Source organism: Polyangium sp. 6x1, from assembly GCF_029946515.1.
Classification (GTDB): Bacteria; Myxococcota_A; Polyangia; order Polyangiales; family Polyangiaceae; genus Polyangium.
This window is the reverse complement of record NZ_JARZHH010000019.1, coordinates 57,672-173,014: the sequence shown is the minus strand read 5'-3', so window position 1 is coordinate 173,014 and position 115,343 is coordinate 57,672. Positions and strand designations below refer to the sequence as shown.

84 protein-coding genes (2 of these 84 cut by a window edge) are annotated in these 115,343 nt (G+C 69.4%); 37 read left to right on the top strand and 47 right to left on the bottom strand.

Going from position 1 to position 115,343, the window contains the following annotated elements; genetic code table 11:
* On the bottom strand, nt 1-739 hold the 5' portion of the coding sequence (locus QHF85_RS19905; protein ID WP_281328815.1) for an NAD-dependent epimerase/dehydratase family protein. It extends 275 nt beyond the left edge of the window; only the first 739 of its 1,014 coding nucleotides appear in the window; it begins with the start codon at nt 737-739; the stop codon falls past the left edge of the window.
* A 75-nt stretch (nt 740-814) separates the two neighbouring features.
* Between QHF85_RS19905 and QHF85_RS19900 the strand changes: the two genes are divergently transcribed.
* A complete protein-coding gene (locus tag QHF85_RS19900) occupies nt 815-2,371 on the top strand; it encodes a GldG family protein (RefSeq protein WP_281328814.1) in 1,557 nt (518 codons plus the stop codon).
* A gap of 131 nt (nt 2,372-2,502) precedes the next feature.
* Complete coding sequence (locus QHF85_RS19895; protein ID WP_281328813.1) at nt 2,503-4,284, top strand: hypothetical protein; 1,782 nt, start codon at nt 2,503-2,505, stop codon at nt 4,282-4,284.
* Between the two features lie 125 nt (nt 4,285-4,409).
* Here QHF85_RS19895 and QHF85_RS19890 read toward each other — a convergent pair whose 3' ends face one another.
* Entirely contained in the window at nt 4,410-5,459 is a 1,050-nt protein-coding gene (locus tag QHF85_RS19890) for a DUF2804 domain-containing protein (protein ID WP_281328812.1), read from the bottom strand.
* 80 nt (nt 5,460-5,539) lie between these two features.
* On the opposite strand from QHF85_RS19890, the gene QHF85_RS19885 reads away from it, so the two are divergent.
* Entirely contained in the window at nt 5,540-6,829 is a 1,290-nt protein-coding gene (locus QHF85_RS19885) for an Hsp70 family protein (RefSeq protein WP_281328811.1), read from the top strand.
* A gap of 11 nt (nt 6,830-6,840) precedes the next feature.
* On the opposite strand, the gene QHF85_RS19880 is transcribed toward QHF85_RS19885, so the two are convergent.
* Nucleotides 6,841-10,644, bottom strand: coding sequence for a serine/threonine-protein kinase (locus QHF85_RS19880; protein WP_281328810.1), 3,804 nt, complete (start codon nt 10,642-10,644; stop codon nt 6,841-6,843).
* Between the two features lie 128 nt (nt 10,645-10,772).
* On the opposite strand from QHF85_RS19880, the gene QHF85_RS19875 reads away from it, so the two are divergent.
* Entirely contained in the window at nt 10,773-12,677 is a 1,905-nt protein-coding gene (locus tag QHF85_RS19875) for a sigma 54-interacting transcriptional regulator (RefSeq protein WP_281328809.1), read from the top strand.
* On the opposite strand, the gene QHF85_RS19870 is transcribed toward QHF85_RS19875, so the two are convergent.
* Nucleotides 12,592-13,491 (bottom strand): HAMP domain-containing sensor histidine kinase, encoded by a 900-nt coding sequence (locus tag QHF85_RS19870; RefSeq protein WP_281328808.1) that lies wholly within the window; start codon nt 13,489-13,491, stop codon nt 12,592-12,594. The two genes, QHF85_RS19875 and QHF85_RS19870, sit on opposite strands and share 86 nt — an antisense overlap.
* A 267-nt stretch (nt 13,492-13,758) precedes the next feature.
* Between QHF85_RS19870 and QHF85_RS19865 the strand changes: the two genes are divergently transcribed.
* Nucleotides 13,759-17,184, top strand: coding sequence for a serine/threonine-protein kinase (locus tag QHF85_RS19865; RefSeq protein ID WP_281328807.1), 3,426 nt, complete (start codon nt 13,759-13,761; stop codon nt 17,182-17,184).
* A 353-nt stretch (nt 17,185-17,537) separates the two neighbouring features.
* Here the strand turns inward: QHF85_RS19865 and QHF85_RS19860 are convergent, their stop codons facing one another.
* From QHF85_RS19860 to QHF85_RS19840, 5 genes are all read right to left on the bottom strand, one after another.
* Nucleotides 17,538-20,099: a cytochrome P450 gene (locus QHF85_RS19860; RefSeq protein ID WP_281328806.1), complete on the bottom strand. Its 2,562-nt coding sequence runs from the start codon at nt 20,097-20,099 to the stop codon at nt 17,538-17,540.
* Nucleotides 20,096-20,848 carry a hypothetical protein gene (locus QHF85_RS19855; protein WP_281328805.1) on the bottom strand — a complete coding sequence of 251 codons (753 nt, stop codon included), beginning with the start codon at nt 20,846-20,848 and terminating at the stop codon, nt 20,096-20,098. Before QHF85_RS19855 ends, QHF85_RS19860 begins: the two co-directional genes overlap by 4 nt.
* A 7-nt stretch (nt 20,849-20,855) precedes the next feature.
* Nucleotides 20,856-22,832: a patatin-like phospholipase family protein gene (locus QHF85_RS19850; RefSeq protein WP_281328804.1), complete on the bottom strand. Its 1,977-nt coding sequence runs from the start codon at nt 22,830-22,832 to the stop codon at nt 20,856-20,858.
* Nucleotides 22,829-24,103, bottom strand: a complete 1,275-nt coding sequence (locus tag QHF85_RS19845; RefSeq protein WP_281328803.1) for an ATP-grasp domain-containing protein — start codon at nt 24,101-24,103, stop codon at nt 22,829-22,831. Before QHF85_RS19845 ends, QHF85_RS19850 begins: the two co-directional genes overlap by 4 nt.
* A gap of 65 nt (nt 24,104-24,168) precedes the next feature.
* Nucleotides 24,169-25,320, bottom strand: a complete 1,152-nt coding sequence (locus QHF85_RS19840; protein ID WP_281328802.1) for an ATP-grasp domain-containing protein — start codon at nt 25,318-25,320, stop codon at nt 24,169-24,171.
* A gap of 417 nt (nt 25,321-25,737) precedes the next feature.
* Here QHF85_RS19840 and QHF85_RS19835 point away from each other — a divergent pair, with 417 nt between their 5' ends.
* The gene (locus QHF85_RS19835) at nt 25,738-26,226 is read left to right on the top strand and encodes a hypothetical protein (protein ID WP_281328801.1); all 489 of its coding nucleotides are present in this window, start codon (nt 25,738-25,740) and stop codon (nt 26,224-26,226) included.
* A gap of 40 nt (nt 26,227-26,266) precedes the next feature.
* Here the strand turns inward: QHF85_RS19835 and QHF85_RS19830 are convergent, their stop codons facing one another.
* A complete protein-coding gene (locus QHF85_RS19830) occupies nt 26,267-27,271 on the bottom strand; it encodes an alpha/beta hydrolase (RefSeq protein ID WP_281328800.1) in 1,005 nt (334 codons plus the stop codon).
* A gap of 242 nt (nt 27,272-27,513) precedes the next feature.
* Between QHF85_RS19830 and QHF85_RS19825 the strand changes: the two genes are divergently transcribed.
* Together QHF85_RS19825 and QHF85_RS19820 are read left to right on the top strand one after the other, a co-directional pair.
* Nucleotides 27,514-29,301, top strand: a complete 1,788-nt coding sequence (locus QHF85_RS19825) for a hypothetical protein (RefSeq protein WP_281328799.1) — start codon at nt 27,514-27,516, stop codon at nt 29,299-29,301.
* Between the two features lie 75 nt (nt 29,302-29,376).
* Complete coding sequence (locus tag QHF85_RS19820; RefSeq protein ID WP_281328798.1) at nt 29,377-30,591, top strand: winged helix-turn-helix domain-containing protein; 1,215 nt, start codon at nt 29,377-29,379, stop codon at nt 30,589-30,591.
* 374 nt (nt 30,592-30,965) lie between these two features.
* Here the strand turns inward: QHF85_RS19820 and QHF85_RS19815 are convergent, their stop codons facing one another.
* From QHF85_RS19815 to QHF85_RS19805, 3 genes are all read right to left on the bottom strand, one after another.
* Nucleotides 30,966-31,289, bottom strand: a complete 324-nt coding sequence (locus tag QHF85_RS19815; protein WP_281328797.1) for a hypothetical protein — start codon at nt 31,287-31,289, stop codon at nt 30,966-30,968.
* Between the two features lie 222 nt (nt 31,290-31,511).
* Nucleotides 31,512-31,730, bottom strand: coding sequence for a hypothetical protein (locus QHF85_RS19810; protein WP_281328796.1), 219 nt, complete (start codon nt 31,728-31,730; stop codon nt 31,512-31,514).
* 1 nt (nt 31,731) lies between these two features.
* Complete coding sequence (locus tag QHF85_RS19805) at nt 31,732-32,331, bottom strand: hypothetical protein (RefSeq protein ID WP_281328795.1); 600 nt, start codon at nt 32,329-32,331, stop codon at nt 31,732-31,734.
* Between the two features lie 214 nt (nt 32,332-32,545).
* On the opposite strand from QHF85_RS19805, the gene QHF85_RS19800 reads away from it, so the two are divergent.
* On the top strand, nt 32,546-33,304 hold the full coding sequence (locus QHF85_RS19800) for a hypothetical protein (RefSeq protein WP_281328794.1): 759 nt from the start codon (nt 32,546-32,548) through the stop codon (nt 33,302-33,304).
* Nucleotides 33,305-33,713: 409 nt separating this feature from the next.
* Here the strand turns inward: QHF85_RS19800 and QHF85_RS19795 are convergent, their stop codons facing one another.
* Nucleotides 33,714-36,623: a hypothetical protein gene (locus QHF85_RS19795; RefSeq protein ID WP_281328793.1), complete on the bottom strand. Its 2,910-nt coding sequence runs from the start codon at nt 36,621-36,623 to the stop codon at nt 33,714-33,716.
* Nucleotides 36,620-37,930 (bottom strand): hypothetical protein, encoded by a 1,311-nt coding sequence (locus QHF85_RS19790; protein ID WP_281328792.1) that lies wholly within the window; start codon nt 37,928-37,930, stop codon nt 36,620-36,622. The genes QHF85_RS19795 and QHF85_RS19790 overlap by 4 nt, the downstream gene beginning before the upstream one ends.
* A gap of 157 nt (nt 37,931-38,087) precedes the next feature.
* Here QHF85_RS19790 and QHF85_RS19785 point away from each other — a divergent pair, with 157 nt between their 5' ends.
* The 5 genes from QHF85_RS19785 (at nt 38,088) to QHF85_RS19765 (ending at nt 45,418) form a co-directional block, all read left to right on the top strand.
* Nucleotides 38,088-40,349 carry a glycoside hydrolase family 3 N-terminal domain-containing protein gene (locus QHF85_RS19785; RefSeq protein WP_281328791.1) on the top strand — a complete coding sequence of 754 codons (2,262 nt, stop codon included), beginning with the start codon at nt 38,088-38,090 and terminating at the stop codon, nt 40,347-40,349.
* 386 nt (nt 40,350-40,735) lie between these two features.
* Nucleotides 40,736-43,228, top strand: a complete 2,493-nt coding sequence (locus QHF85_RS19780; protein ID WP_281328790.1) for a DUF1566 domain-containing protein — start codon at nt 40,736-40,738, stop codon at nt 43,226-43,228.
* A gap of 103 nt (nt 43,229-43,331) precedes the next feature.
* The gene (locus QHF85_RS19775; protein ID WP_281328789.1) at nt 43,332-43,982 is read left to right on the top strand and encodes a TetR/AcrR family transcriptional regulator; all 651 of its coding nucleotides are present in this window, start codon (nt 43,332-43,334) and stop codon (nt 43,980-43,982) included.
* Nucleotides 43,983-44,018: 36 nt separating this feature from the next.
* The gene (locus tag QHF85_RS19770; RefSeq protein ID WP_281328788.1) at nt 44,019-44,216 is read left to right on the top strand and encodes a ferredoxin; all 198 of its coding nucleotides are present in this window, start codon (nt 44,019-44,021) and stop codon (nt 44,214-44,216) included.
* Nucleotides 44,213-45,418, top strand: coding sequence for an FAD-dependent oxidoreductase (locus tag QHF85_RS19765; protein ID WP_281328787.1), 1,206 nt, complete (start codon nt 44,213-44,215; stop codon nt 45,416-45,418). The genes QHF85_RS19770 and QHF85_RS19765 overlap by 4 nt, the downstream gene beginning before the upstream one ends.
* A gap of 18 nt (nt 45,419-45,436) precedes the next feature.
* Here QHF85_RS19765 and QHF85_RS19760 read toward each other — a convergent pair whose 3' ends face one another.
* Nucleotides 45,437-45,922 carry a hypothetical protein gene (locus QHF85_RS19760; protein WP_281328786.1) on the bottom strand — a complete coding sequence of 162 codons (486 nt, stop codon included), beginning with the start codon at nt 45,920-45,922 and terminating at the stop codon, nt 45,437-45,439.
* A gap of 85 nt (nt 45,923-46,007) precedes the next feature.
* On the opposite strand from QHF85_RS19760, the gene QHF85_RS19755 reads away from it, so the two are divergent.
* Nucleotides 46,008-47,114, top strand: a complete 1,107-nt coding sequence (locus QHF85_RS19755; protein ID WP_281328785.1) for a LysM domain-containing protein — start codon at nt 46,008-46,010, stop codon at nt 47,112-47,114.
* Here QHF85_RS19755 and QHF85_RS19750 read toward each other — a convergent pair.
* From QHF85_RS19750 to QHF85_RS19740, 3 genes are read right to left on the bottom strand one after another with little or no spacing between them, the layout of a single operon-like run.
* Entirely contained in the window at nt 47,111-47,587 is a 477-nt protein-coding gene (locus tag QHF85_RS19750; RefSeq protein WP_281328784.1) for an SRPBCC domain-containing protein, read from the bottom strand. The genes QHF85_RS19755 and QHF85_RS19750 overlap by 4 nt on opposite strands.
* A gap of 52 nt (nt 47,588-47,639) precedes the next feature.
* Nucleotides 47,640-48,455 (bottom strand): endonuclease/exonuclease/phosphatase family protein, encoded by an 816-nt coding sequence (locus QHF85_RS19745; protein ID WP_281328783.1) that lies wholly within the window; start codon nt 48,453-48,455, stop codon nt 47,640-47,642.
* An 11-nt stretch (nt 48,456-48,466) separates the two neighbouring features.
* On the bottom strand, nt 48,467-48,601 hold the full coding sequence (locus tag QHF85_RS19740; RefSeq protein ID WP_281328782.1) for a hypothetical protein: 135 nt from the start codon (nt 48,599-48,601) through the stop codon (nt 48,467-48,469).
* Nucleotides 48,602-48,638: 37 nt separating this feature from the next.
* Here QHF85_RS19740 and QHF85_RS19735 point away from each other — a divergent pair, with 37 nt between their 5' ends.
* Nucleotides 48,639-49,040 (top strand): hypothetical protein, encoded by a 402-nt coding sequence (locus tag QHF85_RS19735; RefSeq protein ID WP_281328781.1) that lies wholly within the window; start codon nt 48,639-48,641, stop codon nt 49,038-49,040.
* Nucleotides 49,037-49,255 (top strand): hypothetical protein, encoded by a 219-nt coding sequence (locus QHF85_RS19730; RefSeq protein ID WP_281328780.1) that lies wholly within the window; start codon nt 49,037-49,039, stop codon nt 49,253-49,255. Before QHF85_RS19735 ends, QHF85_RS19730 begins: the two co-directional genes overlap by 4 nt.
* On the opposite strand, the gene QHF85_RS19725 is transcribed toward QHF85_RS19730, so the two are convergent.
* Entirely contained in the window at nt 49,228-49,743 is a 516-nt protein-coding gene (locus QHF85_RS19725) for an N-acetyltransferase (RefSeq protein ID WP_281328779.1), read from the bottom strand. The genes QHF85_RS19730 and QHF85_RS19725 overlap by 28 nt on opposite strands.
* 2 nt (nt 49,744-49,745) lie before the next feature.
* A complete protein-coding gene (locus tag QHF85_RS19720) occupies nt 49,746-50,618 on the bottom strand; it encodes a radical SAM protein (RefSeq protein ID WP_281328778.1) in 873 nt (290 codons plus the stop codon).
* Between the two features lie 98 nt (nt 50,619-50,716).
* Here QHF85_RS19720 and QHF85_RS19715 point away from each other — a divergent pair, with 98 nt between their 5' ends.
* Together QHF85_RS19715 and QHF85_RS19710 are read left to right on the top strand one after the other, a co-directional pair.
* Complete coding sequence (locus tag QHF85_RS19715; protein ID WP_281328777.1) at nt 50,717-51,631, top strand: EamA family transporter; 915 nt, start codon at nt 50,717-50,719, stop codon at nt 51,629-51,631.
* Between the two features lie 95 nt (nt 51,632-51,726).
* Nucleotides 51,727-52,704 (top strand): hypothetical protein, encoded by a 978-nt coding sequence (locus tag QHF85_RS19710; protein WP_281328776.1) that lies wholly within the window; start codon nt 51,727-51,729, stop codon nt 52,702-52,704.
* A 5-nt stretch (nt 52,705-52,709) separates the two neighbouring features.
* Here QHF85_RS19710 and QHF85_RS19705 read toward each other — a convergent pair whose 3' ends face one another.
* Both QHF85_RS19705 and QHF85_RS19700 read right to left on the bottom strand, forming a co-directional pair.
* Nucleotides 52,710-53,975 (bottom strand): sigma-54 dependent transcriptional regulator, encoded by a 1,266-nt coding sequence (locus tag QHF85_RS19705; protein ID WP_281328775.1) that lies wholly within the window; start codon nt 53,973-53,975, stop codon nt 52,710-52,712.
* Entirely contained in the window at nt 53,972-55,309 is a 1,338-nt protein-coding gene (locus QHF85_RS19700; protein ID WP_281328774.1) for an ATP-binding protein, read from the bottom strand. The genes QHF85_RS19705 and QHF85_RS19700 overlap by 4 nt, the downstream gene beginning before the upstream one ends.
* Before the next feature lie 171 nt (nt 55,310-55,480).
* On the opposite strand from QHF85_RS19700, the gene QHF85_RS19695 reads away from it, so the two are divergent.
* From QHF85_RS19695 to QHF85_RS19685, 3 genes are read left to right on the top strand one after another with little or no spacing between them, the layout of a single operon-like run.
* Nucleotides 55,481-56,797 (top strand): TolC family protein, encoded by a 1,317-nt coding sequence (locus QHF85_RS19695; RefSeq protein ID WP_281328773.1) that lies wholly within the window; start codon nt 55,481-55,483, stop codon nt 56,795-56,797.
* Nucleotides 56,794-58,053, top strand: a complete 1,260-nt coding sequence (locus QHF85_RS19690) for an efflux RND transporter periplasmic adaptor subunit (protein ID WP_281328772.1) — start codon at nt 56,794-56,796, stop codon at nt 58,051-58,053. Before QHF85_RS19695 ends, QHF85_RS19690 begins: the two co-directional genes overlap by 4 nt.
* Nucleotides 58,050-61,115: an efflux RND transporter permease subunit gene (locus QHF85_RS19685; RefSeq protein ID WP_281328771.1), complete on the top strand. Its 3,066-nt coding sequence runs from the start codon at nt 58,050-58,052 to the stop codon at nt 61,113-61,115. The genes QHF85_RS19690 and QHF85_RS19685 overlap by 4 nt, the downstream gene beginning before the upstream one ends.
* Before the next feature lie 18 nt (nt 61,116-61,133).
* Here QHF85_RS19685 and QHF85_RS19680 read toward each other — a convergent pair whose 3' ends face one another.
* Complete coding sequence (locus QHF85_RS19680) at nt 61,134-62,048, bottom strand: STAS domain-containing protein (protein WP_281328770.1); 915 nt, start codon at nt 62,046-62,048, stop codon at nt 61,134-61,136.
* A 146-nt stretch (nt 62,049-62,194) separates the two neighbouring features.
* Nucleotides 62,195-62,908, bottom strand: a complete 714-nt coding sequence (locus QHF85_RS19675) for a hemerythrin domain-containing protein (RefSeq protein WP_281328769.1) — start codon at nt 62,906-62,908, stop codon at nt 62,195-62,197.
* Between the two features lie 220 nt (nt 62,909-63,128).
* On the opposite strand from QHF85_RS19675, the gene QHF85_RS19670 reads away from it, so the two are divergent.
* Nucleotides 63,129-66,203: a PEP/pyruvate-binding domain-containing protein gene (locus QHF85_RS19670; RefSeq protein ID WP_281328768.1), complete on the top strand. Its 3,075-nt coding sequence runs from the start codon at nt 63,129-63,131 to the stop codon at nt 66,201-66,203.
* A 33-nt stretch (nt 66,204-66,236) separates the two neighbouring features.
* Here the strand turns inward: QHF85_RS19670 and QHF85_RS19665 are convergent, their stop codons facing one another.
* On the bottom strand, nt 66,237-67,013 hold the full coding sequence (locus QHF85_RS19665) for a DUF72 domain-containing protein (RefSeq protein WP_281328767.1): 777 nt from the start codon (nt 67,011-67,013) through the stop codon (nt 66,237-66,239).
* A 155-nt stretch (nt 67,014-67,168) separates the two neighbouring features.
* On the opposite strand from QHF85_RS19665, the gene QHF85_RS19660 reads away from it, so the two are divergent.
* From QHF85_RS19660 to QHF85_RS19635, 6 genes are all read left to right on the top strand, one after another.
* Entirely contained in the window at nt 67,169-68,395 is a 1,227-nt protein-coding gene (locus tag QHF85_RS19660) for an ABC transporter substrate-binding protein (RefSeq protein WP_281328766.1), read from the top strand.
* Nucleotides 68,396-68,517: 122 nt separating this feature from the next.
* Nucleotides 68,518-69,333: a nucleotidyltransferase domain-containing protein gene (locus QHF85_RS19655; protein WP_281328765.1), complete on the top strand. Its 816-nt coding sequence runs from the start codon at nt 68,518-68,520 to the stop codon at nt 69,331-69,333.
* Between the two features lie 47 nt (nt 69,334-69,380).
* Complete coding sequence (locus QHF85_RS19650; protein WP_281328764.1) at nt 69,381-73,223, top strand: serine/threonine-protein kinase; 3,843 nt, start codon at nt 69,381-69,383, stop codon at nt 73,221-73,223.
* A 241-nt stretch (nt 73,224-73,464) separates the two neighbouring features.
* Nucleotides 73,465-76,452: an ATP-binding protein gene (locus QHF85_RS19645; RefSeq protein ID WP_281328763.1), complete on the top strand. Its 2,988-nt coding sequence runs from the start codon at nt 73,465-73,467 to the stop codon at nt 76,450-76,452.
* Nucleotides 76,453-76,652: 200 nt separating this feature from the next.
* Nucleotides 76,653-77,288 (top strand): hypothetical protein, encoded by a 636-nt coding sequence (locus QHF85_RS19640; RefSeq protein WP_281328762.1) that lies wholly within the window; start codon nt 76,653-76,655, stop codon nt 77,286-77,288.
* Between the two features lie 88 nt (nt 77,289-77,376).
* Nucleotides 77,377-78,033 (top strand): TetR/AcrR family transcriptional regulator, encoded by a 657-nt coding sequence (locus QHF85_RS19635; RefSeq protein ID WP_281328761.1) that lies wholly within the window; start codon nt 77,377-77,379, stop codon nt 78,031-78,033.
* Between the two features lies 1 nt (nt 78,034).
* Here QHF85_RS19635 and QHF85_RS19630 read toward each other — a convergent pair whose 3' ends face one another.
* The 8 genes from QHF85_RS19630 to QHF85_RS19595 form a co-directional block, all read right to left on the bottom strand.
* Complete coding sequence (locus QHF85_RS19630; RefSeq protein ID WP_281328760.1) at nt 78,035-79,708, bottom strand: hypothetical protein; 1,674 nt, start codon at nt 79,706-79,708, stop codon at nt 78,035-78,037.
* The gene (locus QHF85_RS19625; protein WP_281328759.1) at nt 79,708-80,733 is read right to left on the bottom strand and encodes a hypothetical protein; all 1,026 of its coding nucleotides are present in this window, start codon (nt 80,731-80,733) and stop codon (nt 79,708-79,710) included. The genes QHF85_RS19630 and QHF85_RS19625 overlap by 1 nt, the downstream gene beginning before the upstream one ends.
* A gap of 187 nt (nt 80,734-80,920) precedes the next feature.
* Complete coding sequence (locus QHF85_RS19620; RefSeq protein WP_281328758.1) at nt 80,921-83,656, bottom strand: tetratricopeptide repeat protein; 2,736 nt, start codon at nt 83,654-83,656, stop codon at nt 80,921-80,923.
* Between the two features lie 109 nt (nt 83,657-83,765).
* The gene (locus tag QHF85_RS19615; RefSeq protein WP_281328757.1) at nt 83,766-84,563 is read right to left on the bottom strand and encodes a hypothetical protein; all 798 of its coding nucleotides are present in this window, start codon (nt 84,561-84,563) and stop codon (nt 83,766-83,768) included.
* Nucleotides 84,564-84,704: 141 nt separating this feature from the next.
* Nucleotides 84,705-85,145 (bottom strand): hypothetical protein, encoded by a 441-nt coding sequence (locus tag QHF85_RS19610; RefSeq protein ID WP_281328756.1) that lies wholly within the window; start codon nt 85,143-85,145, stop codon nt 84,705-84,707.
* Between the two features lie 61 nt (nt 85,146-85,206).
* Nucleotides 85,207-86,004: a hypothetical protein gene (locus QHF85_RS19605; RefSeq protein ID WP_281328755.1), complete on the bottom strand. Its 798-nt coding sequence runs from the start codon at nt 86,002-86,004 to the stop codon at nt 85,207-85,209.
* Nucleotides 86,005-86,176: 172 nt separating this feature from the next.
* Nucleotides 86,177-87,247, bottom strand: coding sequence for a hypothetical protein (locus tag QHF85_RS19600; RefSeq protein WP_281328754.1), 1,071 nt, complete (start codon nt 87,245-87,247; stop codon nt 86,177-86,179).
* A gap of 543 nt (nt 87,248-87,790) precedes the next feature.
* On the bottom strand, nt 87,791-88,243 hold the full coding sequence (locus QHF85_RS19595) for a hypothetical protein (RefSeq protein ID WP_281328753.1): 453 nt from the start codon (nt 88,241-88,243) through the stop codon (nt 87,791-87,793).
* 514 nt (nt 88,244-88,757) lie between these two features.
* Between QHF85_RS19595 and QHF85_RS19590 the strand changes: the two genes are divergently transcribed.
* The gene (locus QHF85_RS19590) at nt 88,758-89,060 is read left to right on the top strand and encodes a hypothetical protein (protein WP_281328752.1); all 303 of its coding nucleotides are present in this window, start codon (nt 88,758-88,760) and stop codon (nt 89,058-89,060) included.
* 741 nt (nt 89,061-89,801) lie between these two features.
* Here QHF85_RS19590 and QHF85_RS19585 read toward each other — a convergent pair.
* On the bottom strand, nt 89,802-90,617 hold the full coding sequence (locus QHF85_RS19585) for a sigma-70 family RNA polymerase sigma factor (RefSeq protein ID WP_281328751.1): 816 nt from the start codon (nt 90,615-90,617) through the stop codon (nt 89,802-89,804).
* A gap of 185 nt (nt 90,618-90,802) precedes the next feature.
* Here QHF85_RS19585 and QHF85_RS19580 point away from each other — a divergent pair, with 185 nt between their 5' ends.
* Nucleotides 90,803-93,949 carry a serine/threonine-protein kinase gene (locus QHF85_RS19580; protein WP_281328750.1) on the top strand — a complete coding sequence of 1,049 codons (3,147 nt, stop codon included), beginning with the start codon at nt 90,803-90,805 and terminating at the stop codon, nt 93,947-93,949.
* A 156-nt stretch (nt 93,950-94,105) separates the two neighbouring features.
* A complete protein-coding gene (locus tag QHF85_RS19575) occupies nt 94,106-94,813 on the top strand; it encodes a glycoside hydrolase family 75 protein (RefSeq protein WP_281328749.1) in 708 nt (235 codons plus the stop codon).
* Nucleotides 94,814-94,841: 28 nt separating this feature from the next.
* Here QHF85_RS19575 and QHF85_RS19570 read toward each other — a convergent pair whose 3' ends face one another.
* From QHF85_RS19570 to QHF85_RS19560, 3 genes are all read right to left on the bottom strand, one after another.
* Complete coding sequence (locus tag QHF85_RS19570) at nt 94,842-95,105, bottom strand: hypothetical protein (RefSeq protein ID WP_281328748.1); 264 nt, start codon at nt 95,103-95,105, stop codon at nt 94,842-94,844.
* A 95-nt stretch (nt 95,106-95,200) separates the two neighbouring features.
* Nucleotides 95,201-97,627: a MopE-related protein gene (locus QHF85_RS19565; protein WP_281328747.1), complete on the bottom strand. Its 2,427-nt coding sequence runs from the start codon at nt 97,625-97,627 to the stop codon at nt 95,201-95,203.
* Nucleotides 97,628-97,824: 197 nt separating this feature from the next.
* Nucleotides 97,825-99,225: an FAD-binding oxidoreductase gene (locus QHF85_RS19560; protein ID WP_281328746.1), complete on the bottom strand. Its 1,401-nt coding sequence runs from the start codon at nt 99,223-99,225 to the stop codon at nt 97,825-97,827.
* 311 nt (nt 99,226-99,536) lie between these two features.
* On the opposite strand from QHF85_RS19560, the gene QHF85_RS19555 reads away from it, so the two are divergent.
* Nucleotides 99,537-102,254 (top strand): AAA family ATPase, encoded by a 2,718-nt coding sequence (locus tag QHF85_RS19555; RefSeq protein WP_281328745.1) that lies wholly within the window; start codon nt 99,537-99,539, stop codon nt 102,252-102,254.
* Nucleotides 102,255-102,778: 524 nt separating this feature from the next.
* Here QHF85_RS19555 and trxA read toward each other — a convergent pair.
* Nucleotides 102,779-103,420: a thioredoxin gene (gene trxA / locus QHF85_RS19550; RefSeq protein WP_281328744.1), complete on the bottom strand. Its 642-nt coding sequence runs from the start codon at nt 103,418-103,420 to the stop codon at nt 102,779-102,781.
* A 103-nt stretch (nt 103,421-103,523) separates the two neighbouring features.
* Here trxA and corA point away from each other — a divergent pair, with 103 nt between their 5' ends.
* Nucleotides 103,524-104,690, top strand: a complete 1,167-nt coding sequence (corA, locus tag QHF85_RS19545) for a magnesium/cobalt transporter CorA (protein ID WP_281328743.1) — start codon at nt 103,524-103,526, stop codon at nt 104,688-104,690.
* 97 nt (nt 104,691-104,787) lie between these two features.
* Entirely contained in the window at nt 104,788-105,873 is a 1,086-nt protein-coding gene (locus QHF85_RS19540; RefSeq protein WP_281328742.1) for an ADYC domain-containing protein, read from the top strand.
* A gap of 4 nt (nt 105,874-105,877) precedes the next feature.
* On the opposite strand, the gene QHF85_RS19535 is transcribed toward QHF85_RS19540, so the two are convergent.
* From QHF85_RS19535 to QHF85_RS19505, 7 genes are all read right to left on the bottom strand, one after another.
* On the bottom strand, nt 105,878-107,089 hold the full coding sequence (locus QHF85_RS19535) for a DUF790 family protein (protein WP_281328741.1): 1,212 nt from the start codon (nt 107,087-107,089) through the stop codon (nt 105,878-105,880).
* Nucleotides 107,076-108,449 (bottom strand): DEAD/DEAH box helicase family protein, encoded by a 1,374-nt coding sequence (locus tag QHF85_RS19530; RefSeq protein ID WP_281328740.1) that lies wholly within the window; start codon nt 108,447-108,449, stop codon nt 107,076-107,078. The genes QHF85_RS19535 and QHF85_RS19530 overlap by 14 nt, the downstream gene beginning before the upstream one ends.
* A 19-nt stretch (nt 108,450-108,468) precedes the next feature.
* Nucleotides 108,469-110,079: an ATP-binding protein gene (locus QHF85_RS19525; RefSeq protein ID WP_281328739.1), complete on the bottom strand. Its 1,611-nt coding sequence runs from the start codon at nt 110,077-110,079 to the stop codon at nt 108,469-108,471.
* 104 nt (nt 110,080-110,183) lie between these two features.
* On the bottom strand, nt 110,184-111,263 hold the full coding sequence (locus QHF85_RS19520; protein ID WP_281328738.1) for a glycosyltransferase family 4 protein: 1,080 nt from the start codon (nt 111,261-111,263) through the stop codon (nt 110,184-110,186).
* A complete protein-coding gene (locus QHF85_RS19515; RefSeq protein WP_281328737.1) occupies nt 111,256-111,675 on the bottom strand; it encodes a 6-carboxytetrahydropterin synthase in 420 nt (139 codons plus the stop codon). Before QHF85_RS19515 ends, QHF85_RS19520 begins: the two co-directional genes overlap by 8 nt.
* A 29-nt stretch (nt 111,676-111,704) precedes the next feature.
* Complete coding sequence (locus QHF85_RS19510; protein ID WP_281328736.1) at nt 111,705-112,700, bottom strand: zinc-binding dehydrogenase; 996 nt, start codon at nt 112,698-112,700, stop codon at nt 111,705-111,707.
* Nucleotides 112,697-113,419: a RibD family protein gene (locus QHF85_RS19505; RefSeq protein ID WP_281328735.1), complete on the bottom strand. Its 723-nt coding sequence runs from the start codon at nt 113,417-113,419 to the stop codon at nt 112,697-112,699. Before QHF85_RS19505 ends, QHF85_RS19510 begins: the two co-directional genes overlap by 4 nt.
* 75 nt (nt 113,420-113,494) lie before the next feature.
* Between QHF85_RS19505 and QHF85_RS19500 the strand changes: the two genes are divergently transcribed.
* Nucleotides 113,495-114,094: a YqgE/AlgH family protein gene (locus QHF85_RS19500; protein ID WP_281328734.1), complete on the top strand. Its 600-nt coding sequence runs from the start codon at nt 113,495-113,497 to the stop codon at nt 114,092-114,094.
* Nucleotides 114,095-114,097: 3 nt separating this feature from the next.
* Here the strand turns inward: QHF85_RS19500 and QHF85_RS19495 are convergent, their stop codons facing one another.
* Nucleotides 114,098-115,030, bottom strand: coding sequence for a hypothetical protein (locus QHF85_RS19495; protein WP_281328733.1), 933 nt, complete (start codon nt 115,028-115,030; stop codon nt 114,098-114,100).
* Between the two features lie 198 nt (nt 115,031-115,228).
* Here QHF85_RS19495 and QHF85_RS19490 point away from each other — a divergent pair, with 198 nt between their 5' ends.
* A protein-coding gene (locus QHF85_RS19490; protein WP_281328732.1) for a tetratricopeptide repeat protein crosses the window boundary here: on the top strand, nt 115,229-115,343 show its 5' portion. The gene runs 10,919 nt beyond the window's last position; the window shows 115 of its 11,034 coding nt (coding positions 1-115); the start codon lies at nt 115,229-115,231; its stop codon lies off the right edge, out of view.

The window sequence follows — 115,343 nt, the reverse complement described above, 5'->3', positions numbered from 1 at the left end:
AATCGTCGTCGACCCACACGAGACGCGCGTCGCTCTCCGTGACCTTCATGCAATCCGATAACAATGTGCCAAACGTCGGGTTTCCCGCGGGCCCGGCGACGTTCAGCGCGCCCCCCTGGCCACGTTCGAGCAGGTCTACCGTGAATCTCGCGACATCCCGCGCATCGACGAGCTGCATTCGCACGTCGGGCGAACCCGGCGAAAGCACGTCACCGCCGCGGGCGATCCGCGCGAGCCACCACGGCAGCCGGCCGACGTCCTCGTACGGGCCCACGATCACGCCGAGGCGCAGCAAGAGCGCCGCATCCCCGTAATGCTCGACGACCGCCCGCTCGCATCCCGCCTTGAGCGTCCCGTAATCCCCGTCGTCCGGGCCCGCATCCGGCGCGCAATCGAACACGCGGCTCGATTCATCGACGGGAAGGCGCGGCCGATCGACGTAGACGGACGCCGAGGAGGCAAACGCATACACGGGAGCGACCTCGCGCAGCACGGCCGCCGCCTGGCCGACCACGCGCGGCACGTACCCGCTCGTATCCACCACCGCATCCCAGCGCCCGGCCCGCAGCCGATCGAGATCGGCCCGCTCGGTCCGGTCGCCGCGGATCACCTCCACGCCGGGCACGTCGGAAAACCTTCGCCCGCGGTTGAACGTGGTCACGTGGTGATCTCGCCCGAGCGCCTCCGCCACGATCGCTCGCCCGAGGAACGCCGTGCCGCCGAGAACGAGGATTCGCATGCGCACACCATGGCCTGTCGAACCCCGGATGCCAAGTTTGACCGTGCGCCGGCGGCGCGGCTAGGATGCCGCGCCATGCTACGCGCCGCGCTCGCCCTGGGTCTGTTCACCACGCTCTCGACGGGCTGCGGCACCGCGCCTCGCCCGGCCGCGCCGGGCCCGGCCGCCGTGATTCCGGCGAGCCCCGCGACGACCACGAAAGACGCATGCCATCGAGGCCTGCAACATCTCCGGGACTCCCTCCGATCGCCCGTGTATGTCGAGATCTACGCGAGCCCGGAGCTCAAAGGCATCGAGGGCCATCTCGCCGAGCTCCGCGAGGTCCTCGATGAGATCGCCGGGGGCGGCGACGACAAGATCGTCGTGCGCACGATCCGGGTGAAGGACGAGGCGACGCGCGAGGCGGCCCGTGAAGCGGGCCTCCAGGAAGGTTATTTCGAATCCGACTACTTACGCGGAATTGGTTTTTTCGGCGTGAGCCTTCGTCATGCCGACGAACAGGAGGCCGTGCCCCTTCTGACCTCCGTATCCCCCGCGGACCTCCGTTCCTGGATCTCGATGAAGATCCGCGACCTCGACGCGCGCGTGAACGGCCGCGCCCTGCGCATTGGCGTCCTCACGGGCACGGACGAGATCGCGCTCGGCGACGCGAACCTCGTCGCAAAGAACCCGGAGGATTCCCGGGAGGGCCCCTCCATCCAGCGCATCGTCGAGCAGGCGTTGCCCTTCTACCACTTCGTGCCGGTCGATCTGCGTGGCGGCAAGGCGTCGATCGACCCGAGCCTCGAAGGCCTCCTCGTCACGCAACCGGGCCGCGATCTGACGGACGCGGAGCTTCGCCGCATCGACGAGTTTTTCCTGCGCGGCGGCAAGACGGGCGCCTTTTTGACGAGCGCGGTGAACCTCCGGCCCGGGGACGCATCGATGAGGGCGACGATCGATACCCACGGCATCGATCAGCTCCTCGAGGGGTACGGCGTCGAAATGAAGAACGAGGCGGTGCTCGACTGGGGCAGCTCGGTCCGGCTGCACATTGCGCTCCAATCGGGAGAGCCCCTCGAGCTCGTCGGGTTCGGCCTCACGCTCGCCGCGCACAAGGAGAATGCGCCCCCTGCGCAGCAGACGCTCGACAGCTCTTTCCTCGGATTCTCCCGCCTCGACGAGCTCGCGATGCCATTTTCCTCGCCGCTCGTCCTCCACCCGGAGCTCCAGCCCGAGGCGACCCTGCGCGCCGTGGCGCGCTCGACGCCGCGCACGACCGTCGACGCGAGCGAGACGATCCACCTCAAATTCTCCAGCACGTTCCAGCCGAAAGGCCAATACGGCTCGCGGGTGCTCGCGGCGACCGTCGAGGGCAAGCTTCGGAGCGCGTTCGATCCCGGGCGATCCGCGCCCGCGCGGCTGCTCGTGCTCTCCTCCGCGCAATTTCTCGCGAACCCGTATGCGCGCGCGGGAAACCCGGTCGATTTACCCGGAGGGGCGGCCTCGCCCGCTGACGAGGACCTCCAGACGCTCTCGATGCCGTACGCCCAGAAGTACCTGACCGCGACGATCCTCGCCTTCAAATCGATCCTCGATTGGATGACCCTCGACGACGACCTCTACGCGTGCACGCAGGACGAACGCCGGTAAATCCGGGTACGGAATCGACGCACGGGTTTCCCTGAACGCGCCAAGCGATCTCTACCATACGCCCCGGGCGACCGTTTCTTCGATTCGACGCCTCTGGTCGGCGCCCGCCCGATCCCCTATAGAGGGTGGCCATGCTGGCCCGCGTCAAAGGATGGCTCGCGCATAGGCGCGCCCCGATCGTCGTCGCGCTCCTCGCGATCGTCCTGGTCCTGCCCACGCTCGGGGCCGGGCCGATCATGGACGATCACACGCACCGGATGGCGTATCATCCGACGTTCACGCGGCCCGCGGGGCCCCGCGGGGACTGGGATGTCTTCACCTTCCTCGAAGAAGATCCCGCCGCGCTCCGCTACCTCCGGGATCACGGGATGTGGCCCTGGTGGACCGTCGACGGTTCGAGGCTCGCGTTCCTCCGCCCCCTCGCGTCGCTCTGGCACGCGCTCGATTACCGGGTCTGGCCGAATGCCCACTGGCTCATGCACGCCGAGAGCATCCTCGCCTTCGCGGCGACGGTGTTTTTCGCGGCGCACCTCTATCGAAGGCTGCTCGGCGCCACGGTCGCCGCGGGGCTCGCCGCGCTGATCTTCGCGGTCGACGACGCGCATGCGATGGTCATCACGTGGATCGCGAACAGGCACGCGATCCTCTCGACCCTCTTTGCCGTGATCGCGCTCATCGCGCACGATCGCGCCCGCCGGGACGGCTGGAAGCCGGGCCGGTTCCTCGCGCCGCTCGCGGTGCTCGCGGCGATGTTTTCGGGGGAGAGCGGGATCGGCGCGCTCGCGTATCTCTTCGCGTACGCCCTCTTCCTCGATCGCGCGTCGCTGCGATCCCGCGCGGCCGCGTTCCTCCCGCACGTCGGGGCCGCCCTCGTCTGGTTCGCCGCGTACAAGATCGGCCGTTATGGCGCGGCGGGCGGCGCATTTTACATTGATCCTCTCCGACAAACGGGCGCGTTCCTCCAGGCCATGACGACGCGGCTGCCGGTGCTCCTCGCCGGGCAGATGGCCGCGCCGCCCGCGGACGTGTGGATGCTCTGGCCGCCGAACGAGACCCGGCGCCTCGCGTCGATTTGCCTCCTCGTGCTGCTCGTCGTGGGGGGCGGGATTTTCGCGGTGCTGCGGCGCGACCGCAATGCCGCATTTTTCGCCATGGGCATGACGCTCTCCCTCGTGCCGACCTGCGCGGTTTGGCCGAGCGATCGGCTCTTGCTCTTTGCCGGGATCGGGGGATCGGGGCTCGTCGCGTCGATGCTCGTGGCCTCGCGCGAGCACCTCGGGCGGGCGGCGCGCGTGTACGTGGGCGCGGTGGCCGCGGTCCTCGTGCTCTTCCACCTCGTCATCGCGCCCCTCTTGCTGCCGCTGCGGGCGTGGTCGACGGGCGCGATGCTGCACGGCTTCACCGAGCGGGCAATCACGAGCATGCCCAGAATGGATGGCGCCGCGGGACGGACGCTCGTGGTGGTGGCCGCGCCCGACAGCGTGATCTCGAATGTGGTCCTGGCGTCATGGATCAACGAGAATGCGCCCTTGCCCGCGGAGCTCCGCGTGCTCGCGACGGCGGTCGGCGGGACACTGAAGGTCGGCCGCGTGGACGATCGCACGCTGTCGGTGACGCTCTCGGACGGCTATTTCCGTGATCCGACGGCGACGGTGTTCCGGGATCCGGAGAGGTTCCCGCTGCGCGCCGGAGACCGCGTCCCGGTCGGGGCCATGGAGGCGGAGATCGTATCCGTGACCGAGGATGGCACCGTGCCTTCGCGGATCGATTTCCATTTCGACAAGTCGCTGGACGATCCGTCGATGGTATGGGTCGTCTGGGAGAAAACGCGATACGTGCCGCTCGTGGTGCCGAAGGTCGGGGAGACGCGCGAGCTTCCGGTCGCGTCGTACCAGACGGCGATTGGCGGGTGAGCTAGCAGGCTGTCGAGAAGCGCCGCGAGCGCCCTGGAGCTAGGGAGGAGGACGCAGGAATACAAGCGTATTCCGAGGACGACGACCGACGATCCAGGGCGCGCAGCAAGCTTATCGACAGCCTGCTACCAGCGGGCGCGCATCTCCTCGGCCCAGCCGAAGAGACCGTCGACGATCACGCGCTCGCCGGCGTCGTCGCGCACCTCGCCCGAGAAGCGGCCGAAGCACAGATGCAGCTCCGCGCCGGCCACGACGAGCGGCACCTTCGTCCGCTTCTCGTGCGCCGGCTGGAAATCGAGCGCGACGCGGTCGGAGCCGGGCGTGGTGAGCCGCCACGGCTTGCGAAAATCACGGCGATCGTAATCGAACCGGACATCTTCGCCGATCTTGTGGAGCCGGCCGTCGAGGCAGATGCCGTTTTCGGTCGCCCCGGTTCCATCGGTCCACTTACCGCCGAATTGCAGCCCGACCGTTCTCCCGCCGACGATCCCCGACGCCGACGCCCAGTTCCAGACGGTCTCCATCGGCCAGACGCCGCGACCGAAATCGAGGCAGCCGAAGGCCTGTTCGTCCGGGCCGATCACCTGCGAGGCGCCGTCGACGCGAACGGTCCCGGTCGCGGGGAGCGTGTTTTGCTTCGAGGTGAACTGGAACAACGTGTCGCTCCACGGCACCACGACATTGAGCGTCTCGTGCCCGGGCGGCCGGGCCACGAGCACGTCGGCCTCCACGTCGCGCCCGCGGCTCTGGAACCTGGTGACGAGACGCGTGCCTCGGCTCTCCTCGCGGAACGAAAGCCCGAGCCCGAGCCGATCGAACACGATGTCGGCGCCGCCGACCGTGTCGGGCTGCGAGAACCCGAGCGCGAGCGGGACCGGGACGACCTTTTCGAGCTCGCGGCCGGTCTCGCGATCGAGGAAAAGCGCGCTCGCCATGCCGAGGTAGTCGAAGTCGGCATACGTGAGCGACAGGACGCCGCCGTTCCAGGTGACGCACCAGTAATCCCAGCGCTTCGCTCGCCCCCAGGGGCCGCGCAGGTTGCATCGGTGCAGCGGCCGGCGCGACCAGCCCTTCGCCTCGGGGTTCAGCCGACCCTCCGGTGTGCAGAGGGCCACGTCGCGGTCGATCTCGCGCAAATTTCCGCCCATCCGGAGAGCCTCCACGGATTTTCCCATGAATTTTCTAGCTTGTAAAGAGGCGCGTGGGGTGGCCATATCCCGGGGCCGTCAGGCATCCACCCGGAAGGCGCGAACCCATGTCCTCACGATTCAAACCCGAGGTTTATGCCATCGACTTCGGCACCACCAATTCGCTGCTCGCCGCGGCGAACGCCACCTCCACGTGCCCACCGATCCCTCTCGACGACGCCGCGTCCGACCCGACCATCCTGCGAAGCCTGCTCTTTTTCGGGCAGAACCAGTTCTCGTGCGGCGCGGTGGCCATCCGCGACTTCGTCGCGAGCGGAATGCAAGGGCGGCTCATCCGCTCGATCAAGAAATTTCTCCCCGACCGCGGCTTCTCCGGCACGCAGATCGGTAGCCGCGTCGTCACCATCGAGGACCTGATCGGCCGCTTCCTGCGCGTGATGCGCGACCACGCGAACCGCCATTTCGACGCCGACGTCGATCGCGTGGTGCTGGGCCGGCCGGCCATGTTCTCGCTCGATCCCGAGGAGGACCGGCTCGCGCAGGCCCGGCTCGAGCGCGCGGCCAAGAGCGCGGGTTTTTCCGAGGTCGCCTTTTGCCCCGAGCCCGTCGCCGCGGCCCACGATTTCGAGCTCGCGCTCGATCGTCCGATGACGGTCCTCGTCGCCGATTTCGGCGGCGGGACGAGCGATTATACGGTCGTTCGGATGCGACCGGACGGCTTCGCGGCCTCGGACGTGCTCTCGCTCGGAGGCGTCTCCGTGGCCGGCGACGCGCTCGACGGGAGCTTGATGCGCCACAAGATTGCGCGTCATTTCGGCGCGGAGGTCACCTACCAGGTCCCGCTCGGCAAGAACCTCCTCACGATGCCCCGAGGCATCATGGAAAAGCTCTGCTCGCCGGCGGACATGGCGGTGCTCCAGCACCGGGACATGCTCGCGTTCCTGCGCGACGTGCAGGCCTGGTCGCTCGGGGGAGACGACCAGAAGCGAATGGATCAGCTCCTCTGCCTCGTCGAGGACGCGCTCGCCTTTCAGGTGTTCGAGGCCATCGAGCACAGCAAATGCGCGCTCTCGGAGGCGACGAAGACCCGGTTCGAGTTCGACTACCCGACGATGCACATCCACGAATGGATCACGCGCGACGAGTTCGAGGCGGGCGCCGAGCGCTCGGTCGACGCGATCTTGCGGGCGCTGGATCGGACGCTCGAAGAGGCAGGGCTCGGGTTCGAGGCGATCGACGTGGTTTGTTGCACCGGCGGCACGGCGCGTGTCCCGCGGCTCGCGCGCGCGCTCGAAGAGCGATTCGGGGGAGAGAAGCTCCGCAAGCTGCGGAGCTTTCATTCGGTCGTGCAGGGGCTCGCGGAGCGGGCGCGGAGGCTCGCGCGGGGCCTCGATTGAGGGGATCCTCCTCATTCCGCTGTTTCGATCCCAAGGCCGGGCGCGAAGATCGCGGCCCATCGGTCGGGCCGCCGGACCCCTCGTTGCTCCATGACCGTGTCGGCGACGGCCACGAGCGCGCGCCCGGATTCTCCCCCGGAGAGCTCGCCCTTGCGGCGGCGCGCGCATGCCGCGTGAAGCGCCATCTCGGCCTCGTCGAAGCCACGAATGGCGGCGTCGAGGTAGGTGAGGGCTTCGTCCTCCTGCCCGCGGAGCCGCGCCACGGCGGCCCGGAGCAAGGCCGCGGAGGGTGCGGCGTCGGCGCGAATCTCGCATTCGAGCCGCGACGCGATCCGCTCGGCTTCGCGGGCGAGCCGCGCGCGGCGGCGGGGCAGAGCCTGCGTGGCAATGGCGATCGCGGTGCGCGCCCGGAGGAAGAGCATGTCGATCCGGGAAGGTTGCACGCGGAGCTGCTGCGACCTGACGATGGCGCCCCATGAATGCAAGACGCGCGTCCGCGCCATGTCGGCGTGACCTTCATAGAGGTCCGCATACGCCTCGACCCGGAGCGCGTACATGTGCTGCACGTGCATGCCGCCGCGGGTCCACGACGCGACGCCCTCGCGCACGCGGCGGCGCGCCTCCTCCACGTCGTCGGCGGCGATCCTCGTCACGGCGGACGCGCTCGAAGCGCTGATGGCCGCGAAGAGATTGCCGAGCGACGTGGCCTCGTGATGCCAGGCGGCGGTGCGCTTCGCGAGCTCCTCCAGGCGGCCCATGGCATCGAGGGCGATGACGGCGACGACGTGCGCCATGTTCTGGTACATCGCGAGATCGAGCCTCCGGCTGCGGAGATGGCGGCCGATGTCGTCGTAACGCTCCAATGCCGCATGCCAGCGCCCCTCGATCATCGTGATCGCGGCGCCGTACATGGACACGGTCTCCATGACGTCGGGATCGTCGCAGCCGCCCGCGATTTCCGCCGCCCGCGCGAGGAGGCGCGCCCCCTCGGCCACCGCGGAGGGACCGCCTTGCAAGAGCGAGAGCTGCGCATACGTGCCGAGCGCCTGGGCGATCCGCGCGGGTTCGCCAGCGTCGAGCGCGAGATCGAGGCCACGGATCAAAAACGCGCACGATCGCAATGGATCCACGTCCGTCAGGGCCATGCTCACCGCCATGCAAACGTCGATCCGGGCGAGCGCGGCCGGAGCGACGTCGGCGGCGGCGCGAGGCTGGAAATGATATCCGCGACGTCGTAATCGTAGAATGCCCCGGAGGGCCATCATGGCGACGCTGGCGGTCGTCCTGGGCGGCCGCAGGCCGAGCCCGGGGAGGAACGTCGAAAGAGCACGATTGCCCTCGTCGAGGTGCCCGCCCACGAAAAGTTGCTCGATCGCGCGACGTCGCAAATCGAGCGCCTCCCCGGGTGAGGCACCTTCGGCGCACGTGAGGTAGAGCTCCGCCGCCTCCCGGCACCGGCCCGCGTTCGCCAGCGCGTGGGCACGGCGGACCATGATCTCGTGCGTCTTCTCCGGGGTATCGGCGGGCCCGCCGCGCCCCCAGTCGAGGGCGAGCGCGTAGAGCTCGGCCGCGTGCGAGAAGGCCAGCGCGTCGCTCGCCCGGTCGGCCGCGGCGATCGCGTAATGCGCCGCCTTGTATTTCTCTCCGGCACTCTGGAAATGCATCGCGAGCTCCTCCGGTTCGACCTCGGGCGATGTCTCCAGCACGGAAGCCAGGCGTTCATGTCGCGCCGCGAGCGCATCGACGTCGAGCGCGGCGAGGATCGCGTCGCGGAGCCGATCATGGGAGACCTCGCAACCAGGGCGCTCATGCACGCTGCATACCCTGAGCAATCCCGCCGAGCGCAGCGGCGTCAGGTAAGCGAGCGCTTCGTCGGCGAGCTCGGCGGCCGCGAAGGCGATGTCTTGTTCGAGCGGACGCCCGGCGACCGCCACGATTTCGAGCAGCCGCCGCGACGGCGCCGGCGCCGCGCTGAGCCTCTCGCGCATCGCCTCACGCAGATCGACGCGCGGCACGGCGCGTGGCCCCGCCGCAGAGACGTGCCGCGCGAGCTCCTCGATGGAGAAAGGATTGCCCTCGGATTCACGCACGACGGCCCACACCGTCGCCTCGTCCGCCGAGGGCCCGAGGCGATCTTTCGCGAGCGCGAACGAGAGATCCTGCGTCAGGGGCCCGAGCTCGACGTCGTGGAGCCGGATCCGTCCTGCGGCGGCGGCGACGAGCTGTCCGAAGCGCGTCATGAAGGCGCTCCGCTCGACCTCGTCGCTGCGGTGACAGGCGAGCAAGAGCATCGGCGGCGCGTCGGGCGGCGAGAGGAGCTCGAAAAGGAGCTCGGCGCTGTCGATGTCGCCCCATTGCAAGTCGTCGATGCAAAGCACGAGCGGGCCATGCGCGGCGAGCCGCCGGAGGAGGTCCTTGAGCGCCTGAAAAGCTCGAATTCGCGCCCTCGGCAGGTCGATGGTCTCGACGCGCTCTTCCGCTGGTGGGGCGGGGTCGATGAGCCCGAGCACGGGGAAGATCCGCTCGAGGTCCTGCAAATTCTCCGGCACCAGGGCCTGCGCTTTCTCCGGCGGGAGACCTTTCACGTGGCGCGCGAGCGCGTCCACGAGGCTATCGAGCGCCTTGTACGGCACCGATTCGCGATCGTGACAGCGGCCGCGGAGGACGATGGCCCCTTCCCAGCGATGGATCGCCTCGAGGAACGTCGTCGAGAGTGCGCTCTTTCCCACGCCGGACGCGCCGGAGAGACGGACGAGCACGGCGTGACCGGCCGCGCTCTCCCGGAATGCCTCGAAGAGCGCCGCCATTTCGCGCTCGCGCCCGAGGAGCGCGTGCCTTTGCCGGACCTCGACGTACCGAGGACGCGCGACCTCGGCGGGCGCCTCCGGCACCTCGATCCGGGCGGCGATCTCCTCGTCCGACGGTCGCATCCTCGGATCGCCGCGCAAGAGCGCGAGGCAGAGCGATTCGAGATCCTCGGGCACGTGCTCGGCGACGAGCGACGGCGGAATCGGGCGGGTCGTGAGCTTGCCGTAGAGGACGTCCTCCACGCTGCCCTCGAACGGGAGCTGCCCCGCGAGCGCCTCGTAAAGCATCACGCCGACGCTGTACCAATCGCTTTCGCGGCTGCCCGGCTCCCCCAGGATCTGCTCGGGCGCCATGTACGCGGGCGTGCCGACGATACCCTCGTGCAGGGCCGAGGGCTCGCCGGACGGCGAGGGCGAGAGATCACGCGCGAGCCCGAAATCGAGGATTACGACCCTGTCCGCCTTCGTGAGGAGCACATTCGAGGGCTTCAGATCCAGGTGCAATACGTCGGCGGCATGGAGCGCGCGTACGCCACGAACGAGGCGGGAGAACACGAGCCGGAGCCGCGCCACGTCGAGCGGGCGAGCCGCCGAGCGCTCGCCGGCCCGCTCCTCGGCGTCGCGGGGAGGCTTGCGCCGCACGACCGACGCGGAGAGGTCGTCCGTGCGGGCGGGCACGAAGCCGCTCAGCAAATGTTCGCCTTCGACGAACTCCATCGAGAGCAGCCAGCGGCCCTCGTCGTAGATGAGCTCGTGGAGCATCACGAGGTTCGGGTGCGTGATGTCCGCAAGCACGCGGAACTCCTGCTTGAAGCGGAGCAGCGCCGCCGCGTCGTCCTGGTAAAGGACCTTGACGGCCACCCGCGCGCCGTACCGGAGGTCGATCGCCTCGTACACGACGCCGAATCCGCCGGCGCCGAGGCGGCGCAGGATCGAGAATCGTTCGCTCGACTCGTTTTTCTTGCGTGGAGCGCCCATGGTGTCCGCGATGCAACGCGGCGGGCTCATGGAGCCGGGGGAGGTCGTTCGGCATCGGGAGGCGCAAGGAATTTCACGCGGCCACGTTGGCCGGCTCGGCGCCCGAACATCGCCCATCGACCCTCGCGCGGCGATCGACAAGGTTGCTGGATAGCAACATGGGTTCACGAGCCGCGCAGATCACGGAAACCATCCCTCTCCCGCCGGGCGGACGCGAGGCAGGCGCCGCCCTGAGGCAAGCGCATCAATGGCCGACCCTGCTCGTCTATCATCGCGACGGCACCGAGCTCGTCGAGCTCCGGCCCGGCGCGCGGCAGGTCATCGGGCGGACGTCCCCGTCCGACGTGCAAATCGACGACGATAGTTTGTCGCGCCAGCACGCTTGTTTCACGTTGCTCGAAAATGGGAGCGTGCGCGTCGAGGATCTCGGCTCGCTGAACGGCACGTGGGTGCAAGGCGAGCGGGTGACGGAGGGCGTCGCGCGGATCGGCGACGAGGTGATGCTGGGGCGCGTGATCATCACGATCGGCGAGCGCGCGCCGGAGGCGAGCTTTCTGCCCGGACTGCTCAGCTACGAGCGGCTCCGGAGCATGCTCGAAGACGAGGTCGTCCGGGCGCGGTTTTTCGGGCGCAGCGCGGCGATCCTGATGGTGCGCGCGGGCGGACGCGAGAGCGCGCACGTGAGCCGGTGGCTCGCGCGCGTGCAAGCGGAGCTCCGCCCCATCGACAAGGTCGGCCTTTATAGCCTCGACGCTGTGGCCGTCCTCCTGCCGGAAGCGACGCTCGGCGTGGCGTGCGACATCGCGCACCGGATCAGCGAACCGAAGGAGGGAGGCGCCACGTTGCTCGTCGGCGTGGCCGCCTCCCCCGAGACCGCGAGGTCCGCGGAAAAACTCCTCGAGGGCTGCCGCGCAGCCTTGCAACGCGCAGCGCCCGGACGGCACGTGCATTCGATGCCGGGCGGCCCGTGGACGTGGGGCAGTCCGTCGGGACAACCCGAGACAGACGAGCAACCCGTGGTGGAGAGTGCGGCCATGCGCCAGGTCTTCATGACGGTCGCGCGGCTCGCTCGCTCCTCGATCCCGGTGCTCTTGCAGGGCGAGACGGGGACGGGCAAGGAGGTGATCGCGCGGGCCCTGCACGAGCAGAGCCCGCGGCATTCCCGGCCGATGGTATGCGTGAACTGCGGCGCGATCCCGCAGCAGCTCGTCGAGAGCACGCTGTTCGGCTACGAGCGCGGCGCGTTCACCGGGGCCGCCCAGCAGCAAAAAGGCATCTTCGAGGCCGCGGAAGGCGGGACGGTGTTCCTCGACGAGGTCGGGGAGCTGCCGCTCGCGGCGCAGGCGGCGCTCCTGCGGGTGCTCGAGACGCGGCGCGTGGCGCGGGTGGGCTCGACGAAGGAGATCGACGTCGACGTGCGGCTCATCGCGGCGACCCACAGGGACCTCGAAGCGATGGCCACGTCCGGCAGCTTTCGATTGGATCTCCTGTTCCGCCTGAACACGATGACGCTCGACATCCCGCCGCTCCGGGAGCGCGTGGAGGAGATCGAGCCGCTCGCGATGCGCTTCTTGATGCTCGCCAACCAGGCGAACGAGCGACGGATCCAGCGCATTCAGCCCGACGCGCTCGCCCTTTTGCGGAGCTATCCGTGGTCGGGCAACGTGAGGGAGCTGCGCAATGCAATCGAGCGAGCCGTGGTCATCGCCGAGGGGGATTCGATCTCGGTGCACGACCTGCCCGAGCGCGTCCGCGCGGCGGGGCGCATCGGCAACCTCGCGGCGAAGGAGGTCCTCGTCGCGGCCGCGGAGCCCGCCCCGGCGAACGACGCAGGCGGGCTCCGCACGCGAATGCAGAATTACGAGGCGCAGGTCATCGTGGAGGCGCTCCGGGCGTCTTCGTGGAACCAGACGGAGGCGGCGCGCAAGCTCGAAATGCCGCTCCGGACGCTGGTCCACCGCATGAAGGTGCTCGGCATCAAGAAGCTCGGGTTCGGGACGGCCGAGCCCTCGCAACCGAACACGTCCGACGAGAGCGAGAGCGACGACGAGCTTCCCGCGTGAGCCCGAGCGAGCGCGCGCGGGGGGCGCGATCGAGCGCCCGCCGCGCGACGCCGGCCTCGGTGGGGAGCTCGACGATGAACGTCGCGCCCTCGCCCGGCGCGCTCTCGACGCGGATCGAGCCGCCGTGCGCCTCCGCGGCCGCGCGCGCGATGTAAAGGCCGAGGCCGAGGCCGCCGAACCGCGACGGCGGGACCGCGCGTTCGAATCGCTCGAAAATGCGCGCGTGGTCCTCCGGCGCGATGCCGATTCCGTGATCCTTCACGACGATCCGGGCGCCGCCGTCGACCCGCGCGACGTCGATGGCCACGGGCCTGCCTTCGCCATACACGAGCGCATTGCGGACGAGGTGCAGGACGAGCTGCTCGACGAGCATGCGGTCCCATCGTCCCCGAGGCGCGCCGGAGACCCGGATCGTGACGAGCGCGCGGGCCGAAGGGCGCGGAGCCGCGCGGTCGACGATATCGCCGACGAGCTCGGCGAGGTCGACGTCCTCGCAGGCGAGCGGGAGCTCGCTCGCCACGATCTGCGTGGCGTGCAGGAGCTCGTCGCAGAGGAGCGCCAGGCGCCCGAGCTGGCGGTCGAAGGTCTCCACCATGCTCGGAATGCGCGCGGGCACCTCCTCCGGGTGCTGCGAAAGGAGGCGACGAATGTGCTGCGCCTGAAGCCGGAGCGCGGTGACCGGGGTCAAGAGCTCGTGCGAGGCGAGCGAGATGAACTCGTCACACGGCGCCCGCGTGCTCGGCGGTTTTTGTCGTGCCTCGACGGGGGAGCTCGGTCGGGCAGCGAGGGCAGGGGAGGGATGTCGGGCACACATGGTTGGACTCCTCGACGCTTTTCCCATGAGCATCGCCCGTGCCACCACCCGCGCCCCTCTCTTTCGCCGGATCCACGCGTGTCCCGCATTCTCTCGAGTCCGCGTGATGGCTTTGCCCCTTGCGTGGTCAGGCAAGAACCGGAGGTCACGGCCGCCCGCTCGCATTCGTGCGCGGCTGCGCGCGCAGGCCTTCGAGCGGCCGGGCGCCCATCGGGCCGCGGACGGGCGCGGGTTATACCCCCGAGAAGCGCGGCTTATACTGCGGATATGTCCAGAGGGCAGGACGAGCCCGCGACGTTCGGCCCCTACCGTGTCCGAGGCATCCTCGGGCGCGGGGGAATGGGAATCGTCTACTGGGGCGAGCACCGGGACACGGGGCAAGAGGTCGCTCTCAAGACGGTCGAGGCGGCGTTCGGGCAGGAGATCGCGAGCATTCGCCGCGAGATTCATGCCCTCGGTCGCGTCCGCCATCCCGGCATCGTCCAGATCCTCGCGCAGGGCGTGGACGACGGACGGCCGTGGTATGCCATGGAGCTGCTCCGCGGACGCACCCTGCGCGCGCTCATCGAGGCGCGGCGCCCTGGCGAGCCTCTTTCGCCCGAGGAGATCACCGCGCTCTGCCGCGTCATGCGCCGCCTCTGCGAGGCGCTGTCCTGCTTGCACGGCGCCGAGTTCGTCCACCGGGATCTCAAGCCGGAGAACATCTTTCTCCGCGACGACGGCGCGCCGGTGCTCGTGGATTTCGGGATCGCCGCCAGGTTTTCGGGGGCGAGCGGGCGCGACGCGCTCGAAATGGGCGTCGTGACGGGCAGCCCGCCGTACATGTCGCCCGAGCAGATCCGCGGCGATCTGGTGGACGCGCGGAGTGATCTTTATGCGCTCGGCTGCATCCTGCACGAATGTCTGACCGGTCGTCCGCCGTTCGAGGGAGCCACGCCCCGCGACGTGATCGGAAAGCACCTCAGCGATGCGCCCACGCCGCCCTCGGCGAGCGCCCCCGGCATCCCCGCGGCGCTCGATCGCCTGGTCCTCGATCTGCTCGCGAAACGGCCGCAGGATCGAATGGGATATGCCGACGACGTGGCGGCCGTGCTCGCCGCATTCACGCCCTCCGAGCCCGCGCGCCGGTGCTGGGCCGAGCCCTATCTGTATCGGCCGAGCTTCATCGGCAGGCACGACGTCGTCTGGAAGCTGCAAGCGCATCTCGGCGTCGCGCGGAGCGGGGAGGGGCAAAGCGTGTTCATCGGCGGCGAGAGCGGCATTGGCAAGACACGCCTCGTCGCCCAGCTCGCCGGCCTCGCCCTGCGGGCGGGTTTTTCCGTGGTGACCGGCGAATGCGTCGCGTTCGGCGCGCACGGGGCCGGCGCGGCGCCGCTTCACCCCTTTCGCCCGCTCTTGCTCGCGATCGCCGACCATTGCCGCCGCGCGGGCCCCGGGGAGACGGCGCGCATCCTGGGCGAGCGCGCCGCCCTGCTCGCCGCCTACGAGCCCGCCCTCGCCGTCCTCGCGCGCGCGAGCACCACGCCCGAGCCCCTGTCGGCCTTGCCGTCGCCGGCGGCCCGGCAGCGGGTCGTCGCGAGCCTGACCGAGACGTTGCTCGCGCATGCCGAGACCGAGCCGATCCTCCTGGCGATCGACGATCTGCAATGGGCAGACGAGCTCTCTCTGCGATTCTTGCGGGACCTCGTGTTCACGCCGCTCGCGGGCCGGCGGCTGCTCGTGGTGGGGACATATCGCACGGACGAGGTGAGCGACGCGCTCGCGGGTATCCTCGCGGCGCCCCGCGCGAGCCGCATCGAGCTCGGCGCCCTCGATCCCGCGAGCACACGGCAAGTCGCCCGCGACATGCTCGCGCTCCCCGAAATGCCCCGGGCCTTCCTCGATTTCGTGGTCGATGCCTCCGACGGAAACCCGTTTTTCGTGGCAGAACATTTGCGCGCCGCCCTGTCCGAGGGGCTCGTGTACCGGGACGCCGGCGGCATCTTCCGCGTCGCGACGCGCGGCCAGGATCCGAGCGCCGTGCGCGCAGCGCTCCGCTTGCCGCGCTCGCTCGCGGGCGTCATCGAGCGGCACCTCGCCGGGCTGCCCGCGCCGAGCCGAAAGCTCGCGCAGCTCTCCGCGACGCTCGGCCGCGAGGTGGACGAGGAGGTCCTGCGCCGCGCCGCGGACCTGCCCGAGGCCACGCTGATGGATGCGCTCGGCCGCCTGCGGCGCGCCTACGTGCTCGAGGACGGCGGAGGCGGACGTCTGCGGTTCCTGCACGAAAAACTGCGCGAGCGCGCCTACGCCGAGCTCCCGGAGGACGAGCGGAGGAGAGCGCACGCGCGCGTGGGGCGCGCCCTGGAGGAGATTTTTCCAGGCGAACAGCAGGTGGATCACGTCGAGGCGCTGGCGTACCATTACGGTGAGAGCGGTGAGTTCGAGAAAGCGGCACACTATGCGGAGGAGGCCGCGGCGAAGGCCGCTCGCGCGTACGCGCTCGACGACGCGCGGCGGCGCTACGGCGACGCGCTCGCCCTCCTGGAAAAACTCCCCCAGACGGAGGACGTGTCGCGGCGGCGGGTGAACGTCACGGTGCGCTGGGCCGAGGCGTGCCTGTACGAGCCGTCTCTCCAGCAGATCGAGGTGCTCACGGAAGCACGGGCGATCGCGGCGCGGATCGGCGATGCCGGCAGCGCGCTGCGCTGCGATTACTGGGCCGGCTGGATCGCGTATGCACTCGGCGATCACGCAGGAGCCATCCGGATCTCGGAGCGCGCAATCGACGAGGCGCGCGCGCTCGGCGACCACAAGCTCCTCTACCAACTCGTGCTCAACCTGGGCCAGAACCACGCCGCAGCCGGCGCCTACGACGAGGCCCTCGCGGCCATCCGCCAGGGTATTTCGATGAAGGAGCGCTCGCCCTGGGGTGGCCGGACCGCGGGGTGCGCATACGGGTACGGATACCTGGGCATGATCCACGGCGACCGAGGCGAATTCACCGAGGCCTACGCCCACCTCGACACAGCGCTCGCCATCACCGCCGAGCTCGGGCGCCGCTCGCTCGAGGACTCAGTGCTCGTGCAGCGCGCAATGGTGGAAGGGTGGCAAGGCGCATTCGAGGCCTGCGCGGCGACGGCAGAGCACGCGCGGACGCTCGCCGGGAGCCTGGGCGCGCCGTACGTCGCGGCCATGAGCAAAACCGCCGAGGGTCTTTCCCTCTTTTCGCTGGGCAAACGGGAGGAGGGGCTTGCACTCCTGCGCGAGGCCGTGCAATGGATCGAAGCCACGGGGACCCGGCTGAGCGTGTCGTGGAGCTACGGCGCGCTGGCCGAGGCGCTCGCGCAAGCAGGGCAGACCGAGGAGGCGACGACCTACGCACGCGCCGCACTCGCAAGGGCGGAGGCAGGCGATCGCATCGGACTCTCGACAGCGCACCGGGCCCTCGCGCTCGTGGCCCCCGGAAGCGCGGCGCGCGAGCACCTCCATGCAGCCCTCGACGCGGCACGCCAAAAGAAATCGCCACGCGAGGAGGCACTCGCCCACCTCTGCGCAGCGAAGGTTTTTCGCGACGAAGGAACCCCCGCCGCAGCGCGCGAGGAGGCAGCCGCCGCCCTCGCCTCCTTCGAGACCATGGGAATGGCCGGGTTCGCCGTCGAGGCACGCGCACTCCTCGCGTCCGTCACCGTTCCGGGAAGCACGCGCGCGGCGTGATGTTGGTTGCATGTTGAAGCCGTTTCGCTGGGGCTTTGCCCCAGGCCCCACCCGGGGCTGTCCGCCCCGGGACCCGGACCAGCGCAAGCGCTGGACTCGTGGTCGATGAACTGCGCGATGCGCAGTTCATCGAACGGGCCGATTCAAGACCACGAACGACCCTGCCAAACAAGACGGCAGCGCTGACGGCTCAACCGGCAACGCGGTCCTACCGGCCTGTGGGAAGAACTGCGCGGAGCGCAGTTCTTCCCCCTGAGGTCCAGGGCTGGCCCTGGTTCGGGTCGAGGGGCGAACAGCCCCCGCGGGGCCCGGGGCAGCGCCCCGGCGCGACGCCTCCCCAAGGAGACCCATGCTCAGCCCGCCAGCAGCGGAGCTGCGATCTCTGCCATCAGCGGTCCGGCCAGGAATCGCCCGATGCAAGCGTGGGATCCGTGGCCGAAGAGGAGGTAATGTTCGTCTGGGCGGCCTGTTTGGAACAGGTCGGGGTTTTCGAGGGCTTCGTCGTCGGCCATGGCCGAGGCGAGCGAGACGATGATTTGGCTGCCTTTTCGGATTCGCGTCGCGCGGGGCGTACCTGCGGCGAGCTCGTGGTCTGCTACGGCTGTTCTGTAGAGCAACGACGGATAGGGGTTGAACCGCGCGGCTTCGAGCAGGAGGTCCTTCAGTCGATTCATGTCCCTTCTCCTCGCGGCCTCGCGCGCCTGCTCTTGGGCCTCGCTTGCGCCTTGGAGGTACGTCAGGGCGTGCAGGAGGGTCATGGCTGTTGGGACCATCGTCCCGGAGACGAGCCCGCCCAGGGTTCGACGAAGGGTGGCGCGGTCGAGCCCGTGCGCGGTGGGGAGCGCGAGGAGGCGGCCGAGCACGTCGTCGCCTGGGGGGTTTCCTTGTGCGATTGCCGCTTCCCGCGCGCGCAGACGTTCTTCGAGGTAATGCTGGAATGCGAGGCCGGCTGCTGCGCCGGCGGCTGCGCGCTCGGCGCTCGGGAGCGGGAAGAAGATGTAGGCGGACGCCACGCTCAGCCACAGGAAGAGATCCTCGTCGGAAGGCCCCGGGACGCCGAAGTATTCCCCCGCGGTCCGCACCACCGAGGCGATGATGACCTGGGGTAGGAAGCTCGGCGCGCCATTGGTGCGTTTCTTCGCGAGGTCCAGGATCACGGGCGTGACGAGGCGGGCGCGCTCGAGCACCCGGGGCAGGTCGCGAGGGCGGATGACGAGGCGGGCGAGGGACGCCTCGCGCTTGTGGCGGTCGCCGTCGAAGCCCAGGAGAAATGGCCCCACGGTGGCCGCCATGCGGGCGTCGTATTCGTGGACCGAGAAGACCTCGGGTTTGGCGAGGACCTCCTGCACGTCCCGGAACCGTGATACGAGCACGCCGTGCGGTGTGTCGAAAATGGGCCGCTCCTTCCGCAGCGCGCGCCAGTTGTCCGCGGTGTCGCAGAAGGGCCGCTGCGAGGTCACCGGATCCAGGAGACAGGCCTCGACGCAGTCCTTCCTGGCCTCGTCGTTCTGCGCGAGCGCGTATTTCTGGAGAAACGTTTCGATGGTGTCGGGCCGAGGCCTCTCCACGTTCACGAGGTACCGGAGCGCGCGGATGCCGGGCGCGAAGAAATACGCGCCGCCGCGCACCCGGACGAAGCTCGGGAGCCCGCAGAGGGTATGGACCGAGGCGAGCTCGCCGTTCGGTCCGGCCGTGGGGATGGTGAATGTCCCCTGGGAGAAGGGTGAGCCGACGACGGGGTCGTGGACCGTGCTGGGCTCGCCGCTGACGTTCCCGTTGTTCAGCCATTGCTGGACGATCTCGAACTGGAGCGAGAGCGAGGCGCAGTAGGCGAGGAAGATGAGCCCCCGATCCACGTGGTCCTCGTCCTGGCCCTCTGGCAGGGGCGGGCCGTAGGCCATGCCGCGTCGGATGAGCCGGTGTGTGCGGACCGCGGTGCGCCTCGCAATGGGCAGGGCGTCGCGGGGGTTGGCGCGCCGGATGTGCGCGCCGAACGGGCAGCGGAGCCCCTCGGGATCCTGCGCCTGGTAGCCGAAATCGTCGCGCCGCTCGGGGGACATGTCGGGCTCGTCCTTTTCGGGGGCGAGCACGAGCGGCACGCCGCTCCGCCACCGGCCCATGAGCTTCGCGGCGACGAGCTCCGCGTCCATTCCGAGCGTCGCTGCGTTTTTCGCGACGAACCGGCGGAACCCGGGGACGTCCTGGCGCAGCTTGCGCAGGGCGAGGTAGGTGCCATTGCGGCGCAGCTCCTTCGGGTTCGGCCGTGCGGCGACGGCGCCGAAATCGTCGGGGTGATCGAGCAGGAACGCGCCGGGGGCGAGCACGTGCCCGGGCGGCGCGCCGCTCCCATCGCCGGCCACGCTCGGATTGCTGCCGCCGTCGGCGAACCCGAAATGCTCCCGCCCTCCTTCGAGCGCCGCCGCCGTTTGCACGTGGAGAACCTGCATTCGCGCGGCTCTGGCCTCGGCGCAGAGCTCGCGCGCGCGCGCGTCCGCTTCGGCCTGGCCGCGCGCGTAGACGATCGCCATTGCGTGCAGGGGCGGCGCGCCTTTCGGCAAGAGGTCCCAGCGCTCGGGCGCGTCCTCGCCGACGTCGCCGAGGAACGCCGCTCGCTTCGCCATTCCCTGGCGAAACTCCTCCGGGAAGCTGTCGAGCTCCTCGGGGCTGAGCCCCAGCGCCTCGAGCCCGTCGAACGTGAATGCGAGGTTCAGCGTGGTAGGCGGCCCCGGCGGCGGGGCGCCCGCCGTCGTGATCTCGGGGATCTTCGCGGCGATCCATCGCCGCCCGGCGGCGACGTCCTCGAAATGCAGGAACAGGAAGCGCGCGTGGCGCAGGCCGAACGTCTTGCCGTACGACGAGAGGAGGTGGCCCTGCACGTCGTCGAGCTCGATCCTGGAATCGTCGTTCGTTCTCATGATGTCTCCCCGGACAGCGCCGCCATCACCTGCTCGAAATTGCGCTCGATGGGCTCGAGCTCGGCCGGAGCAAAGAGCCTCTTTTCCCTGAGCTCCCGGATGCTCGCGCGCACGTTCTCCGCAATCGACACGAGGAGGCGACGCTCGGCTCCCACGTCGACGGCGGAGAGCCGCGCGATCCCGCGTTCGAGCTCGGCGAAGCGCGCGCCGAGCTCGCCGCCGCAGCGGGCTTCGCGACGGAACGCTTCGAAGTGCGCGTGGAGCGCTCTCCACCACCGGACGTCGACGACCGTCACGTCCGGGTTCGCCGCGTAAAACCTGTCCGCTTGCACCATGTGCCGCTTCACCCACGCGACGAACGGCTCGAACTGCGCGGCCCCCGGGTACCCCTCGCAATGCATCCAGACGAGATCGAGGCCCCAGGCCATGCGGACCGAAAAATCCTTCAGGTACGGCTCGAGCTCGCCCACGAACATCGAGACGAACAGGAGCCGCTCGCCGCCGTCGAGGATGGACCACTGGGCGAAATGCACGGAATCGATGAGGTCGAGCACGGTCGGCCCCGTGTCCTTGCCGTCCGAGGACCCATGCAGGACCGCCTGGAGGCGCTCGACATACCGGAGCACGGGCAGGGAGGGCACGAAGCCCTGCAGGATCGGCGTGATCAGCACGAGCGATCGCACGCGCATGGGCGGGGCCGTTTCCATTTCACGCATGACGTCTCCTTGTTCGTCCGGGCGGTTCGTCATGAAAACCTCATACTTCGGGCGTGAACCGCAGCTTCCCCGCCGGGCTGAGCCTCCGCTCGGCGAAGAAAAATGCCTCGGTCGGGTGGCGCTCTTGCCAGGTCTCCTGGAGATCGGACCACCGGGCCATCAGATCGACGAGCGCGTCCATCCGCGCCCCGGCCTGGCGGAACCATTCCTCCTCGTCCGGGCTCACGGCGCCGTACCACGGTTTGTCGCTACGATAGGCATCTTGCTCCTTTGCGAGCAAACCGTGGAGCTCCTTCCGGAGACCGCTCACGGTAAAACTCTTGCCGAGGCGCCCGAGCTCGACTTCCATGCGGGACATGAGGAGCAGCGTGCGCACCCAGCGATGCTGCGGGAAATCGAATCGTTCGAGGAAGAGGCGCCCCGCCGTGTCGCCCTTCGCGACGAGACGCGCGATGGTCTCGACGGTCATGTCCAGGTTGAGGCCGCCTTCGTTTTTCTCGAGGTAGACCTGGGCGACACGCTCGCGGTAGCCGGGGAGCGCCGCCTGGCTGTCGTCCCGGAAGCTCTGCGCCAGCTCGAAGACCGCCCATAAAAAATCCTTCATGTCGCCGATCTCGCGAAACGAGGGGCTCGACGTGTGGCCGTCCCGCGGCTCGGGCAAAGACACGTCGTCGCCGTCCGCGTGGAGGTTTTCCTTCGTACCCGGCGCTTTCTCCCGCAGGTTGATGCCGAAGGTCGGAAAGCGGGGGAACCAGCTGTCGAAGAAGTGGATCGGGAAGTTGATGCCGATGCCGCCGTCGCTGAACCAATGCCGCCGGAGCGCCCCCGACGCCTCCAGCGTGTAGAGCGGCACCGCGCAGAGCAGCACGGGAAGGCTGAGGCTCATGCGCATCGCCACGAGCACGGGCAAATGCTCGCCGATCGGGAAGATGTGATGGCCGGGCGGGAGCGCGGCGCCCTCGCGCGCGGGCGCGGCGTTCACCATGAAGCGGACGACGCTCTCGGGGAAGAGGCGCCGCATTTCGTTCTCCTCGAACACGAACGACGGGTCTTTCTTGATCGTCCCGTCGAGCTCCTCCTCGGGCACCGCGCGGGGCTGCCGGACGTTGAGATCGGAGGTGACCGCCTTGAAGCGAATGCCTCGCGCTTGAAGCATCCCCACGGTGAGGGGTCGATCGTCGGGCAGCCCGGCCATTTCCTGCAGGCCCGCGTGCATCCATTCGGTGAGCGGGACCTGGCCGCGGATCGCGGCCGCGTCGCTGGATCCCGTGCACAGGCCGAACAGGCTTTTGCCCTCGTCGTCGTGGACGTGCCGGGCGCTCGCGAGGAGCGTGCCGATGATTCCACCGAGATAGGCGCCGGACACGAGGAGAATCCCGCAGAAGGACAAACCCAGGAGGAGGGGAAGCCACGAGAGCGAGAGCGCGTCCGCCGCCGGATGGTGGTGCAGGACGATGGTGAAGAACGCCGCGACCGGGACCACGACGGCGAGGGAGACGAGCGCTCCGACGCGCGCTCCGCACCGCCGACCCCGCGCGTAGCCTTCGCCCGGGCAGGCCGCGCAGATGGAATCGAGCCCCGCCCTCCGCACCTCGGCGAGCAGGCGCCGAGCGGGGCCCTGCATGCGGCGTCGCGCTCCGCCTCCCCGCTGCCGATCACGCAGCCGCTTCGCGAGCAGGAGCATTTCGAAGATCGGGCGAGCCTGCGCGGTCGGCTGGAAGAGCCCCATCAAAAACCCCTCCCGGTCGAGGTCTTCTTGCATGCGCTCGAACCGAGCGAAGCCGCCTCCGTCGTCGCGGCCGTACTCGGCCGCCGCGGCGGCCGCTGCTGCGATGGCGCCGGCCGAGGCGCCGCCAATGCAACGGAAGCGGCGCTCTCGGGCGAGCCGGAGGACCGCCGACGGATACACCACGCCGCTCGTGACGCCGCCCTTCATGACGAGGTCGCACCGAGCGCCGTCGTCGTCCGGCACGCGCCGGTAGACCTCATTGCGATCTCCGCTTGCCCGAGGGTTCATGACGCTCCTCTGGAATCGTCGAGTCGGAGCCGCCGCTCCATGTCGCGAATTTTGTGGTAATCGGCTTGCACCCGGGAGCGCTCCGGATGCGCGAGAACGACGAAGCCGAGGTTTGGGCCGCCGAAGAGAGCCCTCGTGGGTTCGAGGGCGTCCCCGTTCCGGAAGCGGACGACCGAGAAATGATGGCTCGGGAGCGCCTCGACATCGGCGAAGATCTCGGCGTTCCGCACGATCCCCGCCGTCCGGGGGATCAAGAACACCACGAGGACGTGCGATTGCAGACCGAAGCCTTCCCGGACGTGCCCGAGCCGCGCGAAGTATCGCACGGTCCGGTCCACCTGGCTGTCGCCGGTCGCGACGCGGCAAAACCTCGGCTGACCGCCGCCATGCGGGCGCGCTCCGATCGCGAGGAGCCGCGGGCCCTCGCGGGTGAGGATGAGCTCCACATGCGCCGCGCCGAACCGGATCCCGAGCGCGTCGAGCACGCCGCGCGTGTAGCCGATCAAGCGTTCGATTCCCGGTGTCTTGGGGGACAGCCATTCCATGCGCTCGTCGACCGCCATGTACGGCCCGCTGTCCACCTTGTGGTAGCGGCACACGTCGGTGACGGTGTGTTTGCCCGCGTAACTGAACGTGTCGACCACGTATTCGGTGCCCGTCACGTATTCCTGCACGACGAGCCGATCCTCGACGATGCCGAGGCAATGCAGGCGATCCAGCATCGAATGGAACACCTCCCGCCACCCCTCGCCGCGGGGCACGCGGGTCACGCCGGTGGCGGCGGCGCTCTTCGGCGGCTTGATCACGAGGTCCCGACCGGCGAGGCTCGACGCGCGCAGCCACGCCTCGACCTCGCCGGCGTCGCTCGTGCATATTTGCCGCAGAATGGGGAGGCCGGCCCGGGCCACGGTCGCCGCCATGTCGCCCTTGTGCCGGCGCGCGCTCGCCTTCTCGGGGTCGTTGGCGACGTCCGGGACGACCAGGGGCGCGAGCACGTCCGCGAGCTCCACCCCGGACTCGCAGCCCGGCAGCACGCACCGGGGGCGCATGGCCCGCAGGCGCTCCACGAGGGGCTCGAGGTCCTCGGTCGCGGCGAGGATCGTCTGGAAGTGCTCGGGCCGGTAGGAGGTGGCGTAGACGGCCGGCGGCGCGTGGCTGGAGACGACCGCCACCACCGGGACCCCGGCCGCTGCGAACGCGGGCGCGAAGAGGGCGCCCGAGCAATACGGATCGACGATGACCACCGGCCCGTCTGGATCACTTCGAGGCATGATCGCCCTCCGCGCGCGCGTGCCGGGCCGCCTGGCCGGCGGCGTCCATGGCATGAGTCTTCATGTCAGTGCCCACCTCCCGCGGCCTTCGGTGTCCTTTCGTCGCGCAGCGTGATCGCACGCGCGGCCAATTCGACGCCGGCGGCGCACTCCGCCGCGGTCCTTCCCGTCACGAGCACGTACGCATATCGGCTCGAAAGAAAATGCACCAAGGCTACGCGCAGCCGGCTCGGCGCGAGGCGCAGCGGGCGTCCACAAGCGACGTCCACCGCGACTTGCCCCGGATCGATGCCGGAGGCGACCCAGCCGAGATAGGGGATGAGGTCGCCGGCCAGGCGTGCATTGATCTCGATCACCTTGGGACCTGTGTCGGTCAGGCGAAGCTCGGTATGCGTGATCCCGGTCTGGAAGCCGACCGCCCGGTGCGCCGCGTCGACCACGCCGAGCAGCGCCGCGTCGAGCAGCAGCGGATCCCTCCCGTCCACCACGTGCCCGATTTCCTCGAAATGCGGAGGGAAGCCGAGGATCTTGCGCGCGACGAAGAGCGGGGTCGGCCGGCCATTCACCCACGCGACGTCGACGCCTACCTCCGGCCCTTCGAGATACTCCTCGACGAGCACGCCCGCGTCGTCGTGGGGGACGCCGTCCTCCGCGGACGCGCGGGCGCGGGTGTAGGCGGCGGCGAGGTCGTTGGGGCGCTCGACATAACTCACGCCGATGCTCGCGCGGAGCGCGCGTGGCTTCACGACGACGGGATAACCGATCCGAAAGGCCGTCTCCGCCGCTTCTTCGACGGAAGCCACCAGCCTGGAGATCGCCTGCGGCACGCGAGCCGCGCCGAGCGCGACGCGCGTCTGGTATTTGTCGCGGCACCTGCCGACCGCGGCGGGCGCGGAGCCTGGCAAGCCGAGCGCCTCGGCGACGCGGGCCGCGTGGACCAGGCGAATCTCGTCCCAGCAGATCACGCCGTCGATCGGGTCGCGCGCGGCGACCTCGCGGGCGGCGGCGATCATCGCTTCCGCGTCGAGCGTGTCGACGATCCGGTGCTCCGCGATGTACCACCGTTCCCACGTCGGCTCCCGGTCGAGGAAGAGGACCACCCGCGCCGCCTGGGAGATCATTCGCAGGAGATATTCGCGATAGAGGTGATACCCGCTGCTCACGAGCAGGACGGTGGGACGGCCGCTCGGGTCGGCGTTCGGACGGGTCGTGGGCATCGTGGTTTCCTGTTTTCTCGTCGTTGGAGTCGGGATGTTCGGCGCCCCGCACTCAAGCGTCATGCCACGTGGCCCCCGATCCCCGTTTGGCTTGCGATCCATGGCGTTCGTCGCTGTTTTCCCCGCCGGCCGAGCCCGGGTGCCTTGCGCGGTCGCGCAAATCCCTGCCGGAGAACGCAAGGTCGCGGAGCGCTCGGGCTCGGCAGGCGCCCGGTTGACCCGATCACGCGCCTCGTGTAGGCTCCGCGCATTCGGGTAGCGCCATGAAGGTCTTCCGGTAGCAACGCGGTCCTCTCGCCGGGCGGGTTCCTCCGCCGCCCGCGTTGCTTTCCCCCGCGCGCTTCATCGCCGTTCGTCCCGCGTTCTCCTTACGCGAGCGAGCCGGCCCTGCGTTCGACCTTCGACCCCGAGGACCTCATGGCGCTCCGTCTTCCGCTTGCCATCAAGCTCACCCGCCGCGCCGTCGCGCGGCGCGACCTCTTCTGCGAGCTCGTCCAGAAAATCACGAAGCCCTCCCAGGCCGAGGCGGCCTTCGCGTTTCATGCATTCGCTTTCAAGGCCGACGAGCATGCATTCGCGCGCGAGCTTCTCTCCCGCCGCACCGAGCTCTGGCTTTTCCGCGCGAATCAACGCGCTTTCTGCGGCGATTTTCTTGCCGTCGACATGTCGAACCCGCGGCGGGCAGAGCGGCGGGCGTACGTGATCGAGCTGAAGCGAGGGATGCCGGTGCGAATTGGCGGCGGCGCGGTGGGGCTCCAGCTCCAGAATGCCGCGATGGCCGTGAGGGCGCTCGCGCGAGAGCGGGGCTTGCTCGGGGACGAGGCCACGTGCGTCACCGTGTCGGGCGACGGCGCAGAGATCCTCGGGATGTTCGAACAGGCCGGCGCATCTCGCGCCGAGAAGTGACGAAGACGCTCGGAATGCAGGCTCCCGAAGCGCCCGCGCCTCAGAATGCGACCGCGTTGCAGGGCTTGGGCGGCGCGAGCGCCGCGGCGGCGCCGCCGGCGTTTTCCCCGGTATGGGCCTCCAGCCAGCGGGCCACGCCGTCGGCCATTTCGGCGCCCTCGGGCTCGTGCAGGAGGTCGTGGACGAGCTTGGGGCACATCCACAAGGTTTTGTCCTTGCTCCCGACGCCGCCGACGAACGCCCGCGTCCCCGCGGGCAGGGTGATCTCGTCGATCGACCCGTGCATTCCGAGGATCGGCAAGACGAGCTTCGATCGATTCTCCTCGATGCGATCCATCGTGTCGAGCAGGCCGGCGATCGTCCGCGCGGGCACGTCGCTCCAGTCGACGAGCGGGTCGTTCTTCGCGGCGGCGATCACGTCCGCGGATCGGGAGAATTTTTCGAGCGGCAGCTCCGCCACGCCCGCCCCGGGAAACAGCGCCGACGTGAAGTGCGCCCCGAATTTCGCCGCGCCGCTCGCGTCCGTGGCGAGCGCCGGCGCGCTGAGCAAGAGGCCCGCGATGTCCTTCTGGTGGTCGAGCGCGTAGCCCGTGGCAATGGCGCCTCCCATGCTATGCCCGAGCACGAACACCGGCACGTTCGGCTCGGCCTGTTTGCCGCGGCGAACGAAGGCGTCGAGGTCGGTGACGAAATCGGCGAATTCGCCCACGCGCTGCGGTTTGCCGTCCGATCGCCCATGGCCGCGATGATCGTAGGAACGCACCGAAAACCCGCGCTTCGCGAGCCCCACCGCGAATTCGGCGTACCGGGCGCTGTGGTCCTTGAGGCCGTGCACCACGACGAGCACGCCCCGCGTGCCTTCCTTCGGCTTCCACGAGCGCTCGAAATGCACCCATCCGTCGGCGCTCTCGAAGGTCGACTCGCTCACGACCACGGAGTCCTTCTCCACAGCGTGCGGCGTGAACGGCCGCGGCGCCCTCGCCTCGAATGCGCCGCACCCGCTCACCAGCACGAGCGCACCCAACCCAACGATCCACATCTGCATCCGTCGACTCCTCGACCTTCGAACGAAGGCCCGCATCTCAGCAGGCCACGCGATTTCTCGCCAGTACGTGCCGTTCGCCCCGACGGTTGCGTCGCGGTGGACAGCAGGACCGCGCGTCATGTATGAGACCGCGGAACGTTGGAGAGGTGATGGCGAAATCGACGCGTTGGGCGCAGTTGTCTCGTGGTTCGGATCTGGCGCAGCCGCTGTCCGGGCGGCCCGCTTCCGTCAACGCGACCCTCGTGGTCGCGCCCCGCGGCTCGTACGTCGCGGTCTTCGACGCCGAGCTTCCCGCCGACGAGAACGAGCGCGACGACAAGGACGCGCTGCGGGTTCGCGTCTTCTCGCACGATGGGCGCGCCTTCACCGAGGTCCTCGAGCACATCCCGGCGCGCACGGGGTATCGCTTCGGAGACGCGCGGCTCGGCAAAGCGGCGGTATCGGACGCCGGCGTCGTCGCCTTCGCCGTGGGGAGCACGATCCACGTCGTCCGCCCCGGCGGAGCCGCCACGAAAATCGAGGCGCCCGATGCATGGCCCTTCTTCGATCCCCTCGCGCCCGAGCGCCTGCGCCTCGTCGTGCGCCGTGACGGCGGCGAGGTGATCGAGACACACGACACGAACACGAACACCGTCACGGACACGCTTCGCATCGGCAACAGCGGAAACCTCCCGCCGCAGGTCGATCCGGCGACCGGGGATGTCCTGCTCTACGACGGCTGGTACGCGCGCGACGGCGGCGCGTTCGTCCCGCTGAACACCGGCGGGATGCCCGGCCAGGTCCTGCGCGTCGGAAACCACGCGCTCTTCCTCGGCCGGGAACCCGAGCAAGCCGGCGGCACGCAACGCCACGGCCGCGACGGCGCCGCTCTCCCCGTGCCCGACGCGTTCGAGGCCTGGCGACGTGCGGACGTCTGGCGCGCGCGTAACCCGATGCTCGCGAGCGTCGACGGCCGCTTCCTCCTCGGCCGCCATACGGGCACGAACACGCTCTTCGACACCACGAGCCTCGTGCCGGAGGAGCTTCCCGCGGTGCCGCCCCTGCACACGCTCATCGGCTCCGGGGTCCATGCGCTCCTCGACGAGCACACCGCGATCGCGTCGCGCTTCGGCCTCTTCCTCGTCGACCCGCGCACGGGGCGCCCGCTCGGCGAAGGGCCCGTCGCGCTGCTCGGCCTCGCGCTCGCCGGCGAGCGTGTCGTCACGCTGCATGAAGACGGCGTCCGCATCGATGGCGGCGCGCCCATCCCCGTCACGCCCGCGGTCGAGCCCGTCCTCGATGGGCTGCGACTCTCGCCTGGCGGCCGCTGGGCGGCGGTGCGCTGCGGCAACGCCGGCTTCCCGGTGGTCGTCCTCGATCTCGCGGAGGGGCGCGAAGTGCGGCGGCTCGAGCCCGCGGCGTCGATCGCGTGGATCGACGCCGATCGGCTCGCCGTCCACGGCTCCACCGGCCTGCGCGTGCTCGACGTGACGACGGGCGCGATCACGGCGCTCGGCGATCTGCCTGGATCCGCGTGCCTCGGCAGCGACGGCGCGGGCCGCTTCTTCGTCGGCACCGACACGACGCTCGTCGAGCGCGACGCCGCCGGCGCGGTCCGGCGCACGCTCACGGTCCCCAAGAAGCTCAAGGGCTACACGTGGCCCTCGGAGCTCGTCGTTCAGGGCGACGAGGTCTACGCGCTCGGGAGGTGCCGCATCTTCCGCTGGGACGCGGCGGGCAATTGCGACCGCCTGAACGCGCTCGAGAACGGCATCGGGGGCGCGAAGACCGATCCAAAATTCTCCGACGGCCCCTTGCGCAGCGTGGCCGTGAGCCACGACGGCCGCTTTCTCGCCGCGTGCGCGAAGACGAAGAGCCACGCGCTCGGCGTCGTCGTCTGCGATCGCGAGGGCACGATCGTCGGATGGACCGGCCCGATCTTCGGCCGCCGCAGCGTCCACGGCGAGCGCATCTTCTGCGCCTTCCGCGGCAAGACGCTGGTCGTCGGCACCGAGCACGGCTACGTCGGCCAATACACGCTACCGACCTGAGCAAGGCCGCGACGGCTCGCGCGGCGCGCCCCCGTTTGGCCCTCGGACGAACCGGGGCTACCCTACGGGTCCCCCATGAAAAAGACATTCGACCTCTCGGCCCGACAAGCGCGGCGCATCGGCCTTGCCGCGCAAGGATTTGCCGAAGCGCGGCCGGCGAGCGCGACCCGGCGTCACTTCGCGAAGACCGCAAAGCGGCTCGGCGTGATCCAGCTCGACAGCGTCAATGTCCTCGTCCGCACGCACTACCTCCCCGCATTCTCGCGCCTGGGCGGATACCCCCAGGCGCTCCTGGAAAAGGAGGCTTGGGGGAAAAAGCGTTCGCTCTTCGAATACTGGGGGCACGAGGCCTCGCTGATGCCGCTCTCCCTCCAGCCCTTGCTGCGCTGGCGGATGGCGCGCGCGGAGGCTGGAGAGCTCTGGGGTGGTCTCGCTCGATTCGGCAAGGAGCGGCGCGCGTACGTGAAGAGCGTGCTCGCCGAGATCGAAAAGCGGGGACCGGTGACGGGCGGCGATTTCGCCACGGGCCCGCGGGGCTCGTCGGGCTGGTGGTCCTGGTCCGACGGCAAGCGTGCGCTCGAATGGTTGTTCTGGGCCGGCCACGTGACCACAGCGACGCGGCGTGGCTTCGAGCGCGTGTATGATCTGACCGAGCGGGTCATGCCTCCCGCTATCCTGAGCGTGCCCACGCCCTCGGAAGCGGACGCCCAGCGGGAGCTCGTCCGCATGGCCTCCCGGGCCATGGGCGTCGCGACCGAGGCCGACCTGCGGGATTATTTCCGCTTGCCTTTGCAGGGAGCACGCGCCCGCGTGCAAGAGCTCGTCGAGGCGGGCGAGCTCTTGCCGGTGACGGTCGAGGGCTTTTCCAAGCCTGCCTACCTGCACCCCGAGGCGCAGACGCCGCGCCGGATCGCCGCCCATGCGCTGCTCTCGCCGTTCGACAACCTGATCTGGTTTCGTGATCGCACCGAGCGCCTCTTCGGGGTGAAGATCCGGCTGGAGATCTATACGCCGGCCGAGAAGCGCACCCACGGCTATTACGTTTTGCCATTCCTCGAAGGCGACACCCTCACGGCGCGGGTGGACCTGAAGGCCGACCGCAAGGCGAACGTGCTGCGCGTCCAGGCCGCCCACACGGAGCCGGGCGCGGGCCCGAATACGCCCGAGCTCCTGGCGGCGGAGCTTTCGGGGATGGCGGAATGGCTCGGGATGGAACGCGTCGAGGTGGCGGGGCGGGGGAACCTCGCGGGGGCGCTCAGGACTGCGCTCGTCGCGAACGGCATCGGGTGATGCCGCGACAGGTCCAGGCGCGCGGTGCCTGGGGTCCACGCGGACCTTCGTCGACCTCGGACGCGCCGTCCTCGGGTTCATGCGTCCACCTCGGGAAGCTCACGCGTTCGGCGGGGAGCCGCAGGCGCTCCGGGCTGAACCACGCGCGCCGTCTCGCTGAAGTCCAACCGCTCGCCCTTCGGGTCCAGGCGCCGTGGCGCGCCTCCTCGCACGACCCCGGGCGAGGTCCACGCGCTCCCCGGTCAGCTCCACGCGGTCGGCGGTGAGCCCCACAACGTTCCGCATCAACCCCGCGCGGTCCCTGGTCAGCCCCACGCGGTCCCGGCTCAGGTCCACGCAGCTCCCATCGGGCTCCCGCGCGCCTCCTGGCCGGCTTACGGTTCCCCCCCGCCAGCTCCGCCGCCCTGCTTCTGTCTCCACTCCCGCTCCGCCTTCGACGGCATCTCTCGGGTCATCTCCGCCAGGGCGCGCATGCTCTCTCCGAGCGAGTCCCGGACGGGCAGCTCGACGGCAAAGTCCTCCGCTCCCGCCTCTGCGACACGCCGCCACTTCTCGTCGACCGGTTGCCCGAGGTTCTCGGAAAGCTCGACCAGCGTGGGCAAGTGATAGGGAATGCACGCTGCGTACTTGGGATCTTGATGGCTGAACGCCTCCTCGAAAGCCGCCAGGGCTTCCTGGTGCCTTCCGAGCGCTTGCAAGATGCTCGCATACAGGCGAGCACTTCATCGTATCGCTCCTGGTCTTCCAGCTCCAGGATGTGATGGCACCATTTCTGCTCGTATGCATCTTGCACCTCCAGCCGGTCGAGGCAGGTTGCACACACCATCTCGTTGAATTGCGGATGCGCATACCTCACCGTCGCCGGCTCCTTCCGGCAGAACCAACAGAGCGCCTGTTTTCGTCGACAGCCTGCATGTGCTTCACTCGTCGAGCTGAGGAGGCTTGAGATCGGGATGTTCGCGATAAATAGGATTCATCACGTCCACGAGCATCGTCCCCATGATCTGCCCCACCGCTGCGCGATACGACTCGAATTCGGATGGGCTGCATGATTCCATCACGATTCTTACGGACTCATCCAATTTTGCACCATATTCGAGCATGAGCTTGTTGATCGCCTCGGCAACGTCTCTTTTCATCTCAGCACCCTGCTGCTTTCATGCATCGATTGACGCAGTTCCAGAACTTGAAGCCGTAATCACCCGTAGGCAGTGAAGACCGCGAACAGTCCGTGATACACGCATCTTTCACCTTCTTACAGTCCGGTTGCGCCGGCGGGGGCTCATCTTTCGGCCCGGACATCTCGCTCGCAACATGCACCGTTACAGCCACGACAATCGTCACCCCCGCGGCGACGATCAAGATCGGAACCAGGTTGACAGCGGCGCCAACCACCACGGCCGCAGGGTGGCCCACGGGAGCCCGTCCCGCCGAGGAGACGCCGCCGCCGTAGACAGGCCCCGAAGACCGCAGCGGCGTGACGACCCCAGGCAACGTCATCCCGCGGAGCGCATCCTCCATGCACGACACGATCTCCCGATCGGCGATCATCGACTCCCGCACCGTGGCCGTGTCGACCTGGCCGTCCGCCTTCACGTCGACATCGAACGCAATCGCATAGTGCGTATCCGTCAGCCGATCCGCGCCGTGCTCGGCGCACGCCTGAAGCCGCGCAACCGTCGCCGCAGGGACCGACGGCCCGTCCCCCGACCCATGAGCGCCCCGCCGCAAACTCCCCATGGGCCCGCCCCCGCAGCCAAACGGCACGAAGACAACCCCCAACCCCAAGGCAAGCCCGAGCGATGCCGCAACCCTCGCCCCCACGGAGTCCATGCTCGGAAGTGTACGGCCCCACCCCAGGTCAACAAGGAAGAGAGCCGCCCCGCAGGCTCCCGCCTGGACAGGTGTGCGCTCGCTCATGTAGCGTCCACACCTCCAGGGAGGACGTTTCCACATGGCACTCGACGTGAAATCCCTCGCCCCCGAAGCCCGCGCAGCCTTCATCAAAGACGGCGAACGTTTCAGCTCCGAAGACACACTGGACCAGGCAAACCAAACCCTGAACGCATACCTGATCCACGGCTCGAGGCTCGCACCCTTCGGCTTCGTCCCCGAAGACGCCGCCGAACTCAAAGACGCACGCGACGCATTGATCGAAGCCGGCGTCGGTCGCGAATCCAAACGCATAAGCAAAAAAATCGACACCGCCGCACACGCCGCCGCCATGCGAGACGGCCAAGGAATCCGATTGCGCGCAAGATCGGTGCTCGCCGGCTCCAAACGCGCACTCCTCCTCGCAGGCCAAACCGCCTGGGTCCAGAAAATCGACGCCGTCCTCGACCAAGACTCCGCAGCCGCCGACGACGCCGAGAAACTCGCCAAACAACTCGACGCCCTCCAAGCCCTCCTCAAAGAACCCCTGATCGCAGACTTCGCCCAAAACCGCGGCGGCCCCCAAGCCCTTCAAGACCTCGGAGCCCAAGCCCAAACCCTGCGCGAAACAGCCAAAACCAAAGCAGAGCCACGAGGCACGCCCGTCGAAACCGAAACCCTCGACCTCCTCGACGGAATCATCGCAAGCCTCACCCGAACCGCACGCGAAGCCGCCGACGCAGCCGCACGCGAACTCGCCGAGCCCGCCATCGCAACAGCTTTCGAACTGTCAGCGCTTTATAAGCGCCGCGCAAAGAAGAAGGCCGAAGACCCTGGCTGAAGCGCCGCGCCGGGGCGCTGCCCCGGGCCCCGCGGGGGCTATTCGCCCCTCGACCCGAACCAGGGCCAGCCCTGGACCTCTGGGCATCGACTGCGCGAAGCGCAGTCGATGCGGGGAGAGTTTTTCAAGCTGTCCGCCCCCCCTCTTCGCAGCGCCAGCCCTGGACCTCAGGGGGAAGAACTGCGCTCCGCGCAGTTCTTCCCACAGGCCGGTAGGACCGCCCCGCCAATCAAAACGTCAGCGCTGCCGTCTCGGCTGGCAGGATCGCCCGTGGTCTTGACCCCGGCTGTTCGATGAACTGCGCGGAGCGCAGTTCATCGACCCCCAGTCCAGCGCGGGCGCTGGTCCGGGTCCCGGGGCGGACAGCCCCGGGTGGGGCCTGGGGCAACGCCCCAGCGAGACGCCGCCTTCACCGCACCGGCACCACCCGCCAGATCCCGCCTGGGCCCACCACCCACCCGGGCTTGCCCCGCGGCGCGATCACCGCGGAGAGCGCGGCTTCCTGCCCGACGGTGCTCGTGTCGACGCGACGCAGGGATTTGCCGTCCCAGTGGAGCAGGGTCGAGCTGTCTCCTGCGATCCAGACGTCGTTTGGGCTGGTTGCTGCGACGGCGCGGAGGGTTACGGGGAGACGGGCGCCGGGCTCGCGCTCCAGGTGGAAGGCGTCCACGACGCTGCCTTTGGCGTGGAGCAGTGCGCCGCTGAGGCCGACGGCCCAGGCTTCGCTGGGGCCGGCGGCTGCCACGGAGAGCAGGGCGCCGTCGGGGGCGCGGTGGCGGGTGAAGGTGCGGCCGTCGAAGTGGACGAGGGTGCCTTCGCCTTCGGGGACGGCGCGGCCGGACATCAGGCCGGTCGTGAGGGCGCCGGTGAGCCAGGCGTCGTCGTCTGCGCGGACGGCGACGTCGACGTAGGCTGCGGGCGGGAGGCCTGTCACGAGGCGGAGGCCTCGGGGGCCCCGGATCATCGCGCGGGGCAGGTCGTCGGCGGACGCGGAGACGGCCCAGAGTGCGCCGGAGGGGGCGACGGCGACGGCGAGCAGGTCCGAGAGCGGCGTGGGCTCGGGGGACGCGTGGCCGGCTTGGAGGCGCAGCCAGCCGTCGGCGGCGAGCGCTGCGCCTTCGCCGGGAGCGGTGGGGGCGAGGCAGTGCTGGCAGCCGAGGGATCTTGGCTTTCGCTCGGTGCAGGCTGCGCAGAGGTTGCAGTCTGGCTCGGGGGCGTACCAGCAGAAGAAGGGCTCGGGCTTGGGGTCCTGGTGGAGCAGCCGCGCGCGCGTGCCGTCGTATTCGATGATCCGAGCGCCTTCGTGGAGCCAGACGACCCCGCCCGGGCCCTCCGTGACGCCGAGGGCCGTGCGGAGCGGCCTCTGACCGTCGAGGTCGAGCACCACGCGCTCCAGGCGGTACGATGCGTCGATGCCTGCGAGGGGGAGCGCGCGGCTTGGGGCGGCGGGTGGCGGTGGGGGCGCCGTCGTGCCTTCGAGATCGGCTTCGGCGCGTGGCTCGGGCGTGACGTGCCACAGGCCGGAGGTTCCGTAGACCCACACGTCGCCGCGGCCGCTGCCGGTCACGGTGAGGGCTTCCTGGGCGTCGAGCCCGAGGACACGCCACCAGCGCGCGCCGTCGAAGCGCGCGAGGCCGCCTTCCGCGCCCGCCATCCAGACGTCGTCGCGCGCCCCGGCCCAGACGGATCGGCCCTTCAGCGGGCTCTCGTGGCGCACGAAGGAGGCGCCGTTCCAGTGCGTGAGGGCGGAGGCGGAAAAGCTCCAGACGTCGGCCTCGCCGGCCGCGAAGCCGTTCGTGCGCCAGAGCGTCTCGCCCGCGAAGGCCACGCGATCGCCGGGGACGTCGGGCATCTCCCGGCCCTCGTCGTCCGCGAGGAGGTTTGGGGTGACCCCGCGGCCGAATTCGATGCAGATCGCGGGGTCGCTGCTGCACACGACCTCACGACCGCCGGCGCTGGCCACGTGGGAGAGCTTCGAGCCGTATTCGATCGGGGTCTTCGCCGCCGCGGGGACGAGCTCCTTCCGCTCGCGGTAGGCCGCGCCGTCGCGCTCGAGCACGCTGAGGCGCGCCGCGCCGCCCACGCGCACGCCGAGCACGAGCAGCGCGCCTTTGGAGCTCCGGGAGAGCGCGAGGCCGATGAACCGGCTCGTGCGCGCGGGGAGGCCCTCGGCGAAGACCTCCTTGGGGAACGACATCGACGGCACGCCGAGGTCGGACCAGGACCGGCCGTCGTGGTGAAAGAGCGCGGCCTCGTCGCTCGGGCCCTGCGTGGCCTGGCCGAGCACCCAGACGTCCTGGGGCCCCATCGCGACCACGGACTGGATCCGATGAAAAGGTTTGTCGGGGGCGAGGCCCTCGCGCTCCACGCGATAGGCCACCGTGGGTCTCCAGGGCGGCGCTGTGGGGGCTTCGTGGCTCGATGCTTCCTCCCGCGTGTCGACGATCCGCACGCCCTCGGGAGGCGCCGGTTGCGCGTTTTCCCGCACGACGCCGCGCTCCACGGAGACGCGGCCGTCGGTCGTGTGCACGAGGAAACGGCCGCCCGCCTGCGCTTCGATGCGCTCGACGGCGCCACGCACGCCGAGCTGGTAGAGCGGTTTGCCCTCGGGATCGAGCGCGACGAGCGAGCCGTCGGAGGCGCCGCTGAGCACGGTGCCGTCGAGCCCGACGGCGACCTTTCGGTCGACGCTCGCGGCCGAGGACGGGTCGAGCGAGGGGAAGCGACGGAGGGGCACGTTCCAGATGGGATCGCCCTCGGGTCCGAGCCGGCTCACGCCGCTGTCGTCGGCGATGACGACGGCGCCGCCGCGCCCGTCGGCGTCGGAGATCACGAGGTCGAGGTCACGCAGGCGCGTGCCGTTGGCAGCGTCGAGCACGTGGAGGTGATTCTTGCTTCCGTGGCCGAGATCGAACGCGAAGAGGCGATCGCCGGCGACGAAGAGGCTCCATCGCCGCCCGCCGGTCTTGAAGTCCGTTCGCCACGTCTCGTGGCCCTTCGCGTCGATGCGGACGACGTGCTCCGGATCGTTGGAATGGCCCCGATCCATCATGACGGCGTAAGCGCCGCCGTCCGGCGCGCCGGCCACCGCGAGCGAGACCCCGAAAGACACCTCGTACAGCACGTTGCCGTCGGGGTCGTGCCCGTGCAGCAGCGTCTTGTCCTTCCTGCGCGAGAGATCGAGCCACGGCGAGCGAGGTGTGGCCTCGGGAGCGGCCACGGGCGCATGCGCCTCCGCCGGTCCCGGCGGAGGCGGAGGCGGGGGCGGCGCGGCGCTGCACGCGCTCGCGAGGAGCAGGGGGACGATCACACGCTTCACGGTTTCTGCCCTCCCCAGACCCGGAACACGGCGCCCGCGCGCACGTCCTCGTCGCCGTTTTCGACGGCCTTGTGCAGCACGGCCGAGATGTCGGCGCCCACGAGCCAGAGCTCGCCCGAGGGGCCGCGCCACGCGTGCGCGACGGCGAGCGGCGGCACGGCGCGGCCGAGCGCGGCGCCGTCCCAGTGGTAGAGCGCCTTCGGGCCCCAGAGCCAGAAATCCCGCCCGTCGCCGCGCCTCGCCGTGGCGCCGGGCGTCTCGAAGCGCTGGCCGCCGCCCTTGCCGAGGTCCCAGCGGAGGAGCTGCTCGTTGTCCTCGCCGAGCGCACCGAGGACCCACGCCGCGTCTTTCGCGTCGAACCAGAGGTCGTTCACCGCATCGAGCCCCGAGAGCCGCGGCGTCCACGAGAGCCCATTGCCCCTCCACACGCGGCCGTCGTCCGACCAGAGCCAGAGATCCCCGGGCGAACGCGCCGCGATGTCCACGGCGCCCGTGAATCCCTGGTGCACGTCGTCCGGCAGCGGCACGCGGCGCCCGTCGACGAGGAGCAGATGCCCGCCGTACCGATTGACGAGAAAGGCGGGGCCCTCGAACCGGATCGAGGCGCCGTCGACCTGGATCTCACGGGCGCTCGGGCCGTCGCCGCGCCCGGCCGAACCGGGGTGCACGCGATCGTCCGACCCCTGGTAACACGACCATCGCCCCTTCTTGCCGAGCCGCGACTCCACCACGCTCGCGCGGAGGCCGCCCGTCTCCACGAGCGCGATGACCTTGACCTCGTCGGGTGTGGCTCGGATCGTGGACCACGTGACCGGCAGCGCGCAGCTCGGGCCGAAGGGCTGGCATTCGTCGATCGCCTTCTTCGAGCACATCGCCGGTTGTTTCGCGCAGTCGACGAGCGTGCCGCAGCAGCTGTCGGTGAAGCATTGCGGGGCGCCCCGATCGACGACGCGCGCGCCGTCCCACGAGAGCACGTGGCCATCACCCGCGAGCATCCACACGTCGCGCTCGCTGCGCCCGTCCACGTCGAGGATCGCGGGCGTCTGGGCCGGCAGAGCCACTCTTTCGTAGCGGCCCGCGAACGCGGAGACGGCGCCCGCGGACAGGTCCTCGGGCACGACGAAAGGCACGTCCTCGCCGAGGAGGCCGAGCGCGACGGGCGCGGCGCGCGGCGCCTCCGCCTGAGGCGCGGGCTCGGTCGGGGCGGGGAGGGGCGGAGGCGGCGGCGAACCGCTGCACGCGGAGAGCGCGACGAGGAGCAGGGCAGGGGTGCGCGGCGGGCGCGTCGGACCACGGGGATTCGCCATGGGCAAGGAAGGAAGGTCGACGATCCCTGAAGTTTCGTCAATGCGGTCGTGGCGCCGCGCCGCCGCGAGGCATTTACGTTCGACCGGGCCCGAGCCATGACCAAGCGTGCTGGGGTATGGGGGTCGGGGTCCGGCAGGACGGGGCAAAGGGGGAAATATGGAGCGGAGGAAGTTCGGCGGAATCGGGCTCGCGCTCCTCGCCTCCCTGGTCGGGTGCAGCGGCGGTGCGAAGGACGGGGCGCCTCCGCCGGACTCCGTCGACGAACGGCGGGTTCGCGCGCTGCTCGACCACATGACGCTCGAAGAAAAGATCGGCCAGATGAACCAGTACATCGCGCCGATCTACGCCCAGAGCATCGACACGCCCGATATCGCCAAAAAAACCGACGAGCTGCTCGCCGAGGGGCGCGTCGGCTCGTTCTTGTTCGTGACCGACGCCGAAGAAGCGAACGCGCTCCAGGAGAAGGCGTCACGCGCGCGGCTCGGGATCCCGCTGATCTTCGGCATCGACGCGGTGCACGGCCTCGCCCCCGTGCGCGGCGCGACGATCTTCCCGACGCCGATCGGCATGGCAGCGACGTTCGACGCCGAGCTCGTGGAGCGGAGCGCCGAGGTGACGGCGCGCGAGATGCAGGCGACGGGCATGCATTGGGCGTTTTACCCGGTCCTCGACGTGGCGCGGGATCCGCGATGGGGAAGAACGGCGGAGACGTTCGGCGAGGATCCGTTCGTCGTCGCGTCGATGGGCAGCGCCGTCGTCCGCGGCTTGCAAGGCCCGGATCGGTCGCATCTGCGCGTCCTCGCTTGCCTGAAGCATTTCCTCGGGCCCGGCGCGCCGCTCGGCGGCCGGAACATGGGGCCCGTCGAGGTCTCCGAGCGCGCGCTGCGCTCGACGTTTTTCCCGCCGTTCCAGGCCGGCGTGGAGGCGGGCGCGCTCTCGGTGATGGCCGCGTACAACGACGTCAACGGTGTGCCGAGCCACGCCTCGGAGGAGCTGCTCACGCACATCCTCAGGCGCGAATGGGGGTTCCGTGGGTTCGTCGTGAGCGACTGGGAGGGCGTCGAGATGCTCCACACGAGGCACCACGTGGCGGAGTCGCCGAAGGACGCAATCCGGCAGGCGGTGCTCGCGGGCGTGGACATGCACATGCACGGCGACGGTTTTACGGAGCCGCTGGTCGAGCTCGTGCGGGAGCGCGCCGTCCCCGCGTGGCGGATCGACGAGGCCGCGGGGCGCATCCTGCGCGTCAAGCGCGCGCTCGGCCTGTTCGAGCATCGGTACGTCGACGCGGCACGCGCGGCGTCCGTGCTCGCGTCCCCGGAGCACCGCGGGGTGGCCCTGGAAGCCGCGCGGAAATCCCTCGTGCTCCTGCGAAACGAGATGGACCTTTTGCCGTTGCGCAAGAACCTGAAGAAGGTCCTCGTCACCGGGCCGAATGCAGACAACACGGCGCTGCTCGGCGACTGGACCGCGCCCCAGCCGGCGGAGAACGTGACCACGGTGCTCGAAGGCATTCGCGCGGCAGTCTCTCCGGGGACAGCCGTGCAATTCGTGGACGCGGGCCGCGTGTTCGAAGAGACGAACGAATCGATCGCGCGCGCAGCGCAAGGAGCCAAGGACGCCGACGTGGCCATCGTGGTACTCGGGGAAAACGCGACGCGGTACGACGAGCGAGGCGCCCTCGACCGGCGGCGGCGCGAGCGCACGAGCGGCGAAGGCGCCGATCGGGCCGATCTCGGGCTCGCAGGCCGGCAAATGGATCTCGTCCGCGCCGTCGTCGAGACGGGCACGCCGACGGTCGTGGTGCTCATCAACGGTCGTCCCCTCGCAATCCCATGGATCGCCGAGAACGTGCCCGCCGTGCTCGAAGCCTTCGAGCCAGGCCTCGTCGGGGGACGAGCCGTCGCGGAGGTGCTCTTCGGCGACATGAGCCCAAGCGGCCGGCTGCCAATCTCGATTCCGCGCTCGGTGGGGCAGGTGCCCGTCCATGACAATCATCCCCCCTCGGCCGAGGGGACGTACGTCGACGAGAGCGCCGAGCCGCTGTACGCCTTCGGCCACGGATTGAGCTTCACCCGATTCGTGTACGGGGATCTGCGGGTCCCCGAGCAAGTCCGGCAAGGGGAGGACGTCCAGGTCTCCGTCGTCGTGCGCAACGCAGGCGCCCGCGAGGCCGACGAGGTGGCGCTCTTGTTCGTGCGCGACGTCGTCACCAGCGTGTCCCGGCCCGTGCGCGAGCTCCGCGGCTTTCAGCGGGTGCACCTCGGCCCGGGCGAGAGCCGGTGGCTCCGTTTCCGGATCCCCTTCGAATCGCTCGCGCTGTACGACCGCAAGATGGAGCGCGTCGTGGAGCCAGGGCAGTTCGAGGTGACGATCGGCGGCCTGACAGGCTCGTGGACCGTGGCGCCGCAGGACTGAGCTCGCCTCGCGACGTCTGCGCCTGGCCCACGCGCCGTCCGCTCGTGTAGTCTGGCGCGGTGGATCGGCTTCGTCTGGTAGCGCCTCGCTGGGGCTTTGCCCCAGGCCCCACCGGGGCTATCCGCCCCTGGACCCGGACCAGCGCAAGCGCTGGACCCGGGGTCGATGAACTGCGCGATGCGCAGCTCATCGAACGGGTTGCGTATGGCAGGATTGGATAGGTTCGTCGGATGAAACGTTCGCTCTGCTTGCTTCTCGCACTCGTTGCTGCATGTGGCGGCGTCCCGGCCGCGCCGGGAGGGTCCGCCCCGCGGCCCTCGGCCGCCCAGGGATCGCGGCCGGCGGCGCCCGGAGCCACGTCGGCGGCTTCGCTCTTACCGCGACCGATGTTCGACCTCCCGGCCGCCGAAGGCCCGGCCGCCTCGCTCGCCGACGCCGTCCGCGCGAGCGAGGGCATCGTCGTGGGCACGATCTCCGAGATCCACGCTTTTACGAGGCCCTGCGAGGTCGACCTCGTCCTCGAAATGCGCGCCGAGATGGTCCTCCGCGCGTCGCGAGACCACGACGCGTACACGTTGTTCGTGGCATTTCCGCGCGCCGCGGACGCGAAAACGGGCTGTGAGCGCAAGCCGCTCGGGTATCGCGGCGCCCCTGCGCCGTCGCGGCTCAGCGTCGGGCAGCGCCTCGTCTTTTTCGTGGGCGAACGTCGTGACGTGGAGCGGGACGCTGCGCGCCCCAGGTCGCGCTGGAATTTTCACGACAATCTCCACGAGCACCCGATCCGCGGCGTGGATCTGCTCGGCGTCGCGGACGTGGACGAGATCCCCTCCATTGCGCGCTTGCGCGGGCCGCTCGTCACCGACGCGCAGCTCTCGGCCCTCGTGGAAAAACCTTCCTTCCGCGTGCAGGGCGACGTCGCGATCGACGCGGCGACGGGCCTCGCGTGGCAGCGGGACGTCGCGAAACAACCGATCGGGATCGTCGGCGCCACGCACCATTGCGACAGCCTCGTGCACGGGGGCCACGACGATTGGCGCTTGCCTCGTTACTTCGAGCTCCTCTCCGTCGTCGACCACGGCCACGGCAGCCCCGCGCTCGAACCGTCGGTGTTTCGTGGCCCCGCCGAGGGCCTGCTCTGGTCCGCCACCGAGGACGCCGGTGCCCCCTGGGTCCTCGACGTCGAGAATGGAAACCTTCATTCGACCCATTACGATGATCCGAGCCCGTACGGCCAGTACAACGTCCGCTGCGTGCGCTCTGCGGAGGGCCCCTCGCGGCGCGCCGCGTTGCCCGCCGCGCGTTATCGGAAGGCGGGGGGGCTCGTCGAGGACGCGCTCCAGCGGCTCGGTTTTTCAGGCGCGATCGCCGCGCCGATGCGCTGGTCGGAGGCGAACGCGTTCTGCGCGGCGAAGGTCGAGGCCGGACACGACGATTTCCGGCTCCCCACGGTGCGCGAGCTCGTGAGCTTGTCCGAGGCGAACGATTGCGAGGAGCTCTGGCACGACGACCCGCAGGGCGAGGACGGCCTCTGGACGGCGACGCTCGATCCCGGCGCCAAGGGCCGCGCGTTCACCGTGCGAAACCTCTGCTCGCCGCAGCACTGGTCGGCGCCGACGGTCGGGCCGCCCGATTTCGCGAGCGAGGGCGAAGACCACGCGCGCTTCCGGGCCCTGTGCGTGCGCGACCTGCCTCCGCTTCCCAAGGCAGGGGCCCTCGTCCAAAGCCGCTACCCGAGCGGCCACGTCTTTGCCGAGGGCGCGCTCCGCAATGGAAAGAGGCACGGCCCGTGGACGTACCATCACGATCACGGCCCCCCGTGGATGCGCCTGCAATACCGGGACGGCGTGCTCGACGGGGCCTTTTCGTCTTTTCATGACAGCGGCGAGCGCCTCGCCGAGGGAGCGTTCGCGGACGGCGCGAAGGCGGGTACGTGGACGCATTTCGACACGCTGGGCCGGCGAGAGTCCGTCGTGACGCACGAGCGCGGCCTGCGCTCCGGACGCTCGACGACGTACGGGCCCGAGGGAGCGAAGTTCCGCCTCGAAGAGACCTGGGTCGCGGGCCTGCGACACGGGCCGGTCGTCGCGTATCACGAGGAGGAGGGGACGAAGGCGAGCGTGACGCACTACGAATCCGGGCTCCGCGAAGGCGCCGTCGAGACGTTCCACCCGAACGGCAAGCGCGCCATGATCGGCCAGTATCGAGAGGACAACCCCGACGGGACGTTTACGCGTTTCCACCCGAACGGCGCGCGCGCCGCCGTCTTTTCTTTCCGCGGAGGCGAGATCGACGGCCCGTACGAGTCCTTTCACCCGGACGGCAAGCCGCACGAGAAAGGCACGTACCGCGACGGCCTGCGCGACGGCGATTGGATCGCGCTGTATCCGTCGGGCAAGCGCGTGGCGGAGGCCCATTTCGAGCGAGGCACGGGGACGCTGCGGGAATTCTACGAGAATGGCAAGCTGCGGTACGAGCAGCCGCACGTGGGAGGGTACCGCGAGGGGCTGACCGTGTTCTTCCGAGAAGACGGCTCCAAGGAGCACGAGGTCGGCTTCTCCCGCGACACCCTCCACGGCATCTGGCGCGATTACGACCCGAGCGGGGGATTGACGTACGAACGGCACTTCGAAAAAGGCCGGGAGCACGGGCCGTTCGTGCGGTTTCATCCGAATGGAAAGAAGGCCGAAGAGGGCTCGCATGCGCAGGGTCGCCCCGTGGGCCCCTACCGGCGCTGGGACGAAAACGGCAGCCTCTCCGAGGAGGGCGAATTCCAGGGCGGCCTGCGCCACGGGGCGTGGACCCATTACGTCGGCGGGAAACCCTTCCTCAGGAGCTTCTACGAGCACGGGATCGAGGTGCGGGATCCCGAGCGGCTCTAGCGCGGATCGCCGCCTTGGTTCGAGCCGCTTGACTTTGTAAGTCGATCGCCTTAAACCTGGTTCGGCGGCCTGACGCGAGTTCTGGTACGCTGGTGATCCCATCATGGCCACCTCGAGGATCAGGCAGACGCATGGAAACGAGACCCGCGAGGTCATCCTCGCCGCCGCCGAGCGGCTCTTCGCCGAGCACGGCGTGGCCGCGGTCTCGAACCGGCAGGTGAGCGAAGCGGCAGGGCAGGCGAACAATTTCGCCGTCGGCTACCACTTCGGCACGAAGGCCGACCTCGTGCTCGCCATCGTGCGCCGGCACGCGCCCGCGATCGAGCAGAGGCGCGCGGAGATGCTCGCGGCGATCAAGGGTTCCTGCGAGCTCCGCGACTGGATCTCCTGCCTCGTGCGGCCCTCGACCGAGCACCTCGCCGCGCTGGGCAGCCCTACCTGGTATGCGCGTTTCATCGCTCAGGTGACGACCGACCCGACCCTGCGGCAGCTCGTGATCGACGAGGCGACTGCGTCGGCGTCGATGCAGGGGACGATCGAAGGGCTGAACCGGCTCATGCCGGTGCTCCCGGAGGACGTGCGCGAGGAGCGCAGCGACATGAGCCGGCAGCTCATCGTGCACATGTGCGCCGAGCGCGAGCGCGCGCTGCAAGCGGGCGCGGCGACGCCCCGCGCGACGTGGGAGGCCGCAGCCGTGGGGCTCGTGGACGCCCTGGTGGGGCTCTGGCGGGCCCCGTTCACCCCGACGAAATGACACCGAAGGACAAACCTCAGGGAAGGATGATTCGATATGCGCGTGATCGTCGACGTTGAAAAATGCTGCGGGGCAGGGCAGTGCGTGCTGCTCGCGCCGAAGGTGTTCGACCAGCGGGACGACGGCATCGTGATCCTGCTCGACGCGTCGCCTCCGAAGGAGCTCCACGCCGTCGTGCGCGAGGCGGCGACCGTGTGCCCCGCGGCCGCGATCCAGCTGGAAGAGCGCGAATGACGACCCCGTCGAGCGTGCTCGTCGTGGGCGCCTCCGCGGGCGGCCTGGCCGTCGCGGAGGCGCTGCGGCGCGAAGGATTCGCGGGCAAGGTGACGCTGCTCGGCGCGGAGCGGCACCTGCCCTACGATCGGCCGCCGCTATCGAAGAAGGTGCTGTCCGGCGCCTGGAAACCCGAACAAACGCAGCTCCGGCCCGAGAGTGCGCTCGCGAAGCTCGACGCAGAGCTCGTCCTCGGCGACCCCGCCGTTCGCCTCGACGTGGCCGCGCGCGAAATCGGGACCGCGTCGGGCCGCAGCCTGCGCGCGGACGTCATCGTGCTGGCCACGGGCCTCGAGCCGCGCCGGCTGCCGGGGCAGGACGCATGGGCGGGCGTGCACGTGCTGCGCACGGTGGACGATACGCTCGCGCTGCGGGCCGATCTACTCACGGGGCCGCGTGTGGTCGTCGCGGGCGACGGCGTGCTCGGCACGGAGATCGCCGCGACGGCGCGAGGCATGGGCCTCACGGTGACGGTGGTCGGACCGCAATCGGCGCCGCTCGCGAGTCAGCTCGGATCGCAGGTCGGCGGGTATCTGGCGAAGCTGCACGAGGATCAGGGCGTCGAGCTGCGGCTCGGGATCGGCGTGAAGGAGCTCGTGGGCGCGGAAGGGCGGGTCTCCGGGGTGCGTCTTTCGAACGGCGAGGTGCTGCCCGCGGATGTGGTCGTGGTGGCGATTGGGTCACGGCCGGCGATGGGATGGCTCGCTGGGAGCGGTCTCCAGCTCGGCGACGGGATCGTGTGTGATTCGCGCTGCCAGGCTGCGGCGGGTATTTACGCCGTCGGCGACGTTGCGTGGTGGCACCACGAGGGGTTCGGCGCGGGGATGCGGCTGGAGAACCGCACCAATGCGATCGAGCAGGCCATGGTGGTCGCGGCCAACATCCTCGGCAAGGATCGCCCGTACACGCCGGTGCCGTATTTCTGGACAGACCAATTCGACGCGAAGATCCAGGTGCACGGCTTCGTGTCTGCCGACGCCGAGGTGGCGATCGTGGAAGGAGACCCCGCGACCCGGCAGTTCGTCGCGCTTTATGGGCGCCGCGGCAAGGTCACCGGGGTGCTCGGGTGGAACATGGTGAAGCAAACCCGGCAGCACCGGCAGCACGTGGTGGATGGGACGGCGTGGAGCGAAGTGGCTGCGGCCCGGGCGACGTCGCCGTGATCCTTCAGGAAAAACGCGTCAAAGCGCCTCGATGAGGGTCACCGCCCAGAGCGAGCAGGCCTCGCGCTTGCCCCCGGCCGGCGCGCGTCCGCCCGTGATGCGCACCTTCGCGCCGACGCCCACGACCTTGCCATCACTCGTGTGGAGCTTGAGGTCCTTGTCCGTGAAATTCTTCGGCAGCCGCTCGATCTGATTCTTACCATCGCCGACCGGCACGTCGGCGTTCACGAGTCTTCCCTTGTTGCCGGGCTCCGAAAACAGATTGAAGTCACACGTGTCGCTGCAAACCTTGAACATGCTCCGCGGCGCGCCGACGTAGCCCTCGATAGCCACCTTCTTGGTGACGTTCAGACCCTTTTCCATGACGGGGTCGAACTCGGCGCTGCAGACGTTCTCGAACGTGACGGGTATTCCGGGCTTGGGCGGCTCGCAGCCGAGGCCGAGGGCCGCGAGCGCGGCCGCGGCGACGAACACAACGGGGAGGCGGGTCGGGGAGGCTGTCATCGTGGCGCGGATGGTACCGAGAATCGGGCGGCCGGTCACATCTTTTGTTCGCGCCCTTCCCGCCGTGCTACGGAAGGGGCGTCCCATGCGCCGATATCTCGCCTCGATGCTCGCGCTCGCGCTCGCTCCGCTGGCCTCGGCCCACGCCGCGCCGAAGGATCCGCACGCGGGGCTCCCGTATTACGAGGCCCCGCGCACGCTCTCCCACGTGGCCGCGAAGTTCGGGATTCCGGTCGACGAGATCGCGCGCCTGAACGGCATCAAGGACAAGGACCACTTCCATCGGTATGGGATCGTCTTGCCCGACGTTCCTTCGACCCGGAAGCTGCCGCGCTACGTGCCCTGGGTGCCGGCAAAGCCACGCACGGCGTGCTCGGTCACGGAGTGGAAGCTCGTCCCGGCGCAAGAAAAGGGCTGCACGGCCGCGTATTGCGGGACCGGCCCCGGGGGCGCGCGCGCGTGCGTTTGTCGTGACGACCGAGCTGATTTGAGCATTGCCCTCACCATGAACGGCAAGTCCCTGCGTTTGCCCGCGGAGGTCTCCGCGTTCAATCCGTGGGGATCGAGCTTCGTGGACGTGACCTCCGCCGACCTCGACGGCGACGGCTCGCCCGAGGTGATGCTCTCGACGCTCGAGGCGGTGTCGAACGGGCTCGGCGAGGAGTTTCGCAAGCTCATCGTCATTCGCGATGGCCGAGAGATGCTCCGCTACGACAGCGGCATGTTCACCGCGAAGACGGCGCTCGTTCGCGTGGGAAAAGAGTGCCATCTCGCCTCGTCCCACTGGGAAGAAGTGACCCATCCGCTGAAGGGCCCGGCGCTTCACCTCGTGGAGCGCACGTTCGACCCAACGAGCCTTCGCGTCGGCCGGGAGATCACGGGGGCTCGCGCCGGCGAAGGCCAGTTCTACGAGCTTCCTTTCGATCCGCTCGCCCCGCGCAGCCTGCCGACGCAGTCCGGCAAGCTGGTCGCGGTCTCGCGCGCCGACGTCGATGTGAACATCGACGTGACCATCACGATTCGCACGGACACGGGCAGGAAGCTCCTGCCCCATGCACGGTTCGGCGACGCGAGTACGCTGCGTGTATTCCCCATGGGCTTCCTTCCGAGCAACACCCCGAAGGGAAAGGTGCTCTTCGGACGCTCGCACGATATCGACATCGTGTGGCTGCCCGAGCCGAAGCAGCGTTAGGTCGTCTCGTTCCGCTCGCAGAATCGCTTCAAGATGCCGAGCGTCGTTCCCCAGTAGAAGTCGAGGTGCTTGTACACCGCGTAATCGATCAGGTTGCGCAACGAAAGCGATAGCTTCGTGCCGCTGCCGGAGGGGGTCAGTACGAATTCGAGGAGGACGTGTTTCTCCGGCACATCGGGAATCGCTCGCTTGGAGAGCGTGCTCCAATGGCTGTATCGGAGGACGCGCTCCGGCTCGAACGCTCGCACCGTTCCTCGGTTCTCAAAGGGAATCTTTCCGTGGAGCTTCCCGCGAAAGAGGATGGGGTCTCCAACCTTCCAGCTCGTCGTGACTTCGATCTCGTCGTCGTCCGAGACCCATGCTCGGATCGAGGGCGGGTCGGTCAGCGCGCGCCACACGTCCGCGGGCGAAGCGTTGATCTCGATGCTTTTGGTGACTTCGTCGGGAATGGCGTTTTCCAGCTCAGAGGGCATCCAGAAATCCTCGGGTGAGGTGTGCCATGCGTCCCGGGCCCATGGCAAGCGGCTAGAAAATGGGCGTAAACTCGACCGTCAACGGCAGATGGTCCGACGGCTCCTCTTCGGACGGCATCACGACGTCGCGGCCGTGCCTCGGGCGTTCGCCTGGGCGCGGAGTGAGCCTCGGGAGGACGCCTGGGCGCGGATCGAGCCGGCCTGCGGAGGAGAGGAGGTAGTCGATTTTACGCGCGCGGCCGTTGCTCGCGGTCGTGTCCCACGGGCGCTGCGCGCGGCAGCTCTCGGCGAGGCCGCGCTCGTAGGCCGCGGCGAGCACCGGGCTCTGCGAGGTCGCATTGAAATCGCCGGCGAAGAGCCACGTGACGTCGGCGGGGGCCGCGTCGCGGTAAGCGAGGAGCTCGAGCATCTGGCGGCGCCCGAGGTGCTCGTCGATCGGCGTTCCATCGGGCTGCCAGGTCAGGTGGGTCGTCGCGACGTGGAGCGGACGGGAATCGACGGAGAGGCGCGCAATCAGCGCGAGATCGTCGTCCTTGGGCCGGTGCGCGGCGAAGTGCAGGACGTCGTGGTCGTGCCACGCGAAGACCGTGCGACGCGCGAAGAGGGCCGATCCCTCGTGGCGGCCCGCGCGCTGGGCGTAGGCGCTCGCGTGGGTCGGGTCGAAGCGGGCGCAGAGCGCCTCGTACAGGTCGGGCTCGACCTCTTGCAGGCACAGGAGGTCGAACCCGAGCGCGTCGATGCGCGTGAGGAGTCGCGCGCGGCGGGAGGTGGGCTCGAGCGCGTCCGGCGGCGAGCCCCGGTAGCGATCGCGCCGCACGTAGCACTGGGCGAGCACGTTGTAGGTCGTGGCGGAAAACGTCGTTGGCATCGAGCGAGACCTTAGATTCCACCGGCCACGAGCACCAGGACACGATCCCGGACATGGCCCGGAGGGGGCACGAGGCGCTCGATCGTCCCATCCACCGGCGCCGCGAACGGCCCCCGCGCGCACGCCGAGGGTTCGACGCGCCGCACGACTCGTGCGATCCTCCGGCCCACGGGTGTGATCACGATGAAGCGCCTCGGTTGGTTTCTCCTGGCCATTGCTCCTCTCGTCGCGGTCCCCGCGGCGTTCACCGCCGTCCTCGCCACGGGGTCGCCCGTTCTCCGCACCGGGATTCCCATCGAGGCCCACGCGCGAGCTCACTGCACGTGGCATTGCCACAATTACGGCTGCTCCCACGCGCCAAGGCTCCCGCGCGCGCTCGCGGGCGACGAAGGTCTGTATGGCGCGACGATCGGGGGGCTCAAGGCCGCGGGGAGGGCCGTCGTGCCCGGCGCGCCGCATATGGGCTACGGCGTGGTGAACCTCGCGGTGTTCTGCGTCGCGTGGCCCGGAATCATGTACGGGCTCTACCTCGTGGCGCTCTCACAACGGCGCAAGATCCTCGCGCTCCGGCGGGGTGCGTCGTGACAGACTTCGGGATCGCCATCTACGCCGCGTGCGTGGACTTCATGATCCGCGCGGCCGCGCTCGTGGGAGCGACGTACCGCGACGCGAATGCGTTCATGTTCTTCGTGCTCTGGCCCGCGGTCACGGCCGCGCTGCTCGCCGTCGTGGCGTGGCAGGCCGTCGTGCTACGACGGCTTCGGCGGCGCGTTCAAACGGCCCCGAACTCGGGCCGATAGCGGACCACGCCGGGACGAACGCCGAGGAAGCCGGGGCGGAGCTCCTGGGCCATGAAGAACTCGTCGTGGCCTTCCACCTCCCAGCGCAACCCGAATCGAGCCGCGGGCTCGAACCCGAAGCGCGGATAATAAGCCTTATGGCCGAGGACCACGACCGCGCCGTGGCCTGCTTCGCGGAGGCGTTCGAGCCCCGCGCGAATGAGCGCAGAGCCGATTCCTTGGTTCTGCACGTCGGAGAGGACGGCCATCGGGCCGAGCCCCTGCGCGATTTCGCGCGTGTCTCCGCGGTCGATCACGACGGGCGAGAAAAGGGCGTGGCCGACGATGCGCCCGCCTTGCTCCGCGACGAGCGAGAGCGTGATCGCGTCGGATTTGCGAAGCGCGTCGACGAGCGAAGCCTCCCCGTCGCGGCCGAACGCGACCTCGTTCACGTGGCGCACGGCGGCGGCGTCGGTGGGGAGCTCGGGGCGTAGGAGGAGATCGTTCATGGTCAGAGCCCTCGGGTGTGCTCGGGTCGGAGCCGGATCCGGCCCGAGAGTGCGGAATCGATGACGTCGAGGATCCGCGCGCGATCCTGCGGGAGGCGCCCGCCGATGGGCAGGTAATTCGACGCGTGGTTCGTCCGGAAAACAGCATTCGTCGGCGCGGCCTCGGCGACGAAGACACGCAGCTCGCGGAGCAGGCCGTGTACGTCCGGTAAAACGAATTTTCCACGCCGCTCGAGCGTCGCGAGCGGTGTGTCCGGGACGACGGTGAGCGTGAGCGCCGCGAGATATTCGGGATCCATCGCGGTCGCGAGGCGGGCCGAGGCGCGCGCGTGCTCGTCCGTGCGCTCGACGCCGCCCGCGCCGAGGAGGAAGATCGCCGAGGTCTTCAGGCCCGCGGCCCGCGCGCGGCGCGCGGCCTCGACATGGTCGTCGAACGAGGAGCCCTTGGCGATCCGCTTGAGCACGAGGTCGTCGCCGGATTCCGGGCCGATGTAAAGCAGCGCGAGGCCACGCTCACGCAAGGTGCGAAGCTCGTCCTCGGTCTTCTCCAGCAGATTGCTCGCCATCGCGTAGCAGCTCACCTGCCGGAGGTTCGGAAAGGCGCGCTGGCAGGCATCGAGGAGGGGGAGCCAATGATCGAGGGGCATGACGAGGGCATCCCCGTCGGCGACAAAAACCTTCTCCACGTGGTCGCCGAACGCCGCCCCCGCGGACGTGATGTCTTGCAGGGTCTCGGCGAGGTCGCGAATCCGAAACGTCTTGTCCCGGTACATGTCGCAGTACGTGCACTTGTTCCAGGAGCAGCCGATCGTGGCCTGCAAGATGTACGAGTGCGCCTCGCTGGGCGGACGGTAGAGCTTGCCTTCGTAGCGCATCGCCGCGAGCAGCCTACCCGAGCCGCGCGGAGGATGCCAGCGGACGGCCTACCGCCTTGGCGCGAGCATGATATCGTCGGTCCGCGCGACCCGAGAAGATGTCCCCCCGCACCGCCACCACCACCGGCTTCTCCGCCATTCTCCTCTGGTCCTTGCTCGCCCTCTTCACCGCGGCGTCGGGCAAAGTCCCCCCGTTCCAGCTCACCGCCATGACGTTCCTCGTCGGCGGCCTCGCCGGCGTCGCGACATGGATCCGGCGGCCCCACGCCATTCGATCGCTCCGGCAACCGCCGATCGTCTGGGCCCTCGGCACGGGCGGCCTCTTCGGTTATCACGCCCTTTATTTCGCGGCTCTGCGCTGGGCGCCGCCCGCCGAATCCGGCCTCATCAATTATCTCTGGCCGCTGCTCATCGTGCTTTTCTCGTCGTTTTTGCCCGGCGAGCGGCTCCGCGCGGCCCATGTCGGCGGGGCGCTGCTCGGCTTCGTCGGAATCCTCGTGCTCGTCCTCGGCCGCGGCGCCCTCGACGCCCGCGCCGAGCACCTGCCGGGGTATGCCTGCGCCTTCGCGGCAGCGTTCGTGTGGGCGGGTTATTCCGTCCTCTCGCGGCGCTTCGGCGAGGTCCCGACCGACGCCGTGGCCGGCTTCTGCCTCGCGACCTCCGCCCTGAGCTTGCTCGGGCACCTCGCGTTCGAGACGACCGTTTGGCCCCAAAACATCACGCAATGGCTCGCGGTGCTTTCGCTCGGCGTCGGCCCGGTCGGGATCGCGTTCTACGTGTGGGACATCGGCGTGAAGCGCGGGGACATCCGCCTGCTCGGCGTTGCGTCCTATGCCGCGCCGGTGTTATCGACCTCGATCCTCGTTCTCGCCGGCCACGCGGAGCCGAGCATGACGCTCGCCGTCTCCTGCGCGCTGATCGTCGTGGGCGCGCTGGTCGCGACGCTCGGGGCGAAGCGCTCGGATCCACGCAAGCGCGGGGAGGGGACGGCTTCGGATCCCGTCACGGAATAGGCCAGAAGAGGCCAGCGGACCGCCTGCTTCGGCCCCACATCGAGCAGAACTTGGCCGAGGCTGCCGGATGGTAGATCCTCGCGCCCGTTCTGAAGATGCCTCCGAAGGAAGGGAAGCCCGCCGCGTCCTCGGTCGTCCGGCCGCACGCGGCGACGGTGATGCAGCCGAAGCCGGCGTTCGGCGGAGGATCGATACGCCCGCCGCACGCGGCGACGGTGATGCAACCGAAGTCCGTGTTCGCCGGCGTGGCGCCACGGCCGCCGCACGCGGCGAAGTCAGGCCCGTCCCGCACGGCGCAACGAGCGACCCACGACGACGACGTCGATCCGGGATATACCACGTTCGTCCTGGCCCCGACGAGGTCCGCCTACGAGGGAGCCGGGAGCGATTTCGCCGGCGAATTGAGTGACCTCACGGGGATGGCCGAGAAAGACATCGCCTACCTCAAGACGCAGGGCCACAGCGTTTGTCCCGACGTGATTTACACGGGACATCCGGATACGTCCGGGAAGCTCGCGTTGTGGATCTCCACGATTCGCGCTCGGGAGGCGCCCGTGCCGGTGGAGTTCGTCGTGACGGCCCACGGAAGCCCGGGGATATCGGGGAAGATCGGGATGGGGCACGACGCCTCGAACAAGCCCGATTATCGGGTGACGCCGTCGGATCTGATCGGGATCCTGGTGAACAGCGGCATTGAAGAGCTTCTGGCGCTCCACGTGCAGTTCACGTTCCGCTGCTGCAACAGCGCGTACGCCCCGCTGCCGGGTTACTCCCAGGACCTGAATGCCATGAAGACCTCCATCCTGAAGAAATCGCTCATTGCTTCCTTCTACCGCGGGCTGCGCACACGAGGATTCACGCACCTCAAGGTCCAAGGATTCCGCGGCTATTACCTGCCCGCCGTGAAGGGCCCGAAGGTGAGGACCAAGACCGAGGTGGCCGCCGCGTCCGGCACGGTCGTCATCGAGGAGGACCGATCGGTGACGATCACCAAGGAGATCTTCAAGCTCAAGAGCATGACCGATCTCGATCAGAAATGCGCGAGCGAGCTGCCGGACAACTGGTGGGCCTAGGCCGGCTACTTTCCTGACGGCGTCCCCGATCGCTTTTCGGAAAAACCGTGCTCTTCGAGCTTCGCGTAGAGCTGCGGGCGCGGAATGCCGAGGAGCTTGGCCGCCAGGGTGCGGTTGCCGTCGGCGCGCTGGAGCGCGGACACGAGCAGATCGCGCTCGAGGCGCGCCACGGCCTCGCGCAGCGGCAAGCCGAGGTAGCGGTTCGTGGGCTCGGTCGGAGACGCGGGGGTCGCGAGCTCGGGCGGGAGCGCATCCGCGTCGATGACCTCGCCGTGGCACATCTCCGCCGCGCGGCGAACCACGAGGAAGAGCTCGCGTACGTTGCCCGGCCAGTCGTGACGCACGAGCGCGGCCATCGCGTCCTCGGAGATCGCGCGCGCCCGCGTCCCCACGATCGCCCGCGAGACGAGCAGCGGGACGTCGCTCCGGCGCTCGCGCAGCGGGGGCACGGCGATCTCGAGGACCGCGAGCTGGTAGTAGAGCTCCGCGATCAGAGGAACCTCCAGCGAGCCGGGCGCGAGCCGCACGAGCGTGATGACGCGGACCGGCGGAGACGCAGAGAGCCACGCCGCGAACGCGCCCTGCGCCGCCGGCGCGAGATCGCCCGCGCCGTCGACGAGGACGGTCCCGCCCGCCCGCGCGCCCGCGAGCAGGCCGCGTAGCTCCGTGGCGTCCGTCGACGGGTCGACGCGCACGACGACGAGCGGCTCGCTGGCGCGGCTCGAATACTCGTGGATCGCGCGGGCCACGAGCTCCTTGCCGGCGCCGGCCTCGCCCTTGACGAGCACGGGGGCCTGCGAGCCGGCGGCGCGTCCGATGAGCTTCCAGACCGCGTGCATGGCCGCGCTCCGCCCCACGAGCGCCGTGCTCTCTGCGTGCGCCGAAGCGGCCGCAGGAGGCACGTGCCGCTGCTTGACGGCGCGCGCGACGGTGGCGACGAGCCGCTGCAGATCGAAGGGTTTCGTCAGGTAATCGAAGGCCCCGTCGCGCATCGCCTCGATGGTGCGCTCGCCGTCGTCGTACGCGGTGGCCACGATCACGGGCAGATCGCGATGCTTACCCGTCCGGAGCTCGCGCAAGAGCTCGAGGCCGCTGCCGTCCTTGAGGCGGATGTCGACCAGGGCGCAGTCGAAGCTGTTCGGCTCGGCGAGCCGCGTGCGCGCTTCGGCCAGGCTCGCGGCGGCCACGGTCGTGTGGCCCACGCGCGCCAGGGCCGTCGCGAGCCCGAGCCGGATGCCTTTCTCGTCGTCCACGATGAGCACAGTGCTCATGCCGCGCCTCCTTCGGCCGGAACGGAGAGCTCGAACCGCGTGACGCCGCCCTCGCGCTGGTACGAGAGCCGCCCGCCGCTCGCCACCGCGATGGCCCGCGACACCGCGAGGCCGAGCCCCGTGCCCTCGGGTTTGGTCGTGAAGAACGGCTCGAAGAGCTCGGCGACGCGATCCTCGGGGACGCCGTCGCCGTCGTCCTCGACCGTGAGCACCGACAGGCCCTCGCGCCGCTCGATCCGCACACGCACCTCGGCACCTGCGGGTGACGCCTCGACGCCGTTCTTGACGAGGTTGTCCACGGCGCGCGCGCAAGCGTCGGGGTCGACGACGGCGCGCGCGCGGCCGCTTGCGGTCAGGGTGACGCCGCGCTCCTTCGCCCACGTCGAGAGCAATTCGAGCCGCCGATCGACCACGTCCCGGAGCTCGGTGTCCACGCGCCGGCCGATCCGGCGGCCGCTGACGACCAGGAAATCCGTGAGGAGGCGATCGAGCCGCGTGATCTCCTCGTCCACCGCGTCGAGCTCGGCCACGACGTCGGTCGGGACGCCCTCCGAGGTGCGCGCCATGTCGACGCGCAGCTTGATCGACGCGAGCGGGTTTTTGACTTCGTGCGCGACGCCAGCGACGACGCGCCCGAGCGCCGCGAGCCGTTCTTGCCGGCCGAGCTCCTCGGCGAGCCGCTCCCGCTCGCGCTCGGCCGCCGCGAGGCTCGCCGCCAGGCTCGCCACGCCCTCGGCCACGCTCGACAGCTCGGCGAGCGCGGGGCGCGGCACCTCGGCCGTGAGATCGTCCTCGAGCGCCGCGAGCGAGCGCTTGAGCCCGCGCGCCCCCCGCGTGGCGGCGATCACGGTGCCGAGCGCGATCGCGCCGAGCAGCACGGTCGCCGCGGTGAGCACGCCCGCGATGAGGCGCCACGTCGCGACGAGCTTCGACATCGAGACGGTGTAGGCGGCCCAGAGCAAGCGGCCGTCCGCGCGCCGCCTCGCGCCGAGGAAGAGCGTGCCTTCCTCGACGTCGAGCGACCCGACCTCGGCCCGATCCCGCTTTGCGACCGCCGCGAGCGTGGAGAGCGCGCGATCGGCCTCGCTGGAGATGTCCGAGCGGATCGGGATCGGCCCTCCCGGGACGGCCGGATCCTGGGCCGTGCCGCCGCGCAGCCCGAGCACGGTGAAGCGCGCGGCGCCGCCGTTCACGTCGGGCTCCTCGGCCCAGCGGGCGAGCTCGCGTTGCACGAGGTCGCGTCCGCGCTCGAGGCGCTGCTCGCTCGACATGCGGATGAGGCGGTTCACCGACACCACCGAGACCCCGAACACGAGCGAGGCCAGGATCGTCACGGCTCCGAGCAGCCACCTCAACGACACACGCGGGAGCCTCATCAGGGGCCGCGCATGATGTCCCGAATCCTGACAGGTGTCATGGCCCGTGACGAAGCAGCGGACGGCCTCGATCGGGCCGAGCCTCGGCCCTCGCGGAGGCGGTAGAGGGGGAGGGCGAGGAGACGCTCGATGACGGTCCGAAGGTCGTTCCTGCCCATACTACTCGTCTCGCTTCTCTTGCTGCTGCCGCGCGGCGCGCGCGCCGGCTCGCTCACGCTCGAGCAGGCCGTGCGGCAGGCGCTCGCGCACCACGAGCGCGCCGGCAAGGCGCCGCTCCGCGTGGAGGCCGCCGAAGGCCAGCTCGACCGCGCGCGCTCGGCGTTCCTGCCGAGCCTGGTCGCGGGCGCCAACGCCACGGTCCGCGGGACCCCCGATCGGATCGGCCGCCAGCTCTTCGGCACGGGCACGCTCACGCTCACGCAGCCCCTCTTGAACCCCTCCGCGATCCCACAATACACGCAGGCCAAGCGCCAGCTCGCGGCCGAGCGCTGGGGCGCCGTCGAGGATCGGCGAAGCCTCGCCTTCGACACGGCGCGCGCATTCCTCGTCGTGCTCACCCGCGAGCGCGTGCTCGAAGCGGCGACGCGCAGGCTCGAGCGGGCCCGCGCCAATCAGCAGAACGCCGACGCGCGCGCGCAGGCGGGGCTCGCGAGCACGAACGACGTGACGCGCGCGCTCCTCGAGACCGCCGCGGCCGCGCGGGAGGTCGCGCAGGCCGAGGGCAACGTCGCCACGGCCTACCTGGAGCTCGGTTTCCTCGTGGGCAGCCCCGTCACGGGGCCGCTCTCGGCGCCGGATCGAACGACGCGCGCCGCGGAGAGCGGCGGCGTGCGGGCCGAGGACGAGGTCAAGCAAGCGGAGGCGCGCAGGCCCGATCTTCGCTCCGCCGCGGAGCGCACCGCGGCCCTCCGCGCGTCGGCCCAGGAGCCCTTGTATCGCCTCGCGCCCACGCTCTCGCTCTCGGCGCAGGTGCGCTTCAACCCCGCGCCCGCCCCGCCCGACACGACCCACGACGAGACGTTGCAAGTGAACCTCACGTGGCCGCTCTTCGACGCGGGCGCGCGCTACGGCGATCGCAAGACGCGCGTCGCGCAGGCCGAGAGCCAGGCCCTCGACGAGCGGCAGCTCCGGCGCAGCGTGGCGACCGACATCGGCATCGCGCGGGCCACGCTGAAGGCCGCGCGCGAGAGCTACCGCATCGCCGAGGAGGCGGTCGCGGCCGCGCGGAAGAACACGGCCGAGACCGAGATCCTCTACCAGCAGGGCCTCGCGCGGGCGATCGAGCTCGTCGACGCGAACGCCCGCCGCTTCGAGGCCGAGGTCGCGCTCGCCACCGCGAAGCTCTCGATGGAGCAGGCGTACCTGGAGCTGCGCTTCGCGCTCGGTCAGGGCCCCACCGACGACGACACCGAACGCTCTGCCGCGGCGGATGGAGGTGCGCAATGAAGCTCGCGCGTGTGCTCCTGATCCTTTGCTTGCCGCTCGCCGTGGCCTGCAAAGGCAAGCAAACCGAAGGCGGCGCGGCCGGTGGCGCCAAGCCTGGCCGCGAGGGCGGCGGCCTCGCGTTCGCCGCCGACGTCATGCCCGTCGAGGCCAAGAAGGTCATCTACACGGTGAACGCGCCGGGCACGATCGAGGCCTTCGAGCGAGTCCAGGTCACGGCCCGCGTCGCGGGCGTCGTCGACCGCGTGGCTTTCACGGAGGGCCAGGAGGTCAAGAAGGGCGACGTCCTCGTGGTCATCGACTCGGAGCGGTACCTGCTCGCGGTGAACGGCGCCAAGGCGGCGCTCGCCAAGACCGAGGCCGCGGTCCGCGACATGGAGGCGATGGTCGCGCGGCGCGAGGGCGCGAGCGGCATGAACCCCGGCCTCATCCCGGGCGAGGAGCTCGAGAGCTACAAGAGCAAGGTCCTCACGGCCAAGGCCGATCGCGACATCGCGTTCCAGGCCCTCCGCAGCGCGCAGCTCAACCTGCGCGACTCGTCCGTGCGCGCGCCCATGGCCGGCGCGATCCAGACGCGCACGGTCGAGACCGGGCAATACGTGCAAGCGGGCTACGTGATGGCCACGCTCCTCCAGAGCGAGCCGCTTCTCTTGCGCTTCCAGGTCGAGCCGCTCGAAGCGCCGCGCCTCAAGGTCGGGACGACCGCGACGTTCACGATGCGCGAGACGCTGCGGAAGTTCTCCGCGAAGATCACGCTCATCGCGGCGGCCGCCGATCCCACGACGCACATGGTCGCGGTCACGGGCGAGGTGAACGACGAGGGCCACAAGTACTGGCTACGCCCCGGCTCGTTCTGCGACGTCACCGTCGACATCGGCGGCCAGCGCGAGGCAGTGACGATCCCGCGGCTCGCGGCGCGCGCCACCGACCACGGCTACGTCGCATACGTCGTGGAGAACGGCGCCGCCAAGGAGCGCGTTCTCTCGCTCGGGATGAGCACGCAGGACGGCTGGGTCGAGGTCCGCTCCGGCCTCGCCGCAGGCGACGTGCTCGTCGTGCGTGGCGCCGAAGCGCTGACCGACGGCGCCAAGGTCCGCCCCACGACCATCACGCCCGAGGCGCTGCTCACGGCCGCCGCGCCGAGCGCCGCACCGCCGGCTTCGAACGGAAAACCCCCGGCCGATCCTGCGTCGGGCGAGCCTGCGCCGAGCCCGCCGCCGGCGCCGACGGGCTCGGCGAGCGCGGGGGTGCGGCCGTGAACCTCACCGACATCTCCATCAAGAACCCGGTCTTCGCCTGGATGCTCATGGCGTGCACGATCCTCTTCGGCATCGTCGCGGCCACGCGCATCGGCATCAGCCAGTACCCCGACGTCGACTACCCGAACATCAGCGTCAACCTCTCCTGGCCCGGCGCGTCGCCCTCGGCCGTCGAGCGCGAGATCGTCGAGCCGCTCGAACAGGCCCTCGCGCAGGTCGAGGGCGTCAAGGAGATCTCGTCCCAGGCGCGCCAGGGATCGGCGCGGATCACGGCGAGCTTCGACATCTCGCGCAACGTCGACCTCGCGCTCCAGGACGTCCAGGCCAAGGTCGCGCAGGCCCAGCGGCAGCTGCCGCGCGACGTGCCTGCGGCCACCGTCTCCAAGTCGAACCCCGACGACACGCCGATCGTCACCGTCGGCGTCTCCGGCCCGTTCTCGCGCCAGCTCCTCGCCGACGTCGCTCGTTACCAGGTCCAGGAAAAACTCCAGACCGTGCCGGGCGTCGGTCAGATCACGCTGAACGGCTACCTCGATCGCAACATCCGCATCTGGCTCGACACGAGCCGGCTCGCGGAGAAGGGCGTCGTCGCGAGCGACGTCATCGACGGCATCCGCCGCGAGCACGTCGAGGTCCCGGGCGGCCAGCTCGAAGCGGGCGGCCGACAGCTCAACGTCCGTCTCCTCGGCGAGGCGCTCGACGTCGAGGCGCTGCGCAAGCTCGTCGTGCGGCACGTGAACGGCACGCCGGTCTACCTCGAAGACGTCGCCGTCGTGGAGGACGGCTTCGAGGACGTGAACTCCGTCGCGCGGCTCGACGGCATCCCTCTGCAAGCGCTCGGCGTGCTCAAGCAACGCGGCACGAACGCCGTCGCCGTGGCGAGCGCGGTGCGCGAGAAGGTCGCGGAGATCCAGCGCAGCCTGCCCGAGGGGATGAAGGTCGAGGTCCTCTTCGACACGACGACGTTCATCGAGGAGTCCGTGCACGAGATCGAGATCGAGCTCGGCCTCGCGCTCGTCCTCACGGCGCTCGTCTGCTGGCTCTTCCTCGGCTCGCTCTCCAGCACCGTCAACGTGATCCTGGCGATCCCGATGTCGCTGCTCGGCACGGTGGCCGTCGTCTACTTCCTCGGCTTCACGCTGAACACCTTCACCTTGCTCGGCCTCTCGCTCGCCGTCGGGCTCGTCGTCGACGACGCCGTGATGGTCATGGAGAACATCTACCGGCACGCCGAGATGGGCAAAGCGCGCGCGAAGGCCGCGGCCGACGGCACCAAGGAGATCACGTTCGCCGCGCTCGCGGCCACGGTCGCCGTCATCGCGATCTTCCTCCCCGTCGTGTTCATGGGCGGCGTCATCGGCCGCTTCTTCTTCCAGTTCGGCGTGACGCTCTCGGTGGCCGTGATGCTCTCGTACTTCGAGGCGATCACGCTCGCGCCCGCTCGCTGCGCGCAGATCCTCGACACCTCGCGCGAGGGGCGGAGCGCCGTCGGCAAGGCCATGGATCGAGCCTTCTCCGCGCTCGAGCGCGCCTACGGCCGTGTGCTCGGCAAGGCGCTCGCGAACCCCTGGAAGGTCCTCCTCGGCGCGGCGCTGCTCTTCGTCGCCACGGGGTTCGTCGTCCCGCGGCTCGGCACCGAGTTCGTCCCTGCGCAGGATCAGAGCCGCCTCGACGTCCGCATCCAGACGGAGACCGGGACCAGCGTGCAGGCTGCCGCGCCGCTCTTGCAGCGCGCCGAGGAGAAGCTTGCGGCCCGGCCCGAGGTCACGCGCGTGCTCACCACGCTCTCGGCCTCGCGCGGTGTGATGAGCTTGACGCTCGTCCCACCGGGCGAACGCAAGCTCTCGGCGCAGGAGCTCGCCGCCGAGATCCGCCGCGATTTGCGCGGGATCGCCGGCATCCGCGCGTCGGTGCAGGATCCCTCGCAGCAGAGCTTCGGCGCGCAGCGCGGCTACCCCGTCGACTTCACGGTGCGCGGCGCGGACTGGGACACGCTCGTCACGGCCGCGATGCAGCTCAAGAACGACCTCGAAAAGAGCGGCGTCGTGACGGACGTGACGACCGACTACCAGATCGGCGCGCCCGAGGTGCAGATCGTGCCGGATCGCCGCCGCGCCACGGATCTCGGCGTCCCCGTGAGCGATCTCGCGAACACGGTGAGCGCGCTCGTCGGCGGGAACATCGTCGGCAAGTTCTCCACCGGGGGCCGCCGCGTCGACATCCGCGTGCGCCTGCTCGCCACGCAACGCTCGCGCCCCGAGGACCTCGGCGAGATCCGCGTGCGGGCGCAGAATGGAACCACGATCCCGCTCTCGCTCGTCGTCTCGCAGAACGAGACGGCGGTGCTGCAATCGATCAACCGCGTCGACCGGGAGCGCGCGATCCGGATCTCGGCGAACGTCGCGCCGGGGCACTCGCAGATCGAGGCGATGAACAAGGTGCAAGAGCTCTCGAAAGCGCTGCCGCTCGGGTATCGGTCGGTGGCCGGCGGGCAGGCGTCGCAGTTCGACGAGACCACGGGCGGCCTCGTATTCGCGCTCGTGATCGGGATCCTCGTCGCGTACATGGTGCTCGCGAGCCAGTTCAATTCGTTCCTGCACCCCGTCACGGTGCTGACGATCCTGCCGCTCGCGCTCTCGGGGGCGGCGATCGGCCTGCTCATCACGGGCAAGACGCTGAACATCTTCAGCATGATCGGCGTGCTCCTGCTCATGGGGATCGTCAAGAAAAACTCGATCCTCCTCGTGGAATACGCCAATCAATTGCGCGAGCACGAGGGTTTGTCCGCGCGCGAGGCCATGCGCAAGGCGGGCCCGCTGCGCCTGCGGCCGATCCTGATGACCACGATCGCGACGATGATGGCCGCGGTGCCGGCCGTGCTTGGCATCGGGCCGGGCACGGAGACGCGGAGCCCGATGGCGGTGGTGGTGCTCGGCGGGCTCACGGTGTCGACGCTGCTCAGCTTGCTCGTGGTGCCGGCGTTTTATCGGGTCGCCGACGACATCAAAGAGAAGCTGCGCCCGAAGGCGGCGCCGGCCGAGGTGGAACAAACGTCGGGTTGAGCAGCTCCGCCCGACCTTTCAATCGTCGAACCTGGAACGAGCCCGCTCGCCGATGCTCCGGATGGCCAGGGCGAGGCCGTCGCGGAGCGTCGCGAGCGTGCGCACGTGCGACAGATCGAGCCCGAGCGAGATCATCGTCTGCGCGACGACCGGCCGGATCCCGGTGATGACCCCTTCGGCGCCGAGCAATCGAACGGCGCCGAGAATCTTCAAGATATGGCCCGCGGTCGCCGTATCGACCACGTCGACGCCCGTGAGATCGAGAATGGCGAAGCGCGCTTGCGTCCGCGCCACCGCGGCGAGCAGATCCTCCGTCACGCGCGCGGCGCGGCGGCTGTCGACGACGCCGAACATCGGGACGGTGAGCACGTGATCCCATACCCGGATGATCGGCGTCTCCAGGTTCCGGATCACGTCCTGCTGCCGCTCGATGAGCGCGAGCTTGGCGATGAGCTCGGCCTTCGTCCGCATGGATTCCGTGACGTCCAACGAGAGCGTGACGACCCCCGTCACGCGTCCCTCGGCGTCACGCATCGGGGTATGCCAGCTTTCCCAGACGACGCCGTGCGCTTCGACAATCGCGTGGGCGGGTGCGCCGGACAGCGCTTTTTTCAGGCCGTCGTGGCTGCCCCCTACGAGAACGTCGAATACGTTTTGACCGAGGAACTGGCCCCGCTGGTGCCCGACCAGATCGAGCGCCTTGCCGTCATGAAAGGTGAACGTGCCCTGGGCATCGACGGCCCACACGACGATATCGAGGTGATCGAGCAAAACGCGGAGCACCTGCGCCATCTCGAGCCTGTGGAAGGGCCCTTCCGAAGGCGGCGCCTCGTCGGGGACCGTCCTTTCGAGGCGCGCTTCGAGCTCCGCCACACGCGCCCGCAGCGCCTTGCACTCCTGCTCCAGATCGTGACGTGTCAGGGGGCCTCCCATTTGCGACCTGTGGGTCGCCTGCCGAGCCTGGACATCGGCGCAGAAAGGGAGAGTGCAGCATATTCGAGTAAACCTCGTTTGAGGCGCGTGTTAACAATTGTGAAGTGCGTTCGTCGTGCAGGATGCTCGTGGTGAGCTTTCCCGCCTCAGCGCGGCGTGAACATGGCCAGATCGTGGATGCCGAGGGCTTGCTCCATCCTGGCCACGTCGGCGACGGCGTCCTCGAAGCCGTGTTCGCCGAAGAGCGCGTGTTCGCGGTCCTCGAAGGCCTCGCCGAGCGCCTCGTACTCGTCCTTCGAGACGATCGACCGGAATGCAGGGAACAGCACGGTGTCCTCGCGCGCCTCGTGCGGCCGGTACATCCGGACGAACTGCCGCAGCACCGTCACGAGCCTCCCGCGATCAACCTCTTTCGACGTGGCGAGCCGCCGGACCTCGTCCGTCAGGCGGCGCCCCTCCTCGTGCTGGCTCCGGAGCACGCTCACGAGCTCGACGAGCTTGCCCGCCTGCATGAATCGGGGGAAGAGGTGCTCCTCTTCGAGCTTCTCGTGATAGTCCTCGATGAAGCGCCGCAGGAGCCCGGCCGCGCTCGTGAGGACGTCCATGGGCATGTCCTCCGTCGATTCGAGGCGGCGCGCGGATTCGTCGTACACGAGCAGGACGCGGCTCAGGACGCCGTGCTCGCGCATCAAGTCCTCCGCCGGGGACACTTCCGGCTCGCCTTGGGCATCCTTTCGCCCCTGGACGTGCGGAGATGCGATCGAGGCGGACGGACCGGCGCAGCCCCCGACGAGCAAGCCCGCGCCGAGAGATCCAGCGGATCGAAGAAATGTCCGACGCTGGCGATTTCCACGATCCATCACCGACACCTCCTGCTTTCGTGCATCACGAATTCGATCGATATCGAGATGCGGCCGCGGCAAGGCACGGTCAAGGCCAGCGGGGTTGCGCCGTCCGAGCAGGATTTCCACGCTGATCCAACCTGTGCCACGCCTGGCGCCCGTGTCCCGCCTCCCGACGCGTGTCGCCTCCCTCGCGTCGGAGATTTTCCGGGGCACGGCCGTTGCTCATCCGCCCGGCATGAAACGTAGTGTTTTGCGGCGTGCCGCAATCTTGCTCCTCGCGCTCTCGAGCACCTCGGCGCTCTGGGCCTGTGGCGATGACGGTGGTCAACCGAGCCCCGGCTCCGGCGGCGGCGACCAAGGCGGCGGCGACCAAGGCGGCGGTGGCCAGGGTGGCGGAGATCAAGGCGGCGGCGGCCAGGGCGGGACCGGCGGGTTCGAGTGGCCCGTCGATACCTATCCCATTTCGATTACCCCGTCCGATACCTGGAAAAACCAGATCTCGTACCCCTACGAACCCTTCCTCTCGCAGCCCAACGCCAACACCATCGATGGCGGCGTCCGGTGGGTCAAGTTCACCGTCCTGATGCACGACCCGACGAAGGTGTATTTCCAGGACAGCTACCCGTACCCGTTCCACGCCCCCTTCGCGGTCGAACGCCTCGATCCGTTCTTCGGCATGTCGGTCGCCGAATACAACGACGTCTCGCTGCACGCCGAGGGCCAGAAGGCCATTCTCGGCGCCGTGCTCATCCCGCCCGATCCGGCGCGCTTCCCGGAGTACGGCATCCAGCTCGTCCGGCAGGACGCCTACGACCCCGAGATGGCGCGCGTCGTCCTCGATCTCGTGAAAAAGAGCGTCGTGGCCGAGGGGAGCGTGCAACCGTTTTATTTCCCCACGTACGAGCAGAACGCCTCGGCGCAGGAGAACCAGAGCTTCTTCGCCAATGCGGGCTTCCCCGTGAGCAGCGTCGAGCGGTGGACCGGGGGCAGTCAATGCTATTCCGCAGGCTGGGCGCTCGGCAAGCTCCGCTACGTGCCCACCGATCAGATCGAGGCCGCCTACACGAACGGGACGTTGAAATCGGAGGACATCCTCCTCACCGATGCGATCCCCGCGGAGCTGCCTTATCTCGCGGGGATCGTCTCCCTCTCGCCGTCGACGCCCAATGCGCACACCGCCATCCTCGCGACCTCGTTCGGCATCCCGTTCGTGTACCTCGGGAGCGAGGCGGAGCGCGAGCACGCCAAGACCCTCGACGGCAAGGAGATCATCCTGCGCGCGAAAAACCGGTACGTCCGCTGCGACGCCGGGCTCTTCGACGTGGACGGCGTGCTCACGGCCGCCGATCGTGACGCGCTGCTCGCGCAGAAGAAGCCGGATCCCCTGGCATTTTCCCCCAAGCAGACGCTCGGCGCGATCGCCCGGAGCACCGACGATCTCGGCCCGGCCGACATCGTTCATTTCGGCGGCAAGGCCGCCAATTACGGGCTCCTCCGCGACGTGATTCCGAACGACTCGCAGGAGGCCCTCGCGCTCTCGTTCGACCTGTGGGACGGCTTCCTCGACCAGACCATGCCGGGCGGCAAGACATTGCGTCAGGAAATCGGCGAGCGGCTCGCTGGCTACCAGTACCCGCCGAACCTCGCCGCCCTCAAGGCCGATCTCGCCGCCATTCGCGCCCGGATCGAGGACGACGCGACCTTCTCGGATGCCCAGCGGCAAGCGGTCATCGCCGCGCTCGGCTCGTTTGATCCGGCGCGCAAGATCCGCTTCCGCAGCTCGACCAACGTCGAGGACAGCGACGCATTCACGGGCGCGGGCCTCTACGACAGCGCGAGCGGCTGCCTCGCGGACGACACCGACGCGGACACCACCGGCCCGAGCCATTGCGACGCGAACCAGAGCGGCGAGCGCGGCGTGTTCCGCGCGCTCCAGAAGGTGTACGCGAGCTTCTACAACGACAACGCCTTCATCGCGCGCCTGCTCTACGGCGTGAACGAGAGCGACGTCGGCATGGGCGTGCTCGTCCATTACTCCTATCCGGACGACGACGAGATCGCGAACGGCGTCGCCACGAACGTGCGCCGCAGCGATCCGATCGACGACATGAAAATCGTCTCGCAGGTCGGCGCGCTCAGCGTGACGAACCCCGAGGGCGGCGCGCTCCCCGAGGTCGTCCACGGGTTGCGATTCCAATGGGGCACCATGTTCGATACCGTCTCCGGATCGAGCCTCGTGCCGCTCGGGGGCCACGTGATGACCTGGGAGGGCGATTACGTGAAGCTCGGCGAGCTCCTCGGCAAGGTGGCGGATCGGTTCGCCGAGGTCCATCCCGGCAAGCAGACGTTCGCGCTCGATTACGAGTACAAGAAGATGAAACCCGACGGTGCGCTGCTCATCAAGCAGGTGCGCGAGCTACCGCTGCCGGACGACAAAGCCTCGCTCACGCCTTTCCTCGTCCCCGAGCCACGCGCGGTCTGTGTCTACCAGGGCGAGCAGAGCGACGTCTTCGCCCTCCATCGGCTGAAAGCGCGCGCGTCGCTCCGGGCGCGCATGGGGTTCGTCGACGCGGCGAGCCTCGCGGCCGGGACCTTTTATGACGGCGTGACGTTCGCGCACCTCTCGCCCAATGGCGTCGAGACCCTCACGGGGAGCCCGGGGACGTGGCCCTCCGCCGCGCACACGTTCCAGGCGGACCAGACGGTCGATCTTTTCACGTCGGGCAGCGGCGCGGACGCGCGGACCTTCGAGATCATCACGACCCCCGTGCCCACGCTGCTCTCGCCGTCCGAGGGCCCCATTCTCGCGCTCCGCGACATGGAGGTCCATGTCGCTGCGGAGTACGCGACGCCGGTCCCGTACGTCGACTGGGATGGCAATCCGGCGAAACGCATTCGGGACGAGGCCATTCGCCTCACGGAATGCACCGACGAAGGGCCACTCCCGGTGGGATCGTCGATGCAGACGCGGACGATCGAGGCCGGCGGCGTGAAGATCGTGACGAAGTATTACTGGCCGGCGCCGCCGACCGGCGTCGTCGCCGGATACACCGCGCCGCTCCTGCGCTGGGAGGAGACGCAGATCGAGGGCCTCACGGCGGCGCCCATCGTGCTCAAGGGGCATTTTTCGCAAACGTACCGGCCGCAGCACCACAACTTCTCCGAGGATTTCCTCTTCGAGCCGGCCCTCGAGGAGGGTTTGCCCGCGGAGGTGCTCGCCGAGCTCGCGGCCAAGGGGATCCGGCAGATCTACGTGCAGGGCCTCGTCATCGGCACGATCGACCCGACCGGGCAGGTGAAACAGGTCTAAAGACGGCCCTCCTCGCTCACGGATGCGGGCGGCTCAAGCAACGAGCCGCCGCGTTTCTCCCTCCGGGACACGTGTCCTCGTGATCCCGAGGCGATCGGCGGCTCGTGCGAGCAGGCCCGCATCCCGCACGGCGCAGGTATTCACGTCGTTGTTGAAAAACGCAAATACGTCGCACGGCGCGGGCCACACCGCGGCGATGCGACGCGCCCAACCGGCCATGGCGCGCGCGCCGTAGCAGTGCGCCGGGCTCGCGTTTCCTTCGTGGAAACGAACATACCCGAAATCCGCCGTGCGCCAGAGCGGCGCGCTCGATCCCCTTCGATCCCACACGCAGAGCGCGGCCCGGTGGCGGCCGAGCAGCGATTCGATCTCGGGGCAGAGCCACGTCTCGTCACGAAACTCGACGGCCACGCGAACGTGCTTTGGGAAGCATTCGAGCGCGGCGTCGAGCCTGCCCGCGTCGCGCTTCATGTTCGGCGGGAGCTGCACGAGCACGGGGCCGAGCTTCGTGCCGAGCGCGAAGGACCGCTCGAAGAAGCGCTCGACCGGCGCCTCGGGGTCGCGCAGCCGCTTCAGATGCGTGAGGAACCGGCTCATCTTCACGGCGAACACGAAATCGGCCGGCGTCCGCGCCGACCAGCTCTGGAAGACGCTCGCCTCGGGGAGACGGTAAAACGTATTGTTGACCTCGACCACCTGGAATCGCTGGGCGTAATGGTCGAGCCATCGCGAGCTCGGCAGCGCGTCCGGGTAAAACGTCCCGCGCCAGTGCGCGTACTGCCAGCCGCTCGTCCCGATGAACAGCGTCATGTGGCGCTCCTCGGCGGGATACGTGGGGCCAAGGGGCGTCTCGACAAGCCCGTCCTGGCGTGAAAAACCTCATCCCTGGAAAAACCGCGCGGTGGCCTCGTCGGCACAATGCGTATTCTTCCACCGCGCGCTCGAGCGATGGTAGGGTGCCTGCGATGCCTCTCATCACGCAACGCCCCTCCTTTGCAGGACCAACGATCGGAGCCCTGGGCGCCCTCCTGCTCGCCTGCACGCAGGTCGCCCCGCCTCCTCCCGCCGCGCCTCCCGTCGTCACCGTGCCGCCGCCTTCGGGGAAAGAACCGAACGCGACGACGGAGCTTTCACCTTTGCGCATAGGCGTCTATCTCCCCCTCAGCGGCGCGGAGGCGGCGTTCGGGCGGGAGACGCGAGAGGGCATCGATCTCGCGGTGGAGCGCGCCGCGAATTCCGGCGACATTCGCGATCGCTCGATCGAGCTCGTTTACGCGGACGACCACAGCCATCCCAGGGACGCCTCGAACGCCGTTCTCGATCTTTCAAAAGATCCGACGATCGTCGCCGTTCTCGGCGAGGTCGCCTCATCGCGCAGCAAGGCGGGCGGGATCGTCGCGAACAAGCTCCGCGTCCCCATGCTGACCCCCGGCTCCACGAACCCCGACGTCACGCGCGTGGGCCCCTTCGTGTTTCGCGCGTGCTTCGACGACGACGCGCAGGGCAGGGCGGCAGCGCAGTACCTGATTCAAGTGCGCCATCGGAAGAAGCTCGGCGTTCTGTGGACCACCGATGATCTCTACAGCAGCTCGCTCGCGCGCACGTTCCGCGAGGAGGCCGAGCGGCTCGGCGCAACAGTCGCCCTGCGCGGCGTCCTCAGAACGGAGACGAATTTCAGCGCCCCGCTCGGCGACCTCCAGCAGCAGCGCCCCGAGGTCATTTACGCCCCCGTATATTACAACGTCATGCCGGCGATCTTTCAGGAGGCGGCACCCCTTGGTTTTTCGGGGCGCACCTTCTTCGGCGGGGACGGCTGGGACAGCGACGCGCTGCCGAAGACCGCCGGCGCCGAGGGCGCCGCGTTCACCACGCACTGGGTGATCGACGTCCCCACGGCGGAGAATCGTGCCTTCGTGGAGGCGTACCGCGCTCGATACCACCGGGATCCTTCGAGCCTCGCGGCGCTGGGCTACGACGCGGCGGCGCTCCTCCTCGACGCCATGAAGCGCGCATCCGCCGATACCCGGGAGGCGGTGCGCGACGCGCTCGCCTCGACACGTGGATTCGCGGGCGTCACGGGCACGGTCACGATGGGAGAGGACCGCAATCCCGCGCGCGACGTCGTCGTCGCCCGCATCGAGGGCGGTCGGTTCCGCTTCGAGGGGCGCGTCCGATCGGTCGCTGGAAACTGAGACGACGGGGCGAGCATGTTCGTCCCGAGCGCCCGAAGCCGCCCGCGCCCATTGCAGACATTGCGACGGGACTCGCTTCGTGCCATGACCCGCGGATGATGGGAGATCCGGTTCTTCCCCGTTTGGTCGAAGCGCTCCGGGGCGTCGAAAACCTGACCGCGCTCGTACTCGGCGGTTCGCGCGCGCGGGGAACGGCGGGGCCCACGTCCGACTACGACATCGGCCTTTACTACGAGCCGGACGCGCCATTCCACGTCGAGGCGCTGCGCTCGGCCATCGCCCCGCTGGTGGACGACCCTTCCTCGACCGTGACCCAGATCGGCGAATGGGGCCCTTGGATCAACGGCGGCGGCTGGCTCACCATCGGCGGCGTCGAGGTCGATCTGCTCTACCGCGACCTCGGCGGCGTGCGCGCCACCATCGCCGACGCGCGGCAGGGCCGCTTTTCGATGAACTACCAAGTGGGGCACCCCCACGGCTTCTGCTCGACCATCTGGATGGGCGAAGTCGCGACGTGCCAGCCGCTCTTCGATCCGTTCGGCGTCATCGCCGAGCTGAAGAGCCAAACGTGGCCGTATCCGGAGGCGCTGAAGGACGCGCTGATCACCCGCTTCGGCTGGGAGGTGGACTTCGCCATCGACAATGCCGAGATAGCGGCCCGGCGCGCCGAGCGCACGCACATCGCGGGGTGCGCCTACCGGGCGCTGTGCTGCACGGCGCAGGTGCTCTTCGCCCTGAACGGCCGCTATCTGATCAACGAAAAGGGCGCCGTCGCCGAAGCTGCGACCCATCCGATCACGATCGAGGGTTTGGCCGAGACGCAGGACGACATCTGGAGAGACATCGGCGCCGGGGACCATGCGGGCGCGCTGCACCGCTTGCACAGCCTGTCCGGAAGCCTGCGTGCCCTCCTGCAGCGAGCGGGAACGAAGGGGTGATGCGCGCTGGCGCCCGACCTTAGGTTCCTCCGCGTCGGGGGAACGGAATGCAGGCGGGGGACGTCATCGACGATCGATTCGTCATCGAGCGGATCGCCGGCGCGGGGGGCATGGGCTCGGTGTTTCGAGCGCACGACCGCGTCTCCAGCGGGCCGGTGGCCATCAAGGTGCTTCACGAACGGGAGCCCCGCGACGTCGCGCGTTTCGACATGGAGGCGCGCGTGCTCGCCGGGCTCGATCATCCGGGCATCGTCCGGTATGTCACGCACGGCGTCACCGGCGCGGGCGAGCCCTTCCTCGCCATGGAATGGCTCGCCGGAGAGGATCTCGGCGCGCGGCTCGCGCGCGGAAGGCTCACGATCGCGGAGAGCGTCACCGTGGTCGGCGCGGCGGCCTCGGCCCTCGCGACGGCGCACGCGCGCGGCGTGGTGCACCGCGATATCAAGCCGGGCAATGTCTTTCTCGTGGACGGCGCGCTCGATCGCGTCAAATTGCTCGATTTCGGCCTCGCGCGTCTGGGCCCGCTCTCCCCGCGGTTCACCCGAACGGGCGTCGTCCTCGGGACACCGGGCTACATGGCGCCCGAGCAGGCGCGCGGAGCGCCATCGCTCGACGCGCGCGTGGATGTCTTCGCCCTCGGCGCCGTGCTGTTCGAGTGCTTGACCGGGCAGCCCGCATTCATGGGCGAACACGTGATGGCCATCCTCGCGAAGATCCTGCTCGAGGATCCGCCTCCCTTGCGGAAGCTGCGGCCCGAAGCGTCGGTGCGGCTCGAAGCGCTCGTCGCGTGCATGCTCGCGAAAGATCCAGCCGATCGGCTGCCCGACGCGGGCGAGATCGCGGAGGCGCTCGCCTGCCTCGACGCGCGGGACGCCGGGTCGTGGCTCCCCGACGTGCCCCCCGCGGAAGCTTTGACGAGGAGCGAGCAGCGCTTGCTCGGCATCGTCGCCGTGGGCGCGCCGGCCGAGGCCACGAGCGCGCAGCGAAAAACGCTGGAATCGGCAGCGGCGCCGTTCGGCGCGCGGATCGAGTGGCTCGCGGATGGCTCGATGCTGGCCGTTTTCATGAATGCCACGAGCGCGTCGGACGTGGCGGCGCGGTCGGCGCGTTGCGCCCTCCAGCTCCGCGCGCGCGCGCCGGATGCGCCCATTGCCATCACCACGGGCCTCGGTGAGGTCGAAGAGGCGCTGCCAGTCGGACAGGTCATCGATCGGGCCGCCGCGCTCCTGCGCGCGGCGGGACGCCGGGTGCTCGTCGACGACGTGACCGCGGGGCTTTTCGATGCGCGCCTCGTGGTGGTGCGGGGGCCGAGCGGACTCGAGCTGCATCGCGAAGAGGAAATCAGCGCGGCGGCGCGCACACTTCTCGGCAAACCAAGCCCGTTCGTCGGGCGCGGACGCGAGCTGCGCATTCTCCTCGACCTGCTCGACGAATGCGTCGGCGAGGGCGTCGCGCGCGTGGTGCTCGTGACCGGTCCGCCCGGAATTGGGAAATCCCGCCTCCGCCAGGAGTTTGTCCGCGCGGCCTTCCAGCGCCCTTCGGCCGTCGACGTGTGGATCGGGCGCGGCGACGCGATGAACAAAGGAGCGGCGTTTTCCCTCCTCGGCTCAGCGCTGCGGAATGCATTCGCGGTCGCGGGCCACGAGCCGATCGAGGAGCGAAGACGCAAGCTCGCCGAGCGAATCGCGCGCCACGTCGCCGAGCCCGAGGTCCGCCACGTGGCCGGGTTTCTCGGCGAGATGATCGGTGCGCCCTTTCCCGACGCCGAGAGCGCGAAGCTCCGCGCCGCGCGCCTCGACGCCCGGCTCATGGCTGATCAGATCCCGTGGTCCTTTCAGCATTTCATGGCCGCTGAATGTAGCTCGCACCCGGTCTTGCTCGTCCTCGACGACCTGCACTGGGGCGATCTCCCCTCGGTGAAGCTCGTGGACGCGGCGCTCCGGGATCTTGCAAACAGGCCCCTGCTCGTAGCTGCCTTCGGCCGTCCCGAGGTGCACGACATTTTTCCGAAGGTATGGACCGAGCGTGGTTGGTCCGAGATTCGTCTGGCCGAGCTGACCCCGCGGGCCTCCGAAAAGCTTGCTCGAAGCGCGCTCGGAGATACGGCCGAGCCTCGGACGATCGCGCAGATCGTGAAGCGCGCCGCGGGCCACCCGTTTTTCCTGGAAGAGCTCATCCGTGCGGTGGCCGAGGGGCGCGGGGAGCAATTGCCGGAGACCGTCCTCGCCATGGTCGAGGCGCGCCTCGCCGCGCTCCCGCCCGACGCGCGGCGCGTGCTGCGCGCGGCCAGCGTCTTCGGGGATGTCTTCTGGTGCGGCGGCGTGGAGCACCTCCTCGGCGGGGAGGACGAGGCGCTGCGCGCGCACGATTGGCTCGAAATGCTGGTCGCGCGGGAGGTCTTGCAGCGGAGCGACGTGAGCCGGTTTCCGGGCGAGGAGCAGGTTTCGTTCCGGCATTCGCTCCTGCGAGAGGGCGCCTATGCGATGCTGACGGAGCCCGACCGCGCCCTCGGGCATCGGCTCGCGGGGGAGTGGCTCGTGCAATGGGGCGAAACCGACGCGCTGCGCCTGGCCGAGCATTTCGAGCAGGGCAAGAGACCGGAGCGCGCGGCGGAGTGGTATCTCGCGGCGGCGCGGCAGATGCTCGATGCCAATGACCTGCGCGGGGCGATTGCCAGCGCCACACGCGGCCTCGCCTGTGACGCATCGGGACGGCTGCGCACGGAGCTCTTTCTCGTCCGGGGTGAAGCCCGCGGGTGGGATGGGTATTGGGCGCTCGGCGGACCGGACATGGACGAGGCCCTGCGCGGGCTCACGAAAGGCGAGCCTCTCTGGTATACCGCAATGGCATCCGAGGTCATGAACGCCACGCTGTCCGACAGGTCGAGCGCGTTCGCCGACGACGTTCTGGCCCAGTTCGACGAGGAGCCGCCCCCGGGGTGCGTGAGACATCTCGTCTATGCTCTCGGGCTTATCCATGAAGCCCTGATGCTGCGCGGCAGGGATGATCTCGCCAGGCGGTGCGTAGCGCGGATCGAGCAGGCGGGCAGCCTGATCGCAAAGGACGATCCCTTGGTCCGGGGCAAACTCCAGGAGGTGCGGAGCAATGTGCTCCTGTACTACGATGGGGATTTCTGGGCGAGCCTCGTGGCCGCCAAGGCATCCCTGGCGGCCTACGAGCAAGCTGGCGATCGGCGGCATGCGGCCTCGGTCCGTCTGACCATCGATGGGCTGTACATGTACCTCGGGGCGTACGCGCGCGTGGAGGAGGACCTGCGCGCTTTGCCTCAAGGCGACGAGGTGCCCGCCCAGGTTGCCGTCGGAGGGAGGAGCATGCTCGCCTATACGCTCGCGGAGCGCGGGGCCCTGGACGAGGCGCGCGGGATCGCCGAGAGCGTCCGAGACTCCGCGGGCACGCGCCGCTGCCCCTATTATGATTGCCTCGTCCGAGAGACGCTGGCCTTCATTCTCCTGCGCGCCGGTGACCTCGATGGGGCGGAGCGCGAGGCCCGCGCGGCCATCGAGATCCTCGAGCGCTCCGGCACTCCACCGTGGCGCTCCGTGGCGACGGTGACGCTCGCGGCCGTCCTCCTCGAGCGGCAGCGCGCGGACGAGGCATTGCGCCTCGCCGAAGACGCGGTCACGCAGCGCGACGCATGCGGTGGGAGCGGACCTTATACCATGTATCTGCGCCTCATCCACGCCGAGGCGCTGCATGCGACGGGCAACCACGCCCGAGCGCACGCCGTCCTGCGCGAGACCCGCGACGTCTTGCTCTCGCGTGCGGCCAAGATCGACGACCCCGAGCTACGCCGCAGCTTCCTCGAGAACGTCACCGAAAACGCCCGCATCCTCGCCATGGCCGCCGCCTGGGAGCAAGCCGCCACGTAGGCGCCATTCGCAGCGTCGAGCGAGCGGACGGCCCATCTCCGCCGCCGCCGCCAGCGCTCCCGGGTGGGGGAGCACGGCTCGGCAGCATACAGGACCGGAGCGGCCCGTTCGTCGGGTTGGAATTGTTCCCTCCGTCGGGTATGTAGAAGAGTCGTTGGACCGCTCTGCGGGAAAGGCTAGCGACGTGCACGGGGGAGCGAGCGAATTGAAGGCGCAGGGGGCAGGGAGCACGTTGCGCGATATGCTCGGCGCACATGGGATCGGCCTCTCGCTCCTCGACAGCCTCGGAGCGATCGTCTGGCTCGCGGACGTCAATGATTTGTCGCTGTCCTTCCTGAACCGGCAGGCCAGCACCTTGCTCGGCATCACGCGGAGCGACGCGGAGACGCATTCGTCCATCCTGTCCCGTGTTCATCACGACGATCAGGCCGGCCTCCGCGAGGTATGCCGCGCCGTCGCCGCCACCGGCACGAGCCGCCCGGTCGATTACCGCATCGTCGGAGGCGGGAAGCTCGTCCCTTTGTCGGGCCACGTGCACGCCGTGCGAGCGGAGGCCGGCGACACGCTCCTCGGGCTCGCCTTCGTGGGGCTCGCCGCTTCCGCGCAGGAGCCTGCGGAAAGCCCACGCGGCGCGGCTCTCGAGGCCCGCGAGCACGGAAGCGGCGCCGGGGACGACGCGGTGGCCATGCACGCGGCCGCCGGGCCGCTCAGCGCCCGGCGCGCGGCCAGGCTGCGCCGCATCGAGGACATCATCGACAACGTCGACGGCATCGTCTGGGAGGTCGACGCCGACACGTTCCGCTTCCGCTACGTGAGCGCGCACGCCGAGCAGATCCTCGGATATCCCGTGGCGCGCTGGATCGACGAGCCGTCCTTCTGGGTGGACCACATCCACCCGGACGACCGCCATTGGTGCCTGGCGCTCTGCAAGGACGCGACGGCCCGCGGGATCCCGCATCGTTTCGAATACAGGATGATCGCCGCCGACGGCAGGGTGGTGTGGCTGCGCGACTATGTCCGCGTGGTGATGGAGAACGACCGTCCTTCCTTGCTGCGCGGAGTGATGGTCGACATCAGCGAGTGGAAGAACGTGCAGGCGGAGCGCGAAAAAACGGTCTCGCTCCTGCGCACGACCCTCGACTCGACCGCGGACGGCATCCTCGTCACCGCGTCGGACGGCTCGACCATCAATGCGTACAACGAGCAGTTCGTGAAGATGTGGCGGCTCCCGTCGCATGTCCTCGAGCAAGGGAGCGACGAGCAGGCCTTGGCCACCGTTCTCGATCAGATCGCCGATCCGGACGCGTTCCACGCGAAGGTGCGGTGGCTCTACGAATCCCCGGAGGAGGAGAGCTACGACATCGTGGCATTCAAGGATGGTCGGCTCTTCGAGCGGTATTCGCGCCCGCAGCGGCTCGGGCAGGACGTCATTGGCAGGGTGTGGAGCTTCCGCGACGTCACGAGGCGCTTCCGCGCCGAGGCGGAGCGCGACCGGCTGCTGGTCGCGGAGCGCCGATTGCGGGCCGATGCCGAGCGCGCGCACGGTCGCATGGCGTTCCTCGCCGAGGCGAGCCGCAAGCTCGCCGCAGCGCCGCTCGACGTCCACCCGACGCTCGTCGCGGTCGTCGAGCTCATGGTCCCCGCGCTCGCCCGGTGGTGCGCGATCGTCCTGCCGGAGGGCGCCTGCGCGAGCGGCCGGCCGACGACGGCGGCGACGCACGACAGCCCGACGATCGCCGATCGCCTGTGTCCGCTCCTCTGTCGTTATCCGCCAGGCGCCGACGACCCGATCGGCTTCACGGACGTGATGGCCTCGGGCCAGCCCCTCGTCGCGCCGAGCGTCCCCGACGAGGCGCTCCGCGCCGCCGCGCGCGACGAGGCGCACCTCGCGCTCCTGCGCGCCCTCGGCTCCACACCTCGAATGCTCGTGCCTCTGATGATCCAGGGGCGCGCGATCGGCGTGCTCGCGATGGGCGCGAAGACGATGGGCTCCCATTTCTCGCCGGAGGACCAAGCCCTCGTCGAGGAGCTCGGCCGCAGGTGCGGAACGGCGCTGGAGAACATGCGACTTTATCGCGAAGTGCAGGAAGCCCTGCGCCGCAAGGAGGAGTCGCTCGCGCTGCTCGACACGTTGTTCTCGAGCGCCCCCGTGGGGCTCGCGTTTCTCGACGCGGAGATGCGGTATGTCCGGAGCAACCGGGCCCTCGCCGTGAACATCCATCGGCGTTCGCCGGAGGAGGAGGCCGGGATGACGCTCCACCAGGTGCTCCCGGAGCTCGCCCCTCGCGTCGAGCCTTACATTCGGCGCGTCCTCGATACGGGCGAGCCGCTGGTCGGCATCGAGATATCGGGCGCGGTTCCGGCAACGCCTGACCACGGCCGGCACTGGCTCGCGAGTTATTATCCGGTCCGGACCGCGCGAGGTGATCTCCTCGGCGTGGGCGTCGTCGTCGTCGACCTGACCGATCAGAAGCGCGCCGAGGAGGTACGGGGGAAGCTCTATCAGGAGGCGCAGGAGGCGATCCGCGTACGGGACGATTTCCTCTCCATCGCCTCGCACGAGCTGAAGACGCCGCTCGCCACGCTGACGTTGCGGCTCGAGCAGATATCGCGGCGCCTCCGCGATGGGCAGCCCGTGGACAAGGAGCCGATCGTCCGGGCGCTCGCCCAGGTCGAGCGGCTCACCGCGCTGACCAATGATCTGCTCGACGTCTCGCGCATTGCGGCGGGGCGACTCACGATCCGGGCGGAGCAAGTCTCGCTCGGCGAGCTCGCCCGCGAGGCGGTGGCGAATGCGTCCATGGGCTTGCAAAAGCATGCGATCGTGATGGTCGAGCCCTTCGATGATCTCGTCGTCGTGGGGGATCGAAGCCGCCTCGCGCAGGTCCTCGCCAATCTCCTCGACAATGCGGTCAAATACTCGCCTTCCGGCGGGACGATTCGCGTCGCGCTGTCGAAGCACGACGGGGAGGCCCTCCTGTCCGTCACCGATCCCGGCATCGGAATCCCGAAGGAGCAGCAAGGGATGCTCTTCGCGCGTTACTTCCGCGCGCGGAACGCGCCCATCACATCGTATGGGGGGCTCGGGCTCGGCCTCTACATCAGCCGCGACATCGTCGAGCGGCACGGCGGACGCATCGGGATGGAGAGCGAAGTGGGGCGGGGCTCGACATTCACGGTCGCCCTCCCGCTCGAAGGCCCCCGGGAAGAGCACGCGCGTCCGAGCTGACACGAGGCGTCGCGCGCGCTGCCCCTAGCTCGCCCTCGAACGATGGCTCAAGCTGGCACATTCGCGACGCCCGGTGACGTGGCGGGCGGCGCCGATCCTTGCTGTTCACCGGCGTTTCGCGCTGGGCGCTTTCGTTGCCATGCTGGCGCCTCGGACGGTCGAGCCCGTGCCCGGCCAAACCGTCCTCAAGGAGGCGCAACGTGATGTCGTGGTGGATGCGTGGTGCAATGGCGGCGGGGCTCGTGCTGGCGACGGCCTGCGGGAGCACGGTGAACGAGGGCGGCAATGGCGGCGCCGGAGGGGCTGGCGGCGCCGGCGGGACCGGCGGGACCGGCGGTGAGGGGGGCGTGATCCCGCCGGAGTGCGTGGTCGAGACGCCTGCGTCCGGGCCCTACGAGGTGACGTTCCGGTTCGAGAACAACGGGGCATTCCCGGCGGTGCTGCGGGAGGACTGCGTACTCGAGTACAAGGTCGAGTCGTGCGAGGACGGCTATGCGACGCCGCTCGTCACCCGCGCCCTTTGCAGCCAGGCGTGCAGCAGCATGGGCGGCTGCATCGCCTGCGGCCCGTGCTTGCAGGGCGGCGTGCCGGTCGCCATCGGGGAGAACGTCATGGATACCTGGGGTGGGATGCGATATACCTTCGGAACGACGTCCGAGGGGTGTTCCTGCCACGAGGAGCACGTGGCGCGGGCGGGGAAATATCGGCTCCGGGTGCCGGTGTATGCCTCCGAAATGGACGCGGACATGAATGCACCCGCGTACGAGGTGACCGTGAATTTCGATCTGCCCGCGCCGAACGGCGTGGTCGTGGTGCCGATCGGGCAATCGCCGTGAGACGTCCCCGCGCGGCGTCGCGGACACCCGAGGCCGCAACGCGCGAACTTGACGCATCGTAACGTGCGCGTTAGCGTTTCGAGGCCCGATGTCGAATCGCTCCGCCGTTTCGCCGAGAAAATTGCCGCAACAGCGCCGCTCGCAGGCGCTCGTTCATGCGGTGATCGAGGCGGCGGTCCGCATCTTGAAACACGGCCGCGAAGAGGCATTGACGACCCGCCGCGTCGCCGAGATCGCGGGGGCGAGCGTCGGGTCGCTTTACCAGTACTTCCCCAATCGCGACGCCATCGTGCGCGCGCTGATCGACTCCCACGTGCGGAACATGCTCACGCGCCTCGACGAGGGGATGCGTGATGCATTGTGCGCCACGTGCCCCGAAGAAATGGTGCGTCGCTTCGCGACGGCCCTCGTCGCCGCGCATGCCGCCGATCTCGATCGGTGGCAGGTCATCGCCTTGCAGATCCTGCGCATCGGCGATCTCGACGCGAACGACGAGGCGTGGCAAATCCTGAACGAGCGCGCCCGGGAGCTCGTCCACCGCGTCGCCCCGGATCTCCCCGCGGCGGAAGCCTCCCGCGCGGCCGCGCGCCTCGTCGTCCTCGTCCGCGCCATGCTCATGGACGCCCTGACGCAGCGACCCGATGAGCTCCGGGATCTCCGGCTCATCGCGGACATCACCGACCTCATCCTCGGCTACATCGGGCGCCTGCGCGAACGGCACGTCACGCCCACGGCGCCGAGCTGATTCAAGGGGTGGGGAACTGGGCGACGAAGACGTCGAGCCCGCCGCTCTCGGGAGAGGCCGTTTGGGGCGGGAACTCGATCGCCCTGGCCCAGCCGCCCGCAAGGACCGTCCCGAAGAGCCCGGTCGACATGCGGATCGAACGGGGCTCGATGGGTTCGAGCTCACCCGTGCCGACGAATTGCTGGGCAAAGGCGAGCGCGCCATCGGCGGAGAGCTTCAAGAGAAAAACGCTATTGCCGAGGCTCTCGAGCTTGGCCGTGTCCGTGACGTCCAGCAGCCCGGAGAAATGGCCCGCGATCAGAGCGCCGCCGTCCGCCGTGAGCGCGAGGCTCGTCCCGACCTGATCCTGACTCCCCGGGATCTGCGTGCTCCACATCGTGTCGCCGTTCGTCTTGTCGAGCGCGAGGACGAAGGAGTCCTTGCCCTTGGCTTCGAAGAACTGATTGCCGAAGTCGACCTTCGCGCTCATCGTGCCGGTCACGAACACCTTGGAGCCGATGCTGGACGCCTCCACGGCAATCGCGGCGCCCTCCGCGGAGCTCTCCTCCTCGACGCCGCCGAACGTGCGAACCCATTGGGCTTTGCCCATCGTGTCGAGCTTCATGACGAACGCACGGACCTTCGCGCCGGCGTCGTCGACCATCATGTCGGGGACGTCCATCTTGCCGGTGTAGCTGCCCGTCACGTAGATGCCTCCGCTGCCGTCCACGGTCACGGCGCGAGGCTTGTGGGCTCCCCCGGGAAACACGCGGGCCCATGCGCACTGGCCGTTTTCCAGCTCGTAGTTGAGGACGAGGAGGTCCTCGTCGGCGGCGTTGTACGGGGTCGGGGCCCCTGGGCAGCTCAAGGTCTTCATCGTCCCTCGGACCGTGCCGACCAGGTAGACATATTTTCCGTTCTCGGTGGCCACCGCCACGGGCTCTTCGTCCCCGGTGCCGTCGAGCTGCAACAAGGACGGCAGCGCTTGGGTAAACGAGGCCAGGAAAATGTTCCTGTCCCCGGGCGCTCCAGTCTTGGTGAAATACCCAGCGACGAGCGCGCGCCCGTTGGCCGCCCACGCCGCCCCGACCGCGCGCCGGGGCTGCTCTCCAAGCGAATTGAACCCGTACACTTGAACGGGATTCCCGTCCGGAAACAACAAGGCCATGAAGGCGTCGTCGAGCCCGTCCACGGGCGGCGCGCCGAGCTTCAGCGTGTCGTCCATCGGGTCGAACGCGAGGACGCCTCGATATCGCCCGACCAGGAGGACGTTGCCATTCGGACCGACGGCGGTCGCGAGCACCTCCTGATCCTTGTCGTCCCCATACCGCTGGCTCCACTCGGCCGCCGGACACGTGACGGATTTGCAGCTCTCGCTCGCCGCGGTGCTGCAAAGCTCGACGTCGGGCAGCGTCTCGCCCTGGCACGTCCCCCAGGTCCCGTCGTCGAGGCACGTGCGGATCCCCGCCTGGCAGGGCTTTTCGTTCTGCGCGCCGGGAGGCCCCGAAAAACAGCTCTCCGTCGCCCCCTTGTCGCACGGACCCGAGCCCGCAGCGCCGCCGGCGCCCCCCATTCCTCCGGTTCCCCCCTGTCCGGACGTGTCGCCCTCGCTGAACTCGCTGTAATCGTAGACCAGAAAGCAGCCGCCGAGCGTGACGAGGCCCGCGGCCGCCGCGAACGCCGAGATGAACCTCATCAGAACCTCCCCGAAATGCTCAAGCCCCCGCCACCCTGCACGACGAGGGGCGCGATCGACGCATTCCCCCCGGCTGCGTCCGCCTTTCCCTTCGGCGCCGTGAGCGCGAGCGCGATCCCCACGCCAATTCCCGCGAGCCCCACCCCCCACGCCACGGCGTTCCCCACGAGGAGCGGCCCGCTCCCCTTGGCCAGCGCGTAGCCGGTGCTCCCCGCGGCGCAGACCCCCTGCTCGTTGCAATCCCTGTCGATTTCCTGGTCCCGCGCGACGAGCACGCCCCCGGTGATCCCCGCCGCGACGAGGCCCGCGACGCCGACGCCGCCCACGACGAGCCCCGCCGTCCTCCGCCCGCTCCCCGGCGGCGTCGAAGGCAAAGGCGGCGGTGGCACGGGCGCGCTGCTACTCGCCAAGGGAGGGGGCTTCGGCGCCTCGACGGGGGCGAGCTCAGGCCCCGGCGTGACGACCACCTCCGTGCGCTCCTTCTCGCCGAGCTCGACCGCGAAGCGCTTGTCCTCCCGCCCCGACGCGCGCACCACGATCACGTGCTTGCCCGGCTCCACGCGCAGCGGCACCGCGAGGCTCGTCGGCGTGATCTCCTCTCCGTCGAGGAGAACGACCGCGATCGCTTGCCCTTGCTGCGATATCACCCGCAGCCGTGGCACCCGGGCTTCGAGCGCGTCGATTTTCTCCTTCGCGACCTTCGCCCGCGGATCGCTCCCGTCGATCAGCGAAAGCCCGCGCTTCCAGTATTCGAGCGCAGCCGCGATCCGCCCTGCGTCCTCGTCGCAGCGCGCCAGGTTGAACAACGTGTTCGGCGTCGCGAACAACGAGAGGCTCTCGCGCAGCTTCGTACACCCGGCCTCTCGGTTGCCCGACTCGATGTCCTTGAGCCCCTCGAAGAACAGCTTCTGGGCCCGTGCCTTCGGGTCCTCGTCGGCTGCCACCGGGGAAGGTGCGAGCGCGGAGAGAAGGAGCACCGCGATGGCCCCTCCAAACGCGCGCCGCATGACGTTCGATGTCTTCATGCGCCCCCCGAGGTTAGCGCTCGGTCACGCAAGCGCGCTGACGGAGAGCAAATGCGAACATCTTGTCGGATCACGTCCTCCGCGCGCCTCCTTCGATGGGCCCGTCGCGCCGAACTTTTCGAGGACGGGCGCGGTCCGCGTTCCACCCGCTCAAATGCGAACCAGGCCATGACGTTCTGCCGTCCCATCACCGCCCCGAAGGCTGCACGTAGACGGCCGTCGCGGGGTCGAGCAGGTATCCGCCTTGGCCCGTCATCAGGACCTCGCGGAGCCCGAGCTTGCGCAGGGTCGCGAGCGCCACGCGCACGCGGTTCGCCGCGGCATCCGCGCCGATCCGCTCGCCCGGCCAGCCGGCGCGGATGATCTCGTCGAGCGGCAACGTTTGACCCGGCGCGGAGGCCCGTAGCTTCGCGAGGGCGAGCAGGATGCGGCGCAGCGGCGCGCGGCGCGACAAGTCCAGAGGCGCGCGGGCCCCCGGGAGCCGGAGGCGCGCCCCGTCGTCGGAAATGACGAGCGCCTCCGCAGGCGCCGCGGGCCCATGCCGGCCGGCCGCGAGGAGGAGCCGCAGCGCGAAACGCACGTCATCGTTCGAGCGCCCGCGCGCGAGCGCTCGCGCCTCGTCGAGGAGCCGCGCTCGCTCGGGATCGCGCGCCTTCGCCCACGCGACGTGGACCTCGTGGATCGCGAGCGTCGCCTGCAGGGCCGGCTCGCTCTCGCACGCGGCGGCCGCGCGCTGCGCCTTCGCGAGCCACTGCGCGGAGGCTTCGGGATCCCCTTCGTCGGACCACACGGACGCGAGGCACCCGGCGATCAGCGCCTCGTAGCGGTGGAAGCCGGCCGCGCCCATCAGGTCGAACGAGCGCCCGAGCATCTTCGTCGCTTCGCCCGGTGATCCTCGCTCGAAAAAGGCTCCGCCGAGGTAGTAGAGCGCGCTGCCCTCGCGGTGACGGCTGCCGATCTCGTGGAAGATCCGCACCGCGTGCGCGTGGCAGCCGAGCGCCTCGTCGAGCTTCCCCCGCTCCTGAAAGAGGATGCCCTGCGCGCTCAGGACCGCGCCCTCGGCGTGTTTGTCGCCAATGCGCCGCACGATCGCGAGCGCCTCGTCGAAATGCGCGACCGCCTCGACGTAGCTCTCCCGGAAGAGGGCGATGACCCCCGTCTCGTAAAGCACCCTCGGCAGCCGATCCTCGCAGTCGGCGTCGCGGTACAGGGCGAGCGCGCGCTTCGCCTCGCGCTCGGCCGCAACGAGATCCCCCTCGCGACGGAGCGCGTGCCCGAGGCACGCCCGGATCTCGGCCTCTCGCGCGCGCCGCGACCGGCCGCCAGCCACGCCCTCGAGGCAACCGAGCCCGCGCGTAAAATGCGCTCGCGCTTCGACCGTGCGGCCGAGCGTCTCGACGATCTCCCCGAGGTGCGTGCACGCGCGCGCTTCGAGCGCCGCGTCGCCGCGCGCGCGGGCGAGCGCGAGGCCGGCTTCCAGATCGGAAGCCGCGGTCTTCGCGTCGCCGAGCTCGCGCCGCGCCGCGCCACGCGCGACGAGGGCAGCGGCGAGCTCCGGGAGATCTCTTCCCCTGGCGGTCGCCTGCGCAGCCGTGATCGCTCGGTCGAGCAGGACGAGCCGCAGCTCGAACAGCCCTCGCGGCACGACGATCGGCTCGAGCGCGAGCGCGAGCCCGAGCGCGAGCGCGGCGCCGTCGCCTTCGGGCGCGCGCTCCGCGTCGACGAGCGCGCGCGCGTGCGCCGCCACCATGTTGTCCATCTCGCGGCCGAGGCTCTCCCGCGCGGCGCCGCCGAAGGCCGCCTCCTCGGCGAGCGCGCGGCCGAACCGCGCGAACCAGCGCGTATGTCGCTCCGCTGCGCGTTCGAGCTCTCCCGGCCGCTTCTCGAGCTCCTCGGCGGCAAGCTCGCGGATCGCTTCGAAAAGCGAAAAACGCGGCGCGGCGCCCTCCGCGCGCATGCGCACGAGCGAGCGCGCGACGAGCCCCTCCAGCACCGACAGGACGTCCGCGCCCGGCCGCGCGAGCACGCTCTCCGCGGCCTCCAACGTAAAGCCTCCGCGAAACACCGACGACGCCGCGAAGCACGCGCGCTCGGCCTCGTCGAGCTGCACGAGCGAGTCCAGGATCGCGCGTCGCATCGACGAATGCCGCCCGCGGTCCTCGCGCCGGACCAGGAAATCGAGCGATTCGGCGAGGCGGCTCCGTATCTGCGCGAGCCCGAGCAGCCGCACGCGCGCCGCGCACAGCTCGATCGCGAGCGGGATCCCGTCCGTCGCGCGCACGACGTCCCCGAGCGCCGCGAGCTCCGCCGGGCCGACGTCGAAGTCCGGCCGCACCTCGCGCGCGCGGCTCATGAACAGCGCCACGCCTTCGGTCGCGAACACCTCCTCGCGGCTCGCCGCGGGCTCCGGCACCCGCAGCGGCTCGAGCGGCACGAGGTGCTCGCCCGCGATGCCGAGCACCGCGCGCGACGTCACCAGAATGCGCGCGTGCGGCGCGACCTTCATCCATGCGGCCACGACGCCGGCGGCCGCGGTCGCGATCTGCTCCATGTTGTCGAGCACCAGGAGCACGCGATTCTTCCGGGCGATCGCCTGCCCCAGCGCCGCCACCACGGCGCTCTCCTCCGTCGTTCGTTCGAGCGCCACGCCGAGCACCGACGCCACGGCGCGGCACATCGCGGCCACGTCGCCGGCGTCCGTCAGGTCGCAAAACCAGACCCCGCCTCCGTGCGCCGCGTAGGCCGCGCCATGGCTCTCCGCGAATCGCGACGCCACGCGCGTCTTGCCCATGCCCCCGGGCGCGACGAGGGTCACGAGCCGCGCGCCCTCGTCGAAGCGCGCGAGGAGGGCCGCGATGTCCCCGGCGCGCCCCACGAACGACGACGGGCCCTCGCAGGCGTTCGCATGCGCCTTCGATTTCATGGCGTCTACCATGCGAGAAAGGCGCGGCGACCGCCAAGATCGCCGCGCCGACACGAAGACGCGCGCGGGCGATCCGGGCGCCCGCGTCATGGGGCCCGGCCGCCCGGAATCACTTGCACTCGTTGTCTTTGTCCGCGCGCCGCTCGCACGCGGAGGGGTCCGGCGGGTGCTCCTTCATGCAACGCTCGCCGCAGCCCATGTCGGCGCTCGACGACATGCAGCGCGAGAGGCACGCGGCGGACTCGCCGGCGCATTTGTTCACCGCCGACGCCGAGGGGCACTGGTAATACGAGCCGTTCACGCAGCAATGCGCCGAGGCATTGCCCTGCGCGGAGCCCGAGCCGTTGTTCGGCCCGGAGGACGTCGAGACCTGGACGCCCCCGAGGACGTCGGCCGCCGCGCCGAGGAAGCCGCCGAGCCCGCCGCCGCTCGAGCCCCCGTTCCCACTGGCCTTCGCTTCGGCGGCCTTGCGCTCGTCTTCCTTCCGCTCCGCCTCCGCGCGCGCCACGGCCTCGGCCCGCTCCCGCTCCGCCGCGACCTTTTCGCGCTGCATCGCGTCCTCGCTCGCCTCGCGCCAGATCGCCTCTCCGACGGCCGAGGCCTCGTCCGTCAGCGCCTTTCGCTTGTCCGCGGCCATCTTCTTGCCGTCGACCACGTCGACGGCCATGACGACCTTGCCCGAGCCTGCCTTGAAATGGACCCAGACCTCCGGGTTGTACTGGAACTTGCAGAACTCGCGCTCGGAGCAGATGGGCTTGTAGCCTCGCTTTTGAATCGAGACCTCGAGCGAATCGACCGTGGAGCGCGCGTCGCCCGCGTAGGCGAGGGGGGTCGTTTGCCGCACCGTGCTGCACGCAGCCAGCGAGAGGGACAAGGCAAGCAGAAGGGAGAGCTTGGTTGTGTTCATGTTCACGACTCCGAACGTCAGCGTGCTGCCCGACGACGCGGCGCCAGGAGCAAGGCCAGCACCCGGGAGATGCTCGACGCGTCCCCAGGTCGCATCTTTTTTTTGCGTGTCTCGATTTCTTCCCCGGCCCGAAGGATCCGATCACGCCCGCGGCGGGCCTCTGCGGACGCCGACGAGGAGCGCAAGGGCGACGAAGGGGACGGCGACGAGATCCGTCACGTCCTGCACCAGCGCGACCCGACCCACAGCGCCGGGCGAACCGCCCCCGAGGATCGCGACCAACGCGCGAAAGGGCCATTGGAGGAGCCCGAGCCCCCACTCGTAGAGCTCCGTGGCCGGCGCCCACGTCTTGACGGCGCAGAAGACGATCGCGGTCGCCTGCGCGCACATGAGGAGCACGCGATCACGCCGGAACCGAGCTCTGCCGAGAAGACGTCCCCCCATGTCGATCACGGCGAGGAGGAACAGCGGAAAGAACACCATTCCCGCGACGTCCGAGAGTTTTCCCGTCACCCATCCGGGATGACGTTGCTTCAACACGTGATCATTGACGACGAGCGTCGCCAAAGCGAAAAGCGGCACGGGGTGGAGCAGGGGGTACTCCGGCAGGTCGAAGCTCGGTCGTTCGCCTTGCGCTCCCATTTCAGGGCCCCGCGCTCCCAGCGGGCGCCGCGCCGCGCGGAGGAGACGTCGACGCGGCGCCGCTGCCCGGCGGCCCCTCGATCGACAGGATGGTGACGCTCTCGGAGGCTGGCACCACGCAAGGGCCGGGCTCCTTGCAATACCCGGAGATCGTCACGCTGGGCGTCCACGCGCCGACCCACGGACCAGCGGCCTGCGTATCCCTGTACCAGCTGACGCTGAACGCGTAGCGTTTCGTGGCCGCCTGAGGGTCGTCCTTCGGGTCGACGTACGGGTTGCCCGGCATTTCGGACACGTAGAAGCCTGCGGCCATCGGCGCCGCCAGCTTGACCGCGAGCGCAGGGGGCCGCGTCGCCGCGACGACGACGCGAAAGGAAGGCCTGGATTCTGGCGCGGTGAGATCGATGTTCGCCGGCGTGGAGCTCGCGTCGAGGACCCAGGGCTCGACTTCCACGGTCGAAACGATACGCACGAACGCGGTCGGCGGCGGCTCGCACTTGGCACAGGAGCCGCCGCCGCTACAGGTCCCCGTGATTCCCACCGATGTCAGCGCTTCGGACGGTGGAACGAAATAATCCGCCCGCCCCGTCCACGCACCCGCTTGCCCTTCGGGGCGCAGGAGACGGCCGATGGAACCATTTCCCGCCATGACCGTGGGCCCCGCGCTCGCCTCGATGGTGACGAGCTGCCCCTTGCCGCTCGAGGCTTTCGCCGCCGGTGTCGCCGCGACGTGCCAGCGTGGGGGGGACGTGGCAATGGATCCAACGGCGGCGATGAGGACCACGGCACCATGGGCCATCGCACGGAGGCGCGAATGCGATCGCGGAGGCGTGTCGAGGGAGGGCTGCGACATCGACGGTTCAGGCATGAGACTCCAGGGGTGGGGCGTCGCGCTGGACACTATCACAACGGCCCCTCCGGTGGGTCGCGCGCAGCCTCTTCGCGGCGCTCGCCTCGACGGCGATGGACCGCTACTCCAAGGTGCCCGTGAGCTGCACGCCGGCCCCACCCTTCGCGAATTGGGGCGTGATGATGACGTTCGGCGGAGGCGGCTCGGGACGGTTCGCGAGCCCGATGATGAGGCCCGTCAGGGAGAGCCCCGTCATGAGACCCCCGGCGGCCGCGACTCCCGTCCACGTCGCGGCTGAGGACTTCGACTCTGCGTTGTTCACCAGGACGAGGCCCACCGCGAGGCCTGCCACACCGAGCCCCATCCCGATACCACTCGCGACCATGAGGTTCTTGGGCCACGTGGGCGGATCGTCCTTCGACGCTCTCGATAGATTTGCGTTGATGGAAATGTTCGTGGGCGCGGCCGGGAACGCGACGTATTGAGCATGGACTCGCTGCTGCATCGCGATCCGTAGCTCCTTTCGTTCCCCGGCCTTGATGTCGACATGCGTCTCGTTGAGCCAGTATCCGGATGCCATCGCCTTGATCTCATGGCTTCCGGGCTCGACGTAAACCTCGTCATGGTAGGGCCAGTCCATCACCAGCTCCCCGTCCACGGTGATCCGAACGTCGGGGATGTTGATCCGGAGGGCGACTGTCCCGACGTGCCTGGCGCAGTAGATCTGGACCGCCCGAACCTCTTCGACGGGATGAAGGGCGTATTCGCGCAAAGCCCAAAATGCAATGACCGCCTGGATGTTCCGAGCACAGGGCAAGAAAAGTCCAGCCCTCGCCTGGGCGAAGCCAAGCTCTAGCTGCGTATCGGGCAGATGGTGGTGCACATGGGCATCCTGATACTTTTCGAGTGCCTCCTGCGTCTTACCCGCCTTTTCGAGCGCCTGCGCCTCCTGGAGGCGCTTCCTGGTCGGAGCATCGTAGAGCGACAGGAGGGCTCGGTCCGTGTTCAAATCCGTGTACGGGATCTTCATGACCTCGGGCACCTCGATAGGTTCCGTGGGACGAGGAGCGCTGAAGATCTTGGTCGCAGCGCCGGGGTCGTAGGGCGGAGCGCTGGGCTCATCGGCCAAAGCTACGGACGAGGAGACCAAAACCGCGAGGAGAACCGTGCTTGCAAGGTGTAGGTGCTTCATGAGAGCGAGCCTACCCCCTGGATCATCGGTCGGTCAAGACGAACCCTTTCCGCGGACGAACCCCAGATGTTCGAGGGCAAACCTACGGTTCGTCCAGGACCAACTGCCGCCATTCCAGCCACAATACCACGCATCAGCATGATGATGACTTCAAGCAAAGGCATTTCTTCCTCCGAAAGCACAACACAAGTTGCGCTCGCAAGGATGCCAGTGCCGTATAACCATATTGAAACGCCTGCAACCATCGCTCAGGAAGGGGCGCGGACGCGGGTCGTGAGCAGGTCGAGACCTGCTCGCACCGGGGGCCGGTGGGTGTTCCGAGCAGGTCGAAGACCCTTGCGACCCACCGCGACGACGGCTTCGAGCAGGTCCAGGACCGTTCCTACCTACCCGGCGAGGGTCGCTACCCTCTTCGAGGAGGGCAGCCCTTGCGGCGCTCGGTGCGGTCGTGCTCGACGGCGCGCCCCCGGGGCGTCTCGACGCTCGGCGCGATCGCGGTCGACGGCGCAGCCCTCGAAACACGCCGCCCGAATAGCTCCATGCCTATCGCGTCGAAATCGCGGCACTGAAGCCTAAATCGTCACTCCCAAGAAACGTTACCTTCCCGCCGAGTTCGTGCGCAAGCGTTCCAAGATCAAGCGGCACCAGCGCCAGTGCATAAAGAAGAGCTTGCACTGCGTCGTAACCCCAAATGGTCCTTGATGCGACGCGTTTCCCTGGACCCAAAATCTCGACCAGAACCGACCAGTTCTGGTTGTTGCCGACGACCGGAGCGTGAATTCGGACGAGAACCCGGCGCCCTCCACGTTTGCCATGCGGCGTGAACCGCAGTGACCGTTCCGCGAACACGCTTGTGTCACTCATATAGATCACTGCATCGCCGATAACATTTGGAGAGGTTTTCGTTCGCTCTTCTCCAGCAACGCTCTCGCCGTTGTCCTTGCCTGACCGGGATTTTATGACACTTGCGGTTTTCTTCGGACCATGCCCTATCACACTCGCGTTTGCATATCGATGATGGGCCCTCATAGGCAATGTTTTTCGGCGCGACTGCGGGGCGCACAACTGGAGGTGATTCTGGCGGGACACTGGCCACGCCTGACGCAATGCCAAGCGAGCCGTACAAGAGCAAAGCTCCTAGCCCCAAAATCCACTTTGCCATGATCGGCCTCCATGCCGCGCATGCCCTCCCGCGGCATGTGTACGCTACAGGACGGAACCACGACACGTCCAGAAAATGACAATCGGCGCGGCTGATGCCGCCCTCCGGGGGCGGAGCGTCGTCCGAATCTCGGTCCTTGCCGCTCTTCGTCTGCACGGGACGTGGTGTACCAGCGCGCCCAGAGGAAGCATCCTCGGCGCTGGACGGGCGCGACGAGGAACTGGATGTCGGTCGGGGCGGTGGTGCTCGACCCGGTCATTGGTGGAGCCGCGGAAATGGCGTTGCTGCATTGAGTTGGAACGGACACCTGCCTTGACACTTCTCGGCAGGCTGTGATAACGAAACCACATGAAGCGAATCATTGGAATGGCTTTTATCGTGGCGCTCGCTGGGTGCCTGGGCGGCGTCAAGATCTATCGCAGCCTCAGCGAGCCGGGCGCGATGAAGACCTGTGACGCAAACACTCGGTTCCGCGTCGAGGCCAAGGGCGCGGACGCGGACGAGGCCAAGCGCAAGGCAGAAGCCGGAATCCGCGAAAGCGTCAAGCAGAACAAGAGCTGCGGCGCGTACATCTTCAACGAAGGCTCGGGCACGACGCTCGAGGGCACGACGAATCACGTCGCCGACTACCAGCTCTGCGATTGCGACTAAACGTCCATCCGAGCGATGGCTTCTCGGCAGATTCGTCATCCGAGGTTCCGGGATTCTCTTGGTGACGGAGAAGGGGCGCGGACGCGGGTCGTGAGCAGGTCGAGACCTGCTCGCACCGGGGGCCGGTGGGTGTTCCGAGCAGGTCGAAGACCCTTGCGACCCACCGCGACGACGGCTTCGAGCAGGTCCAGGACCGTCACCACCCACCGCGACGACGGCTTCGAGCAGGTCCAGGACCGTTCCTACCTACCCGGCGAGGGTCGATACCCTCTTCGAGGAGGGTAACGACCCACCGCGGCGACGGGCTTCAAGCAGATCCAAGACCGTCACCACCCACCGCGGCGACGGCTTCAAGCAGGTCCAGGACCGTCACCACCCACCGCGACGACGGCTTCGAGCAGGTCCAAGACCGTCACCACCCACCGCGGCGACGGCTTCGAGCAGGTCCAAGACCGTCACCACCCACCGCGACGACGGCCCCAAGCAGCTCGACGACCGTTACAACCCACCCGGCGAGGGTCGCGACCCTCTTCGAGGAGGGTATCGACCCACCACGACGAGGGCTCCGAGCTCCCTCGATGCGGGCCGTTCCGGTGCGGTCGGCTGGTTCGGTCGTGCTAGCAGGCTGTTGATAAACTTGCTGCGCGCCCTGGATCGTCGGTCGTCGTCCTCGGAATACGCCTGTATTCCTGCGTCCTCCTCCCTAGCTCCAGGGCGCTCGCGGCGTTTCTCAACAGCCTGCTAGGCCTGCGACCGCAACGTGATGTCGAGCCGGCTCTGGATGAGGCGGAGGATGTCGTCCAGCTCGCCGCGCTCGACCTGCAGGCGCTCGCGCATGCGCTGCCGCGTGCCCGAGGCGAGGCGCTCGCGGGCGCGGGCGAGCCAGCGGGCCGCCGTCGCGCGGTGGATGTTGTAGAGCTCGCCGAGCTGATCGATGCCGAGGCCCTGCTGGAAGTGCTGGCGGAGGAGGTTGCGCTCGCGCGGCGAGAGCGAGGCCAGCGCTTCCCGGAAGGCGCTCTGGAACTCCTCGCGGTAGAGCTGCTCGATCCGGGCGAGCTCGGGATCGCCCGACGAGGGGTCGATATGGGCGAGCTCGAGGTGGACGCGCTCTTCGCGCTTCTGCTTGCGCAAGAGGCCGAGCGCCTCGCGGACGGCGACGACGCGTAGCCACCCGCGCAGATCCCCCCGCCCCGTGTATTCGGCGATCCGGGGAAGCGCGCCGCTCTCGCCGATGAGGATCCGATGCCGGATACGATCCCGCAGGTCCTCCAGCGTCGTGCTCCCGAGGTCGATCCGGGCGAGCGCCGCCGTGACGTCGCGCAGCAAGGCCCTGTCGAAGGCCGCGAGGGCCGCCGCGTCGCCGTGGGCGCAACCGCAGGCGAGGTAAAGATCGGCGCCCGCGCGGGGCGACAGCGCGTGAATCAATGGCACATCCGTGCCGATGCGCGCGGCAAGGTACGGAATGAATGCATCGGGATCGATTGTCACCGAGGCCCAGGTCGCGCGCGCCGCGGCGAGGAGGGACACGAGCGCCGCTTCCAGCGAGGCCTCGTCCAAATCGAGAAAGTCCGCGGGTGCATCCGGCCGCGTGGCTCTCCATGCAGACGCGAAGCTGCGAGCCAGTGCCGGGGCGTCTCCCATGTGCGCGCATCGTAGCATCAAAGGAGCCGATCCTGCCAAGAGCCCGCGGTCAGCACGCTTGCCCGCAGAGGACGCGCACGATAACGTGCCCGTGCGTCCGCATGGGTTGCCCGGGTGAGAACACGCTGAACGCTTTCCTGGGCGGTCACCTCGCGCCCGAGATGGCCGCCCAAACCGAGCACCACGTGGACGAATGCCCCGCGTGCCAGGAGCTCGTCGCCGTGGTGGGGCCGAGCATGGACACGTCCCGGGAGAGCCGCGCGGCCGCGGAGGCGCTCACGCGCCGTGACGAGCCCGCCGCGATGCCGGGCGACACGCGGAGGCCCCGCGCCGAGGCCCCGCTGCAACCTGGAAGCGAAGTCCACCGCTACGTCGTGCTCTCCCGGGTGGGCGCCGGCGGGATGGGCGTCGTGTATGCCGCCTACGACCCGGAGCTCAACAGGCGCGTGGCATTGAAGGTGCTGCGCGCCGAGGACCAAGGGGAGGGGAGCGAGCAGGCCCGCGCGCGCCTGCTCTCCGAGGCACAGACGCTCGCGCGCCTCGCGCATCCGAACGTGGTCTCGATCCACGACGTCGGGGTCACGCGCGGCGACGTCTTCCTCGTGATGGAGTTCGTCGAGGGGCCGACGCTCGCCGCGTGGCTTTCGGAGCGCCGTCGCCCGTTCCACGAGGTCCTCCCGGTGTTCCTCCAGGCGGGCCGGGGGCTCGCCGCCGCGCACGCGGTGGGGATCGTGCACCGGGACTTCAAGCCGGCGAACGTGGTGGTCGGGCGTGACGGCAGGGTGCGGGTGCTCGATTTTGGCCTCGCGCGGGAAGGGGGAGTCCTTTCTGGCGCCGTGCCCGCAGGCGCAGGCGGGGAGGGAACGACGTTGCATAGCGTCGTCGCTGGCACCCCCGCCTACATGGCGCCCGAACAACATCAGGGCTTGCGCGCCGACGCGCGCGCGGATCAATTCAGCTTTTGCGTCGCCCTCCACGAGGCGCTCCACGGCGTACGCCCCTTCCGCGGCGATACGCCGAGCGAAATCTTCGATTCGATCCAGCGAGGCGACGTCCACGCCCCGCGCGCGGCCGATATCCCGGCCTGGCTCAGCGCCGCCCTTCTGCGTGGGCTGTCCGCGAAACCCGAAGCCCGGCACCGCTCGCTCGTGGATCTCCTCGCCATCCTCGAACGGGATCGGCGCGCGCTGCGTCGGCGCATCGCGATGTGGGTCGTTCCGCTGCTCGCGGCGGCCGTCGCGGGCGTGGCCGTTCGCGCGTCGATGGGGCCTTCTGCGGAGCCCCCTTGTCAAGGCGCGTCGAGGAGGCTCGAAGGCGTGTGGGACGTTTCCGGGCGCGCCGCCGTCCGCGAGGCATTCGTCGCGACCGGGCTGCCTTATGCCGCGGGGGCCTTCGATCAGGTCGCGGCGCAGCTCGACCGGCGAGCGACGGAATGGACGAACGCGCATACGCAGGCGTGCGAGGCCACGCGGGTGCGGGGCGAGCAGACGGAAGAGCAGCTCGGCAGGAGAATGGTTTGCCTCGAACGGCGGCTCTCCGATCTCGGCGCGCTCACCCAGGCGCTCGCGCAGGCCGACGTCGCCGTGGTCGACGGCAGCGCGCGCGCGGTGTCCGAGCTCGCGCCCATCAGCGATTGCGAAAACCTCGAGTCGCTCTCCTCGATGGATCCACGTCCGCAGGATACGGCCGCGCAGGAGGAGATCACGCGGATCACGGGCGATCTCTCCCGTGCGCGCGCGGAGCTCGCCGTCGGCCGTTATGCGGACGGGCTCACGCGGATCGACCCCCTCGTCGCGCGCGCCGCCGAGACACGTTATGGGCCGCTCGAAGCGGAGGCGCTTTACCTGCGCGCACGGCTCCGGGACCTGCTCGGCAAGGATCGCGAAGCCGAGGTCGATTATCACGCCGCGGCCCACGCAGCGATTTCGAGTCACCACGACGAGATCGTGGCGAGCGCCTGGGTCGATCTGTTCGGCATTCAGTCTTTCGACGTACGTCGGGCCGACGAGGCCGCGCGTACCCTCGACTATGCGCGGGCGACGCTCCGCAGGCGGGGGGCCAATCCGGAGCTCATGGCCCGGCTGTCCGTGCGGATCTGCTCGCGCGGGAATGCGCTCGCCGACGCGCCGCAGATCGAGGCGGATTGCCGGCAAGCCATCGAGCAGATCGAGCGCGTCTCGCCCCCCGACCCCGAGCTCTACGCGGCCTCGCTGCAAGGCCTCGCGGGCGCGCTGCGCCATCAGGGCAAGCTCGTCGATGCGCGAGCGGCCGTCGATCGAGCGATCGCCACGCTGTCGGAGACGCTGGGCAAGGACCATCCGTCGACGCTGCTCGCGCGCAGGATGCTCGTCGTCGTCCACCAGGAGACCGGCGCGCTGAAGGAGGCCGAGGCCGAGAGCCGCGCCATCGTCGAGAACAGCGAGCAGCATCTGCCACCCGACCACCCGGTGCGGCTGTCGGCGCTCTTCGATCTCGGCCGGATCCTCACGGTCCGGGGCAACCACACCGCGGCGCTGCCCCTCTTGCAGCAGGCCTACGAAGGGGAGCGACGCAAGCGCGGCGAGGACGCGGAGCAAGTGGCCACCTGCCTCGAAGCCATGGGGCGCGCCCACCATATGCTGGGGCGCACGCAGGAGGCGCTCGACCATTATCAGCGCTCGCTCGCGATACGTGAAAGGATCTTCGGCGCCGATCACGCCGTCATCGCCAGCACGCTCGTCCTCATTGGCATCGTGCGTGACGACGAAGGCGCCCACGAGGAGGCGATCTCGCTTTTGCACCGCGCGCTCGAGATCCGTGAAAAGGCGCTCGGGCCCGAGCATCGGCTCGTCGCGACCACGCTCGATACGCTGGTCAGGTTTTACGGCGCGCTCGGCCGCCTGGACGCAGCCGAGCCGCTCGCCCGGCGCTCCCTCGCGATCCACGAGGCGCGGCTCGGGAAGGACCACCCGTCACTCGCGGACGCGCTCGTCCCGCTCGCGGACATCCATCTCGAACGTCACGCGCCGAAACGAGCGATCCCGCTGCTCGAGCGCGCGATCGCGCTCCTCCTGCGTCATCCGGGTGACCCGACCATGCTGGCGGACGCGCGGTATTCGCTCGCGCAGGCGCTCGTGGCGGCCGGAGAGGATACGCGGCGCGCGGTCTCGCTCGCAGACGAGGCACGGGCGGGGTATCTCGCATCCGGCCCGCGGGCGGAGGCCGCCGCCGCCGACGTCGCGGCATGGGCGGCTCGCCATCGGCGGTGAGCGGTTGCTGGCAGAGGAGCCATGGGAAGCACGTCGAATCCACTCCGCGCGCGTCGCTCGAGAGCGGCATCGAGCATGCCCTGCGACGCACGGGCGCGGCGTTCGGGCGCTGAGTTTCGAGATCGCGTACACGACAATCCTCCCGCTCGTGCCATCATGCGCATCCCCACGATGCGACACGCCTCCGTCCTCGTTCTCCTCGCCGCCTCGTTCCTCGCCCTCGCCGGTTGTCGGAGAGAGAGCGCGAGCGCGTCCGCGTCCACGCCGTCCGCGGCGCCGGAGAGCGTGACGGCCCGCCTCGCGGCATTGTTATCGAATTGCCAGAAGCTCGCGGGCGCCACGGAGCTCGCGACCGACAAGGGCGGCGCGGCCTCCATTCCGATCTGCACGCTCGACGGCGCCCTGTGGTGGACCGCCGACATGGACATCGATTGTGACGGCGGTCAGAGTGCCGAATGCAAGGCGGATCCGTATTACCAACGGGAGACGGCCACGGTGGACTCGACCGGCAAGCCGCTCGACGCGTCGACCTTGCCGTTCGTCGTCGTGCCGAAGGCGAGCAACGGGTTCGATTTCAAGGCACAGGGGCTCAGGATGGGCAGCGTCGTCGCCGTCATGTACAAAGGGACCATCGCGTACGGCATTCTCGGCGACGTCGGCCCCGCAGGCATCCTCGGCGAGGCGTCCTACGCGATGGCCCGGAGGCTCGGCATTCCGGCGAGCCCGATCTCGGGCGGGGTCGACAGCGGCGTCACGTACGTCGCGTTCACGGGTGACGCGGCCGTCGTGACGAAAAAGGAGGATGCGGCGGAGGCTGCCCGCCTCGGGCAGGCGCGGGTGGAGGCGCTGCTCGGCGCGCATTGAAGCCCGGTGCCACGGCTCGCTCGGCGCGTCAGCGATGCCGGCCCCCGGGCTCCGTTCGGTCCGCGTGGACGCGGCCGATGGGCCCTTCGTGCTCGCCTCCCGGGGAATGCGGAGGGGGCGGGGTGGGCTCGGCTTCCTGCTCCGCCTCGCGCAAGGAGGGGCCCTCGGCCGGGGAGCCGATCGACGCGAATCCTTGCTCGCGCACCTCGGTCTCGTCGGCCGAGAGCTCGTGGTAATGCTCGTGGCTGAACGTGGTCGGTCGGGACGGGGTCTCGGGTTTCTGTACGGCCATGGTGCGAAGCGCCCTGGAGCCTCGAAGGGCCCGCGTCGAGCCCCGCCGCGAGCCGCTGGCAGGCGGCGAGCCCGAGGCGGGAGGGAACGAGCCGCTCACCACACGGTGGAAAAGAGCTTCGTGACGACCACGTTGTCGCCGACCTCGCTCCACCAATCACCGACATTGGACGTGCTGCCGATTCCGAGTTGCCCCTCCAGGTTGAATCCCCAGCACTTGGTCGCGCCGTTGTTCAGACGTGCGCAGCCGTGATCGGCGCCCGCGGTCACGAGCACGACCGTCTTGCCCGTCCCCAGATTCAGGGCAGGCAGGAGATTCCCCATGTCCCCCGGGGCCTCGCCGCGCGTGGCCGTGTCGCCGAGCCCGAGCTGGCCCTTGTCGTTGCGGCCCCAGCATTTGAGCGAGGCGTCCGCGAACAATGCACAGGTGTGCTCGCTGCCGCCCACGACCTCGACGGCCGTCTTGCCGCTCCCGAGGTCCACGAGCGGCAGGTTGTCGCCCATTTCTCCTGGGCCGTCTCCGCGGTTTTGCGTGTCGCCGAGCCCGAGCTGCCCCTGGCTGTTGAAGCCCCAGCATTTGACCGTTCCGCCGGTCAAGAGCGCGCACGTGTGGATGCTGCCGGCCATGATTCCCGTGGCCGTCTGGCCCGCGCCGAGGTCGACTGCGGGGAGCACGTCGCCCATTTCTCCTGGCCCATCCCCGCGGTTCTGGGTATCGCCGAGCCCGAGCTTGCCGAACACGCCGCCGCCCCAGCATTTGACGGTGCCGTCGTGCAACACCACGCACGTGTGGGCATCACCGCCGGACACGTCCACCACGCTCTTTCCGGTGCCGACGTTCACGGTCGACCAGGTATCGAGCGTGCTCATCGTGTGGCCGAGCCCGAGCTGACCGTCGACGTTGCTTCCCCAGCACGTGAGAGATCCGTCGGTGAAGAGCGCGCACGAGTGGTTCCATCCGAGGTCGAGCTTTTTCACCGTCTTGCCAGACGGGAAGCTCAACGCGGGCAGGCTGTCGCCCATCTCGCCGGGCCCATCGCCTCGATTTCCGCCTGAAATGCCGAGCTTGCTGTTGTAATTGCTCCCCCAGCATTTGACGGTGCCGTCGCTGAAGAGCGCGCAGTTGTGGAAGGCGCCGGCCGCGATGTGGACGGCCACCTTGCCCGTGCCCAGGTTGACCACCGGCAGGTTGTTCCCCATCTCGCCGAAGCCGTCGCCACGATCGGCCGTGTCCCCGAGGCCGAGCTGCCCGAATGCATTGTCGCCCCAGCATTTGACCTTGCCGCCGGGCAGGAGCGCGCATGTATGGCTCGAGCCCGCGGCGATCTCGAGGGCCTCCTGGAGCACGCAAGTCGGCGAGCAGTTGTCGCCGTCGGTCGTCCCGCCGTCGTCGCAGCTCTCGCTCCCGTTCTTCACTCCATCCCCACAAACGGGCGCCTGGCACACGCCGAGCTTGCACACGCCGCTCGCGCAGTCCGCAGCGACCGCGCAGATCCCGCCGTTCGCGCATTTCTGCGCGCAGGCGCCGCCACAATCGACGTCGCTCTCGTTTCCGTTTTTCTGGCCGTCGGGGCAGCAGAAGGAGCCCTCGTCCACGATTCCATTGCAATCATTGTCGAGCGCGTCGCAGGCCTCCGGCGCCGGGACGACCTCGCCCGCGCACGCTGCCCACTGCCCATTCACGCACGTCTGCGTGCCCGCCTTGCATTCACCCACGCCCGCGCTGCCGTCGGGCCCCGTGAAACAGCTCTGGACCTGTCCGTCGAGGCACGCACACCCCTCGTCCACCTCGCCGTCGCAATCGTCGTCCGTCCCCTCGCAGGTCTCGACGGGGGACGGCGCGGGGAGGGGAACACACGTCTGCCGCTTGCCGCCGATGCAGTTCTCCACGGCCACTCGACACACGCCGAACCCGCAGGTCGTGCTCCCGAGCTCCTCGTCGACCGACCCATCGCAATCGTTGTCGAGCGCGTCGCACGCCTCCAGCGCCGGGACGACTTCGCCCGCGCACGCGCTCCACTGGCCATTCACGCACGTCTGCGTGCCCGCCTTGCATTCGCCCACGCCCGCGCTGCCGCCGGGCCCCGTGGAACAGCTCTGGATCTGCCCGTCGAGACACGCACACCCCTCGTCCACCTCGCCGTCGCAATCGTCGTCCGTCCCCTCGCAGGTCTCGACGGGAGACGGCGCGGGGAGGGGAACACACGTCAGCGCCGTGCCGCTGACGCAGATCTCCACGGTCACCTGGCAGGCGCCGAGCCCGCAGGTCGTGGTCCCGAGCTCCTCGTCCACCGCCCCGTCGCAATCGTTGTCGATTCCGTCGCAAACCTCGCTCCCGCACGAACCGCCGACGCCGCCCATCCCGCCGGCGCCGCCCGCGCCAGCGTCGCCGCCCGTGCCGCCACCTTGGTTGCCCGATCCCCCATGCCCTCCGCCCGGGCCACAGCCCAGCGTCAAGACGCCCGAGAACAAGGCCAGGGATGTCGACACCAGCGCAGCGCGCGAAGCCAGGCGAATTGTCATGGTTCCATTCCTCCGTCGTACCCGTCGAGGGGCACAACAAGCATTCGGCGTGCCAGCCGATGGCTCACGGAGATCCGATGGGAATTCGGTGCGTTCAGCGGCAGGACTCCGCGCGAAAGAATCGATCGCCGTCACGCGCGCGTGACACGTGTCACGCGCGCGTGACATCGGCGGGGCAGGGGGCGCCGAGCGGCGCACTACGGCGCGATGTTCTTGTTCAACCGGAAGAAATTCGTCGGGTCGTAGGCGCGCTTGAGGGCGGCGAGGCGCTTCATCTTGGCCTCGCCGTAGGTCTCTTGTACCCGTCCGGCAGGCTCGCCGGCGTCGATGAAGTTCAGGTAAACGCCTTCCGAGGCGAACGGCTGCGTGGCCCGCCAGGCGTCCTGCGCCCAGCGGATGTGGCGCTCGGCGTCCGCCGGGTCTTTCCAGGTCGACTGGAACATCGAAAAGAAGGGGGTCTTGCGCCTAGGGAACGCGGTCTCGTCCTCGCTCACCCGCGCGATCGCGCCCTCCAGGTGAAGGATCTCGAAGAGGCACCCGGAGGACGGGGCCGCGCGGAGCGCTGCGGCGATGGCCTCGATGCCCTCGTCTTCGAGCGTGGAGAGATACTGCCCGCGGATGCATTGGCCATAACCGTAGGCGCCCGCCGGCGCCGCATCGAACATGCCCTGGAGGACGGTGTAAGGCATCGGGCCGACGAGCTCCGCGACCGGCGGGCCGAACGCGCGCAGCGGCGCGAAAGCCGCCTCCGCGTCCGCGCTCGGGCCGTTGAAACAAGCCGCGAGGATGACCCCGGGCGTGCCGTGCATGCGCGCGGGGATCTGCGGCATGGCCGGGAGCTCGATATGGATCAACGTGCTCGACATGCGCTCCGGCTCGCGGTCGGCGAACGTCTGGTAGAAGCGCAGCGCGTCCGCGAATCGCTCGGACGGGTGGAACAGCATCGCGACCATGACCTGCTCGACGGGGTGGAGGCGTAGCTCGAGCTCGGTGACGATCCCGAAATTGCCGCCGCCGCCGCGCAGCCCCCAGAAGAGCTCCGCATTCTCGTCGGCGCTCGCCGTGACGAGCCGGCCGTCGGCGGTCACGAGATCCACCGAGAGGAGGTTGTCGATCGTGAGGCCATGCTGGCGCATGAGCCAGCCGATCCCTCCGCCCAGCGTGACCCCGGCGATCCCGGTGGCGGAGCATTGCCCGCCGGTCGTCGCCAGCCCGAAGGCCTGCGTCTCGTGATCGAGCTCCCGCCAGGTGAGGCCCGCCTGGGCACGCACGGTGCGCCGCGCGGGATCGACGCGGACGCCCTTCATGGGAGACAGGTCGATCACGATTCCACCGTCACACACGCCGTTGCCGGCGACGTCGTGCCCGCCGCCCCGCACCGCGACGAGCGCGTCGTGCTCCCGCGCGAACCGCACGGCGGCGAGGACGTCCGCGACCCCGGCGCAGCGCGCGATGAGCGCCGGCCTCCGATCGATCCGGGCATTCCAGACGACGCGGGCCGCGTCGTAACGGGCATGGTCGGCCTCGAGGAGCTCGCCGCGGAAATGGGCCCGAAGCGAGTCGAGGGCAGTTTGTGGGAAGCGATTGCGGTCTTGCATCTTGAGAGGGCCTCCTGGCGGAGCGTCACGGTATCATCCTCCATCGACGAAGCCCGAGCTGATTTGACGACCAATGGTCGCTCACGACGCGGCCCTGGGCGGTCTCCTGCGGCCCGGACTCACACGTCGTCGCGAAAAAGATGCAATCCGAGCGAACGGCCCGCCGCGTCCAGGCGGCTCCGATTGGCTTGACCGCAGCAAAGGCCCTCGCTTATCCTCGACGAGCTTTCGTGCCTTCCTTCGATCCCGAGGCCACACCAGAAGGGCCCTCCGCCGCGGGCCCCCCGCCGGGGCGGTGGGCGGATGCGCTCATGGGTCGCGACGCGGAGCTGGAGGAGCTCGCGCAAGCAGCCGCCATCCCCTCGATGATAACCCTGCTCGGTCCGCCCGGCGTGGGGAAGACGCATTTGGCGCGCGCGCTCTTCGAACGATGCAATGCCGGCGGGCGAACGAGCCTCTTCTGCGAGGTCTACGGCGTGTCCTCGGCGTCGGAGCTGCGCTGGGCGGTCGCGAGGCGCATCGGCCTCGACCGCGCGGAGGCGAGCGCGACGAGCGATCCCGTCGTGCTGGCGCTCGAAGCGCACCGGATCGGGCTCGTCGTTCTCGATGCCGCGGACCATTTCTCGGCGGAGATGTGCAGGCTCGTCGACCGGTGGTTCGACGCCTTGCCCCATGTCACGATCCTCGTCACGAGCCGCAGGCGCCTCGACCTGCGCCCCTCCGCCACGCTGCCGCTGCGGCCGCTCGTGGTGCGATCCGAGGACGGCCGCCCCGCGCCTGCCATCGAGCTTTTCCTCGCACGCGCGAGGAAATACGGCGCCGCGCACGACGAGCTCCACGATCACGCCGAGATGGAGCGACTCGTACGGCGCCTCGATGGCCTGCCGCGCGCGATCGAGCTGTTCGCGAGCCTTTCGCGTTCCTGGTCGATCCGCGAGTTATGCGATCAGCTCGAGCGAGGGACGAGGGGGGTCGCGTCCGACGACCTGCGGCGCTCCTTCGAGGTTTCGTGGAGCTTTTTGCCCGAAGGGGCGAAAGCGGCTCTCCAGGTCGCAAAGCTCTTTCGCGGAGGATTCACGTGGACGGCGCTCGCGGAGATCCTCGCCTGCGGCGATTCCGACGCCGTCCGGTCGCTCGACGAGCTGCTCGACGGCTCCTGGCTCGTCATGGCCGAAGAAGCCCCCGCGGGCGAGCGTCGGAAGGGAGGGCGTCGCTTCGACCTCCTCGCGACGACGCGCGATTTTCTGGACAGCGTCGAGGCGGCCGCCGCGCCTTCGTCCCATCAAGCGCGCTTCGCTCGATATTTCGCGCAAGCTGCCTGGTGCTGGTGCGAGCCCCCGCGTTTCGCCACGCTGGAGGGCCGAAGGTGGCTCCGGGAGGAGCGCGCAAACCTGGAAGCCGCGCTCGAAATCGCGTCGCGGATCGGGGACCGGGATGCGCGGGTCGCGCTCGAGACGGCGCTCGCGCGCGTCGTGCACGATGAGGCTCCGAGCGCCGAGCAAGCGGCGCGGCTGAAGAGCGCCCTCGAAGAGGCGGACCTCGAGGACCGAAAGCGGGTCATCGCCGCAATCGCGCTAGGCCGCACGCTGCACTATCTCGGTCGCTGGACCGAGGCCATCGAGGTCGCCCTGGCAGCCATGCGCCAGGGCCGCGACGAGCCGCTCCTCGCCGCCCATCTCATGCAGATCGACGTGTACGCGCACAGGTCGCACGAGGATTACGAAGGCGCCGTCGAAGCCGCGCGTCGCCTGCGCCCGATGGCGGCCGCCGCCGATCCGAACGTCTGCGCGATCGCGCAACAAACGGAGGGAATGCTCGCCTATTGGATGTTCGATTATGACCGCGCTCGTCACGCGCTGGCAGCGGCGCAGCGAGCGTTCGAGGTGGCCGGGATTCCGCTCGCGGTCACGGAAGCCCTGGTCTACCGCGGGCTCGCAGCATTCGAGGTCGGCGCCCTCGTCGAAGCAGAGGCCCACCTCGTCGAGGTCGAACAGCGCCTTTCGATGCAGCAGTTCCGGATCGGGAGCCTGGCCTCGATGTATCTCGGCCTCCTCCGCTGGGAGCGAGGCGACGAGGAGGGGGCGCTCCAATCCTTGCAGCGAGCGCGGAACCTGGCCGGTCGGACGGGGACCCCATGGTGGATCGCACTCGCAGAGTGCCATCTCGGCGCGTTTCATCATCTCGCCGGCGCGCTCCACGACGCACGGCAAAGCCTGGAGCGCGCGCTGCAGGTCGGCTCCGGCATGCTCCCCAAGCCACACACGTGCCTCGCCGCCGCGCGCCTCGGGGCCGTGTATGCCGAGCTCGGCGATCTCGTCGCCGCCGAATCCGCATTCGCCGACGCAGAGCGTGATCTCACGTCGCAATGCCATTCGTCCGTCGCGCGCGCCGTCCACCTCTATCGCGGGAGCGTCGATCTCCTCCTGGCAAAGCGATGCGGCGGAGACGAGGCAAAGGCGCGCGCACACGTCCACGCCGCAGAGCTTCGACTCGCGCGGCAAGGGGAGGGGGAGCCCATGTTCTCGGACGAGAGGCTCTCGCGGAGGTACCTCGAGCAGGCACTCGCCCGTCACGCCGCCGAGCGCGCGCCAGTGACCAGCTCCCCGTCGCCATCCGCCGGAAAGGCAGCCGAGCGGAGCCTCGAGCTCGTGACGCGTCATGGCCGGAGCCGCGTCGTTTGCCCGCCCGATCCTGCTGGTTTCAATCTCTTCCTCGACGTCACGAGCGCGCGGGCAACCGTCGAGGATCGTGGCGAGGTCGATTTCCGCAATCGTCCCGTGCTCATGCAGCTCCTCGCGGTCGTCCTCGCCGACCCCAATGCGCGCTTCGAAAAAGCCCGGCTTTTCACGGACGTGTGGCGCACCGAATTCCGGACCGCATCGCAGAGCGGAGCCCTCTACAAGGCGATCGAGCGTCTCGCGCGGCTCCTCAGCCCCGAAGATCTGCGGCGCTTTTTCCGCTGGGACGAGGAGGGGCGACTCGTGCTCCTCGCCGAGCGCCCAGGCCTCGTGACCCCCATGCGGAGCTGAGGCGCCTCTACCAAGGCGTTTCGCTGGGGCTTTGCCCCAGGCCCCACCGGGGCTGTCCGCCCCTGGACCCGGACCAGCGCAAGCGCTGGACTCGGGGTCGATGAACTGCGCGATGCGCAGTTCATCGAACGGGCCAGGGTCAAGACCACGAGCGACCCTGCCAAGCAAGACGGCAGCGCGGCTGGTTCAGTTGGCAGGGCGGTACCACCGGCCTGTGGGAAGAACTGCGCAATGCGCAGTTCTTCTCCAAAGGGTCCAGGGCTGGTCCTGCAGAGAGGCGGCGAACAGCTTGAAAGTCTTTCCCCGCATCGACTGCGCAAAGCGCAGTCGATGCCCAGAGGTCCAGGGCTGGCCCTGCAAAGAGGGGGCGAACAGCTTGAAAATCTTTCCCCGCATCGACTGCGCTTCGCGCAGTCGATGCCCAGAGGTCCAGGGCTGGCCCTGGTTCGGGTCGAGGGGCGAACAGCCCCCGCGGGGCCCGGGGCAGCGCCCCGGCGCGGCGGCTCAGCCGGGAGGAGGCCTGATCACTCGGGCCGTTCGATCGGCAGGCTCTCGGCTTCCCAGCCGAGGAAGCCATTCTCCAGGAAGGCGATCGGCACGCCGCTCGACGCGAGCGTCTCGGCGAGCTGCTTCGCCTTGTCGCCGGAGCGGTCGTAGAGGACGGGCTCGCCCGGGAGCATGTGGAGCTCGGCGAGGCGCGTCTCGACCTCTTCGAGAGGGATGTTGACCGCGCCCGGGATCCGCGCGCGGTTGTAAACAGCGGCGTCGCGCGTGTCGACGGGGACGACCTGGTTTTGCTTGAGCAGCTGCGCGAGCTCCACCGCGCGGATCGCGCCTTCGGCCCGCGGGAGGAAGGGTTCGAGCATCTCGCGCAGGCGCGCCTTGCGCACGGCGCCTTGCTCTCCCGCGACGGGGCGGCCGCGGAAGAAGACCATGAACGTCGGCACGGCCTGCACGCGCATCGCCGCTGCGAGGCGCTTGCTCTGGTCGATGTTCACCTTGACGAACTTGGCCTTGCCTTCGAGCTCGCGCGAGAGCGCCTCGACCTCGGGGGCCACCGTTTTGCAGGGGCCGCACCAGTCGGCGTAGAAGTCGATCAGGACGGGGAGCTCGCTGCGCAGGACCTCGTTTTCGAAATCTTGCTCGGAGATGACGGGGACCGGCATGGGAGGAAGTCCATAGCGAGAGTCCCGGCCGATGGCGAGGGGTCTCGCCGATCGGCGCAAGCGGGCGGCGAATCGAGGCCGGGCCTTCGGTAGGATGTCCTCCGTGCAGGACACCCACGAAGCCCCGCCGCCGCCTTCCTCGAGGAACCTGGCCTCGGGTCGAAAGCGGCCTCGTCCGAGCTTGATCCTGTCGAACGAGCCCACGCCCGGCGCGCCGCCCGGCACGCTCCTCGTCGCGGATCCGAACAAGCCGAAGATGTACCTGATCGACTACTGCCTCGAGCACATCGTCGAGAAGTGGATCGACTCGGTCGATGAGGCCGTGCCTTACCTGATCGACGACCGCCCGAGCGTCACGTGGATCGACGTGCAGGGGATCGGGCACAAGCCGACGTTCGAGCGGCTCGGGGAGATCTTCGGCATCCACCCGCTCGCGCTGGAGGACGTGGTGAACGTGCCGCAGCGGCCGAAGAGCGACGTGTACCCGGGGCAGCAGGTGATCATCTGCCGGATGGCGCAGTCCAACGTGAAGGGCGCGCTCGTGACCGAGCAGATCGCGATCGTCTTCGGCAAGGGCTTCGTGCTGACGGTGCAAGAGGAGCCGAGCGCGGACGTGCTCGAGCCGGTGCGCGAGCGCATCCGCAAAGGACGGCAGCTCATCCGCACGGGCGGCGCCGACTACCTCGCGTACGCGCTCTTCGACGCGATCATCGACGGGTTTTACCCCGTGCTCGAGAAGCTCAGCGACACCCTCGACGACATCGAGCTCGACGCGCTCACCGGCAAGGACGGAACGGCGCATCGGATCCACGACGTGAAGCGCGATCTGCTCGCGCTGCGTCGGACGATCTGGCCCCAGCGCGAGGTCGCGAACTCGCTGCTCCGGGACGGATCGCCGCACATCCAGGAGCACACGCGGCTCTACCTGCGCGACACGTACGACCACGCGGTGCAGGTGATGGATATGGTCGAGACGTTCCGCGAGATCGCCTCGGGCCTCATGGATCTGCACCTCTCCGGCGTGTCGAACCGGATGAACGAGATCATGAAGGTGCTCACGATCATCTCGACGATCTTCCTGCCGCTCACGTTCATCGCGGGCGTGTACGGCATGAACTTCGACACGAAGGTCTCGCCGTACAACATGCCCGAGCTCGAATGGCGCTACGGCTATCCGGCCTCGATCGGGCTGATGCTCCTCAGCGTGGCGGGCCTCTTCGTCTTCTACTGGCGAAAAGGTTGGATCGGGAACCGCCGCCGCGATCCGTGAGCGTCGCATCAGAAGGCGACGGTTTGTTGCTCCTCTCCGGCCCCGGCGAAACGCGTCTGCGCGCCTGGGCATCTCGGTTCGAGAGAGGAAAGAAAACATGCATTCGTGGATGTCCTGCACGTCCGAACATGGATGGAGACGCGGCGCGACGTGGGCGCTGTTCCTCCTGACGACGCTCTTCGGCCCTGCTTGCACCGAGCAGAGCGCAGATCCCGACGAGATGGAGGAGGAGGGGGTCGTCGCGTCGGTTCAAGCGCTGAGCACGACGAACGGGCTCGCGCTGAACGGGCTCGCGCTGAACGGGCTCGCCCTGAACGGTGTGTCGCTGAACGGGCTCGCGCTGAACGGGCTCGCGCTGAACGGCGTTTCGCTGAACGGGACGACGTTCGTCGGCAAGACGTCATCGGGCAAGCCGATGAAGCCGGCGGACTTCCTCGGCGCGACCTTCACGGGCACGCTGAGCAACGGGCAGACGATCACGCTCCGCATCGACGATCGCGTGCCGACGACGCGTCCCGACGTGTTCCTGTACGAGATCTCGTATCTATCGAGCACGAACCAGAACCAGTGGAAGAGCCTCTGCGGCGAGACGTCGAGCGGCGTGCCGCGCCGCGCGATCCCGCTCGCGGGCGTCTGGGACTACTCGCAGAAGATGCCGACGAGCGGCATGCACCTGCCGTCCGAGACGAGCTTCACCTTCGCGTGCAGGCCGTACGCGATCGCGAAGTGCGTGGAGCTCGGCTACAAGCCGTGGAGCAACGTGAAGGAGTGCGCGACGCCGAGCACGTGCAAGGAGATCCCCGGCGTGCTCCTGCACCAGGCCTGCACGCGCATGCTGCGCGCCGATTATTGCGGCGACGGCGTGCCGCACACGCAGGACGGGACGCCGGTCGACGTGTGGGACGAGTTCGGGATCCAGGAGGCCGCTACCACGGACTTCGCGTTCGAGGCGGAGTGGACGCCGACGGGCGCGCGCTGCATCGAGCACACGCGGTGGCACGGCGATACGAGCGGTTCGGTCGCTTCTTATGTGAACAAACAATGTCCGTCGCGGTGGGCGAGCGCGCAGCCGATGTACGACTGCGGAGGCCCGAACTCGACGCTTCACACGGCGAAGGGGTTCGTGATTCCGCCGATCGCCCGTTCGCTCATCGGCAACGAGTCGGCCCTGCCCAGCGATTGACGTGTCAGCCCTTTCGACGGAGTCGTTCGAGCAAGGCGCGCGGGGACATCGTGGCGCGGTAGACGTAGATCTCGCCGGCCTCGTCCTCGCCGAGGACCTCCTCGCTCACGCGAAGCTGCTTGCCGACGGCGAGGAGGAACCTCGCGGGAAAACCCTTGCGGACGAGCTCGATGCGTTGCCAGACGGCCTGCCGGCTCCAGAAGCCGAAGGCCTCGAGGAAGACTTCTTCGCCGGTCGTCTCGTTGCGGAAGACGAGGTCGGGCACGCAGGCGATCTCGCCGGGGAGGGCGAAGACATGCTCGTTGTCGGCGACGGTCCACTCGGAGCCGAGGCGCTCGAAGGCCTGCTTGAACGCGTCGAGATCGGGGCCCGTGGAGGGGGCCTCGGCGATGTGCGAGACGAGGCTGTCTTCAGGCGTGATCTCGAGGACGGCGCGGGTCTTCGCCTTGCCCCACGCGAGCTCGGCGTGGACGTGAAAGGAGCGGAACGCAAGCACCTGCGGGAGGAACATGGCGAGGCGCAGGCCGTACTTCTGGACCGCGTCGAAGAGGCTCCACGGGCCGTCGAGCGTGATCGTGTAGCCCTCCGCGGGTGAGCCCTCGACGACGTGCAGGAGGCCGTGGAAGCGCGCGGCGCGGAAGAGCCTGCGGTAACGATCGGGGCCCTCACCGGTGACGCGGATCGTCACGCGCGTGGCCTTGAGCAGGACGGCCTGGGCGAGGCCGAGGTCGTAGCGTTCGAGCAAGGCCTCGGGGCCGATCGGGCGGAACGCTTCGAGCCGCTCGTTTTCGCGCAGATCGGCGTAGAGCGCGGCGTCGATCTCCGCGGGGGTTTTTTCGAGGCGCGGGGCGAGCTCGGCGAGGACACGGTCGCGCTCGAACTCGCTGCGGACGTCGAGCGCGCGGTGGGCCTTCGCGGCGGCGAGGAAGACCTCGCGGCGGATCTCTTCGGGATCGACGCCGGGCGGGACGGTCCAGGTGCACTGGCCGTCGAGGACCTTGCGCAGGCCGTCGCCGACGAGGCGCGCGTCGGCGGGGACGGGGACGGCGTCGAGCGCGGCCTCGATCTCGTCGCGGCTCCTTCCGACGGAGCTCCCGAGGATGCGGACGAAGTCTTTCGCGAGCGTCTTGGCGAGCTCGGCGTCGTCGCCGCGGAGGTAACGAGGAAGGACGCGGCCGCCTTTGCGGCGCACGCGGAGGAGATCACTTGTAAGCAACGTGCTCCCTCCGCTTGTCGCTCGTGTACTGCTCGGCGGTGTTCTCGGCGACGAGCTCGTAGAGCAGCGCGCGTTTGTCCTGTCCCTTGCGCAGGATGCGGCCGAGGCGCTGGACGTGCTCGCGGACCGAACCGTTGCCACTCAAAACGATCGCGACGTTGGCCTCGGGGACGTTGACGCCCTCGTTCAGGACCTTCGAGGTGACGACGGCCGTGAGATCGCCAGCGTTGAACGCGGCGAGGATGGCGCTGCGCTCCTTGACGCGGGTCTGGTGGGTGATCGCGGGCAGGAGGAAGCGGCGCGAGATCTGGTAGACGGTCGCGTTGTCCTCGGTGAAGACGATGGTGCGGTCGTGCCGGTGGTTGTGCAGCAAGCGGGCGAGGACGTTGATCTTGCCCGGCGCGGCGAGCGCGAGCGCGCGTTGCCTGCGGTAGGCGAGGAAGGCGCGGCGGCCCGCTTCGCTGCGCGAGGAGAGGTAGAGGAAGCGGCTCCAGCCGTCGGGGGCCGACATGCGGATGCCCTCTTCGCGGAGGAAGCCGACGTACTCGCCGCGGGCGGCGTCGTAGGCCTCGCGCTCCTCGGCCGAGAGCGGGACGCTGATTCGTTCGGTCTCGTAAGAAGCGAGGTACGCGCCGGAGAGCTCGGTGATGTCCTTGCGATAGACGATGGGCCCGATGAGCTCGTCGTAGGCGCGGCCGTCGGTGCGCTCGGGCGTGGCCGTGAGGCCGAGGCGGAAGGGCGCGATGCTCATGCGCGCCGCGAGCTGGTAGGAGGGGCTCGGCAGGTGATGGCACTCGTCGAAGACGACGAGGCCGAAGCGCCCGCCGAGCCGATCCATGTGCAGGTGCGCCGAGTCGTAGGTGGTGACGGTGATCGGCTCGACTTCGTGGTAGCCGCCGCCGATGACGCCGATCGAGCGGCCGAACGCGGCGGCGAGGATGTCGTACCACTGGTTCAAGAGGTCGAGCGTGGGCACGACGACGAGCGTGGAGCGCTTGCGGCCGGCGATGGCCATCGTCGCGACGTAGGTTTTTCCCGCGCCGGTCGGCAGGACGACGACGCCGCGGAAGCGATGCGCGGCCCACGCGTCGAGCGCCTCGCGCTGGTAGGGGAAGGGCTCGTGGCGAACCGCGGGCTCGACGTCGAGCGTGTCGTAGGTGCGCGCTTCGTCGGTGAAGGTGAGCTTCTTGGCGCGCAGCCAGAGGACGATGTCCGCGTACGAGGACGCGGGGAGGCGGAAGGTGTTCTCGCGCGCGTCCCAGGCGCAGGCGGGCGGCAAGCTCGTCGCGTCGTCCTGCGCGAGGCCGTCGAGGCGCACCGTGCCGCCCTGAAACAGGAGGCGGAGCCCGTCGCTCATCATTTCAGGCGCGCAGGTTAGCTCAAACCGAGGACGACGCGCGCGCGCGCGGGGCGATCGCGCGGAGGATCTCTTCGAGGTCGGCGGGCGAGAAGGGTTTTTCCAGGCACCGGTTCGGGGCCTGGGCCAGGAAACTCCGCGCCTCCTGGGTGAAGGCGCCGCCCGTCATGTACACGATGCGCTCGTTCGACTCGGGCATCCGCTCGCAGAGCGAGCGGTGGATGTCGAACCCGGAGACCCCGGGCATCATCACGTCGCAAAGCACGGCGTCGTAGCGTTTGTCCGCGAGCGCTTCGAGCGCGCCCTTCCAGCTCGTCCGCCCGTCGACGTCGTGGTTGCGCTCGAGCTGGCGCACGATGGCCGAGAGGAGCGCGGGCTCGTCGTCGACGACGAGGACCGAGAGGCGCGGGACAACGGGCGCGAGCTTCGGAATTTCGGAGCGAGGCTCGCCGCCGAGATCGACGCTTTCGGCGGGCAGGAGCGTGACGCGGACGACCGTGCCTTTGCCGACCTCGCTCTCGATCTCGATGCGTCCGCCGTGCGCGCTCACGATGCTGCGGCAGATCGAGAGGCCGAGGCCGCTGCCGACGCCGACGGGCTTGGTCGTGAAGAAGGGCTCGAAGACGCGGTTCATGATCTCGGGCGGGATGCCGGGACCGTTGTCGCGGATCTCGATGAGCGCGCTGCCCGAGACCTTGTGCGTGGCCGTGACGACGCGGATCTCGTTCGTCTGCGCCGAGCCTTGCGGGAGGGCCTGGAGCGCGTTGACGAGCAGGTTCAAGAAGACCTGCCCGAGGCGGGCCTCGTTCGCGTGGACGAGCGGGACGTCGCCGTAGTTGCGGACGAGGTGGGCGCGGTGGCGGATCTCGTTGTCGGCGACCTTGATGGAGGCGTCGAGCACGCGGCGCACGTCGATGGGGCGGCGCTCTTCCTGGTTGGCGCTGGAGAAGACGCGGAAGTCGCGCACGATCTGGGCGACACGCTCGGTGCCGTCGAGGGCCTCGCCGCAGAAGCCGAGCAGCTCGCGCGCGAGCGACTGCGTCTCGACGTCGCCCCGCGCGCCGGAGGCGCTCGCGAGGTCTTCGAGCTTCTTCGTGACGAGCGCGATGTTGAGCGTGACGTAGGCGAGGGGGTTGTTGATCTCGTGGGCGACGCCGGCGGCGAGCGTGCCCATGGAGTTCATGAGGTTCGCCTGGTAGACGCGCGCCTCGGTCTCGATGCGCGTGGTGATGTCGCGGCAGAGGCTGATGACGGCGGTGCCGCCCTCGAAGTGCGCGGGCGCGGACGCGACCTCGACGGTGAGGATGCAGCCGTCGCGGCGCACGAGGCGGTAGGTGTAGAGCGGCGCGGCCTCGTTCGTCGCGAGCATGACGCGCACGCGGCGGTTCTCGCGCGTGACGTCCTCGGCGTGGAGGATCTCGCCGAGGGGGCGGCCGTAGAGCGACTCGGCGTTCTCGTAGCCGAGGCACGCGATGAGCGTGGGGTTCGCGTAGAGGATCTTGCCGCCGCGGTGCACGACGACGAGCTCACTCGTCTTCTCCACGATGAGGCGGAAGAGGCCCCGGACCCCCGCGAGAGCATCCTCCACGGCGCCCTCGAAGCGGGAGGTCTGTACGGCGTGATCGTCGTGCATGGCGTGGCCCATCCGAACGAGCTCCGAACCATTCTAGAACGGAAGGCGGGCGTGGTTCGGGGATTCGTGAACGCGGCAAAAAGAGGGCGCGAGGTGAGGGGGCGTCAACGCGCTGCCGGGAATACCGCACGGCAGAAGGCATCCTGGGTGTCGGCCCACGTAGGCAACGTCGCCGCGCGTCGCAGGGCGGCATGTTGCATGGCGTCGAGGCGCTCTTCGTCGTGCACGACGCGGACGAGCGCGGCTTCGAGGGCCCGAGCATCGCCGGGCGGTACGAGGAGGGCCTCTTCGCCGTGACGGACGACCTCGGGGATCGCGCCCGCGTGGCATGACACGATGGCGAGGCCGTGGGAGGCAGCCTCGGCGAGCGCGATGCCGTACCCCTCGTAGCGGCTCGGGAGGACGAGGACGTCGTGCGCGCCGAGCTCGCGCGCGAGTGTTTCGTCGGGGAGGGCGCCCGTGACGCGCACGCGGCTTCCAAAGCGAGATGCCGCGGCGAGCACGCGCGCGGCGTAGAGCGCGTCACGATCGGCAGGTCCTGCGAGCGTGAGGACGGCGCGCGCGGCGACGGCGGCGAACGCTTCGAGCAAGCAGAGCGGATCCTTGCGTGGCGTGAGCGCGCCGAGGAAGAGCAGGCGCACGGGGGCGCCGCGTGCGCGCGAAGGCGGCGCTGCGCGCGCGCCGAGTCGATCGCGGCCGGGAGGCACGACGGTGATGCGAGCCGGCGAGATGCCCGCGGCGATGGCAACACGCGCGGTGGTCTCGCTCGTGACCACGACGTGATCGGAGGCGGCGAGGAGCCCGCGTTCGAGAGCGAGGCGCAGCTTCGCGGAGATGCCCGTTCGTTCGCTCGCGGCGAGGTGATGGAGCAACGTGACGAGGCGCGGGGAAGCAGACGAGCGCGCACGCAGCGCGGCGGCGAGCGCGGCGCGTGGGTGACAGAGCTCGTCGACGATGACGACGTCGTATGCGCGGGGCGAGGAAGCTGGCGGCGCGAGGAGGTTGAGGAGGCGCGCGTTTTCGCGCAGCGGGGAGAGCGGGCCACGCACGTCGAGGTTCACGACGTCGACGTGGCAGCCGCGTGCGCTCAGGCCGGAGGCGACGAGGCGATCGTAGAGGTAGCCGCCCGTTGGTTGATCGAGCGGGCCATCGACGACGAACGCGACGCGCGCGCCATCAAGCAACCCCGAGCTCCGCGCCGGGCATGGTCGACGCCGGCCGGATCGGCCCGCGGTACTTGGCCCACGCGTTCGGCGACTCGTCGAGCACGACGGTGAGCATCGTGCCCGCGCGGAGCGGCAGCACGTGCCCGAGCTCGCGGTGGATGTACCGCGCGATCGCCTCGGTCGTGGACCTGCCGGGCGAGAAACCCGGGTGATCGTCGAGGTTCCGGAAGTCGATGAGATCGAGGACGCTGCGCAGCTTCGCGCGGAGCATGCCGATGTCGCAGACGACGCCGTGCTCGTCGAGCTCTTCCTGCTCGACCTCGATGCTGACCACGTACGTCGCGCCATGCATGCGTTGTGCGGGCCCAAAGACGTCACCGTCGAGGCGGTGAGCCACCATGATGTGATCGCGAACGCCGACCGTGTACATGGGCTCGAGGATACCGCAGGCGAAGCAGATCAACGTGACGGATCGAGCACGCGATGCGGCGGATTCCACGCCTCGCCTGCCGCGAGCGACGCGTACAGGCGGGGCGCATCGGAGAAGGGAACGAGGGGACCGACGAGGCGATCGAGGTGCTCGTCGCGGAGCAGTTCGTTCACGACGGAGAAGCGTCGGTCGAACGTGAAACGAGCGCGGCGCGCGGGCGGAATCGCGCCGACCTGGCTCGAGCGGATCGTGACGCGGTTCGGGTGGAATCGGCCGCCGAGGGGCAAGGTCACGCCGCGCTCGCCGTACCACGAGACGACGAGGATGCGCGCTTCGGGGCCGGCGGAGGCGACGAGCGCGGCGAGGGCTTCGGGGGAGCCGGAGGCCTCGATCAGGACGTCGGCCTCGGCGACGATCGCGGCGTCGATCGAGGGGAGTGCGGCGGCGCATCCGAGCTCGCACGCGAGCGCGGCGCGGCGTTCGTCCGGGTCGATGCACGCGACGTGGCCACCCGCGCGCGTGGCGAGGCGGGCGACGAGCTGGCCCACGACGCCGAGGCCCACGACGACGACGCGCTCGCCGAGCGCGATCTCCGCGTCCCACACCGCATTCAGCGCCGTTTCGAGGTTCGCCGCGAGCGTGGCGCGTGGCGCGGGGATGCTGCCCGACAGAGGGCGGAGCGCGAGTTCGTTTGAGATGAAATGATCGTGGTGCGGGTGGAGCGCGAAGACCGTGCGGCCGAGCAGCGCAGGCGACGTGCCGGCGCCGATCGCCTCGACGACGCCGACGGCCGCGTAGCCGTAGCTCGTCGGCAGGTCGAACGAGCCACGCTGCGTGGGCAGGGCCATGACGGCGCGGATGTCGGGCGGGACGCGGCCCGTGAGGACGAGGCGCTCGGTTCCGGCGCTGACGCCACACGCGAGCGTGCGGACGAGGGCTTCGCGCGGGCCCGGATCGGCGAGGGGTTCGTGGCGCACGGCGGCGACGCCGGGGCGTTCGAACCAGATCGCGCGTGCCCGGGTCACGAGGCTACCGAGACGGGATCGGGGAGCGAGAGCGGCAAGGGCGGCGCGCCTTCGCGGGCGAGCTCGAGCAGCACGTCACCGCCGACGTGGAGGACGCGGCGGAGCTCGAGGCGCAAGGCTTGATCGAGCTTGCGCGTGCCGAGATCGCCGACGGCCTCGATGCCCGCGCCGATGATGAGAGGGGCGACGGTGACGACGAGCCGATCGACGAGTCCCGCACGAAGGAACGAAGTGATCACGGCGCGGCCGCCTTCGACGAGCAGCTCGCGGGTGCCGCGCTCCGCGAGGGCGACGAGCAGCGCGTCGAGGTGGATGCCTTCGCCGCTCTTCGCGACGGGGAGCGCGCAACACTCGACGTGGGGCGGCGGCATCACGTCCGGCGCGCGCCGCGTGACGTGCAGCGTGCGTGTGGTGGCGTCGCGGAAGAGCTGCGCGGCGGGAGGCACGCGGCCGCGGGTGTCGAGCACGACACGCAAGGGTTGTTTTCCCGGCACGTGCCGCACCGTGAGCCGCGGATCGTCGGCGAGCGCCGTGCCGGACCCGACGAGGACCGCGTCCGTGGCCGCGCGCAGGGCGTGGGCGAAGCGCGTGGTCTCCTGGCCGCTGATCCAGCGCGCATCGCCGGTCGACGTGGCGATGCGGCCGTCGAGGGATTGCGCGAAGTGCACGGTGACCCAGGGGCGCGAGCGAAGCGGCGTTCCTTCCGTGTTGTCGCGCATCTCGGCGATCGTAGCGCGAGGCAGAGCATGGAGCGGGCGCTCCGGCGACCGTGAATTCGATTAAGATGGGAACGGATGAAGACAGCCCACCGCTCGCTCGCGCCCGGGTTCTTGATCGCTTCGCCTCCGCTCGGAGATCCGAACTTCGATCGGACGGTCGTGCTGCTCGCGGTGCACAACGAGGACGGCGCGCTCGGCTTCGTGGTGAACCGCGTCGCCCCGATGTCGCTCGGCGAGGTGCTGAAGCTCGCGGGGTACAAAGGTCCGGAGTCGAAGGACGAGGGGCCGGTGTTCCTCGGAGGTCCGGTGGCGCCGACGATGGGCTGGATCCTCTGCGTGGATCCGAGCCTCGACGCGGAGCAGGAAGGCGTGCTCGCCGTGGACGGTCGGATCCGGATCACGTCGCGCCGCCTGGCGTTCGACGAGCTCGTGCAGGAGCGGGTCTCGCAAGCGGGCGCGCCGGATCCGAAGCGGCGGATGGTGATGCTCGGCTACAGCGGATGGGGCCCGGGGCAGCTCGAACGCGAGATCGGGACGGGCGCGTGGCTCCCGACGCCGCTCGACGAGGGCGTGCTGTTCGACGTCGACGTGGACGATCGGTGGGAGCGCGCCTACGCGCTGCACGGGCTCACGCCTGCCGTGATGATGTCGATGCGGAGCGTGGGCGAGGCCTGACGCTCAGGGGTTCGGAGCGGACAAACCTCGGAAGCGGCGGTCGTGCCAGCGGAGCATCTCCAGCGTGCCGACCTCGCGGAGCCAGGGTTGGTCGTGCGGCCCCGGTAAAACGATGACGTCGTGCGGGACCTTGCGCTTGGCGAGCTCGGTGGAGAGGGCTTCGTTCGCCGCGCGAAACGGATCCGCGGTGCTCGTCTCGACGTGCACGCCGCGCGCGCCGTGGGCGGCGAGGAGGGTCGCGAGGCGATCGGCGTACCCCGGGGCCCGATGGGCGCCGATCGCCGTCTGCACGACGCCGATCGCGCCGAAGGCGTCGGGCCTTCGTGAGAAGACTTCGAGCGCGACGTAGCCTCCGAGCGAGCAGCCATCGAGGGCGGTGCGCGCGACGTCGCTGGCCACGTGCGCCTCGCGGCGCGCGCGCGGCACGACGACCTCGGCGATCCAGCGCGCGTATCCGTCGAGCGCGGCCTTGGGGTTCGTCGCCTTGTTGACGTTCGGCGTGTAGGGACAGGCGATCACGAAGCCGCGGAAAGGCGCGCGCGTGAGCTCCTCGTTGACCGCGCGGAGATGCTCGTCGGTGAAGTCCAGCCGTTTCGACGTGCGCGCGACGGGAGGCCGGCAGAGCCGCGCGTACGCCGTCGCGAGGCCGTACCGTTCGAGCCAGGCGTAGGCGCCCATGCGCTCGTCGCCGGTCTCGCCGAGGCCGTGCAAGAGGACGAGGAGCGGCGCCGGGGCCTTCGTGGGATCGAGGCCACGCGGGATCGAGAGGGTCATGCGTCGGCCGAGCGCGCGATCCCCGGGAAGATCGAGGTCACGCACGTCGAGATCGGGGCCGCCGAGATCGTGCGTCGGTTCGGCTTCGGCGCGTCGCGTTACGCCGAGCGTCCACGCGGCCGCGGAGGCGCCGATCAGGAAGCCACGACGTGTCGTTCGCACGGTGACGCAGCGTAACCCACGCCCCCTGCGCGGGGCCACCCCCGGGGGGCGGAGGCGAGGTGGCCGACGGGGTCGCCCGGGGTTCCAGCCGCATATCGTGATTTTGCCCGCGGCTGATTCAGATCAATGCGATCCGTCCGAACGATCCTTGATACGTTCTCCGCCGCGCCGATTTTCCCCGGCGGCTCGGGAAGGGACATGCAGGAATCGAAGACCGGTCGCGCCGTACCGCAGCTGGACACCGTTGCCTCGGCCCTGGAACAGACGGTCGAGAACGAGCCCGCGCTCCTGGATTTGCTCGCTCAGGCCCTCG

Excerpts from the sequence above, each read along its gene's own strand:
- QHF85_RS19900 (WP_281328814.1), top strand. The coding sequence starts at position 815 with ATGCTACGCGCCGCGCTCGCCCTGGGTCTGTTCACCACGCTCTCGACG.
- QHF85_RS19895 (WP_281328813.1), top strand. The coding sequence starts at position 2,503 with ATGCTGGCCCGCGTCAAAGGATGGCTCGCGCATAGGCGCGCCCCGATC.
- QHF85_RS19890 (WP_281328812.1), bottom strand. The coding sequence starts at position 5,459 with ATGGGAAAATCCGTGGAGGCTCTCCGGATGGGCGGAAATTTGCGCGAG.
- QHF85_RS19885 (WP_281328811.1), top strand. The coding sequence starts at position 5,540 with ATGTCCTCACGATTCAAACCCGAGGTTTATGCCATCGACTTCGGCACC.
- QHF85_RS19880 (WP_281328810.1), bottom strand. The coding sequence starts at position 10,644 with ATGAGCCCGCCGCGTTGCATCGCGGACACCATGGGCGCTCCACGCAAG.
- QHF85_RS19875 (WP_281328809.1), top strand. The coding sequence starts at position 10,773 with ATGGGTTCACGAGCCGCGCAGATCACGGAAACCATCCCTCTCCCGCCG.
- QHF85_RS19870 (WP_281328808.1), bottom strand. The coding sequence starts at position 13,491 with ATGTGTGCCCGACATCCCTCCCCTGCCCTCGCTGCCCGACCGAGCTCC.
- QHF85_RS19865 (WP_281328807.1), top strand. The coding sequence starts at position 13,759 with ATGTCCAGAGGGCAGGACGAGCCCGCGACGTTCGGCCCCTACCGTGTC.
- QHF85_RS19860 (WP_281328806.1), bottom strand. The coding sequence starts at position 20,099 with ATGAGAACGAACGACGATTCCAGGATCGAGCTCGACGACGTGCAGGGC.
- QHF85_RS19855 (WP_281328805.1), bottom strand. The coding sequence starts at position 20,848 with ATGACGAACCGCCCGGACGAACAAGGAGACGTCATGCGTGAAATGGAA.
- QHF85_RS19850 (WP_281328804.1), bottom strand. The coding sequence starts at position 22,832 with ATGAACCCTCGGGCAAGCGGAGATCGCAATGAGGTCTACCGGCGCGTG.
- QHF85_RS19845 (WP_281328803.1), bottom strand. The coding sequence starts at position 24,103 with ATGCCTCGAAGTGATCCAGACGGGCCGGTGGTCATCGTCGATCCGTAT.
- QHF85_RS19840 (WP_281328802.1), bottom strand. The coding sequence starts at position 25,320 with ATGCCCACGACCCGTCCGAACGCCGACCCGAGCGGCCGTCCCACCGTC.
- QHF85_RS19835 (WP_281328801.1), top strand. The coding sequence starts at position 25,738 with ATGGCGCTCCGTCTTCCGCTTGCCATCAAGCTCACCCGCCGCGCCGTC.
- QHF85_RS19830 (WP_281328800.1), bottom strand. The coding sequence starts at position 27,271 with ATGCAGATGTGGATCGTTGGGTTGGGTGCGCTCGTGCTGGTGAGCGGG.
- QHF85_RS19820 (WP_281328798.1), top strand. The coding sequence starts at position 29,377 with ATGAAAAAGACATTCGACCTCTCGGCCCGACAAGCGCGGCGCATCGGC.
- QHF85_RS19810 (WP_281328796.1), bottom strand. The coding sequence starts at position 31,730 with ATGAAAAGAGACGTTGCCGAGGCGATCAACAAGCTCATGCTCGAATAT.
- QHF85_RS19805 (WP_281328795.1), bottom strand. The coding sequence starts at position 32,331 with ATGGGGAGTTTGCGGCGGGGCGCTCATGGGTCGGGGGACGGGCCGTCG.
- QHF85_RS19800 (WP_281328794.1), top strand. The coding sequence starts at position 32,546 with ATGGCACTCGACGTGAAATCCCTCGCCCCCGAAGCCCGCGCAGCCTTC.
- QHF85_RS19790 (WP_281328792.1), bottom strand. The coding sequence starts at position 37,930 with ATGGCGAATCCCCGTGGTCCGACGCGCCCGCCGCGCACCCCTGCCCTG.
- QHF85_RS19785 (WP_281328791.1), top strand. The coding sequence starts at position 38,088 with ATGGAGCGGAGGAAGTTCGGCGGAATCGGGCTCGCGCTCCTCGCCTCC.
- QHF85_RS19780 (WP_281328790.1), top strand. The coding sequence starts at position 40,736 with ATGTTCGACCTCCCGGCCGCCGAAGGCCCGGCCGCCTCGCTCGCCGAC.
- QHF85_RS19775 (WP_281328789.1), top strand. The coding sequence starts at position 43,332 with ATGGCCACCTCGAGGATCAGGCAGACGCATGGAAACGAGACCCGCGAG.
- QHF85_RS19770 (WP_281328788.1), top strand. The coding sequence starts at position 44,019 with ATGCGCGTGATCGTCGACGTTGAAAAATGCTGCGGGGCAGGGCAGTGC.
- QHF85_RS19765 (WP_281328787.1), top strand. The coding sequence starts at position 44,213 with ATGACGACCCCGTCGAGCGTGCTCGTCGTGGGCGCCTCCGCGGGCGGC.
- QHF85_RS19760 (WP_281328786.1), bottom strand. The coding sequence starts at position 45,922 with ATGACAGCCTCCCCGACCCGCCTCCCCGTTGTGTTCGTCGCCGCGGCC.
- QHF85_RS19755 (WP_281328785.1), top strand. The coding sequence starts at position 46,008 with ATGCGCCGATATCTCGCCTCGATGCTCGCGCTCGCGCTCGCTCCGCTG.
- QHF85_RS19750 (WP_281328784.1), bottom strand. The coding sequence starts at position 47,587 with ATGCCCTCTGAGCTGGAAAACGCCATTCCCGACGAAGTCACCAAAAGC.
- QHF85_RS19745 (WP_281328783.1), bottom strand. The coding sequence starts at position 48,455 with ATGCCAACGACGTTTTCCGCCACGACCTACAACGTGCTCGCCCAGTGC.
- QHF85_RS19735 (WP_281328781.1), top strand. The coding sequence starts at position 48,639 with ATGAAGCGCCTCGGTTGGTTTCTCCTGGCCATTGCTCCTCTCGTCGCG.
- QHF85_RS19725 (WP_281328779.1), bottom strand. The coding sequence starts at position 49,743 with ATGAACGATCTCCTCCTACGCCCCGAGCTCCCCACCGACGCCGCCGCC.
- QHF85_RS19720 (WP_281328778.1), bottom strand. The coding sequence starts at position 50,618 with ATGCGCTACGAAGGCAAGCTCTACCGTCCGCCCAGCGAGGCGCACTCG.
- QHF85_RS19715 (WP_281328777.1), top strand. The coding sequence starts at position 50,717 with ATGTCCCCCCGCACCGCCACCACCACCGGCTTCTCCGCCATTCTCCTC.
- QHF85_RS19710 (WP_281328776.1), top strand. The coding sequence starts at position 51,727 with ATGCCTCCGAAGGAAGGGAAGCCCGCCGCGTCCTCGGTCGTCCGGCCG.
- QHF85_RS19705 (WP_281328775.1), bottom strand. The coding sequence starts at position 53,975 with ATGAGCACTGTGCTCATCGTGGACGACGAGAAAGGCATCCGGCTCGGG.
- QHF85_RS19695 (WP_281328773.1), top strand. The coding sequence starts at position 55,481 with ATGACGGTCCGAAGGTCGTTCCTGCCCATACTACTCGTCTCGCTTCTC.
- QHF85_RS19690 (WP_281328772.1), top strand. The coding sequence starts at position 56,794 with ATGAAGCTCGCGCGTGTGCTCCTGATCCTTTGCTTGCCGCTCGCCGTG.
- QHF85_RS19680 (WP_281328770.1), bottom strand. The coding sequence starts at position 62,048 with ATGGGAGGCCCCCTGACACGTCACGATCTGGAGCAGGAGTGCAAGGCG.
- QHF85_RS19675 (WP_281328769.1), bottom strand. The coding sequence starts at position 62,908 with ATGGATCGTGGAAATCGCCAGCGTCGGACATTTCTTCGATCCGCTGGA.
- QHF85_RS19670 (WP_281328768.1), top strand. The coding sequence starts at position 63,129 with ATGAAACGTAGTGTTTTGCGGCGTGCCGCAATCTTGCTCCTCGCGCTC.
- QHF85_RS19665 (WP_281328767.1), bottom strand. The coding sequence starts at position 67,013 with ATGACGCTGTTCATCGGGACGAGCGGCTGGCAGTACGCGCACTGGCGC.
- QHF85_RS19660 (WP_281328766.1), top strand. The coding sequence starts at position 67,169 with ATGCCTCTCATCACGCAACGCCCCTCCTTTGCAGGACCAACGATCGGA.
- QHF85_RS19650 (WP_281328764.1), top strand. The coding sequence starts at position 69,381 with ATGCAGGCGGGGGACGTCATCGACGATCGATTCGTCATCGAGCGGATC.
- QHF85_RS19645 (WP_281328763.1), top strand. The coding sequence starts at position 73,465 with ATGCTCGGCGCACATGGGATCGGCCTCTCGCTCCTCGACAGCCTCGGA.
- QHF85_RS19635 (WP_281328761.1), top strand. The coding sequence starts at position 77,377 with ATGTCGAATCGCTCCGCCGTTTCGCCGAGAAAATTGCCGCAACAGCGC.
- QHF85_RS19630 (WP_281328760.1), bottom strand. The coding sequence starts at position 79,708 with ATGAGGTTCATCTCGGCGTTCGCGGCGGCCGCGGGCCTCGTCACGCTC.
- QHF85_RS19625 (WP_281328759.1), bottom strand. The coding sequence starts at position 80,733 with ATGAAGACATCGAACGTCATGCGGCGCGCGTTTGGAGGGGCCATCGCG.
- QHF85_RS19620 (WP_281328758.1), bottom strand. The coding sequence starts at position 83,656 with ATGAAATCGAAGGCGCATGCGAACGCCTGCGAGGGCCCGTCGTCGTTC.
- QHF85_RS19615 (WP_281328757.1), bottom strand. The coding sequence starts at position 84,563 with ATGAACACAACCAAGCTCTCCCTTCTGCTTGCCTTGTCCCTCTCGCTG.
- QHF85_RS19605 (WP_281328755.1), bottom strand. The coding sequence starts at position 86,004 with ATGGCCCATGGTGCCGTGGTCCTCATCGCCGCCGTTGGATCCATTGCC.
- QHF85_RS19600 (WP_281328754.1), bottom strand. The coding sequence starts at position 87,247 with ATGAAGCACCTACACCTTGCAAGCACGGTTCTCCTCGCGGTTTTGGTC.
- QHF85_RS19590 (WP_281328752.1), top strand. The coding sequence starts at position 88,758 with ATGAAGCGAATCATTGGAATGGCTTTTATCGTGGCGCTCGCTGGGTGC.
- QHF85_RS19580 (WP_281328750.1), top strand. The coding sequence starts at position 90,803 with ATGGGTTGCCCGGGTGAGAACACGCTGAACGCTTTCCTGGGCGGTCAC.
- QHF85_RS19575 (WP_281328749.1), top strand. The coding sequence starts at position 94,106 with ATGCGCATCCCCACGATGCGACACGCCTCCGTCCTCGTTCTCCTCGCC.
- QHF85_RS19570 (WP_281328748.1), bottom strand. The coding sequence starts at position 95,105 with ATGGCCGTACAGAAACCCGAGACCCCGTCCCGACCGACCACGTTCAGC.
- QHF85_RS19565 (WP_281328747.1), bottom strand. The coding sequence starts at position 97,627 with ATGACAATTCGCCTGGCTTCGCGCGCTGCGCTGGTGTCGACATCCCTG.
- QHF85_RS19560 (WP_281328746.1), bottom strand. The coding sequence starts at position 99,225 with ATGCAAGACCGCAATCGCTTCCCACAAACTGCCCTCGACTCGCTTCGG.
- QHF85_RS19555 (WP_281328745.1), top strand. The coding sequence starts at position 99,537 with ATGGGTCGCGACGCGGAGCTGGAGGAGCTCGCGCAAGCAGCCGCCATC.
- trxA (WP_281328744.1), bottom strand. The coding sequence starts at position 103,420 with ATGCCGGTCCCCGTCATCTCCGAGCAAGATTTCGAAAACGAGGTCCTG.
- QHF85_RS19540 (WP_281328742.1), top strand. The coding sequence starts at position 104,788 with ATGCATTCGTGGATGTCCTGCACGTCCGAACATGGATGGAGACGCGGC.
- QHF85_RS19530 (WP_281328740.1), bottom strand. The coding sequence starts at position 108,449 with ATGATGAGCGACGGGCTCCGCCTCCTGTTTCAGGGCGGCACGGTGCGC.
- QHF85_RS19525 (WP_281328739.1), bottom strand. The coding sequence starts at position 110,079 with ATGCACGACGATCACGCCGTACAGACCTCCCGCTTCGAGGGCGCCGTG.
- QHF85_RS19515 (WP_281328737.1), bottom strand. The coding sequence starts at position 111,675 with ATGTACACGGTCGGCGTTCGCGATCACATCATGGTGGCTCACCGCCTC.
- QHF85_RS19505 (WP_281328735.1), bottom strand. The coding sequence starts at position 113,419 with ATGCGCGACAACACGGAAGGAACGCCGCTTCGCTCGCGCCCCTGGGTC.
- QHF85_RS19500 (WP_281328734.1), top strand. The coding sequence starts at position 113,495 with ATGAAGACAGCCCACCGCTCGCTCGCGCCCGGGTTCTTGATCGCTTCG.